The sequence below is a fragment of the Arthrobacter sp. MDT2-16 genome, from assembly GCF_054510925.1.
The window spans coordinates 341134-430334 of the sequence record NZ_JBTNDP010000002.1 but is presented as its reverse complement, the minus strand read 5'-3'; the positions used below and the strand labels follow the sequence as shown (position 1 = coordinate 430334).

The following is an 89201-nucleotide window of genomic DNA, read 5'->3' as shown; positions in this document are numbered from 1 at the left end:
CTCTCTCCCCCCCCCCCCCCCCCCCCCCCCCCCCCCCCCCCCCCCCCCCCCCCCCCCCCCCCCCCCCCCCCCCCCCCCCCCCCGCGGTCGGGCCGGGTGGTCCCACCTAGACTGGGAGCATCATGACTACTGCCGCTGAGATCCCCACCGTCACCGATGCCACGCCCGTCAGGGTCCGCTTCTGCCCGTCCCCGACGGGCACGCCCCACGTCGGGCTGATCCGGACCGCCCTGTTCAACTGGGCCTACGCACGCCACACCGGCGGGAAGCTCGTCTTCCGCATCGAGGACACCGACGCCGCCCGTGACAGCGAGGAGAGCTACCAGCAGCTGCTGGAGGCCATGCGGTGGCTCGGCATCGACTGGGACGAGGGCGTCGAGGTGGGTGGCCCCCACGTGCCGTACCGCCAGTCGCAGCGCGGCGAGCTCTACCAGGACGTGATCGCGCGGCTCGTGGAGGCCGGCCACCTCTACGAGTCCTTCTCCACGCCCGAGGAGGTGGAGGAACGGCACCGTGCCGCGGGCCGCGACCCCAAGCTGGGCTACGACAACCACGACCGCACGCTGACGGAGGAGCAGAAGGACGCCTTCCGCTCCACGGGCCGTCCCGCCGTCCTGCGGCTGCGCATGCCGGACGAGGACATCACCTTCACGGACCTCGTGCGCGGCGAGATCACCTTCCGCGCCGGCAGCGTCCCGGACTTCGCCGTCGTGCGGGCCAACGGCGCGCCCCTCTACACGCTCGTGAACCCCGTGGACGATGCCCTCATGGGCATCACGCACGTGCTGCGCGGCGAGGACCTGCTGTCCTCGACACCCCGGCAGGTGGCCCTCTACCGCGCGCTGATCGAGATCGGCGTGGCGAAGTACATGCCCCTGTTCGGCCATCTTCCCTACGTGATGGGCCAGGGAAACAAGAAGCTCTCCAAGCGGGACCCGGAGTCCAACCTCTTCCTGCACCGGGAGCGCGGTTTCATCCGCGAGGGGCTCCTCAACTACCTGTCCCTGCTGGGCTGGAGCCTGTCCGCGGACGAGGACATCTTCTCCGTCGAGCAGCTCGTCGAGAAGTTCGACGTGCGCGACGTCCTCGCGAATCCCGCACGGTTCGACCTCAAGAAGGCGGAGGCGATCAACGGGACGCATGTGCGGCTCCTGGATCCCGCCGAGTTCCGCAGCCGCCTGCTGCCGTACCTCGCCGCTGCCGGCATCATCGGGGGAGAGCCCACGGAGGAGGAGCTGCGCATCGTGGCCGAGGCGGCCCCGCTCATCCAGGAACGCATCACCCTGCTCGGCGAGGCGCCCGAGATGCTCGGTTTCCTGTTCAAGGCAGACGACGCCGTGGACATCGCCGACGACGCCCGCAAGGGCCTGCCGGAGAATCTCGGGGACGTGCTCGACGCGACGGTGGACGCCCTCGAGGGGGTGGAGGCCTGGGACGCGGAGTCGCTGCAGGCCGTTCTCCGGAGCGCACTCGTGGACACGCTCGGACTGAAGCCGCGCCTGGCGTTCGGGCCCGCCCGCACCGCCGTCTCCGGACGCAGGATCTCCCCGCCGCTCTTCGAGTCGATGGTGATCCTGGGCCGCGAATCCTCGCTGGCGCGCCTCCGGGCCCTGCGCGAGACGGCGGGCTGACCCGTGCCCGCTCCGGCCGGACCGCCAGCGCCGCGGGACGGGACCGTGGACGGCGTGCTGTTCGACATCGACGACACGCTCGTGGACCTCGAGCAGGCCATGGGGCACACCCTGCAGGCCATCCCCGATCCGGCCCTCAGCCATCTGGGCGACGACGACTGGGTGCGCTACAAGGCGCTGTACACGACCGACCCGCAGCGGCACTACGACCGCTTCCTAGCCGGTGAGCTCACGTTCGAGGAGCAGCGCGTGCACCGCGTGCGGCACGCGCGGGCCGGGTTCACCCCGGAGCCGTTCCTCGGGCGGGTGGCCGAGGCGTGGGTGCGGTCCTACGAGCAGATGCTCCCACAGCACTTCCGGGCCTACGAGGACGTCGTCCCGCTGCTCGACGCGCTCGATGCCCGTGGCGTCCCCTACGGTGCGGTGAGCAACAACGTGCACGACTACCAGCGGGCCAAGCTCGACAGGGCGGGACTCCAGCGCATCGCCGTCCTCGTCGGCATCGATACCGTAGGGGTGGCCAAGCCGGACCCCGCGATCTACCGGGAGGGTGCCCGGCTGATCGGCACGGCGCCGGAACGCACGCTGTACGTCGGGGACAACAGGCTGGTGGACGCCGAAGGGGCCTGCTCGGCCGGGCTGGTGGGTGTCTGGCTCGACCGCGCCGGACGCGGGGAAGGGCGCGGAACGGACTCAGGAACGACGACGGGCGTCCTCGCCGAGGGCGCGTCGGAGGTGCCGCGCATAGCGGGACTACCGGCCGTTTTGCAGTTCCTGCCTCCTGTCCGGTAAAGTTATTTCTCGGCGCGGAGCAGTTATGCGGCCGGAACCCAGCACCACCGGGTCTCCGAAAAGCGCCCTTGGGGTATGGTGTAATTGGCAACACACTGGTTTCTGGTACCAACATTCTAGGTTCGAGTCCTGGTACCCCAGCGCACTTCCGCCCTTACGGGCGGGATGGCAAAAGCAGTAGAAGAACAGTAGTAGGATGGAAAGTACTGGCCCCATCGTATAGCGGCCTAGTACGCTGCCCTCTCACGGCGGTAACGCGGGTTCGAATCCCGCTGGGGTCACCATCGGGAAGTCCCGGACATCACCACGATGTCCGGGGCTTCCTGCTTTAAGGCCTGATACGGCGTCTGCCTCCCGAGGCGGATCCCTGATGCGTCGGGAAGCACTGGCATGATGGGACCATGAGCCCATCCTCCTCCGCCGGCGACGCCCGCGGGCTTCCGCCGCTGCTGCGGGAGGTCAACAGCGCTCTCGAGAACCTCGCCTTCCCGCTGCAGCTCCCAGGCTCGGTCGATGCCCGTGCATCGAAGCAGGCGGCCCGCGAGCAGCTGAGCGACTACATCCTGCCGCGGCTCGCCAGCCTCGACGCGCCCCTCGTCGCCGTCGTCGGCGGGTCGACAGGTGCGGGCAAATCCACTCTCGTCAATGCCCTCGTGGGCAGGCCCGTCTCCGTCACGGGCGCCGTCCGGCCCACCACGCGCCAGCCGCTCCTGCTCCACCACCCGGACGATGCGCCCTGGTTCGACGACACCCGCGTGCTGCCCTCCCTCGGTCGTGTCCGGCTCGCGGGCGACGGCGGGACAGCGGCGGGCGTGGGATCGTCCGACGGGCTGCCGGCGCAGCAGCAGGAATCGGGTGGGGAAGCGGGCACGCTGCTCCTGCGTCCGACGGCGTCGCTGCCGTCCGGGCTGGCACTGCTGGACGCCCCCGACGTCGACTCGATCGCGGACGAGAACCGCCGGCTCGCCGGGCAGCTCCTGGCGGCCGCCGACCTCTGGCTCTTCGTGACCACGGCCAACCGCTACGCCGACGCCGTGCCCTGGAAGCTGCTGGCCGAGGCAGGGCGACGCGACGTGCTCGTGGCGATCGTGCTCGACCGGGTGCCGCACGGCATCGAGGAGGAGATCAGGGGAGACCTGCTGACGCTGCTGTCAGCGGAGAACCTCGGGCATGCCCCCATCTTCGTCATCCCCGAACTGCCGCTGGGCGCCGCGCGGATGCTGCCCCCGGACGCCGTCGAGCCCATCGCCCGGTGGCTGCAGGCCCTCGCCGCGGACGCCGACGGGCGGCGCGACATCGCGCGACGGACGGTGCAGGGGGCGATGCGGGCACTCGCGGACCGCGTCGACGGGATCGCCGAGGCCGCGAGCCGCGAGCAGGCCGTCGGGGATGGGTTGCGTGCAGCAGCGGACAATGCCTATCGCGAAGCGCTGGCCACCGTCATGGCGTCGACGGAGGACGGCACGCTGCTGCGGGGCGAGGTCCTCGCACGCTGGCAGGACTTCGTGGGGACGGGGGAGTTCATGCGGGGGCTCGAATCGAGGATCGGCCGGGCACGGGACCGCGTCAGCGCCTTCTTCACCGGGAAGCCGGCGCCCGCCGCCACCGTGGCCGATGCCATCGGCAGCGGCCTGCAGACCGTCATCGTGGAACAGGCCGCCCGCGCTGACGAGTCGACGCGGCGCCGGTGGCGTGGCGACACGGCAGGAAGCGTGCTGCTGCAGGGGCTCGATCCGTGGCGTGCCGACGAGGTGTCCGCCGAGGTGGCGCGGGAGGTCCGTGCCTGGCAGGAGGACCTCCTGCGGCTCGTCCAGGCCGAGGGCGCCGACAAGCGGTTCACGGCCCGCATGCTCTCCTTCGGTGTAAACGGCATCGCCGTCGCGCTGATGGTGGTGGTCTTCGCCTCCACCGGTGGGCTGACCGGCGGTGAGATCGGCATCGCCGGCGCCTCCGCCATCGCGGGGCAGAAACTGCTCGAGGCGGTCTTCGGCGACGACGCAGTCCGGCGCCTCACCGCCATGGCCCGCTCCGACCTCGCAAAGCGCGTGGAGGCCCTGCTGCAGCGGCAGCGGGCACCCTTCGAACGCCTCCTCGACCCGCTGGCCCGGCAGACGCCGGCGGAGACCCTGCGCGTCCTGGCCAGCCGGCTCCGCACCGCACTGCCCGCGGGACACGCCGCGGCGGACGTCCACGGGGACGACGCGTGAGCGGACACCGCGGAGCGACGGCGGAGCTCCCGCTCGCCGAATCCCTCACCGACGCCCTCGGGCACCTGCAGGAGGCGCACGAGCTCGGGACGGACCGCCTACCCCAGGACGAGATCGCGCGGCTGCACGCCATGCTGGACCGCGCGGGCAGCCGCCGGTCGCTGTCCGCCGACCACACGGTGGTCGGGGTCTTCGGACCCACCGGCAGCGGGAAGTCCTCCCTCGTGAACGCCCTCAGCGGTACGGACGCCGCCCGCGTGGCTGCGAGGCGTCCCACGACCTCCGAGCCCCTCGCGCTCGTCTGGGGCCGTCAGGGGAGCGGTGAGCTGCTCGACTGGCTCGGCGTGCGCCAGCGGGTGGAACTGCCCGACGGGGCGGTTCTCGCGCGGCCAGTCGGAGGTGTCGCAGGTGTCCACCCTGGAGGACATGCCGGAGGGGGTGGGGGTATCGGACGCGCCGCCCTCGGCGATAGCGCCGGCGGGGCGCCGGACGCCGAGCCCTCCGCGGAGGTCCGTGCCGACCCGACGCCGCGACGGCGTGGTCTGCTGCGCTGGTGGCGCCGCGGCGCGTCGTCGGTGCCTTCCGACCCCACGATGACGCCATGTCCCACCCGGTCCTCCACCGCCGGGACCGATGCCACCGGATCCGGGTCCGCAGGCCCTGATGCAGCGGGACTGATCCTCCTCGATCTGCCGGACTTCGATTCGACGGCCCTGGCCCACCGTGAGGTCGTGGAGCGGATGGCGGGGCAGGTCGACGTCCTGCTCTGGGTGGTCGACCCCCAGAAGTACGCCGACGCCGCCCTCCACCACGGCTTCCTGCGCAACCTCGGCACGCACGAGGCCGTGACACTGGTGGCCCTCAATCAGGCGGACCGCCTGGACCCGCAGGACCTGGGCGCGGTCACGGCCTCGCTCGGCGGCATCCTCGCGGACGAAGGACTGCAGGGCGTCGCCGTCGTCCCGGTCTCCGCACGGACGGGCCAGGGCGTGGACGCCCTGGCGGCGGCGATCAGGGACCTCGCCGAGAGCCGGGCCGCTGCCACCCGGAGGATGGCAGCGGATGCTGCCCGGGCGGCGAGCGACCTTCTCCCGTTCACGGCGGAGAACCCCTCCGCCGGCCCGTCGGAGGAGGCCCGGACGGCCCTGGCCGAGGGCCTCGGATCGGCGGCGGGTGTGCGGGTGGTGGTCGACGCCGTCCGCACCTCCTACCGCCGCGACGCACACGCCGTCACGGGCTGGCCCGTCACACGGTGGCTCGGGAGGTTCCGTCCGGACCCGCTGCGGCGGCTGAACCTGCGGCGGCAGGACGTGATGCCCGAGGTGCGCCGCTCGTCGCTGCCCCTCAGCCAGCCCGCGCACCGGTCCAAGGTGGACCAGGCGCTGCGCGTCTTCGGGGACGCGGCAGCCGTCGGGGTCACGGAGCCCTGGCACACCTCCATCCGTGATGCCGCCCGCAGCACTGCCGGAGAGCTGACGGACGCGCTCGACTCCGTCGTGACGGGCACCGATCTGGAGACCGGCCGTCGTGCATGGTGGGGGGTCTTCGGCCTCCTCCAGTGGATCGCCTTCGCGGCGCTCGTCGCAGGACTGGCCTGGCTCGCGGTCCTCGCGGTCCTCGGGTTCCTCCAACTGCCCGCGATTGACGTCCCGCGGGTCGAGGGCTTCCCCGTACCGACCCTGCTCATCCTCACAGGAGTGGCCGCCGGGATCCTGCTCGGCGTCGTGGCGGCGCTCCTCGCCCGCTGGGGAGCAGCCCGGCGGGCTGCACGCGTACGCCGCCGCCTCCTCGCCGCCTGCTCGCAGGTGGCGGAGACCGTGGTGCTGGGTCCGGTGACGGACGAGGTGGATCGGTGCAACCGGTTCCGCGCCGCGGTCCTCCGGGCGGCGGGGCGGGCCTGAGCGCGCTGAGTCGGCGGACCTGCGCCGGCGCGCCGGGGGGGGGGGTGGGAGCCCCGCGCCCGGGAACCGGGTCCGGGCGTACGGCCTGCTCGCGGGACGTTCGGGCGTGACCGCGGGCCGACGCGGAGGGTCCGTAGCGGGCGGCTGGTCAGCCGGCCTGCGCCGGAACCCGGGCCACCGGACTGTGGCCGGAGCAGATCCACTCCACCGAGTGCGTGCGGATGCGCTCGTCCAGCAGCCGGACGGTGCTCGCCGCGGTAGGGCCGTCGTCGATCAGGATCCGGGGGAAGTGGCTCACGCTGCCGTCGGCGCCCACCCTGACCGCATCGCCCGTGAACAGCACGCCGCGCCACTGGTAGGCGTAGTGGCCCGGCGTGTGGCCCGGCGTGGGGAAGTACGCGAGACCCGGGAAGATCTCGCCCGAGCCGCTGAGTTCCCGTGTGCCGGTGGGGAGCTGCACACGCGCCACCCGGAGCAGCATCCTCCGGAACAGGGTTTACGGCTCGAGGACGCCGCGCAGCGTGTCGGCGTCGGCGGCCCCGAGCCACACCGTGGCGCCCAGGGCCTCCTAGAGGCGCCGGGCCGCCTGCGCGTGGTCGACGTCGTAGTGGGTGAGGACGATGTCCGTGATCGGACCCGTTGTGTCCTCGTTCGCCCGGAGCTCGGCGATCACGCCGTCGAACCCGGAGGACATGCCCGGGTCCACCACTGCCGCGTGACCGGCGCCCGCCACCACGAACCCGTGCGAGCCCCTCTGGTGCTCGAGCTGGTGGCAATCCTGGGCGATGAGGCGCATGGTGTCCTTCGGCTGGTCGTGAGGGCTAGCCCGAACACTACCAAGCAGGGTGCAGCGGCCGGAGGTCGTCGCTCACCCCAGGAGGCGCAGCACCCTGTCCACGGTGTTGACGTTCCGTGTGGTCGACGTCGCCGCGTAGCGCGCCCGGGCGAGCAGCCGGGCGAGCGGGACGTCGGTGGACCGCCCCTTGGGGGAGAACCACCCGATCGCGGTGCCGCCGGCCAGCACCGTGGGGTGCAGCCCATGAGCGTCCTCGAGGAACGCCGCGAGCTCGTCGGTGCCCGTGAAGAACGTGACGTAGGTGTGGACGGCCTGCCCGTCGGCCCCCGCGTCGTCCGGCGTCGGGACCGAAGCGGCGATCGCGGCGAGGCCGGCATGGTCGACGACGACCACCCGAGCCGCGTAGCCGAAGCGCGCCGTCAGGGCTTCCTCGACGCGGCTCCGGAGCCCGGGGGCGTCGAGGGCGGACGAGCAGACCGCGTTGCCGCTGGCGAGGACCGTCGCGACGCCGCTCACGGGGAGGTCCGCGAGCAGGGCGCGGAGCTCGGCCATGCGGACCGTCACGCCGCCGACGTTGACCCCGCGCAGGAGAACGGCGTACCGGGTGGATGCCATGTCAGTCCGAGGACGCACTGACGGCGAGCGTGAGCTGGCGCGCCGCGTCTGCGACGACCTCTGCGTGGATGCGCCCCGGCTGCCGCGTGAGGCGTTCCATGGGACCGGAGATCGACACGGCGGCGATCACCCGCCCGGACGGACCCCGCACGGGAGCGGAGACCGACGCCACGCCGGCCTCGCGCTCGCCGAGGCTCTGGGCCCACCCGCGTCGTCGCACGCCCGCGAGCACGGTCGGCGTGAACCGGGCCTGCTGCAGTCCCTTGAGCAGCCGGTCGTGGTCCTCCCACGCGAGCAGGCACTGCGCGGCCGATCCGGCCTTCATGGACAGCTGCGTTCCCACCGGGATGGTGTCCCGCAGCCCGACGGGCCGTTCGGCCGACGCGACGCAGACGCGCCAGTCACCCTGCCGCCGGAACAGCTGGGCGCTCTCACCGGTCGCGTCACGCAGGCCGAGCAGCACGGGTCCCGCAGCGGCGATGAGGCGGTCCTCGCCGGCCGCCGAGGCGAGCTCCACGAGCCGGCTGCCGAGGACGAACCGCCCCTGGATGTCCCGCCCCACCAGGCGGTGGTGCGCGAGGGCGAGGGCGAGACGATGGACCGTGGGGCGCGCAAGGCCCGTCGAGGCCACCAGCTGGGCGAGCGTGGTGGGGCCGGCCTCGAGGGCGTCGAGCACGAGTGCGGCCTTGTCGATGACTCCGACGCCGCTAGAATTGTCCATAGGATGATATTGCCGTCTCACCATCTGAGACGCAACCTCCCGGGCTGGCCCTCGCCGCCCGGCGCTGGTTGAGTGGAACCATTGGTCGGGCCGCCCTACCGGGTCCGGTTCGTCGGAGAAGAGAAGGACGGTCGACATGGGCAAGACACTGGCAGAGAAGGTCTGGGATGCGCACGTGGTCCGCAAGGGCGACGTGGTGGGCGCGGAAGCCCAGCCGGACCTCCTCTACATCGATCTGCACCTGATCCACGAGGTCACCTCGCCGCAGGCGTTCGAAGGCCTCCGCCTCGCAGGCAGGCCGCTGCGCCGTCCCGACCTGACGATCGCCACCGAGGACCACAACACGCCGACGCTGGACATCGACAAGCCGATCGCCGACCTCACCAGTCGCACGCAGATCGAGACCCTGCGCGCGAACTGCCGGGAGTTCGGCGTCCGCCTGCACTCGCTCGGTGACGCCGAGCAGGGCATCGTCCATGTCGTCGGACCCCAGCTCGGGCTCACCCAGCCCGGCCTGACCGTCGTGTGCGGCGACTCCCACACCTCCACGCACGGGGCGTTCGGAGCACTCGCCATCGGGATCGGCACCTCGGAGGTGGAGCACGTCATGGCCACCCAGACGCTCTCGCTGAAGCCGTTCCGCACCATGGGCATCACCGTCGAGGGCACCCTGAAGCCCGGCGTCACCTCGAAGGACATCATCCTCGCCGTCATCGCCAAGATCGGCACGGGCGGCGGCCAGGGCTACGTGCTCGAGTACCGCGGGTCCGCCATCCGGGCGCTGTCGATGGAAGCCCGCATGACCATCTGCAACATGTCCATCGAGGCCGGCGCGCGCGCAGGCATGGTGGCCCCGGACGAGACGACCTTCGACTACCTCAAGGGCCGCCCGCACGCACCGGAGGGTGCGGACTGGGACGCCGCCGTCGCCGACTGGCGGGAACTGCGCACCGACGACGACGCCGTCTTCGACGCCGAGGTCTTCCTCGACGCGAACGAGCTCGAACCCTTCGTCACCTGGGGCACCAACCCCGGCCAGGGTGTCTCCCTGTCGCAGTCTGTCCCTTCGCCCGACGACTTCGCCGACGAGAACGACAAGGCCGCCTGCAACCGGGCGCTGGACTACATGGACCTGGCGCCGGGCACCCCGATGAAGGAGATCAGGGTGGACACCGTCTTCCTCGGCTCCTGCACCAACAGCCGCATCGAGGACCTCCGGATCGCCGCCGACATCATCAGGGGCCGCCAGAAGGACCCGGCCGTGCGCATGATGGTGGTCCCCGGCTCCGCGCGCGTCCGCCTGCAGGCTGAGGCGGAGGGCCTGGACCGGATCTTCAAGGACTTCGGCGCCGAGTGGCGCTTCGCCGGCTGCTCCATGTGCCTGGGCATGAATCCGGACCAGCTGGCGCCGGGGGAGCGGTGCGCGTCGACGTCCAACCGGAACTTCGAGGGTCGCCAGGGCAAGGGCGGGCGGACGCACCTCGTCTCGCCCGTCGTCGCGGCTGCCACCGCGGTGCGCGGTACCCTCAGTTCGCCGTCGGACCTGTCGCCGCTGCCGGCGACCGGCGCCCACGCCGCGTCCACCGTCCCTGCAGCCTAGGAGCCCGCCATGGAGAAGATCACCACGCACACCGGCATCGGGGTGCCGCTGCGCCAGAGCAACATCGACACGGACCAGATCATCCCCGCCGTCTACCTCAAGCGCATCACGCGGACGGGCTTCGAGGACGCGCTCTTCGCCGGCTGGCGCAAGGAGCAGGACTTCATCCTCAACCGCGAGCCCTTCTCCCGCGGCACGGTGCTCGTCGCCGGGCCCGACTTCGGCACCGGCTCGTCCCGTGAGCACGCGGTGTGGGCACTGAAGGACTACGGTTTCAAGGCCGTGCTGTCCTCCCGCTTCGCGGACATCTTCCGCGGCAACTCCGGCAAGCAGGGACTGGTCGCCGCGCAGGTCGCCCAGGACGACATCGAGCTCATCTGGAAGATCCTCGAGAACGAGCCGGGCGCCACAGTGACCGTGGACCTCGTCTCGCGCAGCGTGCAGTGCGGTCCGGTGAGCGCGCCGTTCCAGCTCGACGACTACACGCGCTGGCGCCTGCTAGAAGGTCTGGACGACATCGGCCTGACCCTCCGCCAGGAGGAGCACGTCACCGCCTTCGAGGCCCGCCGGCCCTCCTGGAAGCCGACCACGCTCCCGGCGCGCACCTGAGCAGGCAGGAGAGGGCGCGGCGGACTGTCGCGCGCGTCACATGCCGTTCGGGTACCCGGGAGGAATGACGACGCACCCGTGCAGGTTCTCCTGAGAACAGGGAGTACACCACGTACCCTTGTATTTCTGTCTGCACCGCGGTGCTCCTATGCTTGGTACGAGCAATTGCGAGTCCGTGGGGGTTCAACGTACGAGGAAAATAGGTATTCATGGGTAGCGTTCTGACCATCCGCGGCGGCATCCCGCTGACCGGCAAAGTATCCGTCCGCGGTGCGAAGAACCTGGTCCCCAAGGCTATGGTCGCCTCCCTGCTGGGCAACACGCCGTCGGTCCTGCGCAACGTCCCCGAGATCAAGGACGTCGAGGTGGTCACGAGCCTCCTGCAGCTGCACGGCGTCACGGTGACGAAGGACCCGGTCACCGGCGACCTCACGATGGACCCGGTCAACGCCAAGATGGCCCGCTCGAAGGACATCGACGCGCACGCCGGGGACTCCCGCATCCCGATCCTCTTCTGCGGCCCCCTCATGCACAGCATCGGCGAGGCCTTCATCCCAGACCTCGGCGGCTGCAAGATCGGCGACCGCCCGATCGACTACCACCTCGAGGTGCTCCGGAACTTCGGCGCCGTCGTCGACAAGCGACCGGGCGGCATCTCCATCTCCGCCCCCAAGGGCCTCCACGGTGCGAAGCTCACCCTGCCGTACCCCAGCGTGGGCGCGACCGAGCAGGTGCTCCTGACCGCCATCCGCGCCGAGGGCATCACGGAGCTCTCCGGAGCCGCCGTCGAGCCCGAGATCATGGATCTCATCGCCGTGCTGCAGAAGATGGGCGCCATCATCACGGTGCAGACGGACCGCGTCATCCGCATCGAGGGCGTCAGCGAGCTCACCGGCTACAACCACAAGGCCATCTCCGACCGCAACGAGACGGCGTCGTGGGCGTCCGCCGCGCTGGTCACCCAGGGGAACATCTACGTCGAGGGCGCCCGTCAGCTCGACCTCACCGCCTTCCTCAACACCTACCGGAAGATCGGCGGTGCCTTCGATGTCGACGACGAGGGCATCCGCTTCTACCACCCCGGCGGCCCTCTGAAGCCGCTCGTGCTCGAGACGGACGTCCACCCCGGATTCATGACCGACTGGCAGCAGCCGCTCGTCGTCGCCCTGACGCAGGCCTCCGGCGTGTCGATCGTGCACGAGACCGTCTACGAGAACCGCTTCGGCTTCACCGAGGCACTCATCCGCATGGGCGCCAACATCCAGCTGCACCGCGAATGCCTCGGCAGCGTCCCGTGCCGCTTCGGCCAGCGCAACTTCCAGCACTCGGCCGTCATCTCCGGGCCCACGCAGCTCCGCGGCGCGGACATCGACATCCCCGACCTGCGCGGCGGGTTCAGCCACCTCATCGCGGCCCTCGCGGCCGACGGCGTCTCCCGCGTCACGGGGATCGAGCTCATCAACCGCGGCTACGAGCGTTTCCAGGAGAAGCTCGAGGGTCTCGGCGCCGACTTCGACATCACGGAGGACGCCCCGGTTCCTGCCGTGGTCTTCTCCTAGGCGGTCCGGGCACATGGGGGAGTCACGGGGCTCACGGGCCATGTTCACGTTCCTCGCCTCCTGGGTGAGGCCGCTCATGAACGCGCTCATGGCCAAGGAATGGCACGGGCAGGAGAAACTGCCGCGCGGGACGGGCATGATCGTGTGCCCGAACCACGTCACGGAGATCGACCCCGTCGTGGTGGCGCACTTCCTGTACAACCAGGGCGTGATGCCGCACTTCCTCGCCAAGGCGTCCCTGTTCGAGGTGCCGGTGATCGGGTCCATCCTGCGCGTCATCAAGCAGGTCCCCGTGGAGCGCAGCTCGGCCGGGGCGAACCGCTCGCTCGAAGCGGCGCGCGAGGCCCTCGCCGACGGCGGCGGGATCATCATCTACCCCGAGGGCACGCTCACGAGGGACCCGGACATGTGGCCCATGAAGGGCCGGACGGGAGCCGCGCGCCTGGCGCTCCAGACGGGGGCGCCGGTGGTGCCGATAGCGCACTGGGGCGCCCATGAGGTCTTCCCGCGCTACGCCAAGCGCTTCCACCTCTTCCCGCGCAAGCGCTCCCGCGTGCTCGTCGGCGATCCCGTGGACCTGTCGGACTTCCGGGACGCCCCCCTGACCAGGACCACGCTCGACGCCGCGACCGACCGCATCATCGATGCCATCACCGCCCTGCTGGCGGAGTTGAGGGGCGAGGAGCCCCCCACGGAGCGGTGGGACCCGGCGCAGAAGCAGCAGAAGCGGACCGGCCGGAACTTCCAGGCCGACGACGGTAACCCGGACGGTCCGTCGGACGGGGTTCCCTCGTGACCGTCACGGTGACCCGGAGCGCGCCCCCGGGAAAGATCGCCGTGCTCGGCTCCGGCAGCTGGGGGACGACGTTCGCGAAGGTTCTCGCCGATGCCGCGGACGGCACGACCGTCATGCTCTGGTCGCGCCGCCCCGAAGTGGCCGAGGAGATCACCACGGACCACCGGAACTCGCGCTATCTCGGGGATACGCAGCTGCCGCCCAACGTCTCCGCCTCCGCCGACGTCGGAGCGGTCCTCAGGGGGAGCGAGCTCGTGGTCCTCGCCGTGCCCGCCCAGACCCTCCGGGCGCAGCTGCCCGCCTGGCGCCCGCTCATCCCGGCGTCCGCCGTCGTCGTGTCCCTCATGAAGGGCCTCGAGGTCGGCACCGACGCACGCATGAGCGAGGTGATCGCGGAGGAGCTCGCACTGCCGGCGGAGCGGATCGCCGTGCTGTCCGGGCCCAACCTGGCCATGGAGATCGCTCGCGAGGAGCCCACGGCATCTGTGGTCGCGTGCCCCGACCATGACACCGCCGCGTGGATCGCTGCGGCATGCACGGCCTCCTACTTCCGGCCGTACACCTCTACCGACGTGATCGGTGTGGAGATCGGCGGGATCGTCAAGAACGTGATCGCCCTCGCCGTCGGCATCTGCGAGGGACGCCGCATGGGCGACAACACCAAGGCATCCGTCATCACGCGCGGGCTCGCAGAGACGACGCGCCTGGCCGTGGCGCTCGGAGGCAGAGCCGAGACGCTGGCCGGACTCGCGGGCATGGGCGACCTCATCGCCACGTGCTCCTCGGCGCTCTCGCGCAACCACACCGCGGGCCACCTCCTGGGCCAGGGCCTCACCCTCGACCAGGTCACGGTGCGCATGAACCAGACCGCGGAGGGCATCAAGTCCGCGCAGGCCGTCCTCGATTCCGCCACGAAACTCGGCGTCGACATGCCGATCACCGAGAGTGTGGTGGCCGTCCTGCAGGGACGCCTGTCCGTCAACGACCTCGGGCCGCGCCTGCTGGCCCGCCACCTCAAGCCGGAAGGCGATTCCGCTCCGTGACCACCGACACCCCCGTCTCCTCCCGCAAGCCGCGTGTCCTCGTGCTCTTCGGGGGCCGCTCGAGCGAGCACGCCGTCAGCTGCGTGACCGCGGCAGGCGTCCTCGAGGCCATCGACAGGACCCGGTACGACGTGGTGCCCGTGGGGATCACGAAGTCCGGCCGGTGGTCGCTCGTCTCGGCGGACCCGTCCGCGTGGTCGCTGCGCTCCGACGTCCTGCCCGAGGTCACCGCGACGGAGCAGGCCGTGGTCATGGGCTCGGCCGCCGGGAACGGGTCCGGCCAGGAACTGCTCGTCGCCGCGCCCGGGTCCGTGCCCGAGAGCCTCGGCGGCGTCGACGTCGTCCTGCCGCTCCTTCACGGGCCGTTCGGTGAGGACGGCACGCTCCAGGGCATGCTGGAGATGGCCGACATGCGCTACGTGGGCGCCGGCGTCCTGGCATCCGCCGTCGGCATGGACAAGCACTACATGAAGGTGGTCTTCGCCGCCGCCGGGCTCGAGGTGGGTCCGTACGAGGTGGTCACCGACCGCCAGTGGCGCACCGACGACGAGGCCTGCCTGGCCCGCGCCGGGCGTCTCGGATTCCCCCTGTTCGTCAAGCCGGCCCGCGCCGGGTCCTCGATGGGCATCAGCCGCGTCGCGGACGCCTCCGGACTCCGTGCCGCAGTGGAGGCCGCCCGGGTCTTCGACCCGAAGGTGGTCATCGAGGCGGGCATCGAGGGCCGCGAGATCGAGGTGGCGGTCCTGCAGGGACGCGGCCTCCAGGCACCGCGCACGTCGCTGCCGGGGGAGATCGCCGTGCAACCCGGGGAGCACGCCTTTTACGACTTCGAGGCCAAGTACGTGGACGGCGCCGCCGCCGAGCTCTCCTGCCCCGCGGACCTGCCACCGGACGTGCTCGACCGCGTGCAGGTGCTCGCGGGCGAGGCCTTCGAGGCGATCGGGGCCGAGGGACTCTCGCGCGTCGACTTCTTCTACACGCCGTCGGGGGCGCTCGTGATCAACGAGATCAACACCATGCCCGGCTTCACACCCATCAGCATGTACCCGCAGATGTGGGCCAAGTCCGGCCTCGGCTACACCGAGCTGATCGACGAGCTGATCGGACTCGCGCTGGACCGCGGGACCGGCCTGCGCTGATCCCGCGTCTGCCGGGCCTGTCGTTCGTGCCTCCGGGTGCAGCGACCCGGCGCGCGTGATCGGGGACGCCGACTGATCAGTGGGAAGCGGTCCGGCGGAGGAGCCGCTGTCAGGCCAGCAGGAGTACGCCGGCGAGCGACATCCCCGCCAGGAGAGCGGTCGAGGCGGCACCGACGACGGCGAAGCGTCCGCCCGTGCGTGCCAGGCGGCGTAGGTCGATGCCTGCCCCGAGCCCGAACATGCCGGCGGCCAGGAGGACGGTGGTGGCCGTACGGCTTCCCTCGAGTACCGGCGCCGGCAGGAACCCGAGCGAGCGGATGACGACCATGCCGAGGAACCCCAGGACGAACAGCGGCACCAGGGGAGGGCGGGTGACCGGGCGCGGGAGGCCCGGGGCGGCGGTCGAGGGAGAGCGGCTCAGCGAGGCCGCTGCCCGCCGCCGCTCGCCGAGGGATGCCACGGCCGCGACCGGTGCGAGCATCAGGACCCGGCCGAGCTTGACCACGGTCGCGACGGCGAGCGCGGTGGCCCCGGCGGTGCCGGCGACCGCCACGACCTGCGCCACCTCGTGGACCGCCAGTCCCGCCCACATGCCGAAGTGGTCCTCGCGCAGCCCGAGCACGCCCCCGAGCACGGGGAGCACGACGATCATGAGGGAGCCGTAGAGGGTGACCATGGCGACGGCGCTCGCGGTCTCGTCGTCGTCGGCGTCCACGACGCCCTGGAGGCCGGCGACGGCGGAAGCGCCGCAGATCGAGAAGCCGGCGGCCATGAGTGTTGCACCGGCACGCGTGAGTCCCAGCCGCATACCCAGGTGGAGCGTCCCGACGTAGCTCAGCACCACGCACGCGATGATGAGCCCGAGGACCGGAAGGCCGAGCGCCACGATGTCGGGCAGGGCGAGCTGCAGGCCCAGGAGGACGACGCCGGCCCGCAGGAGTCTCTTGGTACCGGCCGTCACACCGGGCCGCAGTGCGGGTGTGTACCCGCCGGAATTGCCGAGGAGGATTCCCAGCACGAGGGCGATCACGAGGGGACCGAGGACGGACTGCACCGATCCGAGGAGGACGGCGACGGCCACCCCGACCGCGACCACGGCCAGTCCGGGTGCCAGTGACCGGGCACGCATCCCAGGCTGGGCGGTGCGACCGGACGGTGCTGGGGGCATGGTGGATCGCTTCCGGGGTGGGCAGGCGAAGGGGAGGTTGCTTCCGGTCATTGTTTCACGGGAGGAGGCGCAGGACGCGCTTCCCTCTCCACCTGCAGTGCGCCGCCGCCTCGTCGGGTCGGCGAGCCGCCCGGTGTGTCGCCACGGGGGCGGGCCGCCGCGCCGGCTGTGCGTGCTCGACAGCGATGAGCACTGCACGGCCGGCGGGCGGCCCGGGTGGGAGGTGCCGCTAGATCAGGCCGTCGGTCAGGGCGTTGGGCGTACCGAAGCGGTGGGCCGTGACGCTGATGGCCTGCTCCTGCAGGAACGGCAGCAGCTCGATCCGCCCGGACTCGGTGACGGGCTGAGCGTGGACCGCGAGGTCGGGCCGCCCTCCGGTCACGGCGGCGAGGGCTGATGCCCCCTCGCCGATGAGCCGCACACGGCGGATCTCAAGGGTCGCCGCCCGGGCCAGCCAGGCGGCGTCGTCCTCGGTGGTGAGGCTCTCGACCAGCCCGGTCACGGCGGACCGCAGCGCCGCTGGGAGCTCGACGGCGGACGAGACGGTGACGGGCGACCCGGCCGCCGCCGCGGCGAGCAGGACACGGACGAGATCCACCACGGGAGCACCTTCCGCCAGCCGCACCGTCACGGGGTGGGGCAGGTAGCGGAAGAGGTTGCGCTCGGCGGCGAGAGCCGACACGTCGCGGAGCTGGCCGAACTCGCTGCTCCATGCTGCGGCGTCCGAAGCGGCCGCGCGGGTGAGGCGGGCGACGTCGGTGTCGGGCAGGCCAGCGGAGCGGGCCGCGGACAGCAGGGGCGCGACGACGGGCAGGGGAGCGCCCTGCGCCTCCGACGACCGGGGGGACCACGACCCGAGTCCCACCAGATAGTTGGGGCCGCCTGCCTTCGTGCCGGCACCGACGGCGGACTTCTTCCAGCCGCCGAAGGGCTGACGCTGGACGATGGCCCCGGTGATGCCCCTGTTGATGTAGAGGTTGCCGGCCTGCACGCCGTCGATCCAGGTGGCGATCTCCTGCGGGTCGAGCGAGTGGATGCCGGAGGTGAGGCCGTAGTCGATGTCGTTCTGCAGCGCGATGGCCTCCTCGAGGGTCGCGGCGGTCATGACCCCGAGGATCGGCCCGAAGTACTCCGTGAGGTGGTAGGTCGACTCCCGCTTCACACCGGTGCGGATCCCCGGGCTCCACAGGCGTCCCGAGTCGTCGAGCCGCTGCGGCTCCAGTGCCCAGGACTCACCCTCGCCGAGCGTGGTCAGGCCGTCGAGCAGCTTGCCCGCCGCGGGCTCGATCACGGGCCCCATCTGCGTGGTGGGGTCCGCCGGGTAGCCCACGGACAGCGAGCCGACGGCGTCGAGGAGCTGGTTGCGGAAGCGCTGCGACGTCGCGACGCTGCCCACGAGGATCACCAGGGACGCCGCCGAGCACTTCTGGCCGGCATGACCGAACGCGGACTGCGCCACGTCCCGTGCGGCCAGGTCCAGGTCCGCGCTCGGGGTGACGATGATGGCGTTCTTGCCGGAGGTCTCCGCGAGCAGCGGCAGGTCCGTGCGGAAGGACCGGAACAGCTCTGCCGTCTCGTAGCCGCCGGTGAGGATCACGCGGTCAACCCGCGGGTCGGAGATGAGCTGACGCCCGAGGTCGCCCTCCTCGACCTGCACGAGGTGCAGGACCTCGCGCGGCACGCCCGCGGCCCACAGTGCCTCGATCATGACGGAGCCGGACCGGCGCGCCTGCGAGGCGGGCTTGATGATCACCGAGGATCCGGCCGCGAGGGCTGCCAGGGTGGAGCCCGCGGGGATCGCGACCGGGAAGTTCCACGGCGGCGTCACGACGGTGAGGCGGACGGGAGAGAACACGGCGCCGTCGACGTCGTCGAGCTCGCGGGCGCGCTCGGCGTAGTAGTGGGCGAAGTCCACGGCCTCGGAGATCTCCGGATCGGCCTGGTCCAGCGTCTTGCCCGTCTCGGCGGCCATGACCTCCATGAGTTCGGCCCTGTGCGCCTCCAGGGCGTCGCCGGCGCGGTGCAGGATCACGGCGCGCTCGGCTCCGCTGAGGGAGCCCCAGGCGCCGGAAGCGGCGACGGCGCCGGCGATGGTCTCCTCGAGGTCCTCGGCGCGGGTGAGCGTCGTGGCGGCGACGACGTCGTTGCCCACCTCGGAGGTGGCGACGCGGTCGAGGATCGCACGGCCCCACGCCCGGTTGGCCGGGAGGGATGGATCGGTGTCGGGCGTGTTCGTGAAACCGGTACCCGGGTGCGGCCGGGCGGGGACCGCGCGGTCCTGCCGGCGGTTGGGTGCCGGGATCGAGGTGTCCAGCGCCGCCAGGGAGGCGAGGAAGCGGTTCTTCTCGCGGTCGAAGAGCGCCTCGTTGTCGGAGAGCTCGAAGACGGCGGACATGAAGTTGTCCTGGCTCGCGCCCTCCTCGAGGCGGCGGATCAGGTACGCGATGGCGACGTCGAACTCGCTCGGGTGCACCACCGGCGTGTAGAGGAGCAGGGACCCGACATCGCGCCGGACGGCCTCCGCCTGGCCCTGGGCCATGCCGAGGAGCATCTCGAACTCGATGCCGTGGCGGACGCCGCGCTCGCCGGCGAGCAGCCAGGCGAAGGCGAGGTCGAACAGGTTGTGCCCGGCGACGCCGACGCGCACGTTCTCGATGCGCCCGGGCTGCAGGGCGTAGTCGAGCACGCGCTTGTAGTGCGTGTCCGAGTCCTGCTTGGTGCCCCAGGTGGCGAGCGGCCAGTCGTGGAGCGAGGCCTCGACCTGCTCCATGGGCAGGTTGGCACCCTTGACCACGCGCACCTTGATGCCTGCGCCGCCGGCGGCGCGGCGGGCCGCAGCCCACTCCTGCAGCCGGATCATGGCGGCCAGGGAATCGGGGAGGTAGGCCTGCAGGACGATACCGGCCTCCAGGTCCCTGAACTCGGGCCGGCCCAGGATCTCCATGAAGACCGCGATGGTCAGATCGAGGTCCTTGTACTCCTCCATGTCCAGGTTGATGAACTTCCGCTTCTCCGACCGGGCAGCGAGCGCGTACAGGGGAGCGAGCTTCTCGGCGACGTGCTCCACGGCCTCCTCGAAGGCCCAGGCCGGGTGCGGGGCGACCGTGGAGGACACCTTAATGGAGACGTAGTCGACGTCGGGGCGCTCGAGGAGCCGCACGGTGCCGGCCAGGCGGCGCTCGGCCTCGGAATCGCCGAGGACCGCCTCACCGAGGAGGTTGACGTTCAGGCGGATCCCTTCGCGCCTGATGCGCCCGATGGACCGTCCTAGCTTGGCGTCGGACGCGTCGATGATGAGGTGCCCCACCATCTCGCGCAGCACGCGACGGGCGACGGGGATGACCACCTGCGGCAGGACGGGGGCGACGGCGGCACCCACCTTCACGGCGGAGCGCATGTACCAGGGGAGGAAGGCGGGCACCTTCGGGGCGAGGGCGCGGAGGTTGCGGGCGGCCACCGAGAGATCCTCGGGGCGGATGACGCCGTCGACGAAGCCGACCGTGAAGGCCAGCCCGTTCGGATCCTTCAGGACGCCGGCGAGCTGCTTCGCCGAGGAATCGACCGGTACCTTCGACGCCTCGGTGAGCCAGTGGCGCACCAGGGCGATCGACTGCTCCGGCAGCGTTGCCGGGATATCCGTGGTGCCGCCGGGACCGGCGGAGAACTGGGGGGAGGCGACGTCGGCGACCGGGGTGGTGGTCACTGACGCATCGCGGGGTGCCGGGGTGGTGGCGATGCCCTCGAAGGGCGGGAGCTGGGTTGTCATGGCGACGGCTTTCGGTCGGGCGTCTTCCGCCGGGCACAGCGGAAGGTGATTCCTGCTCAGTATCGGCGCCATCGTACGATTAGGAAAAGCGATGATTACTGAACGGTACTCATCAGGAAAACCGATCTGACTCTGCAACGGGAGGCGCCGTGCTCGACCTGCGCAGACTGCGCCTGCTCCGCGAACTCAAGATCCGGGGCACACTCGCCGACGTCGCTGCCGCACTGAGCTACAGTCCGTCCTCCGTCTCGCAGCAGCTCGCCCTGCTGGAGAAGGAGGTGGGCGTGGAACTGCTGCGCAGGACGGGACGCCGCGTGGTCCTCACCGCTCAGGCCGAGGTGCTCGTCGCCCACACCACGGAACTGCTCGAGACGCTCGACCGCGCGGAGGCGGACCTCGCGGCGTCACTCACCACGGTCTCGGGCACCGTCCGCGTGGCGGTCTTCCAGTCGGCCGCGCTGGCGCTCATGCCCGGAGCCCTCACCGCCATGACGCGCGACTACCCGGACGTCCGCGTGGAGATGGTGCAGCGGGAACCGGAGACAGCACTGTGGGAGACGTTCGCCCGCGACTTCGACCTGGTGATCGCCGAGCAGTACCCCGGACACGCCGCTCCCCGCCACCCGGAACTGGACCATGTGCCCCTCACCGAGGACGCGATCCGGCTCGCCGTCCCGCTCCGGGGCCACGACCACGCGGACATCACCACGGTCCCGGAGGCCGCTGCCGCAGCGTGGGTCATGGAACCCAGGGGAGCGGCATCCCGCCACTGGGCCGAACAGGCGTGCCGGCGGGCCGGGTTCGAGCCGGACGTCCGCTACGAGACCGCCGACCTCCAGGCGCAGATCCGGCTCATCGAGTCGGGCAACGCCGTCGCGCTCATGCCGGACCTCGTCTGGACCGGACGCAGTGTCCCCGTGCAGCTCCTGGACCTCGACGACGTCCCGCGGCGCTCCATCTTCACGTCGGCGCGGCGCGCGGGTGCGCAGCGCCCCGCCGTCCTGGCCGTCCGCGAGGTCCTCGGACGGGCGGCCGCGGAGGTGCGGCGTCCACCGTCGTAAACCGGCGGCGCACCACGGCCCTGATTCCACGTCCCGCCGCCATGCCGGGGAGGGCGCCTGCCCGACGCGTCTCCGACCGGAGGGGGAAGGTTGCAGGGCGGCCTGAGCCGCCCTGCAACCCCCGTCAAGACTCATCCCGCCGGCTGCTTGACACGATGGGCCTTTCCTCAAGTCGACAGCAGGCCGCAGGAACATTCAATCGCCGGGTAGGCAGAAGCGGTTTCCACCAAGGTGTGCCTCTGCACCCGCGGGTCGCCCGTGGAGCGACGCCGCATCGCCTCGTCGCCCTTGTGTCCGCCGGGCGCGCTCTGTCTATAGTTGTCCCGTGCTCAGCTGATCCTTCTCCCGCTCCTGCGTCGGTGGCCGATGCCCGGCAGGTGTCCGATCGAGCCGAGGTTCCCCATGACCGCCTCTCCTTCTCCCCGCTCCGCAGCGCACCTGCGCGTCGACGGCGTCTCGAAAGCCTTCGGTGCCCGGCGGGTCCTGAGCGACGTGTCCTTCACGGTCGCGGCGGACCGCACCGGCGTGATCGGCGACAACGGGTCCGGCAAGACCACCCTGCTGCGCATCATCGCGGGCCTGCTGGAATCCGACGGTGGAACAGTGTCCGCCACGATCCCCGGGGGTGGACCGCCGCGGATCGGACTCCTGCACCAGGAACCGCCCTTCCGAGCCGGGTCGACGATCACGGAGGCCCTGGAGTCGGCCGTCGCCCCGATCCGCGCTGCGGCGGCAGCCGTCGCCATCGCCGGCCAGGCCCTGGCGGACACTCCCGGGGAGGAAGCGGCGTCGGCGCGCTTCGCGTCCGCCCTCGAGACCGCCGAGCGCGTGGGTGCGTGGGACGTCGACGCCCGCATCGCCGCGATGCTGTCGGGTCTCGGCCTGGCCGACCTGCCAGGGTCGCGACGCACACGGCACCTCTCCGGCGGGCAGCGCTCCCGCCTGTCCCTGGTCTGGCTGCTGCTCAGCGCGCCCGATGTCCTCCTGCTGGACGAGCCGACGAACCACCTCGACGACGACGCGGCCGAATACCTGCGCGGGCTCCTCTCCGCATGGGCCGGTCCGGTCCTGATCGCGAGCCACGATCGTGCGTTCCTCGACGACGTGGTCACATCACTGGTGGACCTGGACCCGGCCCCTCTACCGCAGGCGACCGCCGGCGCCCTGATCGGGGACGGGGAGGGGGCCGGCATCGGGGTCACACGCTTCACGGGCAGCTACACGGACTACCTCTACGCCCGGCTGGAGGCACGCGAGCGCTGGGAACACCAGTACCGCGAGGAACAGGCCCGCCTCCGGCGGCTGCGCGCCGCCGCCCCGGACCACTACGTCGTGGGACACGAACACTGGACGCCGCGCTCGGAGGTGCGGGGAGCCGCGAAGTTCTACGCCGACCGCAATGCGAGGACGGTCTCCCGGCGGGTCAACGACGCCGCAGCCCGTCTCGAACGGCTCGAGGAACGGCAGATCCGCACGCCGCCCCGCGAAATGCGTTTCCAGGGACTCACGGCCGCAGGCGCACCCTCGGGCATCGGCGGGGATCGCACGGGCCCGGTGCTGACCGTCACCGACGCCGCCGTCGACGGCCGACTGCATCCCACGTCACTGGTCGTCGGGCCCGGGGAGAAATGGCTGATCACAGGGCCCAACGGCTCCGGGAAGTCGACACTCCTGCACCTCCTCGCCGGAGAGCTCGCGGCGACGTCGGGCTCGGTCACACGGGCAGCCGCGCTCAGCATCGGTCTCCTCGCCCAGGACGTCGATCTCGCGGACCCGGGACACCGGGGTCCGGACCGCACCGCTCGCCAGGCCTACGAGGACCTCGTGGGACCCGAGCGTGCGGACCTCGTGCCCCTGCACACCTTCGGCCTCCTCGCACCACGGGACGAGGGACGGCCGGTCCGGGTCCTCAGCGTCGGTCAGCAACGCCGCCTCGCCCTTGCCGTGATCCTCGCCGGCCCTCCCGATCTCCTGTTGCTCGATGAACCGACCAATCACCTGTCCCTGCTCCTGGCGACACGATTGGAAGCCGCGATACCCCACTACCCCGGCGCCGTCGTCGTGGCCTCCCACGACCGGTGGCTCCGGCGCACCTGGCAGGGACGCCACCTGGACCTGTCGACGGGACTGCCGTGACGGTTCGGTGCCTACGACGGTGTCGGCCGGCTCACCGGCCCCGAAGGCCGATCCCACTGTCCGATGCGGATCACCGGGAACCGTCGACCAGTCCCGGTGACACGCACCGGACAGTGGGACCGGAGCGACACAGGATCAGGAATCATCGCTGAGTCGCTTGCTCTTGCCCTGGAGACGGTCGATGTGCTCGGACGCCTCGGCCTTGTTGATGTCCGCCGGGATCTCCTCGCCGGCCTCGCGCGCGAGCGTGTCGAGGTAGCTGCGCTGTGCGGCGGTCATCGGCTCGTCACCCGTGACCCAGTCGGACGGATCCCGTTCGAATCCACCCTCGGGCTCGGAGTTCGGGCTTCCCAGTGTGTCTGCCATGTGAGTTCCTGTTCGTCGTAGCCGGCTGAAGTCATCAGTGTACTTACTGTCACCGACACCCTCGCCGGGGTTCGTGATCAGCACCGATGGGCCCCGTCACGGGCTCCTGATCGGTCCGTTCCAGGGGCAGGACGGATTCGGCCGTGTACCGCATCGGGCGTGGGTGCCCCTCGTGCAACGGGTTTCCGGACCGGGCGTCCGCTTCCCTTCGATTACTAAGGGTGCTTACCGTAGGGGGACGGGGAAGCCACGGACGCGATCGCCCGCAGACACCAGGAGGAACAGTGACCCAGCCACCACAGCAGCAGGACGTGCCCGGCACCACCGACGCGATGGATCCCACGCCCGACCACGGGGAGCAGACCTACCGGGGGTCCGGCCGGCTCACAGGCAAGAAGGCGGTGATCACCGGCGCCGACAGCGGTATCGGCCGCGCCGTCGCCATCGCCTACGCACGCGAGGGAGCGGACGTCCTCATCAGCTACCTGAACGAGGACGACGACGCCCGCGAGACGGCCCGCTGGGTCGAGGACGCCGGGCAGAAGGCCGTCCTGTTCCCGGGCGACCTCGCCGACCCGGCGACGTGCCGCGCGGTCATCGACAAGGCCGTCGAGGAGTTCGGCAGGGTGGACGTCCTCGTCAGCAACGCCGCCTTCCAGATGACGCACGAGACCATCGAGGAGATCCCCGACGAGGAGTGGGACTACACGCTCGCCGTGAACCTCAGCGCCTTCTTCCACCTCACGAAGGCCGTCCTGCCGCACATGGGACCGGGCGGATCGATCATCGGATCGAGCTCGATCAACTCGGACAACCCGGTGCCCACCCTGATGCCCTACTCGGCCACGAAGTCGGGCATCGCCAACATGACGGCCTCCATGGCCCAGCTCCTCGCCGAGCGCGGCATCCGCGCCAACTCCGTGGCTCCCGGCCCCATCTGGACGCCGCTGATACCCGCGACGATGCCGGAGGATCAGGTGGAGTCCTTCGGTCAGCAGGTACCGATGCAGCGCGCGGGCCAGCCCGCGGAGCTCGCGCCGGTGTACGTGATGCTCGCCTCCGACGAGGCCAGCTACGTCTCGGGCGCGCGCATCGCCGTCACGGGTGGGCAGCCGATCCTCTGACGTCCCGCACGACCCTTCCGCGGATGTTCAACAGCAAGCGTCCGCGGAAGGGTGGCCACCCTGCGCAGGCCTACCCCCTGAACATCGGCAGGGGAGCGCCGGCCACCCCTGCCTCGACGGCGAAGAGTGCGCCGGCGGAGGACTCCGATCCCTTGGGGATGTTCTCCTGCGTCGTCGTGATGAAGAGGGTGCGCAGCTCCGGACCGCCGAACGCGCAGGCCGTGACGTTGGTGACCGGCAGCGGGATGTGCTCCGCGAGCCGGCCGGAGGCGTCGTACCGCGCCACGGCTCCGCCGCCGTACAGCGCCGTCCAGATGCCGCCCTCGGCGTCGATGGCCATGCCGTCCGGCATGCCGAGCGCCGGCTCGACGACGGTGAACGTGCTGCGGTCGGTGAAGACTCCGGCGTCGACGTCGTAGCCGAGGGCATCGATGCGGCCCGTGGGGGTGTCGCTGAAGAACGCGGTGCCGCCGTCGGGGGAGAAGTGGAGGCCGTTCGAGACGGTGATACCCGACAGCAGGGTCGAGACGCCGTGGTCCTTCCCGAGCGAGTAGAGGGCCCCCGCTCCGAACCCGCCCTCCCAGCCCATCGAGCCGCACAGGAACCGGCCCGCGGTGTCGCAGCCGCCGTCGTTCATGCGGACCGCGCTGTCGCCGAACGCCGCAGGGCCCTGCTCGAGGACGGTGAAGGAATCGTCCGCGAACACGAACCCGCGTTCCACGCCGAGGACGTACCCGCCCGCTTCGCGCCCGCGGATGACGGCGGCCAGGCGCGGGTGGACGTCGTGCCGGTCGAAGGAACCGTCCTCGTGGCGGACCAGGACGTCGCCCTCCGTCATGTCCACCAGCAGCAGCTCGCCGCGGCGAGGGTCCCAATAGGGACCCTCCCCGTGGAAGGTGATGACATCGGAGATCTGCTCTGCTTTCACGGTGCCTCCCGGCGGTTGTGGAGTGCTGCAAACGGGGGGGCGGCGTCAGCCGCCCGACGGTACGGGGGTGGCGTCGGACAGCGCGACGCACGCGCGGGTCTGGTCCACACGCGCGACGGCGGCGCCGAGCTCCACGAGGACGGTGCTCGAGGCGACCTCGTCGGGGTCGAAGAGGACCTCGACGGCGGGATCACGCCCGTAGGTGGTGGCGGTCCACGCCGGGTCCCCCTCCCGGACCACCCAGTCGACGTCGTTCACGGTCACGCACGGATCGGTGGTGGGACCGGGGACCACCACGCCGCACCGGAGCACCACCTTCGACGGATCGCCCCACGCGGAGGTCGCCTGGCTGTTCGTGTCCCGCTGCTCGTTCTCCGCGACGAGCGGCGGCAGGGCGATCATGACGTCGGCGCAGCGAGCGTTCGCCGCATCCTCGGCGGGATCGACGTCCACGACGGACGCGCACCCCGCGAGCCCGGCCGCGAGGACCGCGACGCACGCGAGGGAGGCCGCGGACCGGGGGAGAGCAGGCATGCTCCCACCCTAGTAGGTCGCGCAGGCCGCCGTGGCGGGCGCGGGCACGACACGGTGCAGGCGCCTCCGGGGATGAGCCGGGAGCGGCGATCGGCCGACCGTACACTTCAGGAGCCACAGCCGAATCCAGGCTGCTGGTTCCCCACCGCACCCGGCGTCGCCCCGCGCGACCCGCTGCTGCGAGAGCCCGAGCCGAGGACGAATGACCCCGCACCACCGCCGCACCCTGCCGACCACCGCCAGCACCCGGATCCTCTCCGGCGCGGCCGCCACCCTCCTCGCCGGAGCGGTTCTCGCCGCACCGGTGCCCGCACTCGCGCTCGAGCATGCCGGGTCCGGGTCAGCCCAAGTCGCGCCCGCCGTCGTCGCCCCCGCCGTCGTCGCGCCGGCGGTCGTGGGCGGGCAGGAGCCGTCCGTCCCCGGCGAGAACTCCGACGGGCAGACCTTCGTCGAGCCCGTCCCGGCCGGTCCCGATCCCACGGCGACCTCCGGCACCGACCCCGCCACGGGCTTCCTGATCAACACGCGCACCGGCTTCCTCGTGCATCCCGCCACCGGGCATCTCATCGAGCCGGGCACCGGGAACCTCGTGTTCGCAGACACGCTCATCTACACCAACCTCCGGTACGACGCCGCCTCGGGCGAGGCCGTCGCGATCGCGGGCGAGACCGTCGTCCCCGGCTCGGTACCCACGCCCACGCCCACGCCCACGCCGACCCCGGAGCCCACCGCGACCGCTCCCGCGCCCACCCCCGAGGCCTCGGCCACCGCGTCCCCGGAGGCGCCCGTCGCAGCGCCCGTGGTCCCCTCGACCGCCCCGACCGCCCCGAGCGCGTCGACGACGACGACGCCGCGGCCGAGCCGGTCGGCGACGACCCCTGCGCCGGCCGCGAGCAGCACCCCGGTGGCCGTCGAGGAGGAGCGCGCAGCCTCCCTCGCGCCGGTCGCGTGGATCGGCGCCGGGCTCCTGGCCGCCGCGCTCGTCATCACCGCGGTCGTGGTCGCGCGGCGCCGCGGCAGCCACCAGTCCTGACCGTGGACCGCGACCGGACGGCCGCCGCGTGGTCCCGTCCGGTCGCGGAATCGGGTGAAGCAGGGCCCTGCCGGTAAAGTGCAGGACGTGAAGAATCTCTTGGTCACCGGCGGCGCCGGCTTTATCGGATCCAATTTCGTCCATTACCTGATGGAGCACACCGACGCCTCCGTCACCGTCCTCGACAAGATGACGTACGCCGGCAACCACGCCTCGCTCGAGGGGCTGCCGAGCGGGCGCTTCGAGCTGGTGGTCGGGGACATCGCGGACGCCGCCGTCGTCGATCCCCTCACCCAGCGCGCCGACGCCGTGGTCCACTTCGCCGCCGAGTCGCACAACGACAACTCCCTGCACGATCCCCGGCCGTTCCTCGACACGAACATCATCGGCACCTACACACTGCTCGAGGCGGCGCGTCGCTACGGGACCCGGTTCCACCACATCAGCACCGACGAGGTGTACGGCGACCTCGAGCTCGACGACCCTGAGCGCTTCACCGAGAACACGCCGTACAACCCGTCGAGCCCCTATTCGTCCACGAAGGCCGGCTCGGACCTCCTGGTGCGCGCCTGGGTGCGCTCCTTCGGCGTCCGAGCCACGATCAGCAACTGCTCGAACAACTACGGGCCCTACCAGCACGTCGAGAAGTTCATCCCGCGGCAGATCACGAACGTGATCGACGGCGTACGCCCCAAGCTCTACGGCGAGGGCCTGAACGTGCGCGACTGGATCCACGCGAACGACCACTCCTCGGCCATCTGGGCCATCCTGAACAAGGGTGAGATCGGGCAGACCTACCTGGTGGGCGCCGACGGCGAGCGCAACAACAAGGACGTCGTGGAGCTGATCCTCAGCGAGATGGGCCGGCCTGCGGACGCCTACGACCACGTGGTGGACCGCGCCGGCCACGACCTGCGATACGCCATCGATTCGACGAAGCTGCGCACCGAGCTCGGCTGGAAGCCCGAATTCCACCACTTCGAGCAGGGCCTGCGCGACACCATCGCCTGGTACCGCGACAACGAGGCCTGGTGGCGCCCGCAGAAGGCCGTCACCGAGTCCAAGTACACCGAGCTGGGGCAGTAGGCGCATGGGACCCGTGTTCTCGAAGCCCCTCGCTGCCCGCGGGACGCCCATCCCGGGTGTCGTCCTGTTCGACCTCCCCGTGCACGGTGACAACCGCGGCTGGTTCAAGGAGAACTGGCAGCGGGCCAAGATGACCGCCGCCGGGCTGGAGGACTTCGGGCCCGTGCAGAACAACATCTCCTTCAACGAGACCGCCGGCACCACGCGGGGTATCCACGCCGAGCCCTGGGACAAGTTCATCTCCGTGGCCACCGGACGCGTGTTCGGCGCCTGGGTGGACCTGCGCGAGGGGCCGTCCTTCGGCGCCGTCTTCACCGCAGAGCTCGACCCGTCGACGGCGATCTTCATCCCGCGTGGCGTGGGCAATGCCTTTCAGACCCTCGAGGACGGGACGGCGTACACCTACCTCGTCAACGACCACTGGTCGGCCGACGCCCAGGACCAGTACGTGTTCCTGAATCTCGCCGACGAGACCGCGGGCATCGCCTGGCCCATCCCGCTGGCCGACGCGGAACTGTCGGACAAGGACAGGAAGCATCCGCGCCTGGCCGGGGTCAGGCCGCTGGCACCCCGGAAGACGCTCGTCGTGGGGGCCGACGGCCAGCTCGGCAGGGCCCTCCGCAGCGCGCTCGCCGACCAGCCGTCGGTGGAGTTCGCGTCCCGCGCCGACCTCGACCTCCTGGGCGGGGACCTCGACGGCGCCCGCCCGTGGTCGGCGTACGGCACCATCGTCAACGCCGCCGCGTACACCGCGGTCGACGCCGCCGAGACGCCCGAGGGCCGGGCGGCCGCCTGGGCCGTCAACGTCACGGGCGTCGCGGCCCTCGCCCGGGTGGCGAGCGCTCACCGCCTGACCCTCGTGCATATCTCCAGCGACTACGTGTTCGACGGGTCCCGCGAGGAGCACCCCGAGGACGAGCCGCTCAGTCCGCTGGGTGTCTACGGGCAGACCAAGGCCGCCGGCGACGCCATCGTGGCGACGGTGCCGCGCCACTACATCCTGCGCACCAGCTGGGTGATCGGCGAGGGGAACAACTTCGTGCGGACCATGGCGGCCCTGGCCGGGCGCGGCATCTCGCCGAGCGTCGTCGACGACCAGGTGGGCCGCCTGACGTTCACCGAGGACATCGCCGGCGCCATCGTGCACCTGCTGGGTACGGGCGCGCCGTACGGCACCTACAACGTGACCAACGACGGCGCTCCGCAGAGCTGGGCCGACATCGCAGCCGAGGTCTACGCGCTGTGCGGAAGGGACCGCGGGGACGTCACCGGCGTCAGCACCGCCGAGTACTTCGCCGACAAGGATGCGGCCCCGCGTCCCCTGCAGAGCACGCTCGACCTCGCGAAGCTCAAGGCCAGCGGCTTCGTGCCGATGCCCGCCGCGGACCGTCTCACCGCCTACGTCGCCGGCCTGACCAGGGCGTGATGCGTAGCCGGCCTTCCCGGGTCGCGTGTCGGTCGCGCATCGTACGGTAGCCCCCATGACCGATGAATCGCAGCCGACGGCTCCGGGCGGACCCTCCGTGGGCGGGATAGGCGAGGGTGAGCTCCTCGCGAGGATCTTCCCGCTGCTCGGCGACGCCCGGGGCACGCTGGTGGGTCCGGGCGACGACGCCGCCGTGCTCGCCGAGACGCCCGGGCCAGTGGTCCTCTCCGTGGACACACTCGTGGAGGACGCGGATTTCCGTCTTGTCCGCAGCAACGGGTTCACGACCTCCGGCTACGACGTCGGCTGGAAATCCGCGGCGCAGAATCTCAGCGACATCAACGCGATGGGAGGCACGGCCACCTCGCTGGTCGTGAGCCTGACGCTGCCGCCGCACACGCCCGTCACCTGGGTGGAGGACTGCGCTCGGGGACTCGCAGCGGCGATCCGGGAGCTCGGCGCCGTGTGCTCGGTGGTCGGTGGCGACCTCGGCCGTGGTGCGCAGATCGTGGTCACCGCCGCTGTGACCGGGACCCTGGACGGCCGGCAGCCCGTCCTCCGGTCGGGCGCGCAGCCTGGTCACGTGGTCGCCGTGGCGGGAACCCTCGGCCGTGCGGCGGCCGGTCTGGCCCTCCTCGAGGACGGCCGGCCGCTCGCCGTCCTCGGCGCGGCGGGGGAGGAGCTCGTCGCCGCACAGCTGCGCCCGCGCCCGCCCCTCGCAGCCGGTCCCGCAGCCGCTTCCGCGGGGGCCGGCGCCATGCTCGACATCTCCGACGGGCTCGTCCGGGACTCGGGCCGGATCGCCACGGCGAGCGGCGTGCAGCTCGACCTCGACCCCGCCGCCCTGCTGCACTATGCCGAGCCGCTGCGCGCAGCGGCCGGGCTGCTCGGGATGGACGCGATGGACTGGGTGCTCGGAGGCGGCGAGGACCACGGACTGCTCGCGACGTTCCCCCGGGACGCCCTGCTCCCATCCGGCTTCACTGCGGTAGGCTCGGTAGGGCTGGGCACGCCGCGAGTGACACTGGCGTCACAGGCGACAGCTCTCAGGGGATGGGATCACTTTGCAGACTAAGATCACCGCCAATGCTGTTGCGATGAAGCGTTGGCTGGGCAGGGCAGAAGAGTCCCTCGGCAACCACAGCGACCGCCTGAACGCCATCAACATCTTCCCGGTGGCCGACGGCGACACCGGTACCAACCTCTACCAGACCGTCCGGTCCGCAGCAGGCGCGGTCCAGGACACCGACACCTCGGACCTCGGCGACCTGCTCAGCGTCGCGGGCCGCGGGGCCATGGAGGACGCCCGCGGGAACTCCGGCACCCTCTTCGCCGTTTTCCTGGCCGCCTTCGCCGAGCCGCTCCACGGGGTCACCCGACTCACCAGCACCCTGCTGGCGTCGGCGCTGCACCGGGCGCAGATCCGCAGCTGGTCCGCCCTCAGCGACCCGGTGCCCGGCACCATGCTCTCCGTCCTCGAGGCCAGCGCGCGTGCAGCGGCGGAAGCCGCCGCGGAGCATGCGGGCGACGACAGCAACTCCGCGCTGGCCTTCACACTGCGGGCCTCCGTCCAGCACGCCCTTCACGCCGTGGTGCGCACCGAGAGCCAACTCGGACCGCTCACCGACGCGCAGGTGGTGGATGCCGGAGGCGTGGGCTTCCTCCTGATCCTCGACGCACTCCGTGCCGCCGCGCTCGGCGAGGAACTGCAGGACGAGCTCATCGACGGTCTGCACGGATACGACATCCAGGCACCCCACATCCACAATGGCGGGGACGCCGACGGCGTCGAGGTCATGTGCACCATCAACCTCAGCCCGCTCGACGCCGCGACCCTGCGCCTGCACCTCGACGAGATCGGCGACTCGGTGATCATGAGCGCCGTGACCGAGGTGGAGGAGGGCTACCGCTGGCGCGTCCACGTGCACGTGCCCGACGCCGCACCCGCCCTGGCCCTCATCCACGAGGCGGGTTCCCCCGTCAACATCTCGGTGACGCAGCTCGCCGCCCCACCGGTAGGGGACGTCAGCCGGTGACTCCCGGAACGGCGCGGGCCGTGGCGTCGGAGCTCGACGCATCGCTCGACAGGCACCTCGGGCCGGTCGCGAAGCCGCTGGCCAAGTACTTCGGCATCACCACCGTCGGCGAACTGCTCAACCACTTCCCGCGGACCTACCTCAAGCGCGGCGAGCTGACACCGATCTCCGACGTGCCCGTGGACGAGGACGTCACCCTGATCGCGCGCGTCCAGTCCGCCCGGTCGCGGAGGATGCAGACGCGCAAGGGCAGCCTGCTCGACGTCGTGATCACCGACGACGACGACGGCGGCCTGGGCGGCATGCACCTGACCTACTTCAACGGCTTCCGGGCCGAACGCGAGCTCAAGCCGGGGGTCCGCGCCATGTTCTCCGGCAAGGTCACCGTCTACCGCGGTCAGCTGACCCTGAACAACCCTCGGTACTCGCTGCTCGACGACGACACCGACCCGGAGGACGTCGACCGCCCCATCCCGGTGTACCCCGCGGTCGACAAGCTCGACAGCGACAGCATCGGCAGGGCGGTGGGGATCGTCCTCGACACCCTGCGACTGACCGACCTGGACGACCCGGTGCCGGCGTCCATCGCCCGACGCGACAAGCTCATGAGCCTCGCGACGGCCTACGAGCTCGTGCACCGTCCCCTGCAGATCGAGGACACCTACCGTGCGCAGCACCGCCTGCGCTATCAGGAGGCGTTCGTGCTGCAGGCGGCCCTCGCCCGCCGCCGTGCGCTCGCCGCGCGGGAGGAGGCGACGGCTCGCCCGCCGCGCGAGGACGGGCTCCTCGCGCAGTTCGACGCACGGCTGCCGTTCACCCTCACGCAGGGACAGCTGGACGTCGGCCGTACCCTCGCCGCGGACCTCGCGCGCGACCACCCCATGAACCGCCTGCTGCAGGGCGAGGTGGGGTCCGGGAAGACCCTCGTGGCGCTGCGTGCCATGCTGCAGGTCATCGACGCCGGCGGGCAGGCAGCACTGCTCGCTCCCACCGAGGTGCTCGCGGCACAGCACCTGCAGTCCATCACCCGTACCCTCGGCCCGCTCGCCGAGGGGGGCATGCTCGGAGGTGCCCTGGACGGGACGCGGGTGGTGCTGCTCACCGGGTCCATGTCCACCGCGCAGCGCAAGCGATCGCTCCTGGACGCGGCGTCGGGGGACGCCGGGATCGTCATCGGGACCCACGCACTCCTGTCCGACAACGTGGAGTTCTTCGACCTCGGACTGATCGTCGTGGACGAGCAGCACCGCTTCGGGGTGGAGCAGCGGGACTCGCTGCGCACCAAGGCCCGGACCTCGCCCCACGTGCTGGTCATGACGGCCACACCGATCCCGCGGACCGTCGCGATGACGGTGTTCGGTGACCTCGAGACCTCCACGCTGTCCGAGCTGCCCGCCGGGCGCTCGCCGATCGCCACGCACGAGGTGGGTCTCAGCGAGCACCCGGCCTGGATCGACCGGATCTGGTCCAGGGCGCGCGAGGAGATCGACGCCGGCCGGCAGGTGTACGTGGTGTGCCCCAAGATCGGCGACGACGGCAAGGCCGACGACGACGCACCGGAGGTGCTCTACGGGGAAGCGCCGGCGGACCGCAAGGCCGGGGGCCAGCAGGAGCTGACCAGCGTCGTGGGCCTCTTCGAGTCCCTGGGCTCGGTGCCGCAGCTGCAGGGGGTCACCAGCGGGATGCTGCACGGGCGCATGGATCCGCAGGACAAGGCGGACGTCATGGCGCGCTTCGCCGACGGCAGCGTGCAGCTGCTCATCGCGACGACCGTGATCGAGGTCGGTGTCGACGTCCCCAACGCCACCCTCATGGTCATCATGGACGCCGACCGCTTCGGTATCTCGCAGCTCCACCAGCTGCGCGGCAGGATCGGCCGTGGCGGGCACGCGGGGACGTGCCTCCTGGTGACGAAGCTCGAGCCCGAGCACCCGAGCCGTGAGCGCCTGTCCGCCGTCGCGGCGACCACGGACGGGTTCGAGCTCTCTCAGAAGGACCTCGAGCTCCGGCGCGAGGGGAACATCCTCGGTGCCTCGCAGTCCGGCGGCCGCTCGGCACTGCGGTTCCTCAAGATCACGCAGCACGGCAAGGTCATCGAGAAGGCACGTGCCGACGCCCAGGACACCGTGGCCCCGGACCCGGACCTGCACGACTACCCCGGGCTCGCGCTCGCCATCGAGCTGTACCTGAACCCCGAGAAGGAAGCCTTCCTCGAGAAGGGCTAGCGCCTCTGACGCCGCTTCTGAGGAGATAGCATGCTTTCCATGACGCAGTTACGGATCGCAGACGCAGCGCGGTACCTCGGCGTCAGTGACGACACCGTCCGTCGCTGGATCGACGGGGGCATCCTCGCGAGCGCAAGGGACGCCTCGGGCAAGGCCGTCGTCGATGCCCTCGAACTCGCCCGGCTCGCACAGCGCAACGCCGTCCTGCCGGGGGACCCGTCGGACATCGGCCGGTCCGCCCGCAACCGGTTCGTGGGCATCGTCACCGATATCGTCATGGACACCGTCATGGCGCAGGTGGAGCTCCAGTGCGGCCCCCACCGCGTGGTGTCCCTCATGAGCAGCGAGGCCGTCCGCGACCTCGGCCTGGAGAAGGGGTCCATCGCGATCGCCGTCGTCAAGGCCACCACCGTCATCGTCGAGACCCCTGCCGGGAAGGCCTGACCATGGCGAACCGCCGTTCGAGCCGGCACCGGCCCGGCACCCCCGCCAGGGCTCCCGCCCGCGCCCTGGCACTCGCCGTCGTCCTGGCGACGACGGCCTGCGGGACCAGCACGCCGGACGACGCCGGGGGCGACACGATCGACGGCAGCATCACCGTCTTCGCGGCCGCCTCGCTGAAGGACTCCTTCACCGAGCTGGCCGGCGCATTCGAGCAGGCCTACCCGGGCACGGAGGTCTCCCTGAACTTCGCGGGCTCCTCGGACCTCGTCACGCAGATCACCGAGGGAGCGCCGGCCGATGTCCTCGCCAGTGCGGACGCGGCGACCATGGGGAAGGCCGGGGATGCCGGCCTGCTGGCAGGCGAACCCGTCGACTTCGCCAGCAACACCCTGCAGCTCGCCGTCCCGGCGGACAACCCCGCCGGGATCACCTCGCTCGCGGACGCGGCAGGACCCGGCGTGAAGACCGTGGTCTGCGCCGTGCAGGTCCCGTGCGGTGCAGCGGCGGCGAGGGTCGAACAGGCCGCCGGGGTGGACCTGATGCCCGTGAGCGAGGAGTCCTCCGTCACCGACGTGCTGGGCAAGGTCACCTCGGGCGAGGCCGACGCCGGTCTCGTGTACGTCACGGACGTGCGGGCGGCAGGGGACGCCGTCCGCGGCATCGAGGTCCCGGAAGCTGCCGCCGCCGTCACCACCTACCCCGTCGCGGCCCTGGCCGACAGCGCCGACCCGGCGACGGCGCAGGCCTTCGTGGACTTCGCCTCCGGACCCTTCGGGCGGGCCGTGCTCGGGGCGGCGGGTTTCGGTGCGCCCTGACGCCCCCGGCGGGTATGCGCCCGAGGACGCCGGCCGCGCCCCTCGACGCCCGGAAGGAACCGTGGTGCTCGGGCCCGGTCCGACGTCGCGGCCGGTCTCCGCGGCGAGCGCTCCGGCCGGCCGGACCAGACCATGAACGCGGCCGTCCTTCCTCGCTGGGTGGTGGCCCTCGCCGTCGTCGGCGGCCTGTTCGTGGTGCTGCCCCTCGTGGCGATGACACTGCGGGTGGACTGGCCGCGCTTCGTCCCCCTCATCACCTCGGACAGCGCGCAGGCCGCGCTGCTGCTCAGCCTGCGGACCTCGCTGACGGCGACGGCGCTGTGCGTCCTCGTGGGTGTGCCCATGGCCCTGGTCCTCGCGCGGACCTCGTTCCGGGGGCAGCGGCTCGTGCGGTCGCTCGTGCTGCTGCCGCTGGTGCTCCCGCCCGTGGTCGGCGGGATCGCCCTGCTGTACACCTTCGGGCGGCGCGGGCTCCTCGGCAGCAGCCTGGACGCCCTGGGTGTCGACATCGCGTTCTCGACGACCGCCGTGGTGATGTCGCAGGCCTTCGTCGCGCTGCCGTTCCTCGTGCTCAGCCTCGAGGGCGCCCTGCGGTCGGTCGGGACGCGGTACGAAGCCGTGGGCGCCACGCTGGGCGCCGGACGGTGGACGGTGCTCCGGCGCATCACGCTGCCCCTGGTCCTGCCGGCCCTCGTCTCCGGGGCCGTGCTGTCCTTCGCCCGCGCACTGGGGGAGTTCGGCGCAACGCTGACCTTCGCGGGGAGCCTGCAGGGCACCACGAGGACGCTTCCGCTCGAGGTGTACCTCCAGCGGGAGACGGACCCGGATGCGGCCGTGGCGCTCTCGCTCGTCCTCGTGGTGGTGGCTGTCGCCGTCGTCGGTGTCGGGCACCGCGTCCGGCCCCTCGGGAGCGGCACACCGGCACCGCCGCGCGTCCAGGACCGAACCCGCTGATGGGCCTCACCTTCGCGGCGACCCTCGCCGACCGGGGATTCGACGTCTCGTTCGAGCTGGCGGTCGGCGAGACCCTCGCCGTCCTCGGACCCAACGGGGCCGGGAAGTCGACGCTGCTCAACCTCGTGGCGGGGCTGCTCGCGCCCACGGCCGGCCGGGCCCACCTGGACGGTGCCGTCCTGTTCGACGCCGGTGCCGGCCGCCGCGTGCTCACCGAGCCGCGCCACCGGGGCGTCGCCCTCCTGGCGCAGGAGGCGCTCCTGTTCCCGCACCTCACGGCGCTGGAGAATGTCGCGTTCGGGCCGCGCAGCCGGGGCGACCACCGAGCCGCCGCACGCACCAGCGCCCTGCGCTGGCTCGAGCGGGTCGGGGCCGAGGACCTCGCGCGCCGCAGGCCCGCGCAGCTGTCGGGGGGACAGGCCCAGCGGGTGGCGATCGCGCGCGCCCTCGCGGCCGACCCCGCGCTGCTCCTGCTGGACGAGCCGCTCGCAGCCCTCGACGTCGCGGTCGCCCCGGCGGTCCGTGCCCTGCTCCGGGACGTCCTCGCGGGACGCTCGGCCATCATCGTCACGCACGACCCGCTCGACGCCTTCCTGCTCGCGGACCGCGTGCTCATCCTCGACGGCGGCAGGATCGTCGAGTCCGGCGCCACCGCCGGGGTACTCACCCGGCCCGTCACGGCGTTCGGGGCCCGCCTGGCCGGCCTGAACCTCCTGCCCGGACGTGCCACGGCGGCGGGGTTCACGGCGGACAACGGGCTGGTCACGCCATCGGCCGAGGTGTTCCCGACAGGCCGGCGGCTCGCCCTCACGGTCCGTCCCGGCAGTGTGTCCGTGTCGCGGTCCACCACGGCACCCGCGGGGGTCAGCGGCCTCGAGGTGGAGATCGACGACGTCGAACACCGCGGCGACGTGGTGCGCGTGCACGGCGCCGGCCTGGCGGCGGACGTCACCCCGGCGACCGTCGTCGCCCTCGGGATCGCCCCCGGGACGCGGCTGTTCGTGGGCTTCCGGCACGAGGACGCGAGCATCTACCCGCTGTAGAACGGCGGTCGGGGAAGCGGCGGCCGGACGATAGAGTCGGACGCATGACGCGCATCATCGCCGGAGCCGCGGGCGGCTCGACCCTCACCAGCGTCGACGGGAACGGCACACGTCCCACGACCGACCGCGTGAAGGAGGCCCTCTTCTCGAGTCTCGAGTCCTACGGCGTGGTGCAGGGGGCGCACGTCCTGGACCTCTACGCCGGCTCGGGCTCACTCGGCGTCGAGAGCGCGAGCCGCGGCGCCGCCACGGTTGACCTCGTGGAGTCGGCCGACCGCGCCGCGGCCGTCGCCCAGCGCAACGCCGACCTCGTGAACCGCGTGCTCGGCTGGACCGCCGTACGCGTGCACCGGTCCAAGGTGGAGACGTACCTCGAGCGCGTGGCGCCGGAACTGACCTGGGACCTCGTCCTCATGGATCCGCCGTACACCGTGGGGGAGGACGGGGTGCTCGCCGTGCTGGCAGCCCTCGAGTCGAGACTCGCCGAGGGGGCCGTCGTCGTCGTCGAACGGTCCGCGCGCTCGCCGGAGCCGGCGTGGCCGGCCTGGCTGGAGCGTTTCTCCGACAAGAAGTACGGGGAGACACGCCTCTGGTTCCTGGAGCCGGCGGTCGCCTGACCCGGCAGGATCACCGACCGATGCGGGGCGGCTACCGCAGGTTCCTCCCGCAGGGCGTGCTTCCCGCCGGCGCACCCATCGCCCTCCGGCACCTGCGGCGGAGGCGCGCCCGGCTCGCTGCCGGAGGGCGGTGCGGATCGGGGAGGGTGCGATGAGCGGGTGCGGTGCCGGCCCGGACGTCGGCACCGCACCCGTGACCCAGGCGGTTATGCCTTCCGACCCGTCCTGGCCAGCGCGGTCACGCCCGCGGCCAGACCGAGCAGGCCGGCTACCAGGCCCACCCACCCGACGGCGGACGAGGAGCCCGTGTCGGTGCTGGTCGCGGCCTGCTCGGCGTCGATCGCCTCGGCGGTCTCGGCGGTATCGGTAGCCGTGTGGCCGCCGTGTGCATCCTCGCCCTCCACCGCGGCGGTCGTCACGAAGGACGGCGCCGGCTTGTCGGGCTCCTCCCCGCCCTCAACGGTCTCCTGATCCCATGCGACGACGTCACCGTCGGTGTAGGACTGCGTGGCGGGAAGCATCACGGTGGAGCCCGCCTCGGGGAGGCGTCCGACGGAGATGGAGAACGTCTGGTACTGCTGCTGGGAGATCTCGGCGCCCGGCTCGGCGGTCCAGACGACGGACAGCGGCGCCTCCGTGAGGGTGGCGCCGTCGTCCGTGGTGACGGGTTCCGGCAGTGCGCCGGACACCACCTCGGCCGTCCAGCCCTCCACCGGCTTGACGCGGACCGAGGTGAACGGCTGCCCGGTGGGAAGCGTCACCTCGAGCTTGTTCGTGGCCGCGGTCTCGGACTCGTTGGGCACGCTGAAGGTGAGCTGCGAGTAGCTGTCCTCGGTGGTGGAGGCGGGGGCGACGGTGACGTGGGCGCTGGCTGCGCCGAGGCCCAGGGCCATCAGTCCGGCAGTGGTGAGGGCGACGGCGCCGGTGGTGAGGGCGCGCTTGGGTGAGCTGGTCATGGAAGTGCCTTTCGGGGTGTGCTCCGTGCCGCGATGGCGGAAGGGACGGGAGCAGTGGGAGGTGGTCCGGGCAGCGCCTGCCGACCACCGGGGATCCCCTCGAGGAGTCCGGGTCAGGCGGGCAGCGCTTCCAGGGCCGGCGGACCCCGCAGGGTGGGCACGGAGGCATGGACGGGCAGCGGCGCGACAGGCGCCGGTCCGGCGGAAACGGTACGGCGCAGGGGCGTCGCGGGGGGAACCACGGCCGGAGCGCGAAGGAGAGGCTGGAGCCAGGCGCCGAGGAGGGCGAGGGCCTGGTCACTGCGGGTGACAGCGAGAGCGAGGACGACCGTGGCCACCACGTGCAGCAGGGCCATCAGCGGACCTCCGGCTGCCTCGCCCAGCTGCTCCGGGACCGGGGAGCAGGCCAGTTCGAAGGCGGCGTGGTGCCCGGGGTTCACCGATGAGCTCTCGCACACGGCCGGCACGGCGGTCATCCCGAACAGGGTGTGCAGCAGGAGCTGTCCTGCTCCCATCGCCAGCAGACCGGTACGGAACGAGACCGTGGTCCGGGTGAGCAGCATCGTCGGGATCAGGAGGAGGGCACCGAGCAGGAGCATCACGCCCGGGGCCGGAAGATGCCCTGCAGCGAGGACGTGGGACGCGGAGGAGACCGAGAGGATCAGCGAGACGAGGACGATCGACCGGAGATAGGGGTGGGCCGCAGCCATCCGTGTCTCCTCCCTCGAATCGTCCCGCGCTGTCCTCACAGGGTACCGCCGAAGCGTGGACCGCCGGCGTGCGAGTACTTCGGACGGGTGGGCCGGCCGGATGGGCGCCGTGCTGCACGGCGGCAGGGCACCGCGACCCGTGAGCCTGCTCGACAAGCCCGCGCTCCGGTCCCCTGTGCACGGGAGCAGCTCCCGAGCACTACTGCGGAGGCAGCCTGTGGAACGCCGCGAGCTCCGTGCCTGTGAGGACCGCGGCCGGATGCGGTCCCGCTGCGAGCAGCGCACGCGTCCATCCTGCGGGCCAGGGATCGCGCCGCGCGGCGACGATGACATTGCCGGCCTGCCCGCCGTCCACCATCCCGGCCTCGGTCAGCACCGCCGTCGCGCCGGCCAGTGCCGCGAGCTGGCGGCTCTGTGCTCGGGCGAAGGCCAGGGGAGGGTCGTCGCCGACGTTCACCAGGACCACGCCGTCCTCCCCGCAGACCCGCAGCAGGTGCGCGGCGTACTCGGGGGAGGTGAGGTGGGCTGGCGCGTCGGCTCCGGCGAAGATGTCGAGCACGACGACGTCGAAGGCGTCGTCCGGCTGCTCGAGGACGGCGTCGGACGCGTCGCCGACGACGATCTCGCAGATGGTGCCGTCCGGGAGCGGCATCGCCTCGAGGACGAAGTCGATCAGGTCCCGTTCGAGGTCGACGGCGATCTGGAACGATCCGGGCCGGGTCGCCTGGACGTACCGGACGAGGGTGAGCGCCCCCGCCCCGAGGTGCAGGACCCGCACGGGCGCGCCGGGCTCCGCCACGAGGTCGATCACGTTGCAGATGCGCTGGAGGTACTCGTAGAAGACCCGTTCGGGGTGGAGCAGGTCCACGTGCGACTGCTGCGCGCCCCCGATGCTAAGGATCAGGGCGCCCTCGATGTAGGCGTCCTCGTCGAGCTCCGCGTAGGCCCCCGTCACCGGCAGCCAGCGCGTGGGCACCTCCGCGTCGTCCGCGTCGTCCGTGTCGGGCCCGACGGGGGTGCCGTGCTCCGCACCGCGGGCCGGGCGGGGCGCCTCGGTCACACGCGCTCCCGCAGGGCGCCGAGGCGGAGTGCGCCCTCCTCGATGACGTCGAACCTCTTGCAGAAGGCGAAGCGCAGCAGTGAGCGCGTGCGTTCGGCGCCCTCCTCGTGGCAGAACATCGCCACGGGGATGGCGGCGACACCGATCAGGGACGGCAGGCGCCGTGCGAGGTCTGTGGCGTCCTCGACGCCCAGCGGAGCGGCATCGACCGTGGTGAAGAATGTGCCCTCGGGTTCGAAGACGTCGAACCCCGCGGCGCGCAGCCCCTCGCCGAGCAGGTCCCGCTTCCTCCGCAGGGTGGCGGCCGCCGAGGTGAAGAATGCGTCGGGCAGTCCGAGGCCCAGGGCGACGGCGCCCTGGAAGGGCGTCCCCGAGGTGTAGGTCAGGAAGGTCTTGACGGTGCGCACCTGGGCCACGAGCTCGGCCGGCCCGCTGAGCCAGCCCACCTTCCATCCGGTCACCGAGAAGGTCTTGCCGGCCGAGGAGATCGTGAGGGTACGATCCGCAGCCCCCGGAAGGGTGGCGACCGGGATGTGCGGGACCCCGAAGGTCAGGTGCTCGTACACCTCGTCGGTCACGATGATGGCGCCATGCCGCTCGGCGAGCCGCACGATCAGCTCCAGCGCCGCCCGGGTGAAGACGCTGCCCGTGGGGTTGTGGGGGTTGTTGACGACGACGATCCGCGTACGCTCGCTGAAGGCGGCCTCCAGGCTCGCGGCGTCCGGCTGGAAGTCGGGTGCGCGCAGCGGTGCCGTGGTATGGGTGGCGCCGGAGAGTCCGATCACGGCGCCGTAGGAGTCGTAGAAGGGCTCGAACGTCAGCACCTCGTCGCCGGGCCCCGCGAACGCGAGGATGGCGGCGGCGATGGACTCGGTGGCACCCGTGCTGACGATCACCTCGGTCTGCGGGTCCACCGTCAGTCCGTAGAACCGTTCCTGGTGCGCGGCGATCGCGGAGCGCAGGACAGGGAGTCCCTGGCCGGGGGCGTACTGGTTGGCGCCGTCGGCGATGGCCGAGCGCGCGGCGTCCAGGATCTCCTGCGGACCGTCCTCGTCGGGGAAGCCCTGGCCGAGGTTGATCGCGCCGTGCTCCTGCGCGAGGGCCGTCACCTCCTCGAAGATGGTGATCCCGAGCCTGCCGTCGCTGCCGAGCAGGTTCGCGCCGAGCGCGGCCCTCGTCCACGGCGCCGTGCCACTGCCCCGGGGTGCGGTCCGCGCGTCTGCTGTCATGACACCAGTATTGCCGCTTCCCACCCACGGGCGGGCAGCGGACGACGACGCGCCGGAGGGCGCGCGGGAGCGGGCGGTTCGCGATGCGCCCCGCCCGCCGCGGGACTGGGTACCGTGGTGGCATGAGCCGCGCCGTCTGCCCCGGATCCTTCGACCCCATCCACAACGGACACATCGAGGTCATCAGCCGGGCCGCGGGCCTCTTCGACGAGGTGATCGTGGCGGTGTCGACGAACTACGCGAAAAAGTACCGGTTCGGGATCGACGAGCGCCTGGCCTTCTGCACGGAGAGCCTGGCGCACCTGCCGGGCGTCACAGTCCGCCCCATGGGGGCCGGGCTCGTGGCTGATTTCTGCAGGGACCACGGGGCGGCGGCGCTCGTGAAGGGTCTGCGCTCGAGCCTGGACTTCGACTACGAGATCCCCATGGCCACCATGAACCGGCACCTGACCGGCGTCGAGACCGTCTTCCTGCCCACGGGCACCGACTTCGCGCACGTCTCCTCCACGCTGCTGAAGGAGGTCGCGACCCTCGGGGGTGACATCCGGCCGTTCGTCCCCGACGCCGTCCTGCGGCGGCTGCTGCCCGACGACCACTCCTGAGCGACGGCGCGGCCGCGTTTTGGGCCAACCCTCCCCGTCAGGGTAGGATGGTACGTCGGTCATATGTTCTACAGGAGTCACCATCACCAGCGATCTCAGCTCGCCCCTGACCTTCAGTGTCAAGGATCTCGGACGCAGTCCGGGAAGCATGCGGACAATCGAAGAACATGTACCGGCACCGAAGGATTTCGGCGTCGCGCTGATCGGCGTGCAGGAGGGTTCCGAGATGGACCTCGACCTGCGCTTCGAATCGGTGCACGAGGGAATCCTGGTGTCGGGAACGGCAAGCGTCGAAGTAACCGGCGAGTGCGGCCGGTGCCTGGAACCACTGCGCTACACCAGTGACGTGGACATTCAGGAACTCTTCTTCTACAGCGACTCCGCGTCGCTGTCGGTGGAAGAGGAAGAAGAACAGCACAGGGTGGAGAGCGATTCGGTCGATCTGGAACCCGTGTTGAGGGATGCAGTGGTCACGTCACTGCCATTTCAGCCGGTGTGCCGGGAGGATTGCAAGGGCCTGTGCTCCGAATGCGGAGCGCGGCTCAATGACGATCCGGACCACCACCATGAAGTTTTGGATCCTCGCTGGTCAGCCCTCGCCGGGCTGGCAGGCACCGCCGCTGAGAATGACGCGGCACCCCAGTCAGAGTCAGACGAGAGAGAAAAGAGTTAGCCGTGGCTGTCCCCAAGCGGAAGATGTCCCGCGCGAATACCCGCGCACGCCGGTCCCAGTGGAAGGCAACCGCGCCCAAGCTGGTCAAGACCCTCGAGAACGGCCGCGTCACCTACAGCCTCGCCCACCAGGCCAAGGTCGTCACCGACTCCGCCGGTACTCCGCTGTTCCTCGAGTACAAGGGCCGCAAGGTCGCTGACGTCTGACACCGGACTCCGGCCCGCCGCACCCATCAGTGCGTCGGGCATCCGTCCGATGCTGGATCAGCTGATGCGGTTGTGAAGAATACTGAAGAACTCTCGAGGCGTCTCGGTGTCGATATCGATGCCGAGGCGCTTCGTCTTGCCCTGACGCACCGGTCCTACGCCTACGAGCGGGGCGGCATCCCGACCAACGAGCGCCTGGAGTTCCTCGGCGACTCGGTGCTCGGCCTCTCCGTCACCGATGCCCTGTACCGCGACAACCCGACGCTGTCGGAGGGTGAGCTCGCCAAGCGGCGCTCGGCCGTGGTCAGCACCAAGGCACTCGCGGGCGTGGCCCGTACGCTCGACCTCGGCAGCTACGTGCTGCTCGGCCAGGGGGAGAAGCTCACGAACGGGCGCGACAAGGCGTCCATCCTCGCGGACACCATGGAAGCCGTCATCGGCGCCGCGTACCTCACCCACGGGATCGAGGCCGCGCGCGCCATGGTCATGCGGCTCATCGGCCCCCTCCTGCGCGATTCCGCGGTCCTCGGCGAGGGGACCGACTGGAAGACCCGCATCCAGGAGGCGGCCGCCGGACGGCGGCTCGGGATGATCGACTACCAGGTCGAGGGCACCGGGCCCGACCACGCCCGCACGTTCACGGCCCGCCTGGTGATCGGTGGCGTCGAATACGGTTCCGGATGCGGGCCCTCCAAGAAGGAAGCCGAGCAGGCAGCGGCCGCCGCATCCTGGAAGCTGCTCGACGACGTCCCCGCCATCCGCGACGGTGCGTCCGGGTCGCACGCGGCAGACGGGGCCTGAGTGCCCGAACTGCCCGAGGTGGAAGTGGTCCGCCGCGGCCTCGCGCGCTGGGTGGCGGGACGCCGCATCGAGGCCGTGGAGGTCCTGGACCCCCGCTCGCTCCGCCGGCACGTGAATGGTGTCGAGGACTTCATCGGCAACCTCGCCGGTGCCCGCGTCGCCGACGTCGTACGGCGCGGGAAGTTCCTCTGGCTGCCCCTCGAGGACCCCGCCGGTCCCGGAGGCCTCCCCCACGTGGCGCTGATGGCCCATCTCGGGATGAGCGGGCAGCTTCTCATCGAGGAGTCCTCCGCCCCGCCGGAGAAACACCTCAAGGTGCGCCTGACGCTCTCCGCGGCGGACGACCAGGACGGGATGCCGCTTCCGGCGGAGCTGCGGTTCGTGGACCAGCGCATCTTCGGCGGCATGTTCCTCGCCGACCTCGAGCCCACCGCGGACGGCCACCCGGGCGGCCTCGGGCAGGGGAGCCTGCCGCTCGTCCCGCACCAGGCGGCGCACATCGCACGCGATCTCCTCGACCCCGCCTTCTCCGCCGAGTCCTTCCACCGGCGCCTGCGGGAGCGCAGGACGGGCCTGAAGCGCGCCCTGCTCGACCAGGGGCTCGTCTCGGGCATCGGCAACATCTACGCCGACGAGGCGCTGTGGGCGGCCCGGCTCCACTACGCGCGTCCCACGGACACCCTGCGGCGCCCGGACACCACCCGCATCGTCGAGGCCGCCACCGAGGTCATGACGCGTGCCCTGGCCGCCGGGGGCACGAGCTTCGACGCGCTGTACGTCAACGTCAACGGCGCCTCCGGCTACTTCGCGCGTGACCTGGACGCCTACGGCCGGGCCGGCAGGCCCTGCCGCCGGTGCGCCTCCGAGGGCCGGCAGACGCTCATCCGCAGGGAATCCTTCATGAACCGGTCCTCCTACCTGTGCCCGCACTGCCAGCCCAGACCGCGGAACGCCCGGCTCTGAAGGGCCTGTCCGGCCTAAGCACATTTAGGTCCGTGATACAAACGTGACAATGGGGGCGGCAGCACGTACCGTAGTGCCCGCGCCCGGTTCACAACGGACTGGCGCCCGTCCTCTCTCTGCCTAACCCTGTCGCTGAGGACGGACCGTTCGCACAATCCATTCGACAGGGGCGGGGGAACCGATAGCGGACTCGATCCTTCGAGTCCTAGGGGTAAAGACACGTGTAGACCAGCACGGGGGCGGTGGTCTGCCAGTACGTGTCCGGATGTCCCATCCGAACCCGACAGCTAACTTCGTAGGCATTGGGAAAGGCAACAGCATGTCCAAGAAGAGCCCTGTCGCGCGCCACCGAGCAGTCCCGACACGCATCAACCCCTTCGTCACCGCATCGCGGGCCGTCACCGCGAGTGCCTCGGTAGCCGGCAAGCCCGCCGCCGTCGTCGTCGCAGCCTCGGGCCTCATGCTCGGCGCAGCACTCCCGGCCAGCGCCGCCGGTGAGATCAGCGTCGCCCCCGCACCCCAGCAGGCCGTCGTCGCTCCCGCCGCCGCAGGCACCTACACCGTGCGGTCCGGCGACACCCTCGGCAGTATCGCCGCAGCCCACGGAGTGAGCCTGCAGGCCCTCTTCACGGCCAACGGCCTCGGCTACAGCTCGGTCATCTACCCGGGCCAGTCCATCGCTCTCGCCGGCTCCGCTGCCCCCCAGCAGTACTCGGCGCAGGCCGCGAGCATCGTCGCGGCGCCCGCCGCTGTCGCAGCGCCCGCCCCTGTCGCAGCCCCGGCGCTCTCCGCCGGGAACACCACCGGACTCAGCACGCAGTCCGCGGCAGCGATCGGCGGCATCACCGCGACCGCCATGCGCGGCGTCGGCTCGGGCTACGTCTTCGGCGGCACCTCCTACGGCGCCTGGGACTGCTCCGGCTTCGTCCAGTGGGTCTACGCCCAGCACGGGATCAGCCTGCCGCGCACCACGTGGTCCCAGTTCGCCGCTCTGCGCCCCACCGGCAACCCCCAGCCGGGTGACCTGGTGAGCCAGAACGGCGGCAGCCACGTGGGCATCTACCTCGGTAATGGCCAGATGGTCAGCGCCCTGAACCCGTCGCAGGGTACGCAGGTGCACTCCGTCAACGTCATGAGCGTCGACGGGTACTACACCCGCTAAGCGGCCCGGCACCACGGACGGGTGCCGGCAGGACGCAGCAGGACAGTAGGACACGGAAGGGCGGGATGCCGGGCATCCCGCCCTTCCTTCTGCCCGGCGCCGGGTGCGTGACGGCGTCCGTGGCGGATCCGTTCGGGGACTTGCCGGGGCTCATGCGCGATTCCCGCTACCGCTGAGGTCCACGCCCCGGCGTGCCGCGGTCGTGGACCTCAGCGCCGGTAGTGGCGCGCCAGGCGCTCGAAGCCCTCGTCGATGCCTACGGTGGGCTCCCACTGGAGCACGGTACGGGTGCGCCGCTGGTCGAACCAGTGCGCCGTGGAGAGCTGCTCGGCGAGGAAGCGCGTCATGGGCGGCTCCTCGGTGCGTCCGAGGGCGAGCCACGCGCGCTCGATCGCAGCTCCGGCGCCGCGCGCGAGGGCGCCGGGGACCGACCACGACGGCGGTGCCACGCCGCCGGCCCGGCAGATCCCGGCGATCAGTTCGGCGATGGGACGGGGCTCGCCGTTGGTGACCACGAAGGCCTGGCCCTGCGCCGCGTCGATGCGCCGCAGGCACGCCGCGATCGCCGACGCGGCGTTGTCCACGTAGGTGGTGTCGATCAGCGCGACGCCGTCGTCGAGCAGCGGCAGGCGGCCGCGGCGGGCGCGGTCGATCACGCGCTCCACGAGCTGCGTGTCGCCCGGTCCCCAGACGATGTGCGGCCGTACGGCCGCGACCTGGAACGCCGGGGTGGAGCGCGCCAGGGCCAGCAGTTCCGCCGCGGCCTTCGAGCGCGCGTAGTCGCCACGTGCCCGGCCGGGATCGGCGGGGCCGGCAGCGGCGCCGACGAGCGAGGTCCCGGCGTGGGCCACCGAGGGGGAGGACACATGGACGACGTCGGTGGTCCCGGCGTCCCGCGCCGCGTCGAGGAGGAACCGCGTCCCTTCGATGTTGACGCGGTCGAAGTCGGCGGACGCACCGGTGAAGGACACCTTCGCCGCGAGATGGACGACGGCCGTGCATCCCCGGACAGCCGCCGTGACGGCGTCCCTGTCCTCGATCGACCCGAGGACGTCCTGCGCTCCCGCGACCCCGGAGGGCCGCCGCTGGAAGCACCGCACCTCGTGCCCCTCGCCGACGAGGTGCCGGGCGACCGCGCCGCCCAGCATTCCGCTGGCCCCGGTCACCAGGACGGTCACAGTGTTCCGGCCCGCCCGCCGGCCAGGAACCGGCCGCTCCAGGCGGCCACGCGGGCACGGTCGATCTTGGCGTTGTGCCGGATGTCCACGGGGAGGGCGGGCACGACGACGACGGCCGCGAGGTCCACCCCGCGCCGCGCCGCAGCGGCCCGGGCGGCGGCGGCGAGGTGAGCATCGGCGAGGTGCGGACGGCGGCGCGCGGTCCCGCCCTCGACGACGGCGACGACAGCCTGCGTACCCGAGGGCCCCACCCCCACGACGGCGGCGAGGCGGACGCCGTCGAGCGTCTCCAGGTCCTGCTCGAGGCCGACGGGCGTCACCACCCCTGCGGCGGAGACGAGAACGTGGCCCAGCCTGCCCTCGACCCACAGGCGTCCTTCGGCGTCGAAGTGCCCGACGTCGCCCGTGCGGTGCCAGGGACGCATGCGGGCGGCGTCCTGCTGGGTCTTCCAGAGGCGGAAGTAGCGGTCCTTGACGTGCGGGGCGTCGACGAGGATCTCGCCGGTAACGCCGTGGCCCGTCGTGGGCTCGCCGGTGGCCGCCCCGTCACCGTCCAGCGGTGCGACCGCAACGTGGGCACCCCGGACGGGGAGGCCCACGCAGACACCGTTCCCTGCACCGTCGAGGCCCGCGGCCGCCGCGGCGGCCGCAGCCCGGAGCCCGGAGAGGTCGATGTCGGCGACGAGGAGCGACTCCGTCATGCCGTAGGGCGTGTGGAGTGCAGCCGCGGGCACGAGATCCTGCACGGACTCGAGGAGCGGCAGGGGGATCGGGGCGCCGGCCGAGAGCAGGAGGGTGATCCGGCCGAGGGCGGTCCTCACCTCCGGGCCGAGGTCCCCGGAGGTCGCCAGCACGTTCCGCAGCGCCGCGGGCGAGGCGAACACGACCGTCGCGTCGATGGCGGCGGCGGCGTCCGCCAGCGCCCGCGCGGTCAGGGTCCGGGGAGCGGTCACGTCCATGTCCGGGGTCACCGACGTCGCCCCGAGCGCGGGTCCGAGCAGGGCGAAGGGCGCGAACCCCGCGACGAGCGCGGTGCCCGGCCCGAGTCCCAGGGTTCGCTGGACGGCGTCGCGCATCGCGGAGAGCTGCCGGTGGGTGTAGACCACGCCCTTGGCCGGGCCCGTGGAGCCGGAGGTGAAGAGGATGGCCGCGTCGGCATCGGCGGGCGGTTCCGGCGGTGCGGGCACGGGCCGGGCGGCGCGGAGGTCGCCCAGGGACGCCTCCACGCGCAGGGCCGTCCGCTTCGCGCGCGAGAGGGAGCCCGCGCTGATGCGGCGCCCGGGCCAGCCGAGGGCACGGGCCGCCAGCAGGGCCCGCTCGATACCGATCACGACGTCGGGGGCCGCGCCCCGCACGGCACGGCTGAGGCCACGGGTGCCGAGGCCGGCGTCCGCGACGACGATCACCGCGCCGATCCGCAGGCACGCGTAGATCAGCACGGTGAGGTCCACGCCGGGCGGCACGAGCAGGCTCACCCGGGTCCCGGTGCCGTACCCGAGCGCCGTCAGCCCGGCCGCGACGGCGGCGACGTCGTCGTCGAGCTCGCGCCAGGTCAGCGTGCGCGGCGGACCCGCGGGCGTCATCTCGGCGACGGCCGTCGAGGGCCCCTCCGGGCCGGACGCCAGGTCACCGATCCTCCGGCCCAGCGGTACGTAGTCGCCCGGGTCGAGGGGCGGCGCGGTGCCGGCGGGCGGCGCGGCTGCGCCGATGCCGCGCTCCGCGAGCCAGTCCATGGCGGTCGCGGCGGTGTCGGCGTCCTCCTGCACGAGGTGGCTCGCCCGCTCGAAGCGGTGGATGTCCGCGTGCGGGAGGCGTCCGGCGAGGTCCTCGAGGTAGGTGTCCGAGAAGACGGGGTCGTGAGGCCCCCACATCATCAGCACCGGCACCTCCAGGCTGCGGATGCCCTCCGCCGTCTCCGTCAGTGCAGCGTAGCTCGGGTGCGACGGCGCGGCGGGGATGTCCGAGACGAAGTGCGCGATGCCCTGGCGGTCCGCGGCGGAGCGGTAGGGATCGCGGAAGGCACGGCGCACGGCCGGGTCCAGGGCCGGCCGCGCGAGCGCGAGCGTGACGTCGAGGAAGGCACTGGTGGTGCGGGTGCCGAGTCCGTGGACGCCGGGGGCCAGCGCGAGGCGGAGCGGGGCGGGGATGCGGCGGTCGGGGTCCTGGTGGATCGCCGTGTTGGTCAGGACGACGCCGGCGAGGTCCTCGCGGTTGCGGTGCGCGTAGCCGAGACTGACGACGCCTCCCCAGTCGTGGCCCACTGTCACCACGGGACCGGAGATCCCCACGGCGGCGACGAAGTCCTCGAGGTCGGTGATGCGGTGGGCGAGGCGGCGGAAGACCCCGGTCCTGGCGGAGTAGCCCATGTCGAGCTGGTCCACGGCGATCACGCGCCAGCCGGCGGCGGACCCCGCCGCGAGGAAGCTCCGCCACAGGTAGGACCAGGTGGGGTTGCCGTGGACGCACAGGAGCGTGCCCTTCACGGAGCCGTCCCCGAGGTCCGGCCCGTTGTCGAGGTAGTGCCAGCGATGACTGGTCTCGGGGGCGTCCGCCCCGCTGGTCGAGGGCACGTCGATGAACGCCGACCACGAGGGATCGACGCCGGGGAGTGCTACCACGCAATCTCCATCATCGAGGTGTTCAGGCCCGAGCCCACGCCGAGGCACAGCACGCGGTCTCCCGGGGACAGGGACTGCGACTCCTGGGCGAGCGTCATGGGCAACGACGCCGGCCCCACGTTGCCCCAGTGCGGGAAGGTGATCGGCACGCGCTCCCGCTCGAGGTCCACGGCCTTGATGATGGCGTTCGTGTACGAGTTGGACACCTGGTGCGTGACGTAGCGGTCCATGGCGTCCCACGACCAGCCGTCGGCCTGCGCCTCGTGCCACGCGGTGACCACGAGCTCCAGGCCGCCGTCGAGCAGGCCCTTGGTGTCGGTGTACATGCCGTCGATCCCGCCGACGCACAGTTCGTGGTGCTGGGTCCCGGCGCGGGACACGCCGCCGAGGATGCGGTGCGAGCCCGGGTGGAGATCGGCGCGCCCGAGGACCGCGGCGGCCGCGCCGGAGCCGAGGGTCAGCGTCGCGAATTCGGCGAGGAAGTCCGCGCGCGTCGAGTCCTCGCGGTTCAGGCGGCGGAAGGTGGCCTCCTGCGTCCGCTGTGCGTCCTCGCCGGCCACGATCAGGGCGTACTTGATCTGCCCGGAGTCGATCATGTTCGCCGCGAGGGTCATGCCGTTGACGAAGCCGAGGCACGCATTCGCGAGGTCGAAGTTCATGGCGGAGGAGGGCAGGCCCAGGGTGTGGTGGATCTTCACGGCCACCGACGGTTCCAGGTTGCGGCGCGTCACCGAGGTGTTGATGAGCAGCCCCACGTCACCCGGCTCGATGCCGGCCTCGGCCATGGCCTTCGCGCCGGCCTCGATGGCGGCGTCGTCGAAGTCGGACCCGGGGGACCACCAGCGCCGCTCGGTGACGCCGGCAACGCGTTCGAGGAGTCGCTTGGAGAGGCGGAGCCTCTTCAGGCTGGGGGCGAGCCGTTCGTCGAACTCTGCGGAACTGACGACGACCGGCGCCTCCACACTCGTGACGGCGAGCAAAGCCGTGTTGTCATGTCGAAACGTCGCGTTACCGGTCAAATTTCCTGCCTCGTCAATGTGTCAGCGCCGGTGCGTGGCCGCAAGGTACCCACGGATGGATCGGCCTGGACGCTTCTGAATTCTGCTGAAACTTTTGCAAGCCTACTTCGTAGTAAGACGGCGGGTCACTTCGAAATTCCCCGGCGCCTGCAGCCTTGCCCGCCCGGTGCCCCGCCCGGTACTGGGGCCGGCACCGCCCCGGTCCCCGGACCGGTAGCCGATTCCGTCGGTGCGTTCCAGTAGATTGGGGAGGTCCCACATCACCTGGAGATCCGAACACCGTGCATCTGAAGAGTCTAACCGTGCGAGGGTTCAAGTCTTTCGCCTCGGCGACCACCTTCGACTTCGAGCCCGGCGTCACAGCCGTCGTCGGACCCAACGGCTCCGGCAAGTCCAACGTGGTGGACGCCCTGGCCTGGGTGATGGGCGAGCAGGGCGCCAAGACGCTGCGCGGCGGCAAGATGGAGGACGTCATCTTCGCCGGCACCTCGGGCCGTGCCCCTCTGGGCCGGGCCCAGGTGTCCCTGACCATCGACAACGCCGACGGCGCGCTCCCGATCGAATACACCGAGGTCACCATCTCCCGCACGCTCTTCCGGGCCGGCGGCTCGGAGTACGCGATCAACGGCAGGAACTGCAGGCTCCTGGACATCCAGGAACTGCTCTCCGACTCCGGGCTGGGACGCGAGATGCATGTGATCGTCGGGCAGGGGCAGCTCGACAAGGTGCTGCACGCCACACCCGAGGAACGGCGCGGCTTCATCGAGGAGGCCGCCGGGATCCTCAAGCACCGGCGCCGGCGCGAGAAGACCGTCCGGAAACTCGACGCCATGCAGGCCAACCTCGCACGCCTGTCCGACCTCACCGCCGAGCTGCGCCGCCAGCTCACGCCCCTCGGCAAGCAGGCCGAGGTGGCCCGCCGTGCCCAGCAGGTGCAGTCCACCGTCCGCGACACGCGGTCCCGCCTGCTCGCCGATGAGCTGGTCACCCTGCGCACAGGGTTCGAGCGCGACGTCGCGGCGGAGGCCGCCCTCCAGGCCCGCCGCGACGAGGTCGGGACGGCGCTCGCCGCCGCGCAGGCCCGTCAGACGGACCTCGAGCAGGCGGCCGCGGTGTCCGTCCCGGCGCTGAACCGCGCCCGCGAGTCCTGGTACGCGCTGTCCAGCGTGCGCGAGAAGCTCGCAGCCCTCGCCGCCCGCGCCGAGGACCGAGGACACCTCCTCGGACAGGGCGGCCCCGAACCCGACAGCGGCCGCGACCCCGATCATCTGGACCGGCAGGCAGCGCGCGTGCGCGCCGAGGTCACCGGACTGCGGGAGGAGGTCGCCTCGCTCGGTCGGGCCCTCGAGGCGAGCCTGGCGGCTCGCCGTGCCGCCGAGGAGGCGTCGGCGGCGGAGGACGCCCGCCTCGCACGCCTCCTCAGGGCCGCCGCGGACCGGCGCGAGGGGGACGCCCGCCTCGCGGGGACGGTGGGGGCGGCCCGGTCGCGTGTCGAGTCCGCCGTCGCCGAACTGGGCAGGCTCCGCGCGTCCGTCACCGCGGCGGAGGAACGCCGCCGTATCGCCGAGCGCGACTTCGCGGCGCTCGAGGGCCGGGTCGCCGGGGACGAGGAGGGGGAGGAAGGGCTCGACGCCGAGCACGAGGAAGCCTCCGCCGTCCTGGCGGCCGTCGCCGAGGAACGCGCCGTGCTCGCGGAGGAGGAGCGTGCGGCCGAACGCGCACGCGGCGCGCTCGCCGCCCGGCTCGAGGCGCAGCGTGAGGGCCTGCAGCACCGCGACGGCTCGGGCGCCCTGCTGGCGGCAGGACTGGGCGGCGTGTCCTCGCCGCTCGCGCAGCTCCTCCGGGTGACGCCCGGCTTCGAGAAGGCCGTCTCCGCCGCGCTCGCGCAGTGCGCCGACGCCGTGACCGTCGACAGTGTCACCGCCGCCGTGCAGGCGCTGGAGCTGCTGAAGCACGACGACGCCGGGCAGGTGTCCCTCGTCGTCGCGCCCGGCGGGCAGGGGGACGAGCATCCCGCGCGACCCGACGCCCCGCCACAGGTGCCCCTCGAGGGAGGGGTGGTCCCCGCGCTCGCCGTGGTGAGCGTGCCGATCGCGCTCCGGCCCGCCCTGGACCACCTCCTGGACGGCGTCGTCGTGGCAGCCGATCTCGCACAGGCCGCGGGCCTCCTTCGAAACGGCACGGCCGAGGTCGTCGTCACGCGCGAGGGCGACGTCCTGTCACGGCACACGGCGCGCGGCGGGACCCCGGGGGCCGCGGGCTCCCTCGAGCTGCGCGCCGCCGTCGAGGAGACCGAGGGGAAGCTCGCCGCGGCCGTCGCCGCGACCGAACGCGTGCGCTTCCGCCTGTCCGCGACGGCGGCGCGCCGGCAGGAGGCCCAGCAGCGCGTGGACGCGGCGCTGGAGCGCCTCCACGAGTCCGATGCGCGCATGGCCGCCGTCGCCGAGAAGCTGGGCCAGCTGAACGCCGGCCTCCGCTCGGCGTCCGGCGAGGCCGAGCGCCTGGCCGCCCTGGTGCGGGCCGCCGAGGCGAACCTCGCCCGGGAGGAGTCCAGGCTGCAGGAGGCGGCCCTGCGCCTGAAGGACCTGCAGGACCAGCCCGTCGAGCCCGAGCCGTCCGCCGAGCAGCGCGACGCCCTGCAGCGCGCCGCCGCCGGCGCGCGGCAGGTCGAACTCGAGGCGCGGCTGGCGCTGCGCAGCCGGGAGGAGCAGCTCGCGGCGCTGGAGAACCGGGCTGCGTCGCTCGAGCGGGCGGCCCGGTCCGAGCGCGTGGCCCGCGAGCAGGCGGCCGAGAAGGCGCGGGTCCGCGCGCTGCAGGCACGGAAGGCCACCGCCGTCGCCCGAGCGGCGCGTACCGCGGAGCGCCTGGCAGCGCAGTCGGTGGCCGCCGCCGCGGACCACCGTGACGCCGCCGAACGACGGCGCGAGCAGCAGGAGGGGGAACTGCAGGAGGTGCGGAGGGCTACCGCCGACCTCGCTGCGGACCTCGCGCGGCTGACCGACTCGGTGCACCGCGACGAGCTCGCCCGCGCGCAGCAGGCGCTCAGGATCGAGGCGCTGGAGAACCGGGCCATCGAGGAGCTCGGCCTGACCCCCGACCACCTCGTCGACGAGTTCGGCCCCCACCTCCCCGTGCCCGAGGAGTCGGCGTCGGAGGACAAGTGGGCCGCACTGCGTGCGCCCGTCGACGAGGACGGCACCCCGGTGCCTCAGGGCGTCCCGTTCGTGCGCGCGCAGCAGGAGAAGCGGCTGAGGCGCGCCGAGCGTGACCTCGCGGCGCTCGGCAAGGTGAACCCGCTCGCGCTCGAGGAGTTCGCCGCCCTGGAGGAACGGCACCAGTTCCTCAGCACGCAGCTGGCCGACCTCAAGGCCACGCGGAAGGATCTCCTGGACATCATTCGGGAGGTCGACGAGCGCGTGGAGCAGGTGTTCACGGCCGCCTACCGCGACACCGCCGAGCAGTTCGAGCGGGTCTTCGCCACGCTGTTCCCCGGCGGCGAGGGCCGGCTCGTTCTCACCGACCCGTCGGACATGCTGGGCACCGGGATCGAGGTGGAGGCACGTCCCGCGGGCAAGAAGATCAAGCGCCTGTCACTGCTCTCCGGCGGCGAGCGCTCGCTGACGGCCGTGGCGCTGCTGGTCGCGATCTTCAAGGCCCGGCCCTCGCCGTTCTATGTCATGGACGAGGTGGAGGCCGCCCTGGACGACACGAACCTGGGCCGGCTCATCACGATCTTCCAGGAGCTCCGGGCATCGAGCCAACTGATCATCATCACGCACCAGAAGCGCACGATGGAGGTCGCCGACGCCCTGTACGGCGTGACCATGCAGGGCGACGGTGTGTCCACCGTGATCAGCCAGCGCCTCGCACCGGAGGCGGAGCCGGTCCTCGGCTAGGCGGGCGGAGCCGCCGGCGCCTGCCGGGGCAGGGTCTCCCGCGAGCCGATCCAGACCGCCGCGGAGATGACCGCGAGGGCTCCCGTGACCACGAAGGCGAGGTCGTAGGAACCGACGAAAAGCCGGTCGATGATGACCCCGGCCACGATCGGACCGAAGATCGCCCCGAGGTCGGAGCTCATCTGGAAGGCCGCCAGCACCTTGCCGCCACTGCGGCCGTTGCCGATGACGTCCGCGACAGCGGCCTGCTGCGCCGGATTGAGCAGACCCGTGCCGATGCCTCCGACGACGCAGATCGCGAGGAACACGGAGACGTCGCCCGAGAACCCGAGCGCGGCCATGGCGGCGCCGTTGACCAGCAGCCCGGTGATCACCAGCGGCTTCCTGCCGACGGTATCGGCCAGCCGGCCGGAGACCATGAGGGCGAGGGCCGTGCCCGCCGCGAAGAACGCGAGCGAGATGCCCGCGATCTGCGGTCCGGCGCTCAGCACCGCGGTGGCGAACAGGGGGACAAGGGCCATGCGGATGCCGAAGGAGGACCAGCCGTTGGCGAAGCTGGACACGAGCGCCGCCCGGTAGGCGGAGTCCCGCACCGCCTGGCCGACCGTCAGGGGAGCGGCGCCCAGCCCCGCCTGCCGGTCGGCGAGGGAGGTCCCCTTGAGCTGGAAGAAGACCACCGCGGAGGCCACGAGGAGCGCGGCCGCGTAGACGAGGAACGGTATGCGCAGCCCGAGCCCGGCGAGCAGCCCGCCGATGATGGGGCCGCCGATGCTGCCGAGCAGGAAGGCCGTGGCGTAGGCGCCGGACACACGACCGCGGATCGACGGCGGCGCGAGGCGGACGATCAGACCCATGGCCGAGACGGTGAACATCGTGGACCCGATGCCGCCGAGGCCGCGGAACACCAGCAGCTGCCAGTAGTCCCCGGCGAACGCGCAGGCGGCGGTGGACAGCGCGACGATGAGCAGGCCGACGATGTAGACGGGACGCTCGCCGAGCTTCTCCACGAGCCACCCCCCGGCCGGGGCGAACAGCAGCCGCGTGAGCGCGAACGCGCTGACGATCACCGAGGCCGCCGTCACCCCCACGTCGAAGCTCTGCGCGAACTGCGGGAGGATCGGGGCCACGAGCCCGAACCCGATCGCGATGACGAACGCAGCGGCGATGAGCACCCTGATCTCGCGGGGGATGCGCTCACGCTCCGATGCCGGGCTCCTTCCCGCGTGCTTCCGCCGGAAGAGGCTTCGGGGTGGGGTGGAGCGCACGCGAGGAAGTCCGGCCATTCCCCGCATTCTGTCACCCGGCCGACCGGATGCTCAATCGGCCCGTATGAGAAGGTGGATCAGTGAACGAACTCCTGCTGCCCGTCATCTTCGTCATCCTCGCGATCGCCGTGATCGGCTCGGTCGCCATGCTCCTCGTGCGCGGCAGGCGCACACCCCCGGGGCTCTACACCTCGCCCCGCGATGCCGACGACCAGGTGGTCGATGCCGCCCACGGGGCCACCTCGACGGACGTCCTCGAACGCCCGGACGGGGTTCCCACCGCCGAGCTCATCCCGGACGACCTCAGCGGACTCGACGAGGCCCCCACGGTCCCCGGGCTGGACACCGTCGACGCGGTGCAGGGCAGGCTCGCCCGGCTGCGCGCCCGCCTGGTCCGCTCGAACAACGCCCTCGGCAAGGGGCTCCTGGCCCTGCTGTCCCGCGACAGGATCGACGAGGACGTCTGGGACGAGGTGGAGGAGACCCTCCTTCTGGCCGACCTCGGAACCGAACCCACGATGGAACTCGTCGACGCGCTCCGCGAACGCGTCAAGGTGGCCGGCAGCCGCAACCCCGCCGAGGTCAAGGACATGCTCCGGGAGGAGCTGGTCAGGCTCGTGGATCCCTCGATGGACCGCTCGCTCGCCACGCAGCGCCACGCCGACAGGCCGGCCATCGTCATGGTGGTCGGCGTGAACGGGGTCGGCAAGACCACCACCGTGGGCAAGCTGGCCCGCGTGCTGGTCGCCGACGACAAGGACGTCATCCTCGGAGCGGCGGACACCTTCCGTGCGGCCGCCGCCGAGCAGCTGGCCACCTGGGGGGCGCGCGTCGGCGTCCCCACCGTGAAATCCGACGTCGACGGCGCGGACCCCGCGTCGGTCGCCTTCGAGGCCGTCAAGGCAGGCATCGAGCAGGAGGTCGACGTCGTCCTGATCGACACCGCGGGCCGCCTGCAGAACAAGGTGGGCCTCATGGACGAACTCGGCAAGGTCAAGCGCGTCGTCGAGAAGCAGGGCACGGTGGACGAGGTCCTCCTGGTCCTGGATGCCACCACCGGCCAGAACGGCCTGACGCAGGCCCGTGTGTTCGCCGAGGTCGTGAACATCAGCGGCATCGTGCTGACCAAGCTGGACGGCACCGCCAAGGGTGGCATCGTCGTGGCCATCCAGCGAAGCCTCGGCGTCCCCGTGAAGCTGATCGGGCTGGGGGAGGGCCCGGACGACCTCGCCCCGTTCGACGCCGAGGGCTTCGTCGACGCCCTGCTCGACTAGGGCCGGTCCCCTTACTCCCGCTCGCCCCGTCAGGCAAGGGACAGGCCGCGGGGAAACCTCCCGGAAACACGGGTGTCACGCGTCTTTTACCGCAGTCCGATCGATGTAACCTGCGCGCAACGTCCCACCCAGAAACCGGAAACACAGGCGTCCCATTCTGGAGGGGCGGGATTTCCCCGCCCCTTTGGAAGGACTGTGTGTGATGGACCTGACAGCCGGCCACGTCTGGGTGATGATCTCAGCGGCCCTCGTACTTCTCATGACCCCCGGCCTCGCCTTCTTCTACGGCGGCATGACCCGCGCCAAGGCCGCCCTGAACATGATGATGATGAGCTTCGTCGCCGTCGGACTCGTGGGCATCGTCTGGGTCCTCTGGGGCTACTCGATGACCAGCGGCGACGGCGTCGCGCAGCTCTTCGGGAACCCGTTCGCCTCCTCCGGCCTCCAGAGCCTGATCGGCACCGAGGACCTCATCTCGGCCGGCTACGGCGCCACCTTCGCCATCATCACCGTGGCCCTCATCAGCGGGGCGATCGCCGACCGCGCCAAGTTCGGCGCCTGGACGCTCTTCGTCCCCATCTGGGTGACCGCCGTGTACTGCCCGCTGGCCTTCATGGTGTGGGGCGGCGGCCTCCTGAGCGCTGACGGTGCTGTCGGTGCCGCGGTCGGCGAGGCCGTCGACTTCGCCGGCGGCACCGTGGTGCACATCAGCGCCGGCGTCGCCGCGCTCGTCCTCGCCCTGATCCTCGGCAAGCGCCAGGGCTTCGGCAAGGACCCCGCGCAGCGTCCCCACAACATCCCGTTCGTGATGCTCGGCGCCGCACTCCTGTGGTTCGGCTGGTTCGGTTTCAACGGCGGTGCTGCGGGCTCGGCCGAGGAGGCCGGCCTCATCTGGGTCAACACCATGGCCGCCCCTGCGGCCGCGATGGTCGGCTGGCTCGTCACCGAACGCATCCGCGACGGCCGGCCCACGTCCCTCGGAGCCGCTTCGGGCATCGTGGCGGGCCTCGTGGCCATCACCCCGGCCTGCGCCAACGTCAGCCCCGTGGGCGCCGTCGGACTCGGCCTCGTCTCCGGAGCGCTCTGCGCGCTCGCCGTCGGCATTAAGTACCGCCTGGGCTTCGACGACTCGCTCGACGTCGTCGCCGTGCACCTGGTCGCCGGCATCATCGGCACGCTGTCCATCGGTTTCATCATGATGCCCGTCGAGGGTGAGGGCGGCGGACTGTTCTACGGCGCCGGCCCGGGCCAGCTCGTCGCCCAGATCGTGGCGGCAGCCATCGCCATCGCCCTGTCGGCGGTCATGACCGCCATCATCGGCCTGGCCATCCACAAGACCGTCGGCTTCCGCATCAGCCCGGACAACGAGGTGTCCGGCGTCGACCTGTCGGAGCACGCCGAGACCGCGTACGAATTCGGCGGACTGGGTGTGGGCGGATCCTTCCACCCCTTTGCCGAGCAGATGTTCGGGCAGCAGAAGTCAGCCAAGCCACAGACCACCCAGCAGAACGTCACGGAGGGCGTCCATTCATGAAACTCGTCACAGCCATCGTCCGTCCCGACAAGCTCGACGGCGTCCGGGGGGCCCTCGAGAATTACGGCGTCCAGGGGCTCACCGTCAGCCAGGCCAGCGGCTACGGGCGCCAGCGCGGCCACACCGAGGTCTACCGGGGCGCGGAGTACACCGTGGACCTGCTGCAGAAGGCCCGCGTCGAGGTGCTCGTCGCGGACGCATGGGTCACGGACATCGTCGACGTCCTGGTCTCCACCGCGAACACCGGCCGTGCCGGTGACGGCAAGGTATGGGTCATCCCCGTCGAGGAGGCCGTCCGCGTCCGCACGGGCGAGCGGGGCGAAGCCGCCCTGTAGCGGCCCGTACTGCTCCGCACACGCCCGGCCGGGTCCTCCCGGCCGGGCGTGTGCGCTGTCAGGCCTTCCTGCCGTGCGACGACGGCCAGGACTCCGGACCGTCCGATCCCGCCCGGTACTCCTCGAGGGGGACGCGGTCCTGCGACCATGCCGCCAGGACCGGCTCCACGATGCGCCAGCAGTCCTCTGCCGTGTCGCCACGGACGGAGAGCGTCGGATCACCCGCGAGGACGCCGTCGAGCACCTCGCCGTAGGGGAGCAGGTCCGTCTCGTTGAGATCGGCGCTGAGCGTGGCACGGTCCAGCGAGAAGATGTCGCCGGGCCCGTTGACGTCGAGTTCGAGCTGCAGGGTGTCGGGCCCGAACCCGATGCGCAGCTTCGTCGGCGCGTCCTGGCCCGTGAAGCCGACGGGCAGGTGGCTGACGGGGCGGAACGTGATGACCGCCTCCTTGCGCTTGGCGCCGAGCGCCTTGCCCGAGCGGAGGACGAACGGGACGCCGGACCAGCGCTCGTTGTTGATGGACACGGTGACCTCGGCGAGGGTCTCGGTACCCCTCGTGGCGTCGACGCCGGGTTCCGCGGTGTAGTCGGGGATCTCCCGGTCGCCGATCGCGCCCGCGGTGTAGCGGGCTCGGCGGCTGCTGCCCGAACTGTCGAGATCCACCGAGCTGGCTCTCAGGATGGAGCCGATGTGGTCGCGCAGGTCCCGCTCGTGGAGGGTCGACGGCGCGTTCAGCGCCAGGAGCGCCATCACGTGGAGCAGGTGGCTCTGGATCATGTCACGCAGGGCGCCGGCGCCGTCGTAGTAGCGCGCGCGGTTCTCGAGCGCGAGGTCCTCGTCGAAGATCACCTCCACCTTCTCGATGTGGAGGTTGTTCCATACCGGCTCGAGGATGCGGTTCGCGAAGCGCAGGCCGAGGATGTTGAACACCGTCGCCTTGCCGAGGAAGTGGTCCACCCGGTGGATGTTCTGCTCGGGGACGAGGCCGGAGAGCTTCTCGTTGAGGGTGTGCGCACTGGCCTGGTCCGTCCCGAAGGGCTTCTCCATGACGAGGCGGGTGCTCTTGGGCAGGGAATCCGGGCCCAGGGCGCTGCAGGCCATCTGGCTGATGGCCGGCGGCAGCGCGAAGTAGATGGCCACCGGACCCTCGAGCGTCGCCACCAGGTCGCCGAGGCCGTCCTGCGTGACGTCGATGAAGCGGTAGGAACCGGCATTGCGTACCTGCTGCAGCGCGGCGCGCCCGCGGTCGTCTGCCTTGTCCAGCGCGTCGGCGAACGCGCCGTCCAGGCGTTCGCGCCACTGCTCGTCGGTCCAGTGATCGGACCCCGCGCCCACGAGGTGGAGTCCGTCGGCGCGGCCGAGGCGGATCAGCCGGGCGAGTCCGGGGAGCAGCAGGCGGCCCGTGAGGTCGCCGGAGGCCCCCAGGATCAGCAGCGTCTTCACGCGCGTCTCGGCGTCGGCGGGAATCATGTCGTGTTCTGCGAGCGAGGAAGTATCCACGTGTTCACCTTGCCACTTATCCCCGCGGGTGTCCCGCTCCGCGGTGATGCGCCGACGGTCGCGCCGCCCGGCCGCCGGAGCACCGTGCGGGGCCACCGGGGGTCGACCTCCGGGTACCCCCAGTTGGTACCCTAGGGAGTTGAGTCTCCATACTTCCCATCGAAAGTAGTGCACAGCACGTGTTCAATTCACTCTCCGACCGGCTGACTGCAACCTTCAAGAACCTCCGCGGCAAGGGCCGCCTCACCGAGGCGGACATCGACGCGACGGTCCGCGAGATCCGGCGCGCCCTGCTCGACGCCGACGTCGCCGTGCCCGTGGTGCGCGCCTTCACGGCCGCCGTCAAGGAACGCGCCCTCGGCCTCGAGGTCTCCCAGGCGCTGAACCCCGGCCAGCAGGTCGTCAAGATCGTCAACGAGGAACTCGTGGGCATCCTCGGCGGGGAGACCCGCCGTATCCGGCTCGCGAAGACCCCGCCGACCGTCATCATGCTCGCCGGCCTGCAGGGCGCCGGCAAGACCACCCTCGCGGGCAAGCTGTCGAAGTGGCTCAAGGGACAGGGCCACAGCCCCCTGCTCGTCGCCTGCGACCTCCAGCGCCCGAACGCCGTGCGGCAGCTCCAGGTCAACGGCGAACGCGCCGGTGTCCCGGTCTACGCGCCGCACCCCGGCGTCAGCTCCGAGTTCGAGGCCGCCACCGGCGACCCGGTGGCCGTCGCCCGCCAGGGCGTCGCCGAGGCGCGGGCGCGCCTGCACGACGTCGTGATCGTCGACACCGCCGGCCGCCTCGGCGTGGACGCCGAGCTGATGCAGCAGGCCGCGGACATCCGCGCCGCGATCAGCCCCGACGAGGTCCTGTTCGTCATCGACGCGATGATCGGCCAGGACGCCGTCAACACCGCACTCGCCTTCAACGAGGGCGTCGACTTCACGGGCGTGGTCCTGACCAAGCTCGACGGCGACGCCCGCGGCGGTGCGGCCCTCTCGGTCGCCTCGGTCACCGGCAAGCCGGTCATGTTCGCCTCCACGGGCGAGGGGCTCGGCGACTTCGAGCTGTTCCACCCGGACCGGATGGCCTCCCGCATCCTCGACATGGGCGACATCCTGACCCTGATCGAGCAGGCGGAGCAGTCCTGGGACAAGGACGAGGCCGCCCGGATGGCGAAGAAGTTCGCCGACCAGGAGGACTTCACACTCGACGACTTCCTCGCGCAGATGCAGCAGATCCGCAACATGGGCTCCATGAAGAAGATGCTCATGATGATGCCCGGCGCGGCGAACATGCGGGAGCAGCTGGAGAACTTCGACGAGCGGGAGATCGACCGGGTCGAGGCGATCGTCCGCTCGATGACCCCGCACGAGCGGCTCGCGCCGAAGATCATCAACGGATCACGCCGCGCGAGGATCGCCCGCGGTTCGGGCGTGCACGTGTCCGAGGTGAACGGTCTGCTGGAACGCTTCGGCCAGGCCCAGAAGATGATGCGGAAGATGGCCTCGGGCGGCGGCATCCCGGGCATGCCCGGGATGGCCGGACCCGGCGGGTTCGGTGGTCCGCGCAAGAAGGCGGCCGCGGCGAAGGGCAAGAAGAAGCCCCGCTCGGGCAACCCGGCGAAGGCCGCGCAGGAGCTGCAGGAGGCGGAGGCCCGGCGGGCCGCTGCCCGCACCGCCGCACCCACCGGAGCGGCCTTCGGCGGTCAGCAGGACTTCGACCCGTCGGCGATGAACCTTCCCAAGGGCTTCGAGAAGTTCCTCGGGAAGTAGCGCGGGCGGTGGCCGACCCCCGTCCGGCGCCGAGGCCGTGCTGACCCTCGAGCGTGTCGTCTTCGTGCACGGCAGCGGTTCCTTCGGTGCCGCCGCCTGGCCGAGGCAGCACGGGCTGTCGCTCGACTTCGACTGCCTCTACGTACGGCGGCACGGCTTCGCCACCGATGCCGATCCGCTGCCCACCGACCATGTGCGCGACCAGGAAATCATCGCCGGCGCCCTGGCGGGCGGCGGGCACGTCGTCGCGCACTCGCAGGGCGCGGTGTCCGCGATGATGCTCGCCGTCGAACGGCCGGACCTCGTCCGCTCGCTCACCCTCGTCGAGCCCGCGTGCCTGTCCCTCACCGCGGACCTGCCCGCCACGAGGGCGCACATCGCGCTTATGGCACCGCTGTTCGCGGAGCGCTCCACGATGGCGGACGAGGAGTTCCTGCGGCTGTTCGTCCGACGGGCCTTCGCCGCCGACGCCCCCGCTCCGGCCACGGAGGACGAACGGCGCGCCGCCACCCGCCTCCGGCTGCAGAGTCCTCCCTGGGAGGCGCCGCTGTCGATCGTGCCCGGCGTGCCGACCCTCGTCCTCACGGGAGGGTGGGAGCCGCTGTACGAGGAGGTGGCCGACTACCTGGCGGCCACCGGAGCCGTGCACCGCGTGGCCCCGGGCGGGCACCGGCCGCACGACAGCCCGGACGGTGCCGCGCTGATCCGCGCGTTCCTGGGCGACACCCGGTTCGGCGCCCGGATCTGACCGCGAGGGTGGTTCACGCAGTGCCGGCTGATTCTCACCGCGCGAGACCCGCCGATCCCGAATCGACGGCTCGGAGCGGACGCCGCACGCTCCGGGAATAAGTTGAAGCTGCAACAAGTTGTGCAGGACATGCACGTCCACACCCCGAGGAGCTCCATGTCCGCCCACGATCTGCTTCCCGCCGACACCGCCATGGGGCCGCTGACACTGAAGGTCGGAGACCTGGCGTCCATGTCCACCTACTACGCGACCGCGCTCGGCCTCGAGGTGCTCGCCGACGGCGCGGACGCCGTCGTCCTCGGCCGGCGGGGGAGTGCGGTGCTCCGCCTCGAGGAGGCGCGTCACCTGCGCCTCCCCAGCCGCGGGGAGGCCGGCCTGTTCCACACCGCGCTCCTCTTCGCCGATCGCGCGGACCTGGCCGCCGCCGTGGCCTCCGCCGCCCGCCATCCCCTCAGTGCCTACGTGGGAAGCGCGGACCACCTCGTCAGCGAGGCCTTCTACTTCAGCGACCCCGAGGGCAACGGCATCGAGTTGTACGTGGACCGGCCCCGCGAGACCTGGGCGTGGACGGAGGACGGGCGCGGCAACCGGGAGGTGACCATGGACAGCCTGCCCCTGCCGCCGCAGGAGTACATCGGGAAGTACCTGACGGAGGCCGCGGCATCATCCCCGGAGTCGGGGAGCGCCACCGTGGGCCACGTGCACCTCCAGGTGGGAGACGTGGACACCGCCCGCCGCTTCTACGTGGACGTGCTCGGCTTCGAGCGCACCGCCGGCTGGCACGACCAGGCCCTCTTCGTCTCCGCCGGCGGGTACCACCACCACATGGCCATGAATGTCTGGAACAGCAGGGGCGCCGGCCCGCGCAAGGACACCCTCGGCCTCGGTGAGGTCCTCATCCGCGTACCGGCTGCGGACGAGGTGTCGGCCCTCGCCGATCGCCTCACCCATGCAGGGATCGGAAGCCACCACACCGGGGCGGAGCTGCGCTTCGAGGACCCGTGGCGGAACCGCCTGAGGGTTGCGGTCGAGGACCCGTCCGGCAGCGCCGCGTGAGGCCGCGCAGGACGGGCCGGAATCGCCTAATTTCCCGCCGTCTGGCACAATGGACACGTACTCGATCCGTGCAGCCCCTCTCTCTGCGCGTGCATTGTGTCCTTTGAACCCATCTGGATGGCCCGCCCCACGGGAGCAGGATGACGGGTTCGCCCTTTTCATCTACAAGGAGTGACCACACAAGTGGCCGTAAAGATTCGCCTCAAGCGCATGGGCAAGATCCGCGCACCCTTTTACCGTGTCGTCGTCATGGATGCACGCTCCAAGCGTGATGGTCGTGCCCTCGAAGAGATCGGTAAGTACAACCCCACCGAGGAGCCCTCGTTCATCGAGATCAACTCCGAGCGTGCCCAGTACTGGCTGGGAGTCGGCGCCCAGCCGACCGAGCAGGTCTCCGTCCTGCTGAAGATCACCGGCGACTGGCAGAAGTTCAAGGGACTCAAGGGCCAGGAAGGCACCCTGCGGACCAAGGCACCGAAGGAGTCGTTCGTCGCACCCGAGAAGGGCTCCGTGATCGTGCCCGAGGCCATCACGCCGAAGGCGAAGAAGAACGACGACGCCGCCGCGGAAGCAACCGAGGCAGAGTAACTTGCTGGCCGAAGCTCTGGAGCACCTCGTCCGCGGCATCGTCGACAACCCTGACGACGTCCGGGTCGCCGCGAAGAACAACCGCCGCGGCGAGACGCTCGAGGTGCGCGTGCACCAGGAGGACCTCGGCCGCGTGATCGGCCGCCAGGGCCGGACCGCCCGTGCACTGCGGACCGTGGTGGCCGCCCTCGCGGACGGCGAGCCCGTGCGGGTCGACGTCGTCGACACCGACCGCCGCCGGGGCTGAACCTCCAGAGCCAGGCACGAACCCGATCGGCCCCACCACCAGGACATGGTGGTGGGGCCGATTTCATGTATCACTGGCACCACGGCCAGCACCACACCATCGGCACGGACAGCAGGAGCACCACCATGGATGTACTCGTAGCGAGGATCGGCAAGCCCCACGGCATCAAGGGCGAGGTGACGGTCCAGCTCTTCACCGACGCACCGGAGGACCGGTTCGAACCCGGCGAGACCTTCCGCGTCGAAGGGGCCGCCGTGGCCGAGCTGACCGTCGTGAAGGCGCGATGGAACAAGGACATCCTGATCGTCGGCTTCGAGCAGGTCCCCGACCGCAACCAGGCCGAGACGCTGCGCGGCGCGCAGCTCTTCATCGACAGCGAGGGCGCGGACGACGACGAGGACGACGCCTGGTACGAGCACGAGCTCGTGGGACTGGATGCCCGCGTGGACGGTGAATCCGTCGGCACGGTGACCGGGCTGCGCACCATGGCGGTCCAGGACCTCCTGGTGGTCGGGCTCGCCGACGGGCACGAGGCGCTCGTGCCGTTCGTCGGGGCGATCGTGCCCGAGGTGGATCCCGAGGGAGGCTTCGTCACCATCGTCCCGCCGGCAGGACTCTTCGACCTCAACACCCCCGGCTCCAACCAGGCACCCGACGACGGCGACGGCGTTGCCGCCGACGGCTCCGACGCTCCGGAGGCAGCCGGCGACACGCCCGGTGGGGCGCGAGACTAGTGCGCATCGACGTCGTCTCCATCTTCCCGGAGTACCTCGCCGCCCTGGACCTGTCCCTGATCGGCAAGGCGCGGCAGGACGGCGTGCTCGACGTCCGCGTCCACGACCTGCGCTCCTTCACCACGGACCGGCACCGGACCGTCGATGACACGCCCTACGGGGGCGGCGCGGGCATGGTGATGAAGGCGGAACCCTGGGCGCTGGCCCTCGAGGCAGTCCTCGCCGACGCGTCTCCGGCCGGTGCTGCCGACGCTGCCGGTGGTGCTCCTGCGGCTCACGACGGGACGGCCGGTGCCCCACCGGGCGACGGACCCGCGACTGTCGGCTCGACGGACAGCGCTTCGTCGGCCGGCACTCCTCCGGCTCGGCGCCGGCCGACGCTCGTGGTGCCCTCGCCCGCCGGAGCGGTCTTCGACCAGGCGATGGCCTACGAGTTCGCCGAGCTCGACCACCTCGTCTTCGCCTGCGGCCGCTACGAGGGGATCGACGAACGCGCGATCGACTGGGCGCGCGGGCCGTTCGACGTCCGCCCGGTCTCCCTCGGCGACTACGTGCTCAACGGCGGGGAAGTGGCGGTCCTCGCCATGGTCGAGGCCGTCGGCAGGCTCATCCCCGGCGTCGTCGGCAACCCCGAGTCCCTCCTCGAGGAATCCCACGCGGACGGCCTGCTCGAATACCCGGTGTACACCAAGCCGTCCTCCTGGCGCGGCCGGGACATCCCCGAGGTGCTGCTGAGCGGCAACCATGCGAGGATCGCGCAGTGGCGGCGCCTGGAGCAGTTCCACCGCACCGCCGACCGGCGTCCCGACCTGCTGGCCGCCGTCGACACGGCCACCCTGACGAAGGCCGACCTCACGGCGCTGCGCGCGGCGGGGTTCGACGTCGTCGACGGCATGCTCACGCGCCCCCCGCATTAGCGGTTGGCGACGCTGCTGTGGAATAATCGGAGATCGTGTCCACTGGGCCGGACCCTGCCACAGGGGGCGTCCGGCCAACAGTTCGCACACACCGGCCGCCGACCTTCCGGATCGGCCGGGAACCCTACTTCGGCGGCATCGCCAGGACCCTCGGTCCCGTCCTTGCCCGCCGTGACCAACGTGAATGACCTGTGGCGTTCACCAGGAGAATCAGCATGCACATCCTCGATTCCGTAGACGCCGGATCCTTCCGCGACAACGTCCCCGACTTCCGCGCCGGCGACACCGTCAACGTCCACGTCAACATCATCGAAGGCAAGAACACCCGTGTTCAGATCTTCAAGGGCTTCGTCGTCGGCCGCCAGGGCGACGGCATCCGCGAGACCTTCACGGTCCGCAAGGTGAGCTTCGGCGTCGGCGTGGAGCGTACGTTCCCCGTCCACAGCCCGGTGCTCGACAAGATCGAGGTCGTCTCCAAGGGCGACGTCCGCCGCGCCAAGCTGTACTACATGCGCGAACTGCGCGGCAAGGCAGCCAAGATCAAGGAGAAGCGCGACCCCAAGACGGTCAAGTAACCCCTCTGGTGCAGTTCACCTCCGCTTCCCGGTCACCGGCCGGAGAGCACCCGGAACGCCGGTCCTTCGTGGGCTGGCGTTTCGTGTTCTCCGCCGTCGTCGTCGCGGTCCTCATCACAGGACTCGTGCGCGGTTTCCTCGTCGACGTGTACTTCATCCCCTCGGCCTCCATGGAGCCGCTGCTCACCGAGGGTGACCGGGTGCTCGTCGCCAAGGCGGAGGACACGCGGGGCGATGTCCGGCGCGGCGACGTCGTGGTCTTCGACGGTCGCGGCTCGTTCGACCCCATCACCGACCCCCGCAGCCTGCCTCAGCGCACGGTGGCCGCCGCCGGTCAGTGGCTGGGGCTGACCGGCAGCGACACCGTGTACGTGAAGCGCGTCATCGGCGTCGGTGGGGACCATGTGACGTGCTGCTCGGAGGACGGGCGCCTGACGGTGAACGGGCACGCTCTCGAGGAGCCGTACCTCCACCCGGGGGACGCGCCGAGCGAGGACGCCTTCGACGTCGTCGTCCCCGAGGGCCGCCTGTGGCTCCTCGGCGATCACCGCTCGGCGTCCATGGATTCCCGCTCGCTGCTGGGCGCGCCGGGCGGAGGGCTCGTCGCGGAGGATCGGATCATCGGACGGGCGTTTCAGCTAGTCTGGCCCCTGGAGCGGTTCGCCCCGATCGACCGGCCCCTCGGCTGACACGACACCCCCGGCGGCACGCCGGATCAGCAGGACCGCACCCGGTGGACGGCCGCCGGGAGCCACGACCACAGAGGAAACCTTCACATGGCACGGAGCTTCCGCAGGAAGTCGCCCACAGGGACCGAGGCCCCCGCAGCACAGTCCTTCGATCCGGACTCCGACGGCAGTACCCGGGCGGGCGCCCCGACCGGCTCCCCGCGCGGGAGGAAAGAAGCCGACCGCGGGTTCGGGGCGTGGCTGAAGGAGATCGCTACGATCGTCGTGATCGCCCTCGTGCTGTCCTTCCTCATCAAGACCTTCCTGTTCAGGGCATTCTTCATCCCGTCGGGCTCGATGGAGGAGACCCTCGAGATCGACGACCGGATCTTCGTCAACCAGCTCGTGCCCGAGCCCTTCGACCTTGAGCGCGGAGACGTCGTCGTCTTCCGCGACACCGAGGAGTGGCTGCCGCCCCAGCCCGAAGCGCAGGTCAGCTGGCTGAAGGAAGCACTCATCTTCATCGGGCTCGCCCCCGACGAGTCGCAGCAGCACCTCGTGAAGCGCGTCATCGGGCTGCCGGGCGACCACGTCATCTGCTGCGACGCCGAGGGCCGGATCACCGTCAACGGCGAGCCGCTCGTCGAGCCCTACCTCTACCCCGGAGCCACGCCGTCGGACCTGCCGTTCGACGTCGTGGTGCCCGCGGGCAATGTGTGGGTCATGGGCGATCATCGCAACGCCTCGGCGGATTCCCGCGCCAATCAGGACAAGGATGGCCAGGGCTTCGTCAGCGTCGACGACATCGAGGGCAAGGCCGCCGTCATCGCCTGGCCCCTGAACCGCATCGGCTTCCTCGGCAACCACCCCGACGTCTTCGACGGCGTGCCCGAGCCCGCAGCCGCGGCAGGACCTGGTCCCTCGGGACCATGACGGCCCCGGGCAGGAAGCGATCCGCCGCGCCGACCCTGACGGTGGAGAAGTCCCTCGCCGCCGACGGACACCGGTACATCGCCGGCTGCGACGAGGTCGGCAGGGGAGCGCTGGCAGGGCCTGTCTCGGTGGGGATCGTCGTCGTCGACCTCGATGCGGCGAAGGGTATCCGGGGAGTGCGGGACAGCAAGCTGCTCCCGCCGGCCGACAGGGAGGCGCTGGTGCCGCGGATCCGCCGCTGGTCCGTCGCGTCCGCCGTCGGGCATGCCTCCGCTGCCGAGATCGACGCGCTCGGGCTCATGGCCGCCCTGCGCGCCGCCGGCAGCAGGGCGTGGGCCTCGGTGCTGGAGACCGTCACCCCGGATGCCGTGCTCCTGGACGGCAACCACGACTGGCTGTCCGCGCGATCCCAGGGACTGCTCTTCGCGACGGGCGACGGCGAGGCCGCGCCGGTCGAGCCGGCAGGCTGCACGGCCCCGGTGCACACCCGGATCAAGGCCGACCTGAAGTGCCTGAGCGTCGCGGCCGCGAGCGTGCTGGCCAAGGTGGAGCGCGACGCCCTGATGGTGTCGCTCGCCGCCGACCATCCCGCCTTCGGCTGGGACGGGAACAAGGGATACGCGACCGAGGGTCATCGTGCCGCGATCGACGCCGTCGGTCCCAGTGCGTACCACCGGAAGACCTGGCGCCTGGGGAGTACCGACCGGCCCTGTGCGCCGCACCTGGAAAGTGGAGGATGATGAACTGATGAGTGCCGAGGATCTTGAGAACTACGAAACCGACATGGAGCTGCAGCTCTACCGCGAGTACCGGGACGTCGTGGGGCTCTTCAGCTACGTCGTCGAGACGGAGCGTCGCTTCTACCTGGCGAACACCGTGGATTTGCAGGCGCGCTCGGCCGATGGCGAGGTGTACTTCGACCTGACCCTGCAGGACGCGTGGGTCTGGGACGTGTACCGCTCGGCGCGGTTCGTGAAGAACGTCCGCGTGATCACGTTCAAGGACGTGAACGTGGAAGAGCTCTCCAAGTCGGACGACATCGCACTGCCCAAGGACGGCACGCTGGGCAACTGACACCCGGCGGGTCCGGGGGGCGACTCTACGCCGGTGTCACACCATGGGGTCGTCGTCGTCCGTACCTCCGTAGGGGAAGGCATCCTCGCCGTCGATCGGCACGTCCGCCGCCTGCTCGAGGCGGTCCGCCTCGGATCCACCGGTCCCTTCGCCGGCGATCCCTCCGCTGACGACGTCGCCGGACCCCGCCGGTGCACCCTGTTCCTGCAGATCGGCCTCGGATCCGCCGTTCCCGCCAGGGGTGGTCCCTCCGCGGGACGCGGTGTCGCCCGCCCCGTCCGGGATGCCCTGCTCCTGCAGGTCGGCCTCACTGCCGCCGGGCAGAAAATCGCTGGTCTCGGACACTGTGTCCTCCTTCGGCTCGTGACGGCGTCACCGTGACGTCGCTCCACCACGCTACGAGGTGAGGCCGAATCGGTGCCACCGAAATCTTCCCGATCGTGCCCTTTCGGACATCGATGCCCGACCCGTCGGTCGGGTTGTCCACATAGGCGCCCTCCGCACGGTGTCGGCGTGCCGCCTCCCGGACTCTGGTGGAGGAGGTGAGTGCCATGCTGGCGAAGGATCGGCTGGGGCGTCGCGGTGAAGCGACAGCCGCTGTGTACCTGGAAGAGGCGGGACTGACGATCGTCGACCGCAACTGGCGGTGCCCGTCAGGGGAGATCGACCTCGTGGCCGTGGACGGGTCGACGCTCGTGATCGTCGAGGTCAAGACCCGGAGCTCGGAGGACTTCGGGCAACCGCTGGAGGCCATCACCGCGGCCAAGCTCGAGCGCCTGTACCTGCTGGCATCGAAGTGGGCGCGGTCGCACAACCTGCGGTTCAGCGGCTTCCGCATCGACGCCGTGGGCGTGCTCGACGACGGCACGGGCGCACCGCGGATCGAGCACCTGCAGGGCGTGATCTGATGACGCTCGGGCGGACCTACGCGGTGTCCCTCGTGGGCATGAACGGGCACGTCGTCGAGGTCGAGGCGGACATCGGCCAGACGCTCCCAGCCTTCGTGCTGCTGGGCCTGCCCGACGCATCGCTCAACGAGGCGAAGGACCGCATACGGGCGGCCGCGCGGAACGCGGGCGTCCCCCTGAGCCGACGCAAGATCACGGTCAATCTCATTCCGGCGTCGCTGCCCAAGCGCGGCTCCGGCTTCGACCTCGCCATCGTGATGTCCGCGCTGGCCGCAGCCGGGGACGTCCGAGGGTGTGGCACCACCGTGTTCATCGCCGAGCTGGGTCTCGACGGTCGGCTCCGGCCGGTGCGCGGGGTGTTGCCCGCGGTGATGGCCGCAGTGCAGGCGGGGCACTGTCACATCGTCGTCGCCGAGGAGAACGCCGCCGAGGCCGCTCTGGTGCCGGCGGCCGCGGTGCGGTCCTTCGGCACCCTCGCCGAGGTGGCTCTGGCCTTCGGCGCCGACGGGGCGCAGGTGACACTGCCCGCACCCCTGCATCACCAGGAACCCGGAACCTCTCCCGTCCAACCCGCACCGCTGAAGGACCTCTCGGACATCGCAGGCCAGCAGGAGGCGAGGTTCGCGCTCGAGATCGCGGCTGCAGGGTCCCACCACCTGCTGATGGCCGGGCCGCCGGGGGCGGGGAAGACCATGCTTGCGGAACGACTCCCGGGTATCCTGCCGGACCTCGAGGACGACCACGCGATGGAGGTCACGGCGATCCACAGCCTGAGCGGCGAGAGGCACTGCACGGCGCTCGTCCGCACACCGCCCTTCGAGAGCCCCCACCACACCGCTACTCCCGCCTCGATCATCGGAGGGGGAAGCGGCATCCCGCGGCCGGGCGCCGCGTCCCGGGCGCACCGGGGCATTCTGTTCCTCGACGAGGCTCCGGAGTACGAGCGCCGGGTACTCGAGGCGCTGCGCGAGCCGCTGGAGAGCGGACGCCTCGTACTGCACCGCGCATCCGGGACCGCCTCCTACCCGGCGCGGTTCCAGCTCGTCCTCGCGCTCAACCCCTGCCCCTGCGGACTCGCCAACGGCAAGGGCATCGACTGCACCTGCACGGCCCAGCAGCGCCGGCGGTACTTCAACCGGCTCTCCGGACCGCTCCTGGACCGGGTCGACCTGCAGCTGGCAGTGCAGAGGGTGAGTCTCGCGGACTACGCGGACGGCCGGCCTGCGGAGACGTCCGACGTGGTGGCGGGTAGGGTCGCGGAGGCGCGGGCAGCCCAGCGGGAGCGACTGCGCCCCTGGAACCACGCGACGAACGCCGAGGTGCAGGGGCGCATCCTGCGCGGCGACCTCGGCCTGCCGCGGAGCGTGACGGCGTCGCTCGACAGGGCCCTGGACAGGAACCTCGTCAGTGCCCGTGGCTGGGACAGGGTGCTCCGAGTCGCCTGGACCATCTCGGACCTCGCCGGTCGCGTGCGGCCGGATGCTGACGACGTCGTCACGGCGCTGGGGTTCCGGCTCCAGGAGCGTGCCGCATGACCGGGATCGAGGTCGACCACCTGGCGAGGGCCTCCCTCTCGCGGTTGTTCGAACCCTCCGACGCGGTCGGCCTGGCTCTGGTGTCGGTGACCGGTCCCGTGGACGCCCTGCGAATCATCCGCCGTGAGGTCGATGCGGGATCGCAGGTGCGGCGTTCCCTGCGCGAGGCACTCGACGTGCCCGATGGCCCCCGCGATCCTTTGAAGGACGGGTTGTCCCGGTGGGCTCCGAGGCTTCGCGACCTCGCTCCCGAGCGGGACCTCGCAACCCTGAAGAGGCTCGGAGGAAGGCTTGTCACGCCCGAGAGCGAGGAATGGCCCGAGGCTCTGGATGACCTGCAATCCGCCAGGCCCCTCTGCCTCTGGGTACGTGGAGGAGCAAGGATTCCGGAGCTCGCCCGCACGGCCGCGCTCGTCGGGTCGAGGGACAGCACCGCCTACGGTGCAGCCGTGACGACGGATCTCGCGACCGGCCTCGCCACGCGCGGATACACCGTGGTGTCGGGAGGCGCCTACGGTATCGACGCCCAGGCTCATAGGGCGGCCCTCGCCTCGGCGGGGGACGGGGACCGCCCGCCGACCATCGCCCTGCTGGCCTGCGGCGTGGACCGGTACTACCCGGCGGGCAACGAGGACCTGCTGCGGACCGTGGCGGCGAGGGGACTCCTGATCTCCGAGGTCCCGCCCGGCAGTTCGCCCACGAGGTGGAGGTTCCTCCAGCGGAACAGGCTGATCGCGGCCTTGAGCGTGGTCACGGTGGTCATCGAGGCACGCTGGCGCTCGGGTGCCCTCAATACCGCGCACCACGCGGCCGGGCTAGGCCGCTCCGTCGGTGCCGTGCCCGGCTCCGTGTACTCCGCCAACTCCGCGGGCTGTCACAGGCTTCTGCGTGACGGCAGTGCTGTGTGCGTCGCGGATGCCGCCGACGTGGTCGAGCTCACCGGGCCGCTGGGCGGAGACGCCTCGGGTGATCGTGCCCGGGCATCCGCTGCCCCGGGACGGGAGCAGGACGGCCTGGCGCTCCCGGACCTGCTGCTGCTCGACGGACTGCCCGTGCGAGCCTCGACGACGGTCGACAAGCTGTCCACCGTCGCGGGCCTCTCCGTGCGGGACGTCATCAGCGGACTGGCACGTCTTGAACTCGCCGGCCTCGCGGTGCGTGCCGATGGCGGGTGGCGCCGCCAGAAGGACTGAGGCTGGTCCGGACCGCAGCACAGGCACCGGAATCCACCCTGCTTTCCCGCACCGCCCTGCCGGACCCGCCGGCTCCCAACGTCAGGAGGACTTCCATGGACAGCAGTTCCAGCACAGGTACCAGCACAGGTACCAGCACAGGCCCCGCTGCAGAGCACGGTGAGCGGTGGTATGTCGAGGTCTCCTCGCCGGTCGGACCGCTTCGGGTCGTCGCCGAGGGCGGCATCATCGTCGGCCTGTACCACGGCGACCACAGCCCGGCGCCCTCGCAGGGTCGACTGGGGCGTCCGACGACTGGTCCGGATACGTCTCCACGGGAGGAGGCGCCGGCACCCGGGCGGGTGGTCGGCCCTGTCACTCCGGACAGGACCATGGCCGTCCTTCGGAGGGCGGCTGCGGAACTCGCCGAGTACTTCGCAGGTACCCGCCGCGCCTTCGAGGTGCCGGTCGGGTTGCAGGGGACATCCTTCCAGGTGGGGGTGTGGGAGGCGTTGACCCGGATCCCCTACGGACAGCGACGCAGCTACCGGGACATTGCGGAGGAACTCGACAACCCGCGCATGGGGCGTGCTGTCGGGGCCGCCGTGCGGGCCAATCCGGTCTCGATCATCGTTCCCGGCCACCGGGTGCTCAGCAGTGCGGGCGCGGTCCTCGGGTACTCCGCGGGCACCGGGATCAAGACAGCGCTCCTCGACCTCGAGTCCGGTCGACAGCGCGGCCCCGAGTCCGGGCGGCAATGATGCGTCGGGCACGGCGACGAAGCCGACGGCCGGAGCGCCCATCAAGCCGCCCATCACTGGATCGGCAGGCCGACCACCAGGCTGACCACCAGGCCGATCACCACGGGAATCAGCGCGCCAGCGGGTCGATCCGGGCGCACGGACCGGCGCACTCCGGCCCGGCTCCCTGCCAAGCCGTCACCTGGCGTGGATACTGGTACCGGAGGCACGATGACGAACAAGAGCGCGGGAACGACCCCGGCCCTGGCGATGGCAGTACGCGGCTTCGAGGATTACCTGACGCTGCAGCGCAACCGGTCGGTGCACACGGTCCGGGCCTACCGGAAGGACCTGGAACTGTTCCTCCGGCATGCCGCGCAGTCCGGGGTGTCGGAGCTGGGACAGCTCGAACTGCGGCACTTCCGGGCATGGCTCGGAGCCCTCGATGCAGCCGGCCTGTCCCGCGCCACGATCGCGCGGCGCGCGGCGTCGGTCCGGGCCTTCATGGACTGGGCGGTGCGTGAGGAACTGATCCCGGTCAACCCCGCGCTGCGCCTGCGCTCCCCGAAGCGGACCGGTGCGCTGCCGGCCGTCCTCAGCCAATCGCAGGCGGGCACGCTGTTCGAGGACCTCGACGAACGGATGCAGCAGGGGGAACCGCAAGAACTCCAGCGGCGGGCGATGATCGAGGTGCTGTACGGAACGGGCGTCCGCGTCGGAGAACTCGTGGGGCTGGACATCGACGACCTCGACACCGAGCGGCGCACCCTCGTGGTGCTCGGCAAGGGGTCGAAGGAGCGGACCGTCCCCTACGGCGTCCCGGCTGCGCACGCAATCGACGACTGGCTCCGACGAGGCCGACCACGCTGGGCGACGGAGAAGAGCGGACCGGCCCTGTTCCTCGGTCGACGCGGCAGCCGCATCGACCAGCGCGCCGTGCGCGCCCAGGTGAAGGACGCACTCGACGCCCTCGGGGACACGGCCGCCCAGGGTCCGCACGCGCTGCGGCACAGCGCCGCGACGCACCTGCTCGACGGCGGCGCCGATCTCCGTGCGGTCCAGGAGCTCCTCGGCCACTCGAGCCTCGCCACCACGCAGCTCTACACGCACGTGTCCGTCGACCGCCTGCGGCGCAGCTACGAACAGGCGCATCCACGCGCCTGATCGACCGGCAGGGGCGTTCCTTCTCCGCCCGTCGACACCCCACGACCGGGCACCTGGCACCCGGGCCGTCCTAGTGGCGAAATTCACGTTCGTCGGGCACAATGAGCAGGAGTTACATCGAACCTGCACATCACGTGCGGGTGGGTCTCGTGAAGTACCCGCTCATCTGCAGTTCCATCATCCGTTGAAGGTCGTTGGGGAAGACGTACCTACAGCTATGGAGGATGGAATGTCTGTTGTGATGGCCCGCGGTGTCCTGTACGTGCACTCAGCCCCTACTGCGTTGTGCCCTCATGTCGAGTGGGCTATCGGGTCCGTGCTGGACAAGCGCATCGACATGGAGTGGACGGCGCAACCTGCTGCGCCCGGATTGCTCCGGGCCGAGCTGTCCTGGGTCGGTCCGCAGGGTTCGGGGGCGCAGCTCGCCTCGGCCCTCCGCGGCTGGGCCCATCTCCGGTACGAGGTCACCGAGGAGCAGAGCGCCGGAGCCGACGGCGGCCGATGGTCGCACACGCCCGAGCTCGGGATCTTCCACGCCACGACGGACGTCCACGGCAACATCATGGTGACCGAGGACCGTATCCGCTACGCGTACGAGGCGGGGGCAGGGGACCCGGCAGCGGTCTACCACGAACTCTCGCTCGCGCTCGGGGAGTCCTGGGACGAGGAGCTCGAACCGTTCCGCCACGCCGCCGAGGGCGCCCCGGTGCGCTGGCTCCACCAGGTCGGCTGAACGTCCCTTCTCCCACACCGCGCTTGCCGTCCTGGCCAGCGAGCCGCTGGACCGCAACGGCCCGACCGGGCACAAGGTCGGCCACGACGAGGAAGGCGCCACCCGCGGGTGGCGCCTTCCTCGCGTCAGCGGTCAGACGCTGCGGAGCACGATGACGGCGTTGTGACCGCCGAACCCGAACGAGTTGCTGAGAGCCACGATGTCTCCCGAGGGCAGGTCACGCGCCTCGGTGACGACATCGAGCGGGATGTCCGGGTCCTGGTTGTCGAGGTTGATCGTGACGGGGGCCTTCCGGTCGTGGATCGCCAGCACCGTCATGACGGCCTCGACAGCACCGGATGCTCCGAGGAGGTGGCCGGTCTGCGACTTCGTCGCCGAGACCGCGACGGAGTCCAGGTGCGCACCGAAAGCCGCCCTCAGGGCGGTGTACTCGGGCTTGTCACCGACGGGGGTGGACGTCGCGTGGGCGTTGACGTGCACCACGTCCGACGCCTGGGCGCGGGCATCGAACAGTGCGGCCTTCAGCGCACGGGTGGCACCCAGCCCCTCGGGGTCGGGCGCGGTGATGTGGTACGCGTCAGCGGTGACCGAGGTCCCGCCGAGCTCGGCGTAGATCCGGGCGCCACGCGCGAGGGCGTGCTCCTCGGCCTCGAGGACCAGGGCGCCGGCACCCTCGCCCATGACGAAGCCGTCACGGCCCGTGTCGTACGGCCGCGAGGCCAGTTGCGGGGCGTCGTTGCGCCGGGACAGTGCCTGCATGGAGGCGAAAGCGGCGATGGGCATCGGATGGATGGCTGCCTCGGCGCCGCCGCACACGACGACGTCTGCCTTGCCGGATCGGATGAGTTCCAGCCCCTGGTGCAGTGCCTCGGTGCCGGAGGCGCAGGCGGAGACGGGCGTGTGGGCACCGGCCCGGGCACCGAGGTCGAGGCTGACGGCGGCTGCGGGGCCGTTGGGCATGAGCATGGGGACGGTCATGGGCAGGACCCTTCGAGGCCCCTTGTCACGCAGGGTGTCCCAGGCGTCGAGCAGCGTCCAGACACCGCCGATCCCGGTCGCGAAAGCGACGGCGAGGCGGTCCTTGTCCACCTCCTCGATCCCGGAGTCGCGCCAGGCCTCACGGGATGCGACGACCGCGAACTGGGTCGAGGGATCCATGCGCTTGGCCTCCACCCGGGAGAGTACCTCCGAGGCGGGGGTGGCGATCTGCGCCGCGAACGTCACGGGCAGCTCGAACTTCTCCACCCAGTCGGCCTCGATGGTCCGCGCCCCTGAGACTCCCTTGAGGGAGTTGGCCCACATGGTGGGGACGTCCCCGCCGATGGGGGTGGTTGCACCGAGTCCGGTGATGACGACTTTGCGTGGCATGGTCACTCTTTCGAAGCGAGGTCTGCGCCGGAGGCACCGGAGCGGGAGGGGAGACTGTTACGGCCGCCCACGGCGGTGACACCGGGGGCGGCCGTAGCGCCGGGAAGTGCAGGAACCTACGCCTGCGCGCCCGAGATGAAGTTGACGGCGTCGCCGACGGTCTTCAGGTTCTTGACCTCTTCGTCGGGGATGCGGACACCGAACTTCTCCTCGGCGTTGACCACGATGGTCATCATCGAGATGGAGTCGATGTCGAGGTCGTCGGTGAAGGACTTGTCCATCTCGACGGACTCGGGGGCGAGACCCGTCTCCTCGTTGACGATCTCGGCCAGTCCGGTCAGGATCTCTTCGTTGCTAGCCATGGTGGCTCCTTTTCTGTTCTTGCCGGTGCGCCGGCGGGGATGGTCAAACCGCGCTGTCGCGGTCTGGGCTTGAAAACTAGGGAAGGACCACGACCTGCGCCCCGAAGACGAGACCGGCGCCGAAGCCGATCTGCAGCGCGAGCTTTCCGCTGAGCGCGGGCTGTTCCTGCAGGACCCGGTGCATGGCCAGGGGGATCGAGGCGGCAGAGGTGTTGCCGGCGTCCACGATGTCCCGTGCCACGTGGACGTGGTCCGGGAGCTTCAGCTGCTTCACCATCTCATCGATGATACGGATGTTGGCCTGATGGGGGAGGAACACGGCGAGGTCCTCGGCTGTGATCCCCGCCGCGTCGAGCGCCTGCTGGGCGACCTTCGCCATCTCCCAGACGGCCCAGCGGAACACCGTCGGCCCGTCCTGGCGCATGGTCGGCCACAGACTCTCGCTGCCGGCGTCCGTTGATTCTCCCGATCCCGCATCGGGGCCGACGCCCATCGAGTAGTCGCGGACGTCGAGCAGGGACCGCGTCATGCGGATGGCCTCGTGCTTGCTGCCGTCGGAGCCCCACACCGACGGACCGATGCCCGCCGTGTCGCCGGGACCGATGACGACAGCGCCGGCGCCGTCGCCCAGGAGGAAGGAGATAGTGCGCTCGGAGTTGTCGATGAAGTCCGACAACTTCTCCACGCCGACCACCAGCACGTACTCCGCCGTGCCGGCGTGCACGAGGGCGTCGCCCTGGGCGATCCCGTAGCAGTATCCGGCACAGGCCGCAGAGATGTCGTAGGCGGGCGCTGGGGTGGCCCCGAGGCGGTCCGCGAGCTGCGCGGCCGCGGACGGCGTCGCGTAGGGGTGGGTCACGGTGGACACCAGGACGGCGCCGAGTTGCGACGCGTCGATGCCGGCGGACGCCAGCGCCTCCCGGGACGCGGCCTCCGCCATGTCGATGACGCTGACCTCGCGGGGCGCACGGTGCCGGGTGACGATCCCGGTGCGCTGCCGGATCCACTCGTCCGAGGAATCGATCCACTGGCAGACGTCGTCGTTCGTGACGATGATCTCGGGGCGGTAGGCGCCGACGCCGAGGATGCGCGTGTGCTCGCGGAGAGGGGCTTGCTTGATGGCGGTGATGCTCACTGGGGTCCTTCGGAGGTAAGGGACGGATCGAGGTCCGTGGTGCGCGCGTGCTCCTCGAGGAAGGTGCGGGCGGCGTCCATGTCCTCCGGTGATTTTACGGCGAGGGTCGCCGTACCGCGCATTCCGCGCTTCGCCAGACCCGTGAGCGTACCGGCAGGGGAGAGTTCTATCATCCCGGTGACGCCCATCGACTGCATCGACTCCATGCAGAGGTCCCAGCGGACCGGGCGTGACACCTGCGCGATGAGACTGTCGAGATTGCCGTCGCCGGTGGCGACGGGCAGGCCGTCGTAGTTGGACATCAGCGTGGCCACCGGGTCGGTGGGTGCGAGCGCGGGCCGCAGCTCCTCGAGCGCCGTGACGGCAGGGGACATGTGGTGGGTGTGGAACGCGCCGGCGACCTTCAGGGCGATCACACGGGCCTTCACCGGTGGATCCTGCGCAAGGGCCGCTAGCTGCTCAAGCGTCCCTGCCGCGACGACCTGCCCGCCGCCGTTCGCGTTGGCAGCCGTGAGCCCCAGGTCCGTGAGCCGCGCCGCGACGTCGTCGGGATCCCCGCCGAGCACGGCGCTCATGCCGGTCGCCGCGGCCGCGGCCGCCTGGGCCATCGCCCCGGCGCGGACACGGACGAAGGCGACGGCGTCGTCCTCGCTGAGCGCCCCTGCGATTGCAGACGCGGTCAGCTCACCCACCGAATGGCCCGCGACGACGGTCGCGGCGGTGAGCGTGGTGCCCTCGAGGAGCAGTCGCGCGGTCACGAGCCCGGCCGCGACGATGAGCGGCTGGGCGACGGCGGTGTCCTTGATCGTCTCCTCGTCCGAGACGGTCCCGTGCCGGATCAGATCGGTGCCCGCGCGGTCGCTGAGCTGCTCGAGGTGGTCCCGTACGCCGGGCAGGTCGAGCCAGGGGGTCAGGAAGCCCGGGGTCTGTGAGCCCTGTCCGGGGCAGGCGATTGCAAGCACTGTTCCAGCTTTCCAAATCGGGGAGGCAATATCGGGTGTTCGGCTGAACCAAGCTGGTTGGAGCTCTTTGTAGGAACTCTACAAGTCTCTGGCCCGCCCGGCAGACCCCGACGACGCCTGCTCGGTGCTGTTCGTCCGGGTGGCACGACCGGTGCCCGGCCCCGTTCCTCCATGCGTGGCCGCCCCGGCCCCCGGCGTTGCGGAGAGGCGACCGACCACCAGCGCGGTCTGGAGCACGAACGCCTCGCGGGCTATCAGCGGGTCCCAGCCGGTCACGTCGCAGACGCGCCGGAGGCGGTAGCGGACCGTGTTGGCGTGGACGAAGAGTGACCGCGAGGTGGCTTCCAGGGAGTGGCCGAGGGCGAGGTAGGCGGACACCGTCTGCTCCAGACCGTTCGAGGCCGCCAGGAGCGGCCGGTAGATGTTCCGCACCAGCGCCCGCCGTGCGGTGTCGTCGCCGGACATCACGCGCTCCGGCCAGAGATCCTCGGAGGAGACGGGACGCGGGGCGCCGGGCCAGGCGCGGGCGGCCGTCAGCCCGGCGAACGCCGCCTGTGCCGACGTGCTCGCGTCCACCAGCGACTCCGCCTCCGGGCCGAACACCACGGCGCCGTCGCCGAAGAGTTCGCTGATCCTCAGGTACGCCTTGGCCGCGTCCCGGACGCCTCCCAGCACGAGGATGAGCCGCTCGCCCTGGATGCCGACGAGGACGTCCTCGGCGAGGCGGCCCGTGACCCGACGCAGTTCGTTGAGGAAGCCGGCATTGGGCTCCTGCGGCGCGCTGCCGACCATGACCGTGATGCGGGCCTGGGACTTCCAGCCGACGGCGGCGATCCGTGAGCGGAGCGCATCGGAGCTCTCACCTCGCAGGATCGCGTCGACCACCAGCGCCTCGAGGCGCGTGTCCCACGAACCACGGGTCTCTGCGGCCCGCGCATACACGTCCGCCGCGGCGAACGCCACCTCCCGCGAGTACCGCAGCACGGCCTCGCGCAGGGGCGCCTGGTCGGCCACCGGCGCCAGGAACGGCACGTGGTCCTCGACCACCTGCACCACCACGCGAATGAGCTGCAGGGCCTTCTGGAGACTGATGGACCGGGTGAGCTCGGTGGGCGCGGTGCCGAAGACGTCGCTCAGCACCCAGGCCGGGGACACGGGCTTCTGGTACCAGTTGACGAAGGAGGCGATGCCCTTCTGCGCCACCATGCCGAGGGCGGAACGCTCATCGGGGCGCAGCCCGCGGTACCACGGCAGGTCCGCATCGAGCTGACGGAGGGTGGCCGTCGAGAGGGAACCGATCGTGGCCCGCAGTTTCTCGACGGTGGCCGGATCCGGGGGAGCGGCACCGGCGTTCGTGGCTCCGGGCGCGCTCGGGGCGCCGCCGGGGGCAGCTTCTGGGTGCGGCATCCTCCGAGCATACGGTCTCGGCGCCACCGGCTTCCATTTGTGGAGGAGCTACAAAAAAGGCGACGGCGGGAGCAGCCGTGAAGCTGTTCCCGCCGTCACCCTCAGGGACCGCGGACCGCTAGGAGTCGCCGCCCGCGTTGCCGGTGGTCCCGGCGTTCACGTCGAGCAGGCGGTACTTCTCGATCGCCTCCTTCGGCGCGTTGGCGTCGACCTCACCGCGGCGTGCGAGCATCTCCAGCGCACGCACCACCACGGAGTGGCTGTCGATCTTGAAGAACCGGCGCGCCGCCGCACGGGTGTCAGAGAAACCGAACCCGTCCGCACCGAGGGTCGCGAACTCGTTCGGCAGGAATTGGCGGATCTGGTCCGGCACGGCCTTCATGAAGTCCGAGACCGCCACGATCGGGCCCGTGGCACCCTCGAGCTGCTGCGTGATGAACGGCTTGCGCGCGTCGGCCCCGGGGGTGAGGAAGGCCTCCTCCTCGGCGGCGAGGCCGTCACGGCGCAGTTCGTTCCACGAGGTCACGGACCAGACATCGGCCGAGACGCCCCAGTCCTTCGCCAGGATCTTCTGTGCCTCGAGCGCCCACGGCACCGCCACGCCGGAGGCGAGCAGCTGCGTGCGGGGGCCGTCCACCTTGGCGGGCTTCAGCAGGTAGATGCCCTTGAGCACGCCCTCGACGTCCAGGTCCTCCGGCTCCGCCGGCTGCACGAACGGCTCGTTGTACACGGTGACGTAGTACATGACGTTGCGGAAGGATTCCGGCTTGTCACCGATGTCCCCGTACATCCGGTTGAGACCGTCGCGCATGATGTGCCCGATCTCGTACCCGAAGGCGGGGTCATAGGTGATGACGGCGGGGTTCGTCGACGCGAGGATCGGCGAGTGCCCGTCGGCGTGCTGCAGGCCCTCTCCGGTCAGTGTGGTGCGCCCGGCCGTGGCCCCGATGATGAACCCGCGGGCCATCTGGTCCGCGGCGGCCCAGATGGAATCACCCGTGCGCTGGAATCCGAACATGGAGTAGAACACGTAGATCGGGATCAGGGGCTCGCCCTGCGTCGCATAGGCGGTACCGGCGGCGGTGAATGCCGCCATGGATCCGGCCTCGTTGATGCCCGCGTGCAGGATCTGGCCCTCGATGGACTCCTTGTAGGCGAGGACCAGGTCGCGGTCCACAGACAGGTAGTTCTGGCCGTTCGGGTTGTAGATCTTCGCCGTGGGGAAAAACGAGTCCATGCCGAAGGTGCGCGCCTCGTCGGGGATGATCGGCGCGATGCGCTTGCCGAACTCCTTGTCCCGCATGAGGTCCTTCAGGATGCGCACGAAAGCCATGGTGGTCGCGGCCATCTGCTTGCCGGACCCGCGCTTGGCCATCTCGTACGCCTTGTCGCCCGGCAGGACGACATCGGTGTGCTTGGTGCGCCGTTCGGGCACGAAGCCGCCGAGTTCGCGGCGCCGCTCCATGAGGTACTTGATCTCGGGCGCGTCGGCGCCGGGGTGGTAGTACGGCGCGTTGTAGAGGTCGTCGTCGATCTGCTCGTCGGTGACGGGGATGCGCAGGTGGTCGCGGAACGCCTTGAGGTCGGCGTTCGTCAGCTTCTTCATCTGGTGGGTCGCGTTGCGCCCCTCGAAGTGCGGCCCGAGGCCGTAGCCCTTGACGGTCTTCGCGAGGATGACGGTCGGCTTGCCCTTGAACTCCGTGGCCGCCTTGTAGGCCGCGTAGACCTTGCGGTAGTCGTGGCCGCCGCGCTTGAGCTTCCAGATCTCGTCGTCCGAGAGGTCCTCGACCATCGCCTTGGTCTCGGGGGACTTGCCGAAGAAGTGGTCGCGGACGAATCCGCCCGACTCGGCCTTGTAGGTCTGGTAGTCGCCGTCGGGCGTCTGGTTCATGATGTCGACCAGCGCACCGTCGGTGTCCTTGGCGAGCAGCGAGTCCCACTCGCGTCCCCAGACGACCTTGATGACGTTCCAGCCGGCACCGCGGAAGAACGCCTCGAGCTCCTGCATGATCTTGCCGTTGCCGCGGACGGGTCCGTCGAGCCGCTGCAGGTTGCAGTTGATGACGAAGTTCAGGTTGTCCAGCTTCTCGTTGGCCGCGAGCTGGAGCAGGCCGCGCGATTCCGGTTCGTCCATCTCGCCGTCGCCGAGGAAGGCCCAGACCTGCTGCTCCGACGTGTCCTTGAAGCCGCGGTTGTGCAGGTAGCGGTTGGACTGCGCCTGGTAGATGGCGTTCATGGGGCCGATGCCCATGGAGACCGTGGGGAACTCCCAGAAGTCGGGCATCAGGCGCGGGTGCGGATAGGAGGAGAGCGCGTGGCCCTCCTTCGACTTCTCCTGGCGGAACCCGTCGAGGTCCTCCTCGGTGAGGCGCCCTTCGAGGTAGGCCCGCGCGTACATGCCGGGGGAGGCGTGTCCCTGGAAGAAGACCTGGTCGCCACCGCTGGGGTGGTCCTTGCCCTTGAAGAAGTGGTTGAAGCCCACTTCGTACAGCGTCGCCGCACCGGCGTAGGTCGAGATGTGCCCACCGACGCCGATCTCGGGGCGCTGTGCGCGGTGCACCATGACGGCGGCGTTCCAGCGCATCCATGCGCGGTACTTCCGCTCGATCTCCTCGTCACCGGGGAACTCGGGTTCCTGGTCCGCGGGGATGGTGTTGACGTAATCCGTCGTCGTGACCATGGGCACGCCCACGGACTGCGCACCGGCACGCTGGAGGAGCGAACGCATGATGTACTGCGCGCGCTCGGTGCCCTGGGTGCGGATGAGCTGGTCGAGGGATTCGATCCACTCCGCGGTCTCCTCGGGATCGCCGTCGGGCTTGCCGACGGTCAGGCCGCTCAGAATATCCGCCGTACCTTGTTCTACAGCCACGCGATATCTCTCCACTTCCACAGATCTTGTCTGTGTCGCTTAGTGCCTGCGCACGGCTCGTTGCGCCCGCGCAGAGATGCCGGCCCGGTGCTATCACCGCGGCCATATATCACTTCACTCTATCGCCGCGGCGGGGTCCATGCGTAGCAGGATCAGGGTCTGGGAGCAGATTACGCCGAGGGCTTGCCCACACCGCGTTCCCGGACCCGACCGCCGGGTGGCGCCTCCACCACCGAAAACGGCCGACCGGCTTGATGCTTGGCGCATAAGGGTGTTGGCTGGTAGGCATGTACATCCATACGAGGGCCGGTCACGCGACAGTCCCGTCTTTTCAGGAGGAGTTAAGTGAGCGAGGCTGAAGCCGCCACTGCGGTCAACGTGGCAGGCAAGTTGGGTTTCAAAGATGGCGACCTTGTCCAGGAACTCGGCTACGACGACGACGTCGACTTCGACTTCCGCGACCACCTCGAGGACGGCATCGGATCCGAACTGCTCACGGAGGACGACCAGGATGTGGTGGACGGCGTTATCCTCTGGTGGCGCAGCGGTGACGGTGACCTCGTGGACGCGCTCGTGGACGCCCTGACCTCGCTCGGGGCGACCGGCGTGGTCTGGCTGCTCACTCCCAAGTCCGGACGTCCGGGTTATGTCTCCCCGGCCGATGTGCAGGAAGCGGCGCCCACCGCCGGGCTCCACTCGACGTCGTCGGCCGGCGTCTCCCGGGAATGGTCGGCGACGCGGCTCGTCAGCCGCCGGAAGCAGTAGCCGATGGCGCTGGAGGTCGGGTCCGTCGCGCCGGGATTCAGCCTGGACAATCAGTTCGGTGAGACCGTCGAGAGCGGATCCCTGGTGGGCGGGTCGGTGGTGGTCTTCTTCCCGTTCGCGTTCTCACGCGTGTGCACCGACGAGCTCGGCCAGCTGCGGGACAACCTCGATCTGTTCGACGCCGCGGGAGTGACCCTCTTGGCGGTGTCCGTCGACCACAAGTACACGCTGCGCGCGTTCGCCGACGCCAACGACATCTCCTTCGACCTTCTCGCCGACTTCTGGCCGCACGGCGCCGTGACCGGCGCGTACGACGCCTTCGACAGCGAGCACGGTTACGCCGACCGGGTCAGCTACGTGCTGGACGGATCCGGGACGGTACGCGCCGTCGTCTCCTCGTCCCATGGGCAGGGCCGGCCCATGACCGACTACGCCCGCGCGCTGAGCTCGGTCGAAGCGGCCCTGTGAGCGACGGGCCGGCGCCCGGGACACCGGACGTGGCCGGTCCCAGATCGAACCCGAGGCTCGGCCTGACCGGGTTCGTGAGTGCCACCCCCGCGGAGGGCCTCGCCCCGCTGAAGCAGGACGAGCGGCGCCTGCTCGACGAGGCGGTCGCACTGCTCGGCGGTCTTCGGCTCGCCGTGCTCACGGGCGCCGGACTCAGCACGGACTCGGGTATCCCGGACTACCGCGGGCCGGACTCCGCGCCGCGCAACCCGATGACCTACCAGCAGTTCGTGGGCGACGAGGCGCTCCGGCGCCGCTATTGGGCGCGCAACCATGTGGGCTGGCGGCACCTGCGCCGCGCCGACCCGAACGCGGGCCACGCCGCCGTGGCGCTGCTCGAGCAACGCCACCTGCTGTCCGGCCTGATCACCCAGAACGTGGACAAGCTCCACTCCTCGGCCGGCAGCGTGAACGTGATCGACCTGCACGGTACGTTCGACCGCGTGGTGTGCCTGCAGTGCGCATCGACCTTCCCGCGCTCCCGCATCGCCGAGATCCTCGAGGAACTGAACCCGGGATACCTGGAGCGGGAGTCCGACGCCGGGGACGTCGCGCCCGACGCGGACGCCGACGTCGACGATACGGCCGACTTCGTGACGGCGCCCTGCCCCGTCTGCGGCGGGATGCTCAAGCCGGACTTCGTCTACTTCGGCGAGAACGTCCCCAAGGGCCGGGTGGCGGACGCCTACGCGATGGTGGACGCCGCCGGTGCGCTGCTCGTCGCGGGATCCTCCCTCACCGTCATGAGCGGCCTGCGGTTCGTCCGTCACGCGTTCAAGGCGGACAAGCCGGTGGTGATCATCAACCGCGGGTGGACGCGTGGTGACGAGTTCGCCTCGCTCAAGATCGAGGCCGGCGTCTCGGAGGCGCTCACCTACCTCGCCCGGCAATTGCCCGATCTGGCGCCGGCGTAGGTACTCATCGGTCGCGCGTGCAGGTAGTCCACGCGGAAAGCAAGTAGGGCTTACTGGTTACGCGCCCTTTCGGTTCGGCATACGTTCATCCCATCGGTCTCTCACACGGGGTGAAAATGCGTTCTTCAACCAGGTCTCTTCTTCTAGCTTTCGGCACGGCGGCGGCTCTCGTCGTCACCCCTCTGGCGATGGAGCCCACGCGGCAGGCGGCCGACGCCCCTGCCGTGGCCCCTGTCGTCGCCCAGCCTCCCGCAGCGGACCCGGCCCCGCCCGTCGCGGTAGAGGCTGCAGTGTCGCCCGTCGTCGACCCACCGGTGACGGACGCGGATCCTGTGTCGGACCCCGTGTCCGAGCCGGCGCCCCCGATCACCCGACCGCCCGGCAGCGGGATGGGCGGCGACCTGCCGCCCGGCCTCCTGCCCGACCCGGCCTACCCGCAGTGCCCGATCACCGAGGACGGCGCCTGGTGGACGGACCCTGCGGACCCCTACACCTGCATCCCGCCCGGATCCATCCCCTTCCACGAACCCACGCCGCCGGGGATCGACCCGGAGCTCCTCGAACCGATCTTCGAGGAGCCGGGGATCGCACCCGGCGCCGGGGACGACTGCCGCACCGCCGGGGCGCTGCGATGCACCGTCACGATCATGGGGCAGGACTACGTGGTGACCTTCGCGGACGGCAAGCCGGTCGGCGTCCTGGAGGTCCAGGACTAGACCCTCCCGGTCCGGCAGGGAGCTGTCCGCGCCGGTCGACCACGCCGGCGAGGGAGGCGCACCGCCGGCAGTGGAGGTCGAGAGCCCGTCCTCGCGGGCGCCACAGGTGGCGTGACCGCTCGCCGTGGGACGTTCCTTCCGTGGATCGCCGCAATGGTCCTCAACCGGACACCGCGCTCCCGGATGTTCATCGGGACGCTGCGCGCACCATGGTGAGGCCGGCTCCTGCCTGCGCCTGTGGGAGGTGGAGTCGCCCGGGACAGCAGAGAACCCCGCCATCCGGGCCTGCGGGCCGGGGAATGACGGGGTTCTTCGTGGTGGGTCCTACCGGGATCGAACCGATGACATCCACGGTGTAAACGTGGCGCTCTACCAGCTGAGCTAAAGACCCTCACCCTGTGACGCTCCGTTCCGGCAACTGCCGGGAGGCTGCATCACGAGGGTCGACTATACCGGCTCGGCGCGGAGTTCCGCCAATCCGGTGGACGTGCTACTCGCCGGCGGCGAGCTGTCCGCAGGCGCCGTCGATCTCCTTGCCTCGGGTGTCCCGCAGCGTCGTCGGGATGCCGGCGGCCTGGAGGCGGCCGATGAACTCGGCCGTCACGTTCTTCTCCGACGCGGTCCAGATGGAGCCGGGCGTCGGGTTGAGGGGTATGGGGTTGACATGCACCCAGCCGCGGCCGCGCTGGTTGAGCTTCTTCGCCAGCAGGTCCGCACGCCAGGCGTGATCGTTCATGTCCTTGATGAGCGCGTACTCGATGCTCACGCGGCGACCCGTGGTCCGGTAGTAGTTGTACGCGGCGTCGAGGGCCTCGTCCACCTTCCACCGTGTGTTCACGGGGATCAGCTCGTCGCGGAGCTCGTCGTCGGGCGCGTGGAGCGAGAGCGCGAAGGTGACCGGCAGGGACTCGGCCGCGAGCTTGTTGATCGCGGGCACCAGGCCCACCGTCGAGACGGTGATGTTGCGCGCCGACATGCCCAGGCCCTCGGGGGAGTCGTCGACGAAGCGGTGCAGGGCGGCCATCACGCGCTTGTAGTTGGCCAGCGGCTCGCCCATCCCCATGAAGACGATGTTGGTGACGCGGTCGGCGTCGTGCCCGCCATCGGTGCGGAGAGCGCCCAGCGCTCCCTCGGCGAGGGCGCGGTTGGCGGCGACGACCTGGTCGACGATCTCCGCCGTCGACATGTTGCGGGTCAGTCCGGCCTGGCCGGTGGCGCAGAACGGGCAGTTCATGCCGCAGCCGGCCTGCGACGACACGCACAGCGTCACCCGGCCGGGGTAGCGCATCAGCACGGACTCCACGAGGGCACCGTCGAAGAGGCGCCACAGGAACTTGATGGTGTCACCGTTGTCCGTGGTCAGGCGCTTGACCTCGGTGAGGAGCGGCGGGAACATCGCCGCGACCAACTCCTCGCGTCCGGCCTTCGGGAGGTCGCTCATGGCGGCCGGATCCGTGGTGTAGTGCGTGAAGTAGTGCGTGGACAGCT

The 89201-nt window shown here is 71.1% G+C and carries 82 protein-coding genes, 3 tRNA genes and 1 riboswitch (1 of these 86 running past the window's edge); of the genes, 58 read left to right on the top strand and 27 right to left on the bottom strand.

Translation table 11 applies throughout. The features are described 5' to 3' along the window. Positions 1-122 precede the first annotated feature (122 nt). The 6 genes from gltX to ACX80N_RS06580 all read left to right on the top strand — a co-directional run bounded on the left by gltX (position 123) and on the right by ACX80N_RS06580 (position 6531). Positions 123-1631 (top strand): glutamate--tRNA ligase, encoded by a 1509-nt coding sequence (gene gltX / locus ACX80N_RS06605; protein WP_459338746.1) that lies wholly within the window; start codon positions 123-125, stop codon positions 1629-1631. 45 nt (positions 1632-1676) lie between these two features. Continuing rightward, a complete protein-coding gene (locus ACX80N_RS06600) occupies positions 1677-2423 on the top strand; it encodes an HAD family hydrolase (RefSeq protein WP_459338745.1) in 747 nt (248 codons plus the stop codon). Positions 2424-2492: 69 nt separating this feature from the next. Next, positions 2493-2564 (top strand) — tRNA-Gln (locus ACX80N_RS06595). Positions 2565-2631: 67 nt separating this feature from the next. After that, positions 2632-2707, top strand: a tRNA-Glu gene (locus ACX80N_RS06590). A 117-nt stretch (positions 2708-2824) separates the two neighbouring features. Continuing rightward, positions 2825-4630: a dynamin family protein gene (locus ACX80N_RS06585; protein ID WP_459338744.1), complete on the top strand. Its 1806-nt coding sequence runs from the start codon at positions 2825-2827 to the stop codon at positions 4628-4630. Continuing rightward, positions 4627-6531, top strand: a complete 1905-nt coding sequence (locus tag ACX80N_RS06580; protein ID WP_459338743.1) for a GTPase — start codon at positions 4627-4629, stop codon at positions 6529-6531. The genes ACX80N_RS06585 and ACX80N_RS06580 overlap by 4 nt, the downstream gene beginning before the upstream one ends. Positions 6532-6679: 148 nt before the next feature. On the opposite strand, the gene ACX80N_RS06575 is transcribed toward ACX80N_RS06580, so the two are convergent. The 4 genes from ACX80N_RS06575 to ACX80N_RS06560 form a co-directional block, all read right to left on the bottom strand. After that, a complete protein-coding gene (locus tag ACX80N_RS06575) occupies positions 6680-7000 on the bottom strand; it encodes an MBL fold metallo-hydrolase (protein ID WP_459338742.1) in 321 nt (106 codons plus the stop codon). A 99-nt stretch (positions 7001-7099) separates the two neighbouring features. Then, positions 7100-7327, bottom strand: coding sequence for an MBL fold metallo-hydrolase (locus tag ACX80N_RS06570; protein WP_459338741.1), 228 nt, complete (start codon positions 7325-7327; stop codon positions 7100-7102). A gap of 72 nt (positions 7328-7399) precedes the next feature. Next, positions 7400-7942 (bottom strand): DUF1697 domain-containing protein, encoded by a 543-nt coding sequence (locus tag ACX80N_RS06565; protein WP_459338740.1) that lies wholly within the window; start codon positions 7940-7942, stop codon positions 7400-7402. A 1-nt stretch (position 7943) separates the two neighbouring features. Further along, positions 7944-8663: an IclR family transcriptional regulator gene (locus ACX80N_RS06560; RefSeq protein ID WP_459338739.1), complete on the bottom strand. Its 720-nt coding sequence runs from the start codon at positions 8661-8663 to the stop codon at positions 7944-7946. Positions 8664-8799: 136 nt separating this feature from the next. Between ACX80N_RS06560 and leuC the strand changes: the two genes are divergently transcribed. The 6 genes from leuC (at position 8800) to ACX80N_RS06530 (ending at position 15409) form a co-directional block, all read left to right on the top strand. Then, the gene (gene leuC / locus ACX80N_RS06555; protein ID WP_459338738.1) at positions 8800-10263 is read left to right on the top strand and encodes a 3-isopropylmalate dehydratase large subunit; all 1464 of its coding nucleotides are present in this window, start codon (positions 8800-8802) and stop codon (positions 10261-10263) included. A 9-nt stretch (positions 10264-10272) separates the two neighbouring features. Beyond that, on the top strand, positions 10273-10872 hold the full coding sequence (gene leuD, locus ACX80N_RS06550; protein WP_459338737.1) for a 3-isopropylmalate dehydratase small subunit: 600 nt from the start codon (positions 10273-10275) through the stop codon (positions 10870-10872). Between the two features lie 209 nt (positions 10873-11081). Beyond that, positions 11082-12431, top strand: a complete 1350-nt coding sequence (gene murA / locus ACX80N_RS06545; RefSeq protein ID WP_105030885.1) for a UDP-N-acetylglucosamine 1-carboxyvinyltransferase — start codon at positions 11082-11084, stop codon at positions 12429-12431. A 13-nt stretch (positions 12432-12444) separates the two neighbouring features. Continuing rightward, positions 12445-13227, top strand: a complete 783-nt coding sequence (locus ACX80N_RS06540; RefSeq protein ID WP_105030884.1) for a lysophospholipid acyltransferase family protein — start codon at positions 12445-12447, stop codon at positions 13225-13227. Further along, positions 13224-14270 carry an NAD(P)H-dependent glycerol-3-phosphate dehydrogenase gene (locus tag ACX80N_RS06535; protein ID WP_459338736.1) on the top strand — a complete coding sequence of 349 codons (1047 nt, stop codon included), beginning with the start codon at positions 13224-13226 and terminating at the stop codon, positions 14268-14270. The genes ACX80N_RS06540 and ACX80N_RS06535 overlap by 4 nt, the downstream gene beginning before the upstream one ends. Next, positions 14267-15409 carry a D-alanine--D-alanine ligase family protein gene (locus ACX80N_RS06530; RefSeq protein ID WP_459338735.1) on the top strand — a complete coding sequence of 381 codons (1143 nt, stop codon included), beginning with the start codon at positions 14267-14269 and terminating at the stop codon, positions 15407-15409. The genes ACX80N_RS06535 and ACX80N_RS06530 overlap by 4 nt, the downstream gene beginning before the upstream one ends. A 109-nt stretch (positions 15410-15518) precedes the next feature. On the opposite strand, the gene ACX80N_RS06525 is transcribed toward ACX80N_RS06530, so the two are convergent. After that, a complete protein-coding gene (locus ACX80N_RS06525) occupies positions 15519-16577 on the bottom strand; it encodes a YeiH family protein (RefSeq protein WP_459338734.1) in 1059 nt (352 codons plus the stop codon). Between the two features lie 229 nt (positions 16578-16806). Further along, positions 16807-20343: a bifunctional proline dehydrogenase/L-glutamate gamma-semialdehyde dehydrogenase gene (locus ACX80N_RS06520; RefSeq protein WP_459338733.1), complete on the bottom strand. Its 3537-nt coding sequence runs from the start codon at positions 20341-20343 to the stop codon at positions 16807-16809. Positions 20344-20492: 149 nt separating this feature from the next. Here ACX80N_RS06520 and ACX80N_RS06515 point away from each other — a divergent pair, with 149 nt between their 5' ends. Both ACX80N_RS06515 and ACX80N_RS06510 read left to right on the top strand, forming a co-directional pair. Next, positions 20493-21404, top strand: a complete 912-nt coding sequence (locus ACX80N_RS06515) for a LysR substrate-binding domain-containing protein (RefSeq protein ID WP_459338732.1) — start codon at positions 20493-20495, stop codon at positions 21402-21404. Positions 21405-21806: 402 nt separating this feature from the next. After that, positions 21807-23540: an ABC-F family ATP-binding cassette domain-containing protein gene (locus tag ACX80N_RS06510; protein WP_459338731.1), complete on the top strand. Its 1734-nt coding sequence runs from the start codon at positions 21807-21809 to the stop codon at positions 23538-23540. 135 nt (positions 23541-23675) lie between these two features. On the opposite strand, the gene ACX80N_RS06505 is transcribed toward ACX80N_RS06510, so the two are convergent. Next, complete coding sequence (locus ACX80N_RS06505; protein WP_105030877.1) at positions 23676-23906, bottom strand: DUF3072 domain-containing protein; 231 nt, start codon at positions 23904-23906, stop codon at positions 23676-23678. Positions 23907-24190: 284 nt separating this feature from the next. Between ACX80N_RS06505 and ACX80N_RS06500 the strand changes: the two genes are divergently transcribed. Next, the gene (locus ACX80N_RS06500) at positions 24191-25030 is read left to right on the top strand and encodes an SDR family oxidoreductase (RefSeq protein WP_240614998.1); all 840 of its coding nucleotides are present in this window, start codon (positions 24191-24193) and stop codon (positions 25028-25030) included. Between the two features lie 70 nt (positions 25031-25100). On the opposite strand, the gene ACX80N_RS06495 is transcribed toward ACX80N_RS06500, so the two are convergent. Both ACX80N_RS06495 and ACX80N_RS06490 read right to left on the bottom strand, forming a co-directional pair. Then, on the bottom strand, positions 25101-25958 hold the full coding sequence (locus ACX80N_RS06495) for an SMP-30/gluconolactonase/LRE family protein (RefSeq protein WP_459338730.1): 858 nt from the start codon (positions 25956-25958) through the stop codon (positions 25101-25103). Positions 25959-26003: 45 nt separating this feature from the next. Beyond that, complete coding sequence (locus tag ACX80N_RS06490; protein WP_459338729.1) at positions 26004-26492, bottom strand: DUF3515 family protein; 489 nt, start codon at positions 26490-26492, stop codon at positions 26004-26006. Positions 26493-26694: 202 nt separating this feature from the next. Between ACX80N_RS06490 and ACX80N_RS06485 the strand changes: the two genes are divergently transcribed. The 11 genes from ACX80N_RS06485 (at position 26695) to rsmD (ending at position 38171) form a co-directional block, all read left to right on the top strand. Further along, complete coding sequence (locus ACX80N_RS06485; protein ID WP_459338728.1) at positions 26695-27525, top strand: hypothetical protein; 831 nt, start codon at positions 26695-26697, stop codon at positions 27523-27525. 87 nt (positions 27526-27612) lie between these two features. Beyond that, positions 27613-28611, top strand: a complete 999-nt coding sequence (gene rfbB, locus ACX80N_RS06480) for a dTDP-glucose 4,6-dehydratase (RefSeq protein WP_459338727.1) — start codon at positions 27613-27615, stop codon at positions 28609-28611. A gap of 4 nt (positions 28612-28615) precedes the next feature. Further along, entirely contained in the window at positions 28616-30037 is a 1422-nt protein-coding gene (locus ACX80N_RS06475; RefSeq protein ID WP_459338726.1) for a sugar nucleotide-binding protein, read from the top strand. A gap of 55 nt (positions 30038-30092) precedes the next feature. Then, positions 30093-31112 (top strand): thiamine-phosphate kinase, encoded by a 1020-nt coding sequence (thiL, locus tag ACX80N_RS06470; RefSeq protein WP_459338725.1) that lies wholly within the window; start codon positions 30093-30095, stop codon positions 31110-31112. 22 nt (positions 31113-31134) lie between these two features. Next, on the top strand, positions 31135-32073 hold the full coding sequence (locus tag ACX80N_RS06465) for a DAK2 domain-containing protein (protein ID WP_105030871.1): 939 nt from the start codon (positions 31135-31137) through the stop codon (positions 32071-32073). Between the two features lie 20 nt (positions 32074-32093). Further along, complete coding sequence (locus tag ACX80N_RS06460; RefSeq protein WP_459338764.1) at positions 32094-34298, top strand: ATP-dependent DNA helicase RecG; 2205 nt, start codon at positions 32094-32096, stop codon at positions 34296-34298. 39 nt (positions 34299-34337) lie between these two features. Beyond that, a complete protein-coding gene (locus tag ACX80N_RS06455; protein WP_105031013.1) occupies positions 34338-34742 on the top strand; it encodes a TOBE domain-containing protein in 405 nt (134 codons plus the stop codon). Positions 34743-34744: 2 nt separating this feature from the next. Then, entirely contained in the window at positions 34745-35557 is an 813-nt protein-coding gene (gene modA, locus ACX80N_RS06450) for a molybdate ABC transporter substrate-binding protein (RefSeq protein WP_459338724.1), read from the top strand. 132 nt (positions 35558-35689) lie between these two features. Beyond that, a complete protein-coding gene (locus tag ACX80N_RS06445; protein WP_459338723.1) occupies positions 35690-36511 on the top strand; it encodes an ABC transporter permease in 822 nt (273 codons plus the stop codon). Continuing rightward, entirely contained in the window at positions 36511-37554 is a 1044-nt protein-coding gene (locus ACX80N_RS06440; protein ID WP_459338722.1) for a sulfate/molybdate ABC transporter ATP-binding protein, read from the top strand. Before ACX80N_RS06445 ends, ACX80N_RS06440 begins: the two co-directional genes overlap by 1 nt. A 44-nt stretch (positions 37555-37598) precedes the next feature. Further along, entirely contained in the window at positions 37599-38171 is a 573-nt protein-coding gene (gene rsmD, locus ACX80N_RS06435; protein ID WP_240614997.1) for a 16S rRNA (guanine(966)-N(2))-methyltransferase RsmD, read from the top strand. Between the two features lie 206 nt (positions 38172-38377). Here the strand turns inward: rsmD and ACX80N_RS06430 are convergent, their stop codons facing one another. The 4 genes from ACX80N_RS06430 to ACX80N_RS06415 form a co-directional block, all read right to left on the bottom strand. After that, positions 38378-39127 (bottom strand): YcnI family copper-binding membrane protein, encoded by a 750-nt coding sequence (locus ACX80N_RS06430; protein WP_459338721.1) that lies wholly within the window; start codon positions 39125-39127, stop codon positions 38378-38380. 113 nt (positions 39128-39240) lie between these two features. Continuing rightward, complete coding sequence (locus ACX80N_RS06425) at positions 39241-39837, bottom strand: hypothetical protein (RefSeq protein WP_459338720.1); 597 nt, start codon at positions 39835-39837, stop codon at positions 39241-39243. Positions 39838-40036: 199 nt separating this feature from the next. Next, positions 40037-40897 (bottom strand): spermidine synthase, encoded by an 861-nt coding sequence (locus ACX80N_RS06420; RefSeq protein WP_459338719.1) that lies wholly within the window; start codon positions 40895-40897, stop codon positions 40037-40039. Next, on the bottom strand, positions 40894-42126 hold the full coding sequence (locus ACX80N_RS06415) for an aminotransferase class I/II-fold pyridoxal phosphate-dependent enzyme (protein WP_459338718.1): 1233 nt from the start codon (positions 42124-42126) through the stop codon (positions 40894-40896). Before ACX80N_RS06415 ends, ACX80N_RS06420 begins: the two co-directional genes overlap by 4 nt. 122 nt (positions 42127-42248) lie before the next feature. On the opposite strand from ACX80N_RS06415, the gene coaD reads away from it, so the two are divergent. The 6 genes from coaD to ACX80N_RS06385 all read left to right on the top strand — a co-directional run bounded on the left by coaD (position 42249) and on the right by ACX80N_RS06385 (position 46533). Beyond that, positions 42249-42728, top strand: coding sequence for a pantetheine-phosphate adenylyltransferase (coaD, locus tag ACX80N_RS06410; protein ID WP_459338717.1), 480 nt, complete (start codon positions 42249-42251; stop codon positions 42726-42728). 106 nt (positions 42729-42834) lie between these two features. Then, positions 42835-43401, top strand: coding sequence for a YceD family protein (locus tag ACX80N_RS06405; protein WP_459338763.1), 567 nt, complete (start codon positions 42835-42837; stop codon positions 43399-43401). Between the two features lie 2 nt (positions 43402-43403). Beyond that, positions 43404-43607, top strand: coding sequence for a 50S ribosomal protein L32 (gene rpmF, locus ACX80N_RS06400; protein WP_043445822.1), 204 nt, complete (start codon positions 43404-43406; stop codon positions 43605-43607). Positions 43608-43679: 72 nt separating this feature from the next. Further along, positions 43680-44408: a ribonuclease III gene (gene rnc / locus ACX80N_RS06395; RefSeq protein ID WP_105030861.1), complete on the top strand. Its 729-nt coding sequence runs from the start codon at positions 43680-43682 to the stop codon at positions 44406-44408. Beyond that, entirely contained in the window at positions 44409-45371 is a 963-nt protein-coding gene (gene mutM / locus ACX80N_RS06390; RefSeq protein ID WP_459338716.1) for a bifunctional DNA-formamidopyrimidine glycosylase/DNA-(apurinic or apyrimidinic site) lyase, read from the top strand. It abuts the gene before it with no gap. Positions 45372-45509: 138 nt separating this feature from the next. Further along, positions 45510-45688, top strand: a riboswitch (cyclic di-AMP (ydaO/yuaA leader). 2 nt (positions 45689-45690) lie between these two features. Then, entirely contained in the window at positions 45691-46533 is an 843-nt protein-coding gene (locus ACX80N_RS06385; RefSeq protein ID WP_459338715.1) for a C40 family peptidase, read from the top strand. A gap of 209 nt (positions 46534-46742) precedes the next feature. On the opposite strand, the gene ACX80N_RS06380 is transcribed toward ACX80N_RS06385, so the two are convergent. Genes ACX80N_RS06380 through ACX80N_RS06370 form a run of 3 tightly spaced genes read right to left on the bottom strand, consistent with a single transcriptional unit; the run spans position 46743 to position 51348 of the window. Then, positions 46743-47711 (bottom strand): NAD-dependent epimerase/dehydratase family protein, encoded by a 969-nt coding sequence (locus tag ACX80N_RS06380; protein WP_459338714.1) that lies wholly within the window; start codon positions 47709-47711, stop codon positions 46743-46745. Beyond that, positions 47708-50329, bottom strand: coding sequence for an alpha/beta fold hydrolase (locus ACX80N_RS06375; protein WP_459338713.1), 2622 nt, complete (start codon positions 50327-50329; stop codon positions 47708-47710). The genes ACX80N_RS06380 and ACX80N_RS06375 overlap by 4 nt, the downstream gene beginning before the upstream one ends. After that, positions 50323-51348: a 3-oxoacyl-ACP synthase III gene (locus tag ACX80N_RS06370; RefSeq protein WP_105030856.1), complete on the bottom strand. Its 1026-nt coding sequence runs from the start codon at positions 51346-51348 to the stop codon at positions 50323-50325. Before ACX80N_RS06370 ends, ACX80N_RS06375 begins: the two co-directional genes overlap by 7 nt. Positions 51349-51629: 281 nt before the next feature. Here ACX80N_RS06370 and smc point away from each other — a divergent pair, with 281 nt between their 5' ends. Further along, positions 51630-55244, top strand: coding sequence for a chromosome segregation protein SMC (smc, locus tag ACX80N_RS06365; protein ID WP_459338712.1), 3615 nt, complete (start codon positions 51630-51632; stop codon positions 55242-55244). Here the strand turns inward: smc and ACX80N_RS06360 are convergent. Continuing rightward, complete coding sequence (locus ACX80N_RS06360) at positions 55241-56527, bottom strand: MFS transporter (protein WP_459338711.1); 1287 nt, start codon at positions 56525-56527, stop codon at positions 55241-55243. The genes smc and ACX80N_RS06360 overlap by 4 nt on opposite strands. A 62-nt stretch (positions 56528-56589) precedes the next feature. On the opposite strand from ACX80N_RS06360, the gene ftsY reads away from it, so the two are divergent. From ftsY to ACX80N_RS06345, 3 genes are all read left to right on the top strand, one after another. Continuing rightward, on the top strand, positions 56590-57783 hold the full coding sequence (gene ftsY / locus ACX80N_RS06355) for a signal recognition particle-docking protein FtsY (protein ID WP_105030853.1): 1194 nt from the start codon (positions 56590-56592) through the stop codon (positions 57781-57783). 202 nt (positions 57784-57985) lie between these two features. Beyond that, positions 57986-59317: an ammonium transporter gene (locus ACX80N_RS06350; RefSeq protein ID WP_459338710.1), complete on the top strand. Its 1332-nt coding sequence runs from the start codon at positions 57986-57988 to the stop codon at positions 59315-59317. Continuing rightward, the gene (locus ACX80N_RS06345; RefSeq protein ID WP_043445797.1) at positions 59314-59652 is read left to right on the top strand and encodes a P-II family nitrogen regulator; all 339 of its coding nucleotides are present in this window, start codon (positions 59314-59316) and stop codon (positions 59650-59652) included. Before ACX80N_RS06350 ends, ACX80N_RS06345 begins: the two co-directional genes overlap by 4 nt. A gap of 58 nt (positions 59653-59710) precedes the next feature. Here the strand turns inward: ACX80N_RS06345 and ACX80N_RS06340 are convergent, their stop codons facing one another. Then, positions 59711-61123, bottom strand: coding sequence for a glucose-6-phosphate dehydrogenase (locus tag ACX80N_RS06340; RefSeq protein ID WP_459338762.1), 1413 nt, complete (start codon positions 61121-61123; stop codon positions 59711-59713). Positions 61124-61332: 209 nt separating this feature from the next. On the opposite strand from ACX80N_RS06340, the gene ffh reads away from it, so the two are divergent. The 12 genes from ffh to ACX80N_RS06280 all read left to right on the top strand — a co-directional run bounded on the left by ffh (position 61333) and on the right by ACX80N_RS06280 (position 70453). Next, entirely contained in the window at positions 61333-62913 is a 1581-nt protein-coding gene (ffh, locus tag ACX80N_RS06335; RefSeq protein WP_105030850.1) for a signal recognition particle protein, read from the top strand. 40 nt (positions 62914-62953) lie between these two features. After that, the gene (locus ACX80N_RS06330; protein WP_105031010.1) at positions 62954-63661 is read left to right on the top strand and encodes an alpha/beta fold hydrolase; all 708 of its coding nucleotides are present in this window, start codon (positions 62954-62956) and stop codon (positions 63659-63661) included. A 156-nt stretch (positions 63662-63817) separates the two neighbouring features. Continuing rightward, a complete protein-coding gene (locus ACX80N_RS06325) occupies positions 63818-64717 on the top strand; it encodes a VOC family protein (RefSeq protein ID WP_459338709.1) in 900 nt (299 codons plus the stop codon). 183 nt (positions 64718-64900) lie between these two features. Next, positions 64901-65305 carry a 30S ribosomal protein S16 gene (rpsP, locus tag ACX80N_RS06320; protein WP_105030848.1) on the top strand — a complete coding sequence of 135 codons (405 nt, stop codon included), beginning with the start codon at positions 64901-64903 and terminating at the stop codon, positions 65303-65305. Between the two features lies 1 nt (position 65306). After that, a complete protein-coding gene (locus ACX80N_RS06315) occupies positions 65307-65552 on the top strand; it encodes an RNA-binding protein (RefSeq protein ID WP_105030847.1) in 246 nt (81 codons plus the stop codon). 125 nt (positions 65553-65677) lie between these two features. Next, entirely contained in the window at positions 65678-66286 is a 609-nt protein-coding gene (gene rimM, locus ACX80N_RS06310; protein ID WP_105031009.1) for a ribosome maturation factor RimM, read from the top strand. Further along, positions 66286-67203 (top strand): tRNA (guanosine(37)-N1)-methyltransferase TrmD, encoded by a 918-nt coding sequence (gene trmD, locus ACX80N_RS06305; RefSeq protein ID WP_459338708.1) that lies wholly within the window; start codon positions 66286-66288, stop codon positions 67201-67203. The genes rimM and trmD overlap by 1 nt, the downstream gene beginning before the upstream one ends. A gap of 215 nt (positions 67204-67418) precedes the next feature. Continuing rightward, a complete protein-coding gene (gene rplS, locus ACX80N_RS06300; RefSeq protein ID WP_087075993.1) occupies positions 67419-67778 on the top strand; it encodes a 50S ribosomal protein L19 in 360 nt (119 codons plus the stop codon). 68 nt (positions 67779-67846) lie between these two features. Continuing rightward, positions 67847-68467 carry a signal peptidase I gene (gene lepB, locus ACX80N_RS06295; protein ID WP_240615010.1) on the top strand — a complete coding sequence of 207 codons (621 nt, stop codon included), beginning with the start codon at positions 67847-67849 and terminating at the stop codon, positions 68465-68467. A gap of 87 nt (positions 68468-68554) precedes the next feature. Continuing rightward, positions 68555-69379, top strand: coding sequence for a signal peptidase I (lepB, locus tag ACX80N_RS06290; protein ID WP_459338707.1), 825 nt, complete (start codon positions 68555-68557; stop codon positions 69377-69379). Beyond that, a complete protein-coding gene (locus tag ACX80N_RS06285) occupies positions 69376-70119 on the top strand; it encodes a ribonuclease HII (RefSeq protein ID WP_459338706.1) in 744 nt (247 codons plus the stop codon). Before lepB (ACX80N_RS06290) ends, ACX80N_RS06285 begins: the two co-directional genes overlap by 4 nt. A gap of 7 nt (positions 70120-70126) precedes the next feature. Continuing rightward, a complete protein-coding gene (locus ACX80N_RS06280) occupies positions 70127-70453 on the top strand; it encodes a DUF2469 domain-containing protein (protein WP_105031007.1) in 327 nt (108 codons plus the stop codon). A 36-nt stretch (positions 70454-70489) separates the two neighbouring features. Here the strand turns inward: ACX80N_RS06280 and ACX80N_RS06275 are convergent, their stop codons facing one another. Further along, positions 70490-70798, bottom strand: coding sequence for a hypothetical protein (locus tag ACX80N_RS06275; RefSeq protein ID WP_459338705.1), 309 nt, complete (start codon positions 70796-70798; stop codon positions 70490-70492). 206 nt (positions 70799-71004) lie between these two features. Between ACX80N_RS06275 and ACX80N_RS06270 the strand changes: the two genes are divergently transcribed. The 6 genes from ACX80N_RS06270 to ACX80N_RS06245 all read left to right on the top strand — a co-directional run bounded on the left by ACX80N_RS06270 (position 71005) and on the right by ACX80N_RS06245 (position 76705). Next, positions 71005-71361, top strand: coding sequence for a YraN family protein (locus ACX80N_RS06270; RefSeq protein ID WP_459338704.1), 357 nt, complete (start codon positions 71005-71007; stop codon positions 71359-71361). Then, a complete protein-coding gene (locus tag ACX80N_RS06265; RefSeq protein WP_459338703.1) occupies positions 71361-72896 on the top strand; it encodes a YifB family Mg chelatase-like AAA ATPase in 1536 nt (511 codons plus the stop codon). The genes ACX80N_RS06270 and ACX80N_RS06265 overlap by 1 nt, the downstream gene beginning before the upstream one ends. Next, positions 72893-74089 (top strand): DNA-processing protein DprA, encoded by a 1197-nt coding sequence (gene dprA, locus ACX80N_RS06260; protein WP_459338702.1) that lies wholly within the window; start codon positions 72893-72895, stop codon positions 74087-74089. Before ACX80N_RS06265 ends, dprA begins: the two co-directional genes overlap by 4 nt. Before the next feature lie 95 nt (positions 74090-74184). Beyond that, entirely contained in the window at positions 74185-74829 is a 645-nt protein-coding gene (locus ACX80N_RS06255; RefSeq protein ID WP_459338701.1) for a methylated-DNA--[protein]-cysteine S-methyltransferase, read from the top strand. Between the two features lie 210 nt (positions 74830-75039). Next, the gene (locus tag ACX80N_RS06250; RefSeq protein WP_459338700.1) at positions 75040-75972 is read left to right on the top strand and encodes a tyrosine recombinase XerC; all 933 of its coding nucleotides are present in this window, start codon (positions 75040-75042) and stop codon (positions 75970-75972) included. A 229-nt stretch (positions 75973-76201) separates the two neighbouring features. Further along, positions 76202-76705: a DUF3145 domain-containing protein gene (locus ACX80N_RS06245; protein ID WP_105030837.1), complete on the top strand. Its 504-nt coding sequence runs from the start codon at positions 76202-76204 to the stop codon at positions 76703-76705. Positions 76706-76837: 132 nt separating this feature from the next. Here ACX80N_RS06245 and fabF read toward each other — a convergent pair whose 3' ends face one another. From fabF to aceE, 6 genes are all read right to left on the bottom strand, one after another. Then, entirely contained in the window at positions 76838-78073 is a 1236-nt protein-coding gene (gene fabF, locus ACX80N_RS06240; RefSeq protein ID WP_459338699.1) for a beta-ketoacyl-ACP synthase II, read from the bottom strand. A gap of 116 nt (positions 78074-78189) precedes the next feature. Further along, positions 78190-78435 (bottom strand): acyl carrier protein, encoded by a 246-nt coding sequence (locus ACX80N_RS06235; protein WP_043445747.1) that lies wholly within the window; start codon positions 78433-78435, stop codon positions 78190-78192. Between the two features lie 76 nt (positions 78436-78511). After that, entirely contained in the window at positions 78512-79570 is a 1059-nt protein-coding gene (locus ACX80N_RS06230) for a beta-ketoacyl-ACP synthase III (RefSeq protein WP_459338698.1), read from the bottom strand. Further along, positions 79567-80532 carry an ACP S-malonyltransferase gene (locus ACX80N_RS06225; RefSeq protein ID WP_459338697.1) on the bottom strand — a complete coding sequence of 322 codons (966 nt, stop codon included), beginning with the start codon at positions 80530-80532 and terminating at the stop codon, positions 79567-79569. The genes ACX80N_RS06230 and ACX80N_RS06225 overlap by 4 nt, the downstream gene beginning before the upstream one ends. A gap of 78 nt (positions 80533-80610) precedes the next feature. Next, on the bottom strand, positions 80611-81939 hold the full coding sequence (locus ACX80N_RS06220) for a PucR family transcriptional regulator (RefSeq protein WP_459338696.1): 1329 nt from the start codon (positions 81937-81939) through the stop codon (positions 80611-80613). Positions 81940-82057: 118 nt separating this feature from the next. After that, positions 82058-84811: a pyruvate dehydrogenase (acetyl-transferring), homodimeric type gene (gene aceE, locus ACX80N_RS06215; protein WP_459338695.1), complete on the bottom strand. Its 2754-nt coding sequence runs from the start codon at positions 84809-84811 to the stop codon at positions 82058-82060. Positions 84812-85156: 345 nt separating this feature from the next. On the opposite strand from aceE, the gene ACX80N_RS06210 reads away from it, so the two are divergent. The 4 genes from ACX80N_RS06210 (at position 85157) to ACX80N_RS06195 (ending at position 87713) form a co-directional block, all read left to right on the top strand. Next, positions 85157-85576 (top strand): DUF3052 domain-containing protein, encoded by a 420-nt coding sequence (locus ACX80N_RS06210; RefSeq protein ID WP_459338694.1) that lies wholly within the window; start codon positions 85157-85159, stop codon positions 85574-85576. A 3-nt stretch (positions 85577-85579) separates the two neighbouring features. Next, positions 85580-86044 (top strand): redoxin domain-containing protein, encoded by a 465-nt coding sequence (locus tag ACX80N_RS06205; protein ID WP_459338693.1) that lies wholly within the window; start codon positions 85580-85582, stop codon positions 86042-86044. Between the two features lie 29 nt (positions 86045-86073). After that, on the top strand, positions 86074-86997 hold the full coding sequence (locus ACX80N_RS06200) for an NAD-dependent protein deacetylase (protein WP_459338692.1): 924 nt from the start codon (positions 86074-86076) through the stop codon (positions 86995-86997). Positions 86998-87113: 116 nt separating this feature from the next. Next, positions 87114-87713, top strand: a complete 600-nt coding sequence (locus ACX80N_RS06195) for a hypothetical protein (RefSeq protein ID WP_459338691.1) — start codon at positions 87114-87116, stop codon at positions 87711-87713. 315 nt (positions 87714-88028) lie between these two features. Here the strand turns inward: ACX80N_RS06195 and ACX80N_RS06190 are convergent. Next, positions 88029-88104, bottom strand: a tRNA-Val gene (locus tag ACX80N_RS06190). Positions 88105-88203: 99 nt separating this feature from the next. Continuing rightward, positions 88204-89201, bottom strand: partial view of a 23S rRNA (adenine(2503)-C(2))-methyltransferase RlmN gene (gene rlmN, locus ACX80N_RS06185; RefSeq protein WP_459338690.1) — the 3' portion only. It continues 226 nt past the right edge of the window; 998 of the gene's 1224 nt are visible here — the last part of the coding sequence; its start codon lies beyond the right edge, outside the window; its stop codon occupies positions 88204-88206.

What these genes read in the sequence shown, in the direction of transcription:
- gltX (WP_459338746.1), top strand. Translation starts at nt 123, where the DNA reads ATGACTACTGCCGCTGAGATCCCCACCGTCACCGATGCCACGCCCGTC.
- ACX80N_RS06585 (WP_459338744.1), top strand. Translation starts at nt 2,825, where the DNA reads ATGAGCCCATCCTCCTCCGCCGGCGACGCCCGCGGGCTTCCGCCGCTG.
- ACX80N_RS06570 (WP_459338741.1), bottom strand. Translation starts at nt 7,327, where the DNA reads ATGCGCCTCATCGCCCAGGATTGCCACCAGCTCGAGCACCAGAGGGGC.
- ACX80N_RS06565 (WP_459338740.1), bottom strand. Translation starts at nt 7,942, where the DNA reads ATGGCATCCACCCGGTACGCCGTTCTCCTGCGCGGGGTCAACGTCGGC.
- ACX80N_RS06560 (WP_459338739.1), bottom strand. Translation starts at nt 8,663, where the DNA reads ATGGACAATTCTAGCGGCGTCGGAGTCATCGACAAGGCCGCACTCGTG.
- leuC (WP_459338738.1), top strand. Translation starts at nt 8,800, where the DNA reads ATGGGCAAGACACTGGCAGAGAAGGTCTGGGATGCGCACGTGGTCCGC.
- leuD (WP_459338737.1), top strand. Translation starts at nt 10,273, where the DNA reads ATGGAGAAGATCACCACGCACACCGGCATCGGGGTGCCGCTGCGCCAG.
- murA (WP_105030885.1), top strand. Translation starts at nt 11,082, where the DNA reads ATGGGTAGCGTTCTGACCATCCGCGGCGGCATCCCGCTGACCGGCAAA.
- ACX80N_RS06540 (WP_105030884.1), top strand. Translation starts at nt 12,445, where the DNA reads ATGGGGGAGTCACGGGGCTCACGGGCCATGTTCACGTTCCTCGCCTCC.
- ACX80N_RS06525 (WP_459338734.1), bottom strand. Translation starts at nt 16,577, where the DNA reads ATGCCCCCAGCACCGTCCGGTCGCACCGCCCAGCCTGGGATGCGTGCC.
- ACX80N_RS06520 (WP_459338733.1), bottom strand. Translation starts at nt 20,343, where the DNA reads ATGACAACCCAGCTCCCGCCCTTCGAGGGCATCGCCACCACCCCGGCA.
- ACX80N_RS06510 (WP_459338731.1), top strand. Translation starts at nt 21,807, where the DNA reads ATGACCGCCTCTCCTTCTCCCCGCTCCGCAGCGCACCTGCGCGTCGAC.
- ACX80N_RS06505 (WP_105030877.1), bottom strand. Translation starts at nt 23,906, where the DNA reads ATGGCAGACACACTGGGAAGCCCGAACTCCGAGCCCGAGGGTGGATTC.
- ACX80N_RS06490 (WP_459338729.1), bottom strand. Translation starts at nt 26,492, where the DNA reads ATGCCTGCTCTCCCCCGGTCCGCGGCCTCCCTCGCGTGCGTCGCGGTC.
- ACX80N_RS06485 (WP_459338728.1), top strand. Translation starts at nt 26,695, where the DNA reads ATGACCCCGCACCACCGCCGCACCCTGCCGACCACCGCCAGCACCCGG.
- ACX80N_RS06475 (WP_459338726.1), top strand. Translation starts at nt 28,616, where the DNA reads ATGGGACCCGTGTTCTCGAAGCCCCTCGCTGCCCGCGGGACGCCCATC.
- thiL (WP_459338725.1), top strand. Translation starts at nt 30,093, where the DNA reads ATGACCGATGAATCGCAGCCGACGGCTCCGGGCGGACCCTCCGTGGGC.
- ACX80N_RS06465 (WP_105030871.1), top strand. Translation starts at nt 31,135, where the DNA reads ATGAAGCGTTGGCTGGGCAGGGCAGAAGAGTCCCTCGGCAACCACAGC.
- ACX80N_RS06455 (WP_105031013.1), top strand. Translation starts at nt 34,338, where the DNA reads ATGACGCAGTTACGGATCGCAGACGCAGCGCGGTACCTCGGCGTCAGT.
- modA (WP_459338724.1), top strand. Translation starts at nt 34,745, where the DNA reads ATGGCGAACCGCCGTTCGAGCCGGCACCGGCCCGGCACCCCCGCCAGG.
- ACX80N_RS06445 (WP_459338723.1), top strand. Translation starts at nt 35,690, where the DNA reads ATGAACGCGGCCGTCCTTCCTCGCTGGGTGGTGGCCCTCGCCGTCGTC.
- ACX80N_RS06440 (WP_459338722.1), top strand. Translation starts at nt 36,511, where the DNA reads ATGGGCCTCACCTTCGCGGCGACCCTCGCCGACCGGGGATTCGACGTC.
- rsmD (WP_240614997.1), top strand. Translation starts at nt 37,599, where the DNA reads ATGACGCGCATCATCGCCGGAGCCGCGGGCGGCTCGACCCTCACCAGC.
- ACX80N_RS06430 (WP_459338721.1), bottom strand. Translation starts at nt 39,127, where the DNA reads ATGACCAGCTCACCCAAGCGCGCCCTCACCACCGGCGCCGTCGCCCTC.
- ACX80N_RS06425 (WP_459338720.1), bottom strand. Translation starts at nt 39,837, where the DNA reads ATGGCTGCGGCCCACCCCTATCTCCGGTCGATCGTCCTCGTCTCGCTG.
- ACX80N_RS06415 (WP_459338718.1), bottom strand. Translation starts at nt 42,126, where the DNA reads ATGACAGCAGACGCGCGGACCGCACCCCGGGGCAGTGGCACGGCGCCG.
- coaD (WP_459338717.1), top strand. Translation starts at nt 42,249, where the DNA reads ATGAGCCGCGCCGTCTGCCCCGGATCCTTCGACCCCATCCACAACGGA.
- ACX80N_RS06385 (WP_459338715.1), top strand. Translation starts at nt 45,691, where the DNA reads ATGTCCAAGAAGAGCCCTGTCGCGCGCCACCGAGCAGTCCCGACACGC.
- ACX80N_RS06360 (WP_459338711.1), bottom strand. Translation starts at nt 56,527, where the DNA reads ATGGCCGGACTTCCTCGCGTGCGCTCCACCCCACCCCGAAGCCTCTTC.
- ACX80N_RS06350 (WP_459338710.1), top strand. Translation starts at nt 57,986, where the DNA reads ATGGACCTGACAGCCGGCCACGTCTGGGTGATGATCTCAGCGGCCCTC.
- ACX80N_RS06345 (WP_043445797.1), top strand. Translation starts at nt 59,314, where the DNA reads ATGAAACTCGTCACAGCCATCGTCCGTCCCGACAAGCTCGACGGCGTC.
- ACX80N_RS06340 (WP_459338762.1), bottom strand. Translation starts at nt 61,123, where the DNA reads ATGATTCCCGCCGACGCCGAGACGCGCGTGAAGACGCTGCTGATCCTG.
- ACX80N_RS06325 (WP_459338709.1), top strand. Translation starts at nt 63,818, where the DNA reads ATGTCCGCCCACGATCTGCTTCCCGCCGACACCGCCATGGGGCCGCTG.
- rimM (WP_105031009.1), top strand. Translation starts at nt 65,678, where the DNA reads ATGGATGTACTCGTAGCGAGGATCGGCAAGCCCCACGGCATCAAGGGC.
- rplS (WP_087075993.1), top strand. Translation starts at nt 67,419, where the DNA reads ATGCACATCCTCGATTCCGTAGACGCCGGATCCTTCCGCGACAACGTC.
- lepB (WP_459338707.1), top strand. Translation starts at nt 68,555, where the DNA reads ATGGCACGGAGCTTCCGCAGGAAGTCGCCCACAGGGACCGAGGCCCCC.
- ACX80N_RS06285 (WP_459338706.1), top strand. Translation starts at nt 69,376, where the DNA reads ATGACGGCCCCGGGCAGGAAGCGATCCGCCGCGCCGACCCTGACGGTG.
- ACX80N_RS06280 (WP_105031007.1), top strand. Translation starts at nt 70,127, where the DNA reads ATGAGTGCCGAGGATCTTGAGAACTACGAAACCGACATGGAGCTGCAG.
- ACX80N_RS06270 (WP_459338704.1), top strand. Translation starts at nt 71,005, where the DNA reads ATGCTGGCGAAGGATCGGCTGGGGCGTCGCGGTGAAGCGACAGCCGCT.
- ACX80N_RS06265 (WP_459338703.1), top strand. Translation starts at nt 71,361, where the DNA reads ATGACGCTCGGGCGGACCTACGCGGTGTCCCTCGTGGGCATGAACGGG.
- dprA (WP_459338702.1), top strand. Translation starts at nt 72,893, where the DNA reads ATGACCGGGATCGAGGTCGACCACCTGGCGAGGGCCTCCCTCTCGCGG.
- ACX80N_RS06255 (WP_459338701.1), top strand. Translation starts at nt 74,185, where the DNA reads ATGGACAGCAGTTCCAGCACAGGTACCAGCACAGGTACCAGCACAGGC.
- ACX80N_RS06250 (WP_459338700.1), top strand. Translation starts at nt 75,040, where the DNA reads ATGACGAACAAGAGCGCGGGAACGACCCCGGCCCTGGCGATGGCAGTA.
- ACX80N_RS06245 (WP_105030837.1), top strand. Translation starts at nt 76,202, where the DNA reads ATGTCTGTTGTGATGGCCCGCGGTGTCCTGTACGTGCACTCAGCCCCT.
- fabF (WP_459338699.1), bottom strand. Translation starts at nt 78,073, where the DNA reads ATGCCACGCAAAGTCGTCATCACCGGACTCGGTGCAACCACCCCCATC.
- ACX80N_RS06235 (WP_043445747.1), bottom strand. Translation starts at nt 78,435, where the DNA reads ATGGCTAGCAACGAAGAGATCCTGACCGGACTGGCCGAGATCGTCAAC.
- ACX80N_RS06220 (WP_459338696.1), bottom strand. Translation starts at nt 81,939, where the DNA reads ATGCCGCACCCAGAAGCTGCCCCCGGCGGCGCCCCGAGCGCGCCCGGA.
- ACX80N_RS06205 (WP_459338693.1), top strand. Translation starts at nt 85,580, where the DNA reads ATGGCGCTGGAGGTCGGGTCCGTCGCGCCGGGATTCAGCCTGGACAAT.
- ACX80N_RS06195 (WP_459338691.1), top strand. Translation starts at nt 87,114, where the DNA reads ATGCGTTCTTCAACCAGGTCTCTTCTTCTAGCTTTCGGCACGGCGGCG.